This is a genomic window from Nocardia huaxiensis, from assembly GCF_013744875.1.
GTDB classification, from domain to species: Bacteria; Actinomycetota; Actinomycetes; order Mycobacteriales; family Mycobacteriaceae; genus Nocardia; species Nocardia huaxiensis.
Window position 1 is genome coordinate 1,609,609 of the sequence record NZ_CP059399.1, and the last position, 114,405, is coordinate 1,724,013.

At 66.9% G+C, this 114,405-nt stretch carries 106 protein-coding genes, 2 tRNA genes and 3 rRNA genes (2 of these 111 cut by a window edge); 72 read left to right on the forward strand and 39 right to left on the reverse strand.

Annotated elements, in window-relative coordinates:
- Positions 1-229, forward strand: the 3' portion of a protein-coding gene (locus H0264_RS07210) for a hypothetical protein (RefSeq protein ID WP_181583245.1). The gene continues 101 nt to the left of window position 1, outside the view; 229 of the gene's 330 nt are visible here — the last part of the coding sequence; its start codon lies beyond the left edge, outside the window; the stop codon is at positions 227-229.
- On the opposite strand, the gene H0264_RS07215 is transcribed toward H0264_RS07210, so the two are convergent.
- Together H0264_RS07215 and H0264_RS07220 are read right to left on the reverse strand one after the other, a co-directional pair.
- Positions 226-516 (reverse strand): GNAT family N-acetyltransferase, encoded by a 291-nt coding sequence (locus H0264_RS07215; protein ID WP_181583246.1) that lies wholly within the window; start codon positions 514-516, stop codon positions 226-228. The genes H0264_RS07210 and H0264_RS07215 overlap by 4 nt on opposite strands.
- A 59-nt stretch (positions 517-575) precedes the next feature.
- Entirely contained in the window at positions 576-1,895 is a 1,320-nt protein-coding gene (locus H0264_RS07220) for an FAD-binding oxidoreductase (RefSeq protein ID WP_181585343.1), read from the reverse strand.
- Positions 1,896-2,042: 147 nt separating this feature from the next.
- On the opposite strand from H0264_RS07220, the gene H0264_RS07225 reads away from it, so the two are divergent.
- Positions 2,043-2,363 carry a GroES family chaperonin gene (locus H0264_RS07225; protein WP_181583247.1) on the forward strand — a complete coding sequence of 107 codons (321 nt, stop codon included), beginning with the start codon at positions 2,043-2,045 and terminating at the stop codon, positions 2,361-2,363.
- 49 nt (positions 2,364-2,412) lie between these two features.
- Here the strand turns inward: H0264_RS07225 and H0264_RS07230 are convergent, their stop codons facing one another.
- Entirely contained in the window at positions 2,413-3,858 is a 1,446-nt protein-coding gene (locus H0264_RS07230; protein ID WP_220139953.1) for an MFS transporter, read from the reverse strand.
- Between the two features lie 162 nt (positions 3,859-4,020).
- Between H0264_RS07230 and H0264_RS07235 the strand changes: the two genes are divergently transcribed.
- Both H0264_RS07235 and H0264_RS07240 read left to right on the forward strand, forming a co-directional pair.
- On the forward strand, positions 4,021-4,614 hold the full coding sequence (locus H0264_RS07235; protein WP_181583248.1) for a TetR/AcrR family transcriptional regulator: 594 nt from the start codon (positions 4,021-4,023) through the stop codon (positions 4,612-4,614).
- An 81-nt stretch (positions 4,615-4,695) separates the two neighbouring features.
- Entirely contained in the window at positions 4,696-5,532 is an 837-nt protein-coding gene (locus H0264_RS07240) for a patatin-like phospholipase family protein (protein ID WP_181583249.1), read from the forward strand.
- A 68-nt stretch (positions 5,533-5,600) separates the two neighbouring features.
- Here H0264_RS07240 and H0264_RS07245 read toward each other — a convergent pair whose 3' ends face one another.
- The 5 genes from H0264_RS07245 to H0264_RS07265 form a co-directional block, all read right to left on the reverse strand.
- Complete coding sequence (locus H0264_RS07245; protein ID WP_181583250.1) at positions 5,601-6,389, reverse strand: SDR family NAD(P)-dependent oxidoreductase; 789 nt, start codon at positions 6,387-6,389, stop codon at positions 5,601-5,603.
- A gap of 74 nt (positions 6,390-6,463) precedes the next feature.
- Complete coding sequence (locus H0264_RS07250; protein WP_181583251.1) at positions 6,464-7,039, reverse strand: TetR/AcrR family transcriptional regulator; 576 nt, start codon at positions 7,037-7,039, stop codon at positions 6,464-6,466.
- 104 nt (positions 7,040-7,143) lie between these two features.
- Positions 7,144-8,556: an NAD(P)(+) transhydrogenase (Re/Si-specific) subunit beta gene (locus H0264_RS07255; protein WP_181583252.1), complete on the reverse strand. Its 1,413-nt coding sequence runs from the start codon at positions 8,554-8,556 to the stop codon at positions 7,144-7,146.
- A gap of 2 nt (positions 8,557-8,558) precedes the next feature.
- The gene (locus H0264_RS07260; protein ID WP_181583253.1) at positions 8,559-8,900 is read right to left on the reverse strand and encodes an NAD(P) transhydrogenase subunit alpha part 2; all 342 of its coding nucleotides are present in this window, start codon (positions 8,898-8,900) and stop codon (positions 8,559-8,561) included.
- Complete coding sequence (locus H0264_RS07265) at positions 8,900-10,018, reverse strand: Re/Si-specific NAD(P)(+) transhydrogenase subunit alpha (protein WP_181583254.1); 1,119 nt, start codon at positions 10,016-10,018, stop codon at positions 8,900-8,902. The genes H0264_RS07260 and H0264_RS07265 overlap by 1 nt, the downstream gene beginning before the upstream one ends.
- A gap of 324 nt (positions 10,019-10,342) precedes the next feature.
- Between H0264_RS07265 and H0264_RS07270 the strand changes: the two genes are divergently transcribed.
- From H0264_RS07270 to H0264_RS07280, 3 genes are read left to right on the forward strand one after another with little or no spacing between them, the layout of a single operon-like run.
- Complete coding sequence (locus tag H0264_RS07270) at positions 10,343-10,792, forward strand: HIT family protein (RefSeq protein ID WP_181583255.1); 450 nt, start codon at positions 10,343-10,345, stop codon at positions 10,790-10,792.
- Positions 10,789-11,607, forward strand: coding sequence for a maleylpyruvate isomerase family mycothiol-dependent enzyme (locus H0264_RS07275; RefSeq protein WP_181583256.1), 819 nt, complete (start codon positions 10,789-10,791; stop codon positions 11,605-11,607). The genes H0264_RS07270 and H0264_RS07275 overlap by 4 nt, the downstream gene beginning before the upstream one ends.
- A 7-nt stretch (positions 11,608-11,614) precedes the next feature.
- The gene (locus H0264_RS07280; protein ID WP_181583257.1) at positions 11,615-12,256 is read left to right on the forward strand and encodes a Type 1 glutamine amidotransferase-like domain-containing protein; all 642 of its coding nucleotides are present in this window, start codon (positions 11,615-11,617) and stop codon (positions 12,254-12,256) included.
- A gap of 12 nt (positions 12,257-12,268) precedes the next feature.
- Here the strand turns inward: H0264_RS07280 and H0264_RS07285 are convergent, their stop codons facing one another.
- Positions 12,269-13,702 carry an MFS transporter gene (locus H0264_RS07285; protein WP_181583258.1) on the reverse strand — a complete coding sequence of 478 codons (1,434 nt, stop codon included), beginning with the start codon at positions 13,700-13,702 and terminating at the stop codon, positions 12,269-12,271.
- A gap of 60 nt (positions 13,703-13,762) precedes the next feature.
- Here H0264_RS07285 and H0264_RS07290 point away from each other — a divergent pair, with 60 nt between their 5' ends.
- Positions 13,763-14,293 (forward strand): MarR family winged helix-turn-helix transcriptional regulator, encoded by a 531-nt coding sequence (locus H0264_RS07290; protein ID WP_181583259.1) that lies wholly within the window; start codon positions 13,763-13,765, stop codon positions 14,291-14,293.
- 3 nt (positions 14,294-14,296) lie between these two features.
- Here H0264_RS07290 and H0264_RS07295 read toward each other — a convergent pair whose 3' ends face one another.
- Both H0264_RS07295 and H0264_RS07300 read right to left on the reverse strand, forming a co-directional pair.
- Entirely contained in the window at positions 14,297-15,574 is a 1,278-nt protein-coding gene (locus tag H0264_RS07295; RefSeq protein WP_181583260.1) for an MFS transporter, read from the reverse strand.
- Positions 15,575-15,710: 136 nt separating this feature from the next.
- Positions 15,711-16,568: a Rossmann-fold NAD(P)-binding domain-containing protein gene (locus H0264_RS07300; protein WP_181583261.1), complete on the reverse strand. Its 858-nt coding sequence runs from the start codon at positions 16,566-16,568 to the stop codon at positions 15,711-15,713.
- A 73-nt stretch (positions 16,569-16,641) separates the two neighbouring features.
- On the opposite strand from H0264_RS07300, the gene H0264_RS07305 reads away from it, so the two are divergent.
- Both H0264_RS07305 and H0264_RS07310 read left to right on the forward strand, forming a co-directional pair.
- Positions 16,642-17,598 carry an AraC family transcriptional regulator gene (locus H0264_RS07305; protein ID WP_181583262.1) on the forward strand — a complete coding sequence of 319 codons (957 nt, stop codon included), beginning with the start codon at positions 16,642-16,644 and terminating at the stop codon, positions 17,596-17,598.
- A gap of 81 nt (positions 17,599-17,679) precedes the next feature.
- Complete coding sequence (locus H0264_RS07310; RefSeq protein WP_181585345.1) at positions 17,680-18,075, forward strand: acyl-CoA thioesterase; 396 nt, start codon at positions 17,680-17,682, stop codon at positions 18,073-18,075.
- Here the strand turns inward: H0264_RS07310 and H0264_RS07315 are convergent.
- The 3 genes from H0264_RS07315 to pdhA are packed head-to-tail and all read right to left on the reverse strand — an operon-like array spanning position 18,072 to position 21,540.
- Positions 18,072-19,481 (reverse strand): dihydrolipoamide acetyltransferase family protein, encoded by a 1,410-nt coding sequence (locus H0264_RS07315; protein WP_181583263.1) that lies wholly within the window; start codon positions 19,479-19,481, stop codon positions 18,072-18,074. The genes H0264_RS07310 and H0264_RS07315 overlap by 4 nt on opposite strands.
- A complete protein-coding gene (locus H0264_RS07320) occupies positions 19,481-20,464 on the reverse strand; it encodes an alpha-ketoacid dehydrogenase subunit beta (RefSeq protein ID WP_181583264.1) in 984 nt (327 codons plus the stop codon). The genes H0264_RS07315 and H0264_RS07320 overlap by 1 nt, the downstream gene beginning before the upstream one ends.
- Positions 20,461-21,540 (reverse strand): pyruvate dehydrogenase (acetyl-transferring) E1 component subunit alpha, encoded by a 1,080-nt coding sequence (pdhA, locus tag H0264_RS07325; protein WP_181583265.1) that lies wholly within the window; start codon positions 21,538-21,540, stop codon positions 20,461-20,463. The genes H0264_RS07320 and pdhA overlap by 4 nt, the downstream gene beginning before the upstream one ends.
- 414 nt (positions 21,541-21,954) lie before the next feature.
- Between pdhA and H0264_RS07330 the strand changes: the two genes are divergently transcribed.
- Positions 21,955-22,485: an Lrp/AsnC family transcriptional regulator gene (locus tag H0264_RS07330; protein ID WP_181583266.1), complete on the forward strand. Its 531-nt coding sequence runs from the start codon at positions 21,955-21,957 to the stop codon at positions 22,483-22,485.
- Between the two features lie 62 nt (positions 22,486-22,547).
- On the opposite strand, the gene H0264_RS07335 is transcribed toward H0264_RS07330, so the two are convergent.
- Positions 22,548-23,774 carry a benzoate/H(+) symporter BenE family transporter gene (locus H0264_RS07335; RefSeq protein ID WP_181583267.1) on the reverse strand — a complete coding sequence of 409 codons (1,227 nt, stop codon included), beginning with the start codon at positions 23,772-23,774 and terminating at the stop codon, positions 22,548-22,550.
- 194 nt (positions 23,775-23,968) lie between these two features.
- Between H0264_RS07335 and H0264_RS07340 the strand changes: the two genes are divergently transcribed.
- On the forward strand, positions 23,969-24,832 hold the full coding sequence (locus H0264_RS07340) for a sulfurtransferase (RefSeq protein ID WP_181583268.1): 864 nt from the start codon (positions 23,969-23,971) through the stop codon (positions 24,830-24,832).
- On the opposite strand, the gene H0264_RS07345 is transcribed toward H0264_RS07340, so the two are convergent.
- On the reverse strand, positions 24,810-25,535 hold the full coding sequence (locus H0264_RS07345; RefSeq protein WP_181583269.1) for a class I SAM-dependent methyltransferase: 726 nt from the start codon (positions 25,533-25,535) through the stop codon (positions 24,810-24,812). The two genes, H0264_RS07340 and H0264_RS07345, sit on opposite strands and share 23 nt — an antisense overlap.
- 165 nt (positions 25,536-25,700) lie before the next feature.
- Between H0264_RS07345 and H0264_RS07350 the strand changes: the two genes are divergently transcribed.
- Entirely contained in the window at positions 25,701-26,237 is a 537-nt protein-coding gene (locus H0264_RS07350; protein WP_231084219.1) for a TetR/AcrR family transcriptional regulator, read from the forward strand.
- On the opposite strand, the gene H0264_RS07355 is transcribed toward H0264_RS07350, so the two are convergent.
- Both H0264_RS07355 and H0264_RS07360 read right to left on the reverse strand, forming a co-directional pair.
- Entirely contained in the window at positions 26,208-26,894 is a 687-nt protein-coding gene (locus H0264_RS07355; protein ID WP_181583270.1) for an HNH endonuclease family protein, read from the reverse strand. The genes H0264_RS07350 and H0264_RS07355 overlap by 30 nt on opposite strands.
- A gap of 91 nt (positions 26,895-26,985) precedes the next feature.
- Positions 26,986-27,348 carry a hypothetical protein gene (locus tag H0264_RS07360; RefSeq protein ID WP_181583271.1) on the reverse strand — a complete coding sequence of 121 codons (363 nt, stop codon included), beginning with the start codon at positions 27,346-27,348 and terminating at the stop codon, positions 26,986-26,988.
- 298 nt (positions 27,349-27,646) lie between these two features.
- Between H0264_RS07360 and H0264_RS07365 the strand changes: the two genes are divergently transcribed.
- Both H0264_RS07365 and H0264_RS07370 read left to right on the forward strand, forming a co-directional pair.
- On the forward strand, positions 27,647-30,478 hold the full coding sequence (locus H0264_RS07365; protein ID WP_181583272.1) for a DEAD/DEAH box helicase: 2,832 nt from the start codon (positions 27,647-27,649) through the stop codon (positions 30,476-30,478).
- Complete coding sequence (locus H0264_RS07370) at positions 30,475-31,236, forward strand: SWIM zinc finger family protein (protein ID WP_181583273.1); 762 nt, start codon at positions 30,475-30,477, stop codon at positions 31,234-31,236. Before H0264_RS07365 ends, H0264_RS07370 begins: the two co-directional genes overlap by 4 nt.
- Before the next feature lie 5 nt (positions 31,237-31,241).
- Here H0264_RS07370 and H0264_RS07375 read toward each other — a convergent pair whose 3' ends face one another.
- Genes H0264_RS07375 through H0264_RS07390 form a run of 4 tightly spaced genes read right to left on the reverse strand, consistent with a single transcriptional unit; the run spans position 31,242 to position 35,181 of the window.
- Positions 31,242-32,777, reverse strand: coding sequence for a flavin-containing monooxygenase (locus H0264_RS07375; RefSeq protein ID WP_181583274.1), 1,536 nt, complete (start codon positions 32,775-32,777; stop codon positions 31,242-31,244).
- On the reverse strand, positions 32,774-33,400 hold the full coding sequence (locus H0264_RS07380; protein WP_181583275.1) for an NAD(P)/FAD-dependent oxidoreductase: 627 nt from the start codon (positions 33,398-33,400) through the stop codon (positions 32,774-32,776). Before H0264_RS07380 ends, H0264_RS07375 begins: the two co-directional genes overlap by 4 nt.
- Positions 33,397-34,320: a ferritin-like domain-containing protein gene (locus H0264_RS07385; RefSeq protein ID WP_181583276.1), complete on the reverse strand. Its 924-nt coding sequence runs from the start codon at positions 34,318-34,320 to the stop codon at positions 33,397-33,399. The genes H0264_RS07380 and H0264_RS07385 overlap by 4 nt, the downstream gene beginning before the upstream one ends.
- A 27-nt stretch (positions 34,321-34,347) precedes the next feature.
- Positions 34,348-35,181, reverse strand: a complete 834-nt coding sequence (locus H0264_RS07390; RefSeq protein ID WP_181583277.1) for an SDR family NAD(P)-dependent oxidoreductase — start codon at positions 35,179-35,181, stop codon at positions 34,348-34,350.
- A gap of 104 nt (positions 35,182-35,285) precedes the next feature.
- Here H0264_RS07390 and H0264_RS07395 point away from each other — a divergent pair, with 104 nt between their 5' ends.
- A complete protein-coding gene (locus H0264_RS07395; RefSeq protein WP_181583278.1) occupies positions 35,286-35,939 on the forward strand; it encodes a TetR/AcrR family transcriptional regulator in 654 nt (217 codons plus the stop codon).
- Positions 35,940-35,945: 6 nt separating this feature from the next.
- Here H0264_RS07395 and H0264_RS07400 read toward each other — a convergent pair whose 3' ends face one another.
- The 3 genes from H0264_RS07400 to icmF form a co-directional block, all read right to left on the reverse strand.
- Positions 35,946-36,932, reverse strand: a complete 987-nt coding sequence (locus H0264_RS07400) for a methyltransferase (protein ID WP_181583279.1) — start codon at positions 36,930-36,932, stop codon at positions 35,946-35,948.
- Between the two features lie 94 nt (positions 36,933-37,026).
- On the reverse strand, positions 37,027-38,085 hold the full coding sequence (locus tag H0264_RS07405; protein ID WP_231084224.1) for an amidohydrolase family protein: 1,059 nt from the start codon (positions 38,083-38,085) through the stop codon (positions 37,027-37,029).
- A gap of 139 nt (positions 38,086-38,224) precedes the next feature.
- Positions 38,225-41,509, reverse strand: coding sequence for a fused isobutyryl-CoA mutase/GTPase IcmF (gene icmF / locus H0264_RS07410; RefSeq protein WP_181585347.1), 3,285 nt, complete (start codon positions 41,507-41,509; stop codon positions 38,225-38,227).
- A gap of 242 nt (positions 41,510-41,751) precedes the next feature.
- Between icmF and H0264_RS07415 the strand changes: the two genes are divergently transcribed.
- The 7 genes from H0264_RS07415 (at position 41,752) to H0264_RS07445 (ending at position 49,591) form a co-directional block, all read left to right on the forward strand.
- Entirely contained in the window at positions 41,752-42,795 is a 1,044-nt protein-coding gene (locus H0264_RS07415; protein WP_181583281.1) for a hypothetical protein, read from the forward strand.
- 36 nt (positions 42,796-42,831) lie between these two features.
- Complete coding sequence (locus H0264_RS07420) at positions 42,832-44,058, forward strand: DUF4132 domain-containing protein (RefSeq protein ID WP_244976242.1); 1,227 nt, start codon at positions 42,832-42,834, stop codon at positions 44,056-44,058.
- Positions 44,059-44,172: 114 nt separating this feature from the next.
- The gene (locus tag H0264_RS07425; protein WP_181583283.1) at positions 44,173-45,672 is read left to right on the forward strand and encodes a CoA-acylating methylmalonate-semialdehyde dehydrogenase; all 1,500 of its coding nucleotides are present in this window, start codon (positions 44,173-44,175) and stop codon (positions 45,670-45,672) included.
- A gap of 4 nt (positions 45,673-45,676) precedes the next feature.
- Positions 45,677-46,816, forward strand: a complete 1,140-nt coding sequence (locus H0264_RS07430; RefSeq protein WP_181585348.1) for an acyl-CoA dehydrogenase family protein — start codon at positions 45,677-45,679, stop codon at positions 46,814-46,816.
- Positions 46,813-47,901, forward strand: a complete 1,089-nt coding sequence (locus tag H0264_RS07435) for an enoyl-CoA hydratase/isomerase family protein (protein ID WP_181583284.1) — start codon at positions 46,813-46,815, stop codon at positions 47,899-47,901. Before H0264_RS07430 ends, H0264_RS07435 begins: the two co-directional genes overlap by 4 nt.
- Entirely contained in the window at positions 47,901-48,818 is a 918-nt protein-coding gene (gene mmsB / locus H0264_RS07440; RefSeq protein ID WP_276514534.1) for a 3-hydroxyisobutyrate dehydrogenase, read from the forward strand. The genes H0264_RS07435 and mmsB overlap by 1 nt, the downstream gene beginning before the upstream one ends.
- The gene (locus tag H0264_RS07445; protein WP_181583285.1) at positions 48,815-49,591 is read left to right on the forward strand and encodes an enoyl-CoA hydratase; all 777 of its coding nucleotides are present in this window, start codon (positions 48,815-48,817) and stop codon (positions 49,589-49,591) included. Before mmsB ends, H0264_RS07445 begins: the two co-directional genes overlap by 4 nt.
- A gap of 319 nt (positions 49,592-49,910) precedes the next feature.
- On the opposite strand, the gene H0264_RS07450 is transcribed toward H0264_RS07445, so the two are convergent.
- Together H0264_RS07450 and H0264_RS07455 are read right to left on the reverse strand one after the other, a co-directional pair.
- Positions 49,911-50,963, reverse strand: a complete 1,053-nt coding sequence (locus H0264_RS07450) for an acetate and sugar kinases/Hsc70/actin family protein (protein ID WP_231084230.1) — start codon at positions 50,961-50,963, stop codon at positions 49,911-49,913.
- A gap of 67 nt (positions 50,964-51,030) precedes the next feature.
- Positions 51,031-51,573 carry a MarR family winged helix-turn-helix transcriptional regulator gene (locus tag H0264_RS07455; protein WP_181583286.1) on the reverse strand — a complete coding sequence of 181 codons (543 nt, stop codon included), beginning with the start codon at positions 51,571-51,573 and terminating at the stop codon, positions 51,031-51,033.
- Between the two features lie 124 nt (positions 51,574-51,697).
- On the opposite strand from H0264_RS07455, the gene H0264_RS07460 reads away from it, so the two are divergent.
- A tRNA-Cys gene (locus tag H0264_RS07460) sits at positions 51,698-51,769 on the forward strand.
- Positions 51,770-51,822: 53 nt separating this feature from the next.
- On the opposite strand, the gene H0264_RS07465 is transcribed toward H0264_RS07460, so the two are convergent.
- The gene (locus H0264_RS07465) at positions 51,823-52,251 is read right to left on the reverse strand and encodes an Rv0361 family membrane protein (protein WP_181583287.1); all 429 of its coding nucleotides are present in this window, start codon (positions 52,249-52,251) and stop codon (positions 51,823-51,825) included.
- 150 nt (positions 52,252-52,401) lie between these two features.
- Between H0264_RS07465 and H0264_RS07470 the strand changes: the two genes are divergently transcribed.
- The 7 genes from H0264_RS07470 (at position 52,402) to H0264_RS07500 (ending at position 59,483) form a co-directional block, all read left to right on the forward strand.
- On the forward strand, positions 52,402-53,418 hold the full coding sequence (locus tag H0264_RS07470; protein ID WP_181583288.1) for an iron ABC transporter substrate-binding protein: 1,017 nt from the start codon (positions 52,402-52,404) through the stop codon (positions 53,416-53,418).
- A 2-nt stretch (positions 53,419-53,420) separates the two neighbouring features.
- A complete protein-coding gene (locus tag H0264_RS07475) occupies positions 53,421-54,971 on the forward strand; it encodes an ABC transporter permease (protein WP_420832042.1) in 1,551 nt (516 codons plus the stop codon).
- Positions 54,968-56,077, forward strand: a complete 1,110-nt coding sequence (locus H0264_RS07480; protein WP_181583289.1) for an ABC transporter ATP-binding protein — start codon at positions 54,968-54,970, stop codon at positions 56,075-56,077. Before H0264_RS07475 ends, H0264_RS07480 begins: the two co-directional genes overlap by 4 nt.
- A 109-nt stretch (positions 56,078-56,186) precedes the next feature.
- On the forward strand, positions 56,187-56,657 hold the full coding sequence (locus tag H0264_RS07485) for a carboxymuconolactone decarboxylase family protein (RefSeq protein ID WP_181583290.1): 471 nt from the start codon (positions 56,187-56,189) through the stop codon (positions 56,655-56,657).
- Positions 56,658-56,735: 78 nt separating this feature from the next.
- On the forward strand, positions 56,736-57,095 hold the full coding sequence (locus H0264_RS07490; protein WP_181583291.1) for a prealbumin-like fold domain-containing protein: 360 nt from the start codon (positions 56,736-56,738) through the stop codon (positions 57,093-57,095).
- A 39-nt stretch (positions 57,096-57,134) separates the two neighbouring features.
- Positions 57,135-57,734: a TIGR03086 family metal-binding protein gene (locus H0264_RS07495; protein WP_181583292.1), complete on the forward strand. Its 600-nt coding sequence runs from the start codon at positions 57,135-57,137 to the stop codon at positions 57,732-57,734.
- Between the two features lie 345 nt (positions 57,735-58,079).
- Positions 58,080-59,483 carry a hypothetical protein gene (locus tag H0264_RS07500; RefSeq protein ID WP_181583293.1) on the forward strand — a complete coding sequence of 468 codons (1,404 nt, stop codon included), beginning with the start codon at positions 58,080-58,082 and terminating at the stop codon, positions 59,481-59,483.
- Here the strand turns inward: H0264_RS07500 and H0264_RS07505 are convergent.
- From H0264_RS07505 to H0264_RS07520, 4 genes are all read right to left on the reverse strand, one after another.
- Complete coding sequence (locus H0264_RS07505) at positions 59,438-60,718, reverse strand: alpha/beta hydrolase family protein (protein WP_181583294.1); 1,281 nt, start codon at positions 60,716-60,718, stop codon at positions 59,438-59,440. The genes H0264_RS07500 and H0264_RS07505 overlap by 46 nt on opposite strands.
- Positions 60,719-61,073: 355 nt before the next feature.
- Positions 61,074-61,146: transfer RNA gene (locus H0264_RS07510), tRNA-Arg, on the reverse strand.
- A 114-nt stretch (positions 61,147-61,260) separates the two neighbouring features.
- Positions 61,261-61,989, reverse strand: coding sequence for a DUF305 domain-containing protein (locus H0264_RS07515; protein ID WP_420832083.1), 729 nt, complete (start codon positions 61,987-61,989; stop codon positions 61,261-61,263).
- An 8-nt stretch (positions 61,990-61,997) separates the two neighbouring features.
- Positions 61,998-62,942, reverse strand: a complete 945-nt coding sequence (locus H0264_RS07520) for a DUF3105 domain-containing protein (RefSeq protein WP_181583296.1) — start codon at positions 62,940-62,942, stop codon at positions 61,998-62,000.
- A 125-nt stretch (positions 62,943-63,067) separates the two neighbouring features.
- On the opposite strand from H0264_RS07520, the gene argS reads away from it, so the two are divergent.
- The 6 genes from argS (at position 63,068) to rho (ending at position 71,952) form a co-directional block, all read left to right on the forward strand.
- Positions 63,068-64,726: an arginine--tRNA ligase gene (argS, locus tag H0264_RS07525; protein ID WP_181583297.1), complete on the forward strand. Its 1,659-nt coding sequence runs from the start codon at positions 63,068-63,070 to the stop codon at positions 64,724-64,726.
- Positions 64,727-66,148: a diaminopimelate decarboxylase gene (gene lysA / locus H0264_RS07530; RefSeq protein ID WP_181583298.1), complete on the forward strand. Its 1,422-nt coding sequence runs from the start codon at positions 64,727-64,729 to the stop codon at positions 66,146-66,148.
- Positions 66,145-67,488: a homoserine dehydrogenase gene (locus tag H0264_RS07535; RefSeq protein WP_181583299.1), complete on the forward strand. Its 1,344-nt coding sequence runs from the start codon at positions 66,145-66,147 to the stop codon at positions 67,486-67,488. The genes lysA and H0264_RS07535 overlap by 4 nt, the downstream gene beginning before the upstream one ends.
- Positions 67,485-68,573: a threonine synthase gene (gene thrC, locus H0264_RS07540; protein WP_181583300.1), complete on the forward strand. Its 1,089-nt coding sequence runs from the start codon at positions 67,485-67,487 to the stop codon at positions 68,571-68,573. Before H0264_RS07535 ends, thrC begins: the two co-directional genes overlap by 4 nt.
- 25 nt (positions 68,574-68,598) lie before the next feature.
- Positions 68,599-69,552, forward strand: a complete 954-nt coding sequence (gene thrB / locus H0264_RS07545) for a homoserine kinase (protein ID WP_181583301.1) — start codon at positions 68,599-68,601, stop codon at positions 69,550-69,552.
- A 351-nt stretch (positions 69,553-69,903) separates the two neighbouring features.
- Positions 69,904-71,952: a transcription termination factor Rho gene (gene rho, locus H0264_RS07550; protein ID WP_181583302.1), complete on the forward strand. Its 2,049-nt coding sequence runs from the start codon at positions 69,904-69,906 to the stop codon at positions 71,950-71,952.
- Here rho and H0264_RS07555 read toward each other — a convergent pair.
- Positions 71,850-72,359, reverse strand: a complete 510-nt coding sequence (locus H0264_RS07555; protein ID WP_181583303.1) for a hypothetical protein — start codon at positions 72,357-72,359, stop codon at positions 71,850-71,852. The two genes, rho and H0264_RS07555, sit on opposite strands and share 103 nt — an antisense overlap.
- A gap of 313 nt (positions 72,360-72,672) precedes the next feature.
- Between H0264_RS07555 and rpmE the strand changes: the two genes are divergently transcribed.
- From rpmE to rrf, 22 genes are all read left to right on the forward strand, one after another.
- On the forward strand, positions 72,673-72,897 hold the full coding sequence (rpmE, locus tag H0264_RS07560; RefSeq protein ID WP_181583304.1) for a 50S ribosomal protein L31: 225 nt from the start codon (positions 72,673-72,675) through the stop codon (positions 72,895-72,897).
- A 138-nt stretch (positions 72,898-73,035) separates the two neighbouring features.
- On the forward strand, positions 73,036-74,118 hold the full coding sequence (gene prfA / locus H0264_RS07565; protein ID WP_181583305.1) for a peptide chain release factor 1: 1,083 nt from the start codon (positions 73,036-73,038) through the stop codon (positions 74,116-74,118).
- Positions 74,119-74,349: 231 nt separating this feature from the next.
- Positions 74,350-75,234 (forward strand): peptide chain release factor N(5)-glutamine methyltransferase, encoded by an 885-nt coding sequence (gene prmC, locus H0264_RS07570; RefSeq protein WP_181583306.1) that lies wholly within the window; start codon positions 74,350-74,352, stop codon positions 75,232-75,234.
- 832 nt (positions 75,235-76,066) lie between these two features.
- Positions 76,067-76,732 carry an L-threonylcarbamoyladenylate synthase gene (locus H0264_RS07575; protein WP_181583307.1) on the forward strand — a complete coding sequence of 222 codons (666 nt, stop codon included), beginning with the start codon at positions 76,067-76,069 and terminating at the stop codon, positions 76,730-76,732.
- 11 nt (positions 76,733-76,743) lie between these two features.
- Positions 76,744-77,937 (forward strand): MraY family glycosyltransferase, encoded by a 1,194-nt coding sequence (locus H0264_RS07580; RefSeq protein ID WP_181583308.1) that lies wholly within the window; start codon positions 76,744-76,746, stop codon positions 77,935-77,937.
- An 11-nt stretch (positions 77,938-77,948) separates the two neighbouring features.
- On the forward strand, positions 77,949-78,377 hold the full coding sequence (locus H0264_RS07585; protein WP_181583309.1) for a Cg1360 family ATP-synthase-associated protein: 429 nt from the start codon (positions 77,949-77,951) through the stop codon (positions 78,375-78,377).
- A gap of 397 nt (positions 78,378-78,774) precedes the next feature.
- Entirely contained in the window at positions 78,775-79,500 is a 726-nt protein-coding gene (gene atpB, locus H0264_RS07590) for a F0F1 ATP synthase subunit A (protein ID WP_231084240.1), read from the forward strand.
- 76 nt (positions 79,501-79,576) lie between these two features.
- Entirely contained in the window at positions 79,577-79,822 is a 246-nt protein-coding gene (locus tag H0264_RS07595) for an ATP synthase F0 subunit C (RefSeq protein ID WP_181583310.1), read from the forward strand.
- Between the two features lie 27 nt (positions 79,823-79,849).
- Positions 79,850-80,407, forward strand: a complete 558-nt coding sequence (locus H0264_RS07600; RefSeq protein ID WP_181583311.1) for a F0F1 ATP synthase subunit B — start codon at positions 79,850-79,852, stop codon at positions 80,405-80,407.
- A gap of 19 nt (positions 80,408-80,426) precedes the next feature.
- Positions 80,427-81,236, forward strand: a complete 810-nt coding sequence (locus H0264_RS07605) for a F0F1 ATP synthase subunit delta (protein ID WP_181583312.1) — start codon at positions 80,427-80,429, stop codon at positions 81,234-81,236.
- 90 nt (positions 81,237-81,326) lie between these two features.
- Entirely contained in the window at positions 81,327-82,967 is a 1,641-nt protein-coding gene (gene atpA, locus H0264_RS07610) for a F0F1 ATP synthase subunit alpha (RefSeq protein ID WP_181583313.1), read from the forward strand.
- Between the two features lie 58 nt (positions 82,968-83,025).
- Complete coding sequence (locus H0264_RS07615) at positions 83,026-83,997, forward strand: F0F1 ATP synthase subunit gamma (RefSeq protein ID WP_181583314.1); 972 nt, start codon at positions 83,026-83,028, stop codon at positions 83,995-83,997.
- Positions 83,998-84,015: 18 nt separating this feature from the next.
- Entirely contained in the window at positions 84,016-85,458 is a 1,443-nt protein-coding gene (gene atpD / locus H0264_RS07620) for a F0F1 ATP synthase subunit beta (protein WP_181583315.1), read from the forward strand.
- Positions 85,459-85,464: 6 nt separating this feature from the next.
- Positions 85,465-85,842, forward strand: a complete 378-nt coding sequence (locus H0264_RS07625; RefSeq protein WP_181583316.1) for a F0F1 ATP synthase subunit epsilon — start codon at positions 85,465-85,467, stop codon at positions 85,840-85,842.
- 190 nt (positions 85,843-86,032) lie between these two features.
- On the forward strand, positions 86,033-86,668 hold the full coding sequence (locus tag H0264_RS07630; RefSeq protein ID WP_181583317.1) for an MspA family porin: 636 nt from the start codon (positions 86,033-86,035) through the stop codon (positions 86,666-86,668).
- 30 nt (positions 86,669-86,698) lie between these two features.
- Positions 86,699-87,391 (forward strand): MspA family porin, encoded by a 693-nt coding sequence (locus H0264_RS07635; RefSeq protein WP_181583318.1) that lies wholly within the window; start codon positions 86,699-86,701, stop codon positions 87,389-87,391.
- Positions 87,392-87,531: 140 nt separating this feature from the next.
- Entirely contained in the window at positions 87,532-87,954 is a 423-nt protein-coding gene (locus tag H0264_RS07640; RefSeq protein WP_181583319.1) for a DUF2550 domain-containing protein, read from the forward strand.
- A 35-nt stretch (positions 87,955-87,989) separates the two neighbouring features.
- Entirely contained in the window at positions 87,990-88,583 is a 594-nt protein-coding gene (locus tag H0264_RS07645; protein WP_181583320.1) for a cob(I)yrinic acid a,c-diamide adenosyltransferase, read from the forward strand.
- Between the two features lie 10 nt (positions 88,584-88,593).
- A complete protein-coding gene (gene murA / locus H0264_RS07650) occupies positions 88,594-89,856 on the forward strand; it encodes a UDP-N-acetylglucosamine 1-carboxyvinyltransferase (RefSeq protein WP_181583321.1) in 1,263 nt (420 codons plus the stop codon).
- 437 nt (positions 89,857-90,293) lie between these two features.
- Positions 90,294-91,810 (forward strand): 16S ribosomal RNA (locus H0264_RS07655).
- Positions 91,811-92,139: 329 nt separating this feature from the next.
- A 23S ribosomal RNA gene (locus H0264_RS07660) occupies positions 92,140-95,245 on the forward strand.
- Between the two features lie 92 nt (positions 95,246-95,337).
- Positions 95,338-95,454 (forward strand): 5S ribosomal RNA (gene rrf, locus H0264_RS07665).
- Together the 16S, 23S and 5S rRNA genes form the textbook arrangement of a ribosomal RNA operon.
- A 60-nt stretch (positions 95,455-95,514) precedes the next feature.
- Here the strand turns inward: rrf and H0264_RS07670 are convergent.
- Entirely contained in the window at positions 95,515-96,390 is an 876-nt protein-coding gene (locus tag H0264_RS07670; RefSeq protein ID WP_181583322.1) for a sigma-70 family RNA polymerase sigma factor, read from the reverse strand.
- A 138-nt stretch (positions 96,391-96,528) separates the two neighbouring features.
- On the opposite strand from H0264_RS07670, the gene H0264_RS07675 reads away from it, so the two are divergent.
- The 3 genes from H0264_RS07675 (at position 96,529) to fusA (ending at position 101,150) form a co-directional block, all read left to right on the forward strand.
- Positions 96,529-97,953, forward strand: coding sequence for an MFS transporter (locus H0264_RS07675; RefSeq protein ID WP_244976128.1), 1,425 nt, complete (start codon positions 96,529-96,531; stop codon positions 97,951-97,953).
- 43 nt (positions 97,954-97,996) lie between these two features.
- Positions 97,997-98,773 carry a hypothetical protein gene (locus H0264_RS07680; RefSeq protein WP_181583323.1) on the forward strand — a complete coding sequence of 259 codons (777 nt, stop codon included), beginning with the start codon at positions 97,997-97,999 and terminating at the stop codon, positions 98,771-98,773.
- A gap of 358 nt (positions 98,774-99,131) precedes the next feature.
- Positions 99,132-101,150 (forward strand): elongation factor G, encoded by a 2,019-nt coding sequence (gene fusA, locus H0264_RS07685; protein WP_181583324.1) that lies wholly within the window; start codon positions 99,132-99,134, stop codon positions 101,148-101,150.
- A 138-nt stretch (positions 101,151-101,288) separates the two neighbouring features.
- On the opposite strand, the gene H0264_RS07690 is transcribed toward fusA, so the two are convergent.
- Positions 101,289-102,110, reverse strand: a complete 822-nt coding sequence (locus H0264_RS07690; protein WP_181585354.1) for a GNAT family N-acetyltransferase — start codon at positions 102,108-102,110, stop codon at positions 101,289-101,291.
- Positions 102,111-102,165: 55 nt separating this feature from the next.
- On the opposite strand from H0264_RS07690, the gene H0264_RS07695 reads away from it, so the two are divergent.
- From H0264_RS07695 to H0264_RS07705, 3 genes are all read left to right on the forward strand, one after another.
- Positions 102,166-102,807 (forward strand): HAD family hydrolase, encoded by a 642-nt coding sequence (locus H0264_RS07695; RefSeq protein ID WP_231083598.1) that lies wholly within the window; start codon positions 102,166-102,168, stop codon positions 102,805-102,807.
- Between the two features lie 843 nt (positions 102,808-103,650).
- Positions 103,651-104,283, forward strand: coding sequence for a TetR/AcrR family transcriptional regulator (locus H0264_RS07700; RefSeq protein WP_231083597.1), 633 nt, complete (start codon positions 103,651-103,653; stop codon positions 104,281-104,283).
- A 207-nt stretch (positions 104,284-104,490) separates the two neighbouring features.
- On the forward strand, positions 104,491-105,351 hold the full coding sequence (locus H0264_RS07705) for an alpha/beta hydrolase family protein (RefSeq protein WP_181583325.1): 861 nt from the start codon (positions 104,491-104,493) through the stop codon (positions 105,349-105,351).
- A gap of 6 nt (positions 105,352-105,357) precedes the next feature.
- On the opposite strand, the gene H0264_RS07710 is transcribed toward H0264_RS07705, so the two are convergent.
- Together H0264_RS07710 and H0264_RS07715 are read right to left on the reverse strand one after the other, a co-directional pair.
- Entirely contained in the window at positions 105,358-107,418 is a 2,061-nt protein-coding gene (locus H0264_RS07710) for a prolyl oligopeptidase family serine peptidase (protein WP_181585357.1), read from the reverse strand.
- A 98-nt stretch (positions 107,419-107,516) separates the two neighbouring features.
- Entirely contained in the window at positions 107,517-107,954 is a 438-nt protein-coding gene (locus tag H0264_RS07715; protein ID WP_244976129.1) for a zinc-binding dehydrogenase, read from the reverse strand.
- A 14-nt stretch (positions 107,955-107,968) separates the two neighbouring features.
- On the opposite strand from H0264_RS07715, the gene H0264_RS07720 reads away from it, so the two are divergent.
- On the forward strand, positions 107,969-108,955 hold the full coding sequence (locus tag H0264_RS07720) for a dipeptidase (RefSeq protein ID WP_231083595.1): 987 nt from the start codon (positions 107,969-107,971) through the stop codon (positions 108,953-108,955).
- Between the two features lie 6 nt (positions 108,956-108,961).
- Here the strand turns inward: H0264_RS07720 and H0264_RS07725 are convergent, their stop codons facing one another.
- Both H0264_RS07725 and H0264_RS07730 read right to left on the reverse strand, forming a co-directional pair.
- On the reverse strand, positions 108,962-109,621 hold the full coding sequence (locus tag H0264_RS07725) for a hypothetical protein (protein WP_181583326.1): 660 nt from the start codon (positions 109,619-109,621) through the stop codon (positions 108,962-108,964).
- Between the two features lie 92 nt (positions 109,622-109,713).
- A complete protein-coding gene (locus H0264_RS07730) occupies positions 109,714-110,043 on the reverse strand; it encodes a rhodanese-like domain-containing protein (protein ID WP_181583327.1) in 330 nt (109 codons plus the stop codon).
- Between the two features lie 92 nt (positions 110,044-110,135).
- Between H0264_RS07730 and H0264_RS07735 the strand changes: the two genes are divergently transcribed.
- The 6 genes from H0264_RS07735 to H0264_RS07760 all read left to right on the forward strand — a co-directional run.
- Complete coding sequence (locus H0264_RS07735) at positions 110,136-110,606, forward strand: MarR family winged helix-turn-helix transcriptional regulator (protein WP_181583328.1); 471 nt, start codon at positions 110,136-110,138, stop codon at positions 110,604-110,606.
- A 56-nt stretch (positions 110,607-110,662) separates the two neighbouring features.
- Positions 110,663-110,968 carry a nuclear transport factor 2-like protein gene (locus H0264_RS07740; protein WP_181583329.1) on the forward strand — a complete coding sequence of 102 codons (306 nt, stop codon included), beginning with the start codon at positions 110,663-110,665 and terminating at the stop codon, positions 110,966-110,968.
- Between the two features lie 59 nt (positions 110,969-111,027).
- Positions 111,028-112,431: a dihydrolipoyl dehydrogenase gene (lpdA, locus tag H0264_RS07745; protein ID WP_181583330.1), complete on the forward strand. Its 1,404-nt coding sequence runs from the start codon at positions 111,028-111,030 to the stop codon at positions 112,429-112,431.
- 81 nt (positions 112,432-112,512) lie between these two features.
- Complete coding sequence (locus H0264_RS07750) at positions 112,513-113,676, forward strand: YncE family protein (RefSeq protein ID WP_181583331.1); 1,164 nt, start codon at positions 112,513-112,515, stop codon at positions 113,674-113,676.
- Positions 113,673-114,083 (forward strand): hypothetical protein, encoded by a 411-nt coding sequence (locus H0264_RS07755; RefSeq protein WP_181583332.1) that lies wholly within the window; start codon positions 113,673-113,675, stop codon positions 114,081-114,083. The genes H0264_RS07750 and H0264_RS07755 overlap by 4 nt, the downstream gene beginning before the upstream one ends.
- Before the next feature lie 53 nt (positions 114,084-114,136).
- Positions 114,137-114,405: the beginning of a YncE family protein gene (locus H0264_RS07760; RefSeq protein WP_181583333.1), read on the forward strand. Its footprint extends 781 nt past the window's final position; the window shows 269 of its 1,050 coding nt (coding positions 1-269); it begins with the start codon at positions 114,137-114,139; the stop codon falls past the right edge of the window.

Below are 114,405 nucleotides of genomic sequence, written 5' to 3' on the forward strand. Positions count from 1 at the left end.
CACGATGGCGGACGGTTCGTTCTCGGACGAACTGTTCTTCGTGCTGATCGGGGCGACCGGTAAGGGTTGCGTCGTGCCGTATTCGGCGGCCGACCGGGCGTTCCTGACCAGGCTGCAGGCGCTACCCGGGTTCGACCGCGACAAGGTGGTCGAAGCCCGGTTGAGCATGGCCGATCGGCAGCTGCTGGTGTGGCGGCGAGCCGGAAACCGCCGCCCGCGCGCGAATTAACCGACCAGGTCGGCGTATTCGGGGTGCTGCCCGATGTACTTCTCGACGTACCAGCAGGTGGGAATGATCGAGAAGCCCTGTGCGCGTGCGTCGTTCAAGGCGAATTCGACGACCTGTGCTGCGACGCCGCGGCCCCGGAACTCGGGGAAGGTCAGCGTGTGCTGGATGTCGCGGATCTTCTTCTGCCCGTCGATCCGTTCGGCGTAGTCGGCGTAGCCCGCGAGCGTGTCGTCGAGGTAGATCTCGTAGCGGGTGGCGTCGGCATTGTGTTCCAGCCTTGCAGTCATGATCTCTGTCAACTCCGTTGCGTGGGTGGTTTGTTCCGTACCCGCTGCGCACAGCCCTTTCAAAGCACGGCTCCGGGATTGAGAATGCCATGCGGATCCAGCGCATCCTTGATCCGGCGCGTGAGGGTCATCACGTCGGGTCCGAGCTGGTCGGGCAGCCACGCCTTCTTGAGCCGGCCGACGCCGTGCTCACCGGTGATGGTGCCGCCCAGGCTGATCGCGAGGTCCATGATTTCGCCGAAGGCGAGGTGGGCGCGCTCGGACTCGTCCGGGTTATTCGGGTCGTGCACGATGAGCGGATGGGTGTTTCCGTCACCCGCGTGCGCGATGACCGAGATCAGCACGTCCCGGGTGCGGGCGATCTCGGCGATGCCGGTGACCAGATCGCCGAGCCGGGGGAGCGGGACGCCGACATCCTCGAGCAGCAGCGGCCCTTTGCGTTCCACGGCGGGGATGGCGAATCGGCGTGCGGCGCAGAAGGCTTCGCCCTCCTGTTCGTCGTCGGTGCGGAAAGCTTCGGTGGCCCCGGCCTTTTCGCAGGCGGCCAGCATGAGGTCGGCCTCGTGCCCGGCATGTTCGCCGGGAGCGTCGGAGCGGGCCACCAGCAGTCCGGCGGCCTCGCGGTCCAAGCCCATCCGCAGTTCGTCCTCGACCGCGTTGATGGCGACCGAGTCCATGAACTCGAGCATGGACGGCCGCAGCGCCCCGGTGATCGCGAGGATCGCGTCGGTGGCGGCGGTCACCGTCGGGAAGGTCGCGACCACCGTCGACTGCGGCGGTTGCGCGGGCAGCAGCCGCAGCGTCAGCTCGGTGATGATCCCCAGCGTGCCCTCGCTGCCCACGAACAGTTTGGTCAGCGACAGCCCCGCCGAATCCTTGAGCCGCGGCCCGCCCAGCCGCACCGCCGTGCCGTCCGCCAGCACCACCTCCATGCCGAGTACGTAATCGGTGGTGACCCCGTACTTCACGCAGCACAGCCCGCCGGCATTGGTGGCGGCATTGCCTCCGATGGAACAGATTTCGAACGACGACGGGTCCGGCGGATACCACAGCCCGTGTGCCGCGACGGCCCGCTTGACCTCCGCGTTCAACAGTCCCGGCTGCACCACGGCGGTCCGTGTCACCGTGTCGACGCTGATCTCGCGCATCTTCTCGGTACTCAGTAGCAGGGCCCCGTGCTGTGCCGTGGCCCCGCCCGACAGCCCGGTCCCCGCCCCGCGCGGCACGATCGGCACTCGCCGCTCGTGTGCCCACCGCACCACGGCCGAAACCTGTTCGGTGGTATTCGGCCGGACCAGTGCGAGGGCGATTCCGGCATCCGGATCGAGGGCGCGGTCCTGCCGGTATGCGCCGAGAATGTCGGGATCGGTGACCACCATGCCGTCCGGTAGCAACGCGCGCAGCGTGCCGAGATCGGGGGTGTCCGAGAGTTGGTGCGGGTCCACACTCCAGAAACTACGTCGTCTCGCCCGGATTGTCCGCGACCGGTCCGGGGTGGGGTGGCTGCCGCGCAGTACACTGCCGCCGTGTCCGATCCCAAGCTTGAAATCCAGATGCTGCACGACCGAGTCATGGTCAAGATCAACCAGGAAGCGGGCGAACGGCGCAGCAGCGGGGGGATCCTGATTCCGGCGACCGCACAGGTCGCCAAGCGCCTGTCCTGGGGTGAGGTCTGCGGCGTCGGCTCGCATGTCCGCGCGGTGAGCGTCGGCGACCAGGTGCTGTTCAGCGCCGACGACCAGTACGAGGTCGAGATCCACGGCATGGCCTATTACGTGCTGCGCGAACGCGACCTGCACGCCGTCGCCAACGAGCGCGCCGAGCACGGCACCGGGCTGTACCTGTAGCCGCGATGCCCGCACCCCTTTCGAGGGGTACGGGCCATTCCCGGGTTCGTCAGCGGGTGGTCTGCCGGGGCAGCATGCACGCCGCGGCCAGCACGGTCAGCGCGAAGACCAGCGCCGCGCCGGTGGCCACCGCCATGGCCGAGGCGAAATCCCCTACGCCGCCGGGTGTTCCGAGCGCGGTGAAGTAGATCGTCCCCAGCACGGTGGCGCCCACCGCATTGCCGAACTGCTGCGCCGTGGTGAGCACGCCCGCCGCCATTCCGGCCTGGTGCGTCGGGATTCCGGAGGACAGCACCGCCCCGAGCGCCGAGGGGATCGACAGCCCGTTGCCCGCGCCGACGATGATCATCCCCGGAATCAGTGCCGCCGCAGTGATATCGGAGCCCAGCAGGAGAATCGCGGCGAGGGTGAGGAGCAGTCCGGTGATGCTGACGCTCGCGCCGAGCACCATGACCCGGTTCCCGATCCGCTCCGCCACCCGCCGCGACAGGATCGAGCTGGTCGCGAAAGCCAGTCCGAGCGGCGCGAATACGAGCCCGGCGTGCAGCGGCGAGAGCCCGAGCCCGTTCTGTAGCAGCAGGGTCAGGCACAGCATGAACCCGGCGAAGAAGGCCAGGTATCCGCCCGAGATCACCATCCCGGCCCCGAAAACCCTGGTGCGCACCAGATCCAGATCCAGCACCGGTTCGCCGCCGCGCCGGGCGAGCGCGCGCTCGTAGCGCAGGGTGAGCAGCAGCACCGGCGCGGCCGCGGCCATGGTGGCCCAGATCCACAGCGGCCAGCCCGCGGTGCGTCCGAGTGTCACCGGCACCAGGATCATGGCCAGGGCGAGGGAGATGCCCAGTGCGCCGATCGGATCGAACTTCGGCCGCCGCGCGATCTCGTGCCGTGGCAGCCAGGCCGCCGCCAGCAGTGCGGCCGCGAGGCCGATGGGCAGGTTCACCAGGAAGATGGTGCGCCATCCCCATCCGAACAGATCGATGTGCAGCAGCACGCCGCCGAGCACCTGCCCGGATACCGCGCCGATGCCGACCGTCGCGCCGAAAGCGGCCATGGCGCGCGGTCTTTCGGCGGGCGGGAACATGGTGTTGATCAGCGCCAGCATCTGCGGGATGAGCATGGCGGCGGTGGCCCCCTGCAGTACCCGGAATCCGACGAGCGCCCAGGCGCTGGTGGCGAGTCCGCAGAGCAGGGAGGCGGCGGCGAAGGCGAGCATGCCGAGTACGAACATGCGGCGGTGCCCGTATTTGTCGCCGAGTCGTCCGCCGGTGATGAGCCCGCTGGCGTAGGCGAACCCGTACCCGCCGACGATGAGTTCGAGGGCGGCTTCCCCGGCGTGCAGGTCGTGTTGCAGGGAGGAGGCGGCGACATTGACCACGAAGTAGTCGAACATCGCCATGAACATGGCGGAGAGGATGACGGGCAGCGCGCGCCAGCGGTTGGGGTCGCCGGTGAGTGAGGGTGGGGTAGCGGGGCGTTCTTGCGTGATGGTCACGACTTCTCCCGGAATCGGCTGGGGGAGTGGGTGTTCGGCGGGTGCGCCATTGCGCCCGGGTGGAGTTCGCGAGACTCGATGATGTGTAACTAACCGGTTGGTTGAAAGTATTCCACCGGGTTCCCCCCTCTTGTCAACCAATTAGTTGGCTACCATCGATCCATGTCACCGAGGGATCCGGACGCCACGAAGGCGCGCATCTTCGAGGCCGCCACCGCCGAATTCGCCGCCTACGGCATCGCCGGCGCCCGCGTGGACCGCATCGCCCGCAATGCGAAGGCCAACAAGCAGCTCATCTACGCCTACTTCGGCGACAAGGAAACCCTGTTCCATCAGGTCCTCGAGCACGCCATGATCGAACTGGCCAATGCCGTCACCGACAACATCGAAGACCTCGACACCTGGATCGACCAGCACATCGCCTACCACCACGCGCACCCGGAGATGCTGCGCCTGCTGCTCTGGGAGGCCCTCGAACTCGGCTCCGAGCGCGCCACCGCCGGTGAACTCCGCGCCAGCCGCTATGCCTCCAAACGTCATTGGATCGCGGTCGCCCAGGACAAGGGGCTCATTCGCTCGGATATGCCCGCGGGTCAGATCCTCATGACCCTCATGTCCTTGATCAACTACCAGTTCGCCGTCCCCCAGGTGCGCGGCTACATCCTCGGCCCCGACGCCGATCCCGAGGAGTCCCGCGCCTGGACCAGGGACGCGATCCGCCGCATCCTCGCCCCCATGCCGGATTCCGGGACGTGAGATCGATCGATCCCGGCGCGTGCGGTCCACCCCGTGACGCGTAGCCGCGAATTGTCCGGGGCCGGTGGCACTATGGGTCCAATGATCAAGAACACCGCACTCGTGCTCGGCGGCGGTGGCGTCGCGGGCATCGCCTGGGCAACAGGTATCGCGGCGGGTCTCGCCGCCGCCGGAATCGATGTGAACCAGGCCGAGCTCATGATCGGCACCTCCGCCGGTTCCACCGTGGCCGCTCAGCTCGCCAGCGGCGTCCCGATCGAGGAACTGTATGCGCGCCAAGCGGATCCGGCCCGGCAGTATCCGGAGCTGACCCCGCCCGGCGTCTCCTTCACCGAACTGTGGCCGGTGCTCGCGCAGATCTACACCGACTACCCGGACCTGGAAGAACAGCGCAAGCGCATGTGCGCCCTCGCCCTCGAAGCCGAAACCGTGCTGGAGGCAACGAGATACGCGATCATCGAGGGCCGCCTGCCGGTACATGCCTGGCCCGACCGCCCACTGCGCATCGTCGCCGTGGACGCCTACACCGGTGCACCCCGCATCTTCGATCGCACCTCGGCCGTCCCCCTGGTGGACGCGGTGGCCGCCAGCTGCGCGGTCCCCGGCGTCTGGCCCCCGGTCACCATCGGCGACACCCGCTACCTCGACGGCGGCGTCCGCACCTCCGTGAACGCCGATCTGGCAGCCGGTTTCGACCGCATCCTGATCCTGGCCCCGCTGGTCGACCTCGCGCTGGAGGAGCAACTGTTCGAATTGCGCCGCACCGCTTCACGAGTCGAGCTGATCACCCCCGACGAGCCCTCCCTGGCTGCCTTCGGAGCCGACCCGCTCAACCCCGAAACGCGTACTCCCGCGGCCACGGCCGGTCGCGCCCAGGCGGATGCCCTGGCCCCCGCGATGGAATACCTGTTCGCCTGAAAACACAACGGCCCGTGCTGCTTTCGCAGCAACACGGGCCGTTGTATCGCCGGAATGTGCGGTGTCGATCAGGCGGTCTTCAGTGTGCCGCCGTCGATGACGAAGTCCGCGCCGACAATATTGCCCGCCCGCGCCGACGCCACGAATGCCACCAGCGCCGCCACCTCCGCGGCCTCGGAGATGCGGCCGGACGCGATCCCGAACTGCCCGGGCACGGCGGCCAGGAAGTCCTCGTGCGCAACACCACTCATGGACGCGAGCTTCGCGCCCAGCCCCGCCTCGCCCCGCCAGATATCGGTGCCGGTCACCCCGGGCGACACCGTATTCACCCGAACCCCCTTGGGCCCCAGCTCTTCACTGAGCCGTTTGCCGAACGACTTCAACGCCGCCTTGGCCTCGCTGTACCCGACCGGCCCGGTGCTGGGCGCGTGCGCGTTGATCGACGAGACATTGACGATCGCACCCTGCCGCTCGATCAGGCTGGGCAGCGCCGCGCGGGTAGCCGCCACAACCCCGAACAGATTGAGATCGAAGAGATCTCGCCACTGTTCCTCCGGCGTCTCCAATACCCCCGCGAACCCCAGCAGTTCGGTATCGCCCCCGCCGACATTGTTGATCAGAATATCGATCCCGCCCAGTTCCTCGAGCGCCGCATCGATCAATGTCCGTGCTCCGCCCGAACCGCTCAGGTCGACGGAAACGGCTGCGGCGGCAACCTTCTCGAGTTCCGGCGTAATGGTGCGAGCGCCCCCGACCACCCGAACACCTTCGGCGGCAAGCGTTTCGGCAATGGCAAGCCCGATGCCCCGGCTGGCTCCGGTGACCACGGCGGTCTTCCCATTCAATCCGAGATCCATGTGCACATACCTTTCTTGAACTACAGGTCAAAAACTAGGGCATGAAAAAGGCCGCGTCACTGCGGCCAGATCGGTCAGAGGGTCGAGACTGCTGTGTCGACAATGCGGTGCAGCACGGGCGCGTCCTGCGTGCGAGCCGTAACCCGAAGCCCGGCAAGGGTATTCATGAGAAACTCGGCATGCGCGCGAGGGTCGATATCCGCGCTGACATCCCCCTCCCGCTGCCCGCGTTCGATGCGCGCGGTCAAACCCGCGACCACCGGCTCCGCCGAATTCCGCACCGCCCGAGTGATCTCCGGATCCCGCCCCGCCATCTCCACCGCGGTATTCACCGCCAGGCACCCCCGTCGAACCGGTTGCGCGAGATCGGAATCCACCATCTCGAGCAGAAACCCCCGAATGGCCTCCCGGGTAGTCCCCGCCCGGCTCAGCAGGGCCTCCGCTCGCTCCGCCCCCATCCGCGAGTACCGCTCCATGGCCAGATCGAACAGCTGCCGCTTGCTCCCGAAGGTGTTGTAGAGACTGCCCTTCCCCACTCCGGTCGCCTCGGCGAGCTGCGCCGGCGACGTATTGCCGTACCCATTGGTCCAGAACACATCCATCGCACACTCCACGACCTCATCGGTCTCGAAGTTGCGCGGCCTGCCCATGCCCCGACTGTATCCGTTCTAGACCCCTGGGTCAAAAACTCCGCGCCGAGGAATGCCAACGGCCCGCATCCGAAAGGATGCGGGCCGTTGGTAAACCGTTCGCCCTACAGCGCCTTCAGTTCCTCGGTGACCGCACCGACGGACTTCTTGGCGTCGCCGAACAGCATGGAGGTGGTGTCGGCGTAGAACAGCGGGTTGTCGATGCCGGCGAAGCCGGAGTTCATCGAGCGCTTGAGCACGATGACCGACTTGGCCTTGTCGACGTTCAGCACCGGCATGCCGTAGATCGGGGACGAGGAGTCCTCGCGGGCGGCCGGGTTGGTGACGTCATTGGCGCCGATGACCAGGGCGACATCGGTACGGTCGAATTCGCCGTTGATGTCGTCCATTTCCTTCATGGCGTCGTAGGACACCTCGGCCTCGGCCAGCAGCACGTTCATGTGGCCGGGCATACGACCTGCCACAGGGTGAATCGCGTACTTGACCTCGACGCCCTTGGCTTCGAGGAGCGCGGCCATTTCCTTGACCGCGTGCTGGGCCTGGGCGACGGCCATGCCGTAGCCGGGGACCACGATGACCTGGTTGGCGTAGGCCATCTGGATGGCCGCGTCGGCCGCGGAGGTGGCCTTGGCCTGCTTCTGCTCGCCGCCCGAAGCGCCGGGAGCCGTTCCGCCACCGCCGAATCCACCGGCGACAATGGCCGGGATGGACCGGTTCATGGCCTTGGCCATGAGGTTGGTGAGGATGGTGCCGGACGCGCCGACGATCATGCCGGCCACGATCATGGCGGTGTTGTTCAGCGCCAGACCCGCCGCGGCGGCGGACAAACCGGTGAGCGCGTTGAGCAGCGAGATGACCACGGGCATGTCCGCGCCACCGATGGGCAGCACGACCATCAGGCCGAGAATGCCCGCGAGCACGAGCACCAGGATCATCCAGTACTGCGGCACACCGTCCTTGGTGGCGCCGACGCCGATGACCACGGCCGCGGCGATCGAGCCCAACAGCAGCAGCAGGTTCAGCGGCTGCTGCAGCTTGCCGATGCCGATCGGACGGCCCGGCAGGGTCTCCTGCAGCTTCAGGAACGCGATGATCGAGCCCCAGAACGACACCGAGCCGATGATGGCCGCGAACAGCGAACCGATGACGATGTGCACCGACGGCTGCTCGTGCAGCGCGGAAAAGCCGTCGCTGTCGAGGAATTCGGCCCACGCGATCAGCGCCACGGTGCCACCACCGACGCCGTTGAACGCGGCGACCAGCTGCGGCATGGCGGTCATCTTGGTGAAGCGGGCCGGCGGCACGCCGAGCGCGATGCCGACGATGAGCCCGGCCGCGATGATGATCCAGTTGCTGGTGTCACGGATGGAGATGAAGGTCGCGACGACCGCGATCACCATGCCGACCGCGGCGATCCAGTTGCCGCGCACCGCGGTCTTCGGGCCGGTCAGACCCATCAGACCGTAGATGAACATCGCGAACGCGACGATGTAGAGAATGTTGACGAGATTGTCCATAACTAGCGGCCCGCCTTCGCAGACTCATTGCTCCGCTGCGCTTCGCCCGCGGCGGGCTTCTTGGCCTTGAACATGCCGAGCATGCGGTCGGTCACCACGAAACCACCGATGACGTTCAGGGTTCCGAACACGACGGCGACGAACAGGATGATCTGCATGAGCACCGAGGGGTGCTCGACCTTGCCGAACACCACGAGCGCGCCGAGCACCACGATGCCGTGAATGGCGTTGGTGCCGGACATGAGCGGCGTGTGCAGGGTGTTGGGCACCTTGGAGATGACGGCGAAGCCGACGAACCCGGACAGCACCAGGATCGCGATATTCGCGAGAAGTTCGGTGTACATCAGGCTTCCTTCTCACGGGTGACGCAGGAATCGGCCAGCACCTGATCCTCGAAATCGGGTGCCAGCGCACCGTCTTTCAGCATCAGTTCCAGCAGGGCCGCGATGTTCTTGGAGTACAGCTCGGACGCGTGCTCCGGCATGGTGGCGGGCAGGTTGAGCGGCGAGGCGATGGTGACGCCGTGGCGCACAACGGTTTTGCCGCCCTCGGTGAGCTCGCAGTTGCCGCCGGTCTCCCCGGCCAGGTCGACGATGACGCTGCCGGGCTTCATGCCCTCGACAGCGGCGGCGGTCACCAGGCGCGGCGCGGGACGCCCGGGGACGAGCGCGGTCGTGATGACCACGTCGAAGCCCTTGATGGCATCCTCGAGCGCCTGCTGCTGGGCAGCCTTCTCCTCGTCGGTGAGCTCACGGGCGTACCCGCCCTCACCGGCGGCGTCGATGCCCAGATCCAGCCACTGCGCACCCACGGACCGCACCTGATCGGCGACCTCGGGCCGCACGTCGTAGCCGGTGGTCCGGCCGCCGAGCCGCTTGGCGGTGGCGAGGGCCTGCAGACCGGCCACACCCACACCGAGCACGAGCACGGTCGCGGGCTTCACGGTGCCGGCCGCGGTGGTCAGCATGGGGAAGAAGCGAGTCGACTCGGACGCCGCCAGCAGGACCGCCTTGTATCCGGCCACGTTCGCCTGTGAGGACAGCGCGTCCATCACCTGCGCACGGGAGATACGCGGAATCGCCTCGACGGCGAAGGCCTGCACGCCGGCCGCCTGCAGCGCGCCGATCTTGTTGTCGGCATTGCGCGGCGCGAGGAATCCGATCAGCGTCTGCCCGGAGGACAGCTTGCTGATCTCGGAGTCGTTGGGTGGCGCGACCTTCACCACGACATCGGCGCTCCACGGATCGCCGATGGTGGCGCCCGCGTCGGTATAGAGCTCATCGGGGATGAGTGCGCCCAGACCGGCACCGGACTCGACGATCACTTCCACGCCCTGCTTCAACAGGGCCGGAATGATCTTCGGCACCAATGCGACACGTCGTTCGTCCGGGTTCGTCTCACGAACCACGCCGACGCGCGCACCGCGGGGCGCAGCTGTCTGTGCGCTCTGCGTTGTGTCCACTTGTCAAACTTCCTTCTCGTGGTGAAAACGCCACCAGGTGTCCATGATGGGCCGTGTCACCGGTCCAACGGTGGGCCGAACTTACTCTGTAGTAAGTTCGAGAGAATTCTCGCAACTGTACCCGGTCCGCGGTGAGGATAGCCGAGATGCCCGTCACAGGGTGTGGCGAGAAAACGGACAATCACATGCTCAGGCAGGGGTACTACCAGCCACAAGCCCCTACGTCGACGTGCGCTACTTACTGGTAGGTGTGTGAGCAGGTCGAGCCCGGACAACCGGTGCGAGGGGTGTCGCGGATCACTCTTACGCCGTAATCTCACGAGCGTGAGTGGCTGTATTTTCTGCCGGATCGTCGCGGGCTCCGCACCCGCGACCAAGATTCACGAGGACGACATTCTCATGGCGTTCCTCGACATCCGGCCCATCACGCGGGGGCACACGCTGATCATCCCGAAGTGGCATGCCACCGACCTGGACGATCTGAATCCGGCGCTGGGGGCACAGCTTTTCGCGTTCGGGCACCGTCTGGCCAAGTCCATGCGCCGCAGCGACCTCGGTGCGGACGGGGCCAACCTGGTGCTCAATGACGGCAAGGCCGCTTTCCAGACGGTCCATCACGTGCATCTGCACGTGGTGCCCCGCCAGAAGGGCGACACCTTCACCTTCGCGAAGGGCTTCGTCACGCGCCGCCCGCACAACCGCGAAACCACCGCCGCCGCCATTCGCGCGGGCCTGGACCGGCTCGCCGCAGAGGAGAGAGAAACCACCGCATGACCGACACGGTGCCGGACCGCGCGGAAATCACCGCGGCCCTGTCCGCCCAGTGGGACGAGCTCACCCGGCTAGTGGACGGGTTGGACGAAACCGCCTGGCGCACCCCCTCGGCGCTGCCGGGGTGGACGGTGTTCGACGTGATCGCGCACGTGATCGGCGTGGAATCACTGCTGCTGGGGGAGCCGACGCCGGAGGTCGAGGTGAGCGGCGAGCACATTCGCAATGATGTGGGCGCGCTCAACGAGAAGTGGATCGCAGCGCTGCGCCCGCTGACCGGAGTGCAACTGCTGGAACGCTTCCGGGAGATCACCGGGCGGCGACTGAAGGCGCTCGCGGAGACCGGCCCGGAGGTGTGGGCCGAACCCGTGCCGACGCCGGTGGGCATGGCCCCCTACGGCCGGTTCATGCGCATCCGCCTCTTCGACTGCTGGATGCACGGCCTCGATATCGCCGACGGCCTCGGCGTGAACACCGACGAGGGCGGTCCGCGCGCGGAAAACGCGTTCCCCGAACTGCTTCCGGCGATCGGCAAGGCCGTGGTCAAGGGCGCGGGCGCGCCGGACGGTGCGAGCGTCACCATCGAGACCACGGGTCCGGTGCGGCACACCGTGCACGTCGCGGTGGCGGGCGGCCGGGCCGCGGTGGTCGAAAACCTCGATGCCCCAGCGACTGTCGCGCTCTCCCTGCCGTCGGGCCTGTTCGCCCGCCTGCGCGGCGGCCGCACCGGCGCGGACGCGCACCCCGGTGAATACGCGATCACCGGCGACACCGAACTCGGTGAGCGTCTGGTCCGCAGCCTCGCCTTCACCCTCTGAGGGCCCGATGCGGCTGTTCCTGTCCAGCTATCGTTTCGGCGCGCACTACGACCGCCTGCTCGCCCTGGTCGGCGAGCCGGGCCGGGTCGCGGTGATCGCGAACGCCTGCGACTCCTGGCCCTCGGCCCGCCCGAGCGCCGTGTCGAGTGATCTGTTCCCGTTGCGCCGCCTGGGTTTCCAGCCGGAGGAGCTGGACCTGCGCACCTACCTCGGTCGCCCCGCCGACCTGGAACGCACCCTCGCGGGCTTCCCGCTGGTGTGGGTGCGCGGCGGCAATACCTTCGTGCTGCGCGCCCAATTCGCCCGCAGCGGAGCGGATGTCGCGCTGCGCAATCTGCTCGCCGCCGACGCCCTGGTCTACGCGGGGTACAGCGCGGGCGCCTGTGTGCTGACGCCCGACCTGCACGGCCTGGAATCCATGGACGATCCGGCCGAGGTCCGTCCCGTGTGCGGTATCGAACCACGCTGGGACGGACTGGGTTTGGTGGATCACCGGATCGTCCCGCACCTGGATTCGCCGACCGACCCGCAGGGCCTGTCCCGCCGCCTCGCCCGCGACTACCGCACCGCGGGCGTCGCGCACTGGGCGCTCACCGACGAGGACGTGATCGTGGTCGAGGGCGACCGCGTGGACGTGCTGGCCCGATAGCGAAATCCCCGGTCACTCGCCCTTGTGGCGCAGCCCGTGCCCCAGCGCGACCAGCGCGGTGAGGAACGCGCCCACCGACAGAATGGCGAAGCTGGCCACATAGGCGTCGAGCGTCGGCACGTGCGTCCCGCTGATGACGTGTGCCGACAGGATCGACGCCGTCACCGCGCCCGCGATGCTGCCGCCCGCGGTCCGCACCAGAGAGTTGATGCCCGAGGCGATTCCGCTCTCGCTCATGGGAACGTGCTGTACGGCCAGCGTGCCCAGCGCCGCGTAGCCGATGCCGAATCCGGTGCCCTGCAGAATCTGCGAGATCACCATGTCGTACCCGTGCTCGTGGAAGAACGTCAGCCACGCCATGGACGCTCCGGCGAAGGCCGCGCCGATGGCGAGCGTGTAGGCGGGTCCGATCTTGGCCGCGATGCGCCCGGTGCGGAAGCTGAAGAACGTCATGAGAATCGAGCTCGGAATGCCGTACAGACCCACGGCCAGCACCGATCCCGACAGCCCGTAGCCGACCTTGTCGGCCGGCGTCTGAATGAAATTCGAGATGAGCGTGAAGGATCCGAACATGGCGAAGCCGAGCAGCGCGGAAGCCAGGTTGGCGGACAGCGATTGCGGCCCCACCAGCAGCTGCAACCGCACCAGCGGCTGAGAAACCTTGAGCTCCACCAGCACCCAGATCACGGTGAGCACGGCCGCGGCCACGAACAGCCCGATCACCGACCCGGACACCCAGCCCCAGCGCGGCCCCTCGCTGATGCCGAGCAGCAGGCAGACCAGCAGTCCGGCCAGCAGCGCCGCGCCGACGAAGTCGGGCTTGCCGCCGTGCCGTACGCCATTGTTCTTGGCGCTCACCTGAATCAGCACGGTGGCGACCACGCCGAGCCCGGCGGTGAGCCAGAAGACCGGGTGCGGATTCTGGGTGTGGTCGGCGATGACGCCGGTGACGAGCAGGCCGACGGTGCCGCCGACGCCCATGGTGCCGGACACGATGCCGATGGCGCCGACCAGCTTCTCGCGCGGGAAGGTGTCGCGAATGATGCCGATGGCCAGCGGAATCATGGCCGCCGAGGTGCCCTGCAGGGCGCGGCCGACGATGTAGACGGCGAGGTTGTCGGCGAAGGCGCAGACCATCGAGCCGGCGATGAGCAGTCCCATGGCGGTCATGACCATGGGCTTCTTGCCGTACATGTCGCCGAAGCGGGACAGCAGCGGCGTGCACACCGCGCCGGTGAGCAGTGAGGCGGTGAACAGCCAGGTCACGCCGGCGACGTCGGTGTTCAGCTGCACGATCATGCGGGGCAGCAGTGGAATCACCACTGTCTGCTGCAGCGACACCACGAGTCCGGCCGCGCACAGCGCGAGCAGGGTGAGCCCGAGGTGGGCTGGGGGCCGGTCGTCGACGCCGTTTCCGGCGGGCGTACCGACAGCAGTCGTAGTCATGCGATGGGTCCCCTAGATTACTTACCAAAATTAAGTAAATGGATTTCGTAAGATAACCACATGCCGCGCCCGGAAGCCACACCCCGCCGTGAAGTAGACGCGGCTCACATCGTCGAATTGGAGCGTGCGCTGGCCCGTGTCGCCTACCTGCTGACCCGCGTCCGCCGCCACGACCGCGCCATGGCCCAGTGCGGAATCACCATGGACCGCGCCAGCGTTCCGCTGCTGCGCCTGCTCGCCGACGCCGACGAACCCCTGCGCCTGGGCGAGCTCGCCGCCCGCCTCGATGTCGAGGCCCCGCACGTGAGCCGCCAGATCCAGCGCCTGGAGAAATCCGGCCACGTGGAACGCGTGGCCGACCCCGACGACCGCCGCGCCCAGCGCGTCCGCCCCACCGCCAAGGGCCGCGAGGCCGTCGACGCCATCCGCGACGTGCTGCGCGGCTGGATGGGAGATGCCCTGTCCGAGTGGAGTTCCGAGGACATCAAATCCCTCGCCGTCCTCAACCACCGCATGGTCGACGCCTTCCTCGACCACGCCGAGAACATCGGCGACTACGTCCCCGGCGCCCGCGACCGCCGCCGCCTCTGACCGTCAGACAGCGGATTTCGCGGGCGCGACGACCCGGGCGCCCCAGGCGCACAACAGCATTGCCGCCATCGGCAGCGCCATGGCGGTCGAGAGCGGCACCGCTTTCGTGAGCCACCCGATGATCGCGGGCCCCGCCAGCAACCCCAGATACCCGATCCCGAACACCCGCGACATATCCGTGGCGGCCGTGCTCGACCCCAGATTCCCCGCGGCCGTGAACACTTGCGGAATCCCACCGGCCAGCCCGATCCCGCACAGCGCCCATCCGGCCACGGTCAACGGCGTCCACGGCGACACCAGCACCAACGCGAAACCCGCTGCGGCCAACAGCGTTCCCCACCGCACGATCGCCACCCGCCCGAACCGCTCGCTCACCCGATCGGCCCCGAACCGCCCGAGCATCATGGTCAGCGACACCGCCGCGAATCCGAAAGCGGCCACGCCGTCGTCCACCCCCAACCGCTCACGCATCTGCAAGGCGCTCCAGTCCGCCGCGACGCCTTCGGCCATGAGGATGGCGAAGGCAATAGCGGCCAGCGCCAGCACCTTCCGGGTCCGGCCCGACTGTCCTGCGCCGGGCGCGGCCGCATCGGTGTCGGCCGGCGTCGAGTCCGTCGGATGTGGACCGGTGGCGACCTCGACGAGCGAACCGATATCTCCGCCCACGTTGGCGAACGGCTCACTGGGCGTGAGTGACTCGCTGTGCGCCGGCTGGGGGAGCAGGCGGGGCGTGCTGAACGCCACCAGGGCGAGACCGCAGACCGCGCCGAGCGGCAGGGTGAATTGGGCTGTCCAGCCCGCGCTTTGGGTGGCGGCACCGACCAGGGAGCCGACCAGGCCGCCGAGGGAGAACAGGGCGTGGAAGGCCGACATGATGGGGCGGGGGTAGGCGCGTTCGACGTGGACGGCCTGGGCGTTCATGGAGACGTCGAGAGCGCCGTTGCCGAAACCGTAGGCGCACAGGGCCACTGCGAGGGCCAGTGGGGTGGGGGCGAAGGCCAGGCCGAGGAGCGACAGCGACAGTGCTGTGGCCGCGGCGGCGGTGAGGGTGCGGCTGCCCAGGCGGTCGGCGAGGGGGCCTGCGGTCTGCATGCCGGCGATGGCCGCGACCGCCATGAGAAGCAGGAGCATGCCCAGGGTTGCGTGGGAGACGCCGGTGCGTTCGGTGACGGCCGGGATGTGGACGATCCAGAGGGCCGACAACATCCCATTGAGGCCGAACACTGCGAACAGGGCGGCTCGCGCTGACCGGACGGGAGGAGCGGGCGTCGCAGCGACCATCGGTACGACGCTACCTGCATCGGTAGCTCCTCTTCACCCCCACCCTCGGCGGCTTCGTCGACGCGTCCGATCGGGATCCGATTCCTGTGAACTTCAACCTGTTTCGTATTCCAGTGTATTCCCGGGCACCGACAAGTTACGCCTGCCGTGTGAGCGAGGGAACACCGGAAAGCGCCACGTCACGCGCATAGTCGGCGAAGTCGCGGGGTGCCCTGCCGAGCGCACGCCGCACCCCGTCGGCGGGCTGCGAGTTGCGTCCGTCCAGCACCGTGCCGAACAGGTAGTCCAGCAGGCTGATTTCGTCGGCGGGCACATGGAACGACGTCAGCGCGGCCACGAAAGCGGTGCGGGACAAGGGAATGAACGCGATCTCGCATCCGAGCGCGGCCGCGATCTCACCCACGGCCCCGGCGAAAGTCAGTGCGCGCGGCCCGGTCAGCTCGTACACCTGCCCGGCGTGCCCGGGTTCGGTCAGCGCCGCCACCGCCACCTCCGCGACATCGTCGGCGTGCACGAACGGTTCCGGCACATCCCCGTGCGGCAGCGCCACCGCACCCGCCCGGACGAAATCGGAGAAGCGGCCCTCACTGAAATTCTGCGCGAACCAGGAGCAGCGCACGACGGTCCACTCCAGCCCCGAATCCCGCACGATCCCTTCGCATTCCAGCACTTCCGGCTCGCCGCGCCCGGACAGCAGCACGACTCGCCGCACGCCCGCCGCGCGCGCCATCGAGCAGAACGCGTGGATATCGGCGGGCGCACCCGGCACCGCCAGATCCGGCTGATAGGACAGATAGACGGCGTCGATGCCGTCCAGCGCGGCGGCCCAGGTGCCGCGATCGGTCCAGTCGAAAGGTACGGCGGCCGACCGCGACCCGAGCCGCACGCGCACCTCGCGGCCGTGCAGCAACGCTGCCACCCGGCTGCCGGTCTTCCCCGTCGCACCCAGGACGAGAATCGTGTTTCGGCTGCTCACAATGTCTTTCGTCGTCATGTATCCAGTACATCCCGATCTTGTCCGGGCTTACATGGTTGAGAAGCGCACGCCCATTTGCCATCGTCTTCATATGGATGCGTTGGCGAGCCTGCTCGAAGGTCCACGCGCGCGGGCGGCGTTCGTGATGCGGTCCTGTTTCGATCCGCCCTGGTCACTGCGTATCCGCGATGAAGCGCCGCTGACTTTGGTCGCCGTGGTGCGCGGCGGCGGCTGGGTGATCCCGGATCCCAAGACCGGCAAGCCGGTTCCGCCGCGCCAGTTGCGCACCGGCGATATCGCCCTGTTCCGCGGCCCCGACCACTACACCCTCGCCGACGATCCGGGCACCGCGCCGCAGGTGATCATCCATCCCGGCCAGGTCACCACCACTCCCGAGGGCGAGGTGCTCTGCGAGACCCTGAGCCTGGGCATTCGCAGCTGGGGCACCAGTTCCGACGCCCAGACCGTCCTGGTCACCGGCACCTACGAGCAGGAGTCCGCGGCCAGCCGCCGCCTGCTGCGCGCCCTGCCGCCGGTCGCCGTGCTCAATCGCGGTGAGATCGATGCGCGGGTGCTGGATCTGCTGGTGGACGAGGCCGCCAAGGATCTGCCCGCGCAGGGCGCCATGCTGGACCGCCTGCTCGACCTGCTGTTGATCGCGACCCTGCGCGCCTGGTTCTCCCGCGAGGACGCGCCCGCCTGGTATCACGCCTACGGTGATCCGCTGGTGGGCAAGGCCCTGCGCCTGATGCAGCACAACCCCGCCCACGCCTGGACGGTCGCGTCCCTGGCCACCGAGGTCGGCGTGTCCCGCGCCGCGCTGGCCCGCCGCTTCACCGAACTGGTCGGCGAACCCCCGATGGCCTTCCTCACCGACTGGCGTCTCGCGCTCGCCGCCGACCTGCTGCACGAATCCGACGCCACCCTCGAATCCATTGCCCGCCGAGTCGGTTACGGCAGCGCGTTCGCCCTGAGTACCGCCTTCAAACGGCACTACGGCCTGAGCCCGCGCGATCACCGCAATGCCGACAACGAGCGCACGGCCTGAGACCCGGCGCACACACGTGCGCACACGTTCAATACAGTCGGCGACGTGACGCAGGATCAGGTGTACCCCGTGTTGTGGCCCATGCAGACCCGCTGGGCGGACAACGACCATTACGGTCACGTCAACAATGTGGTGTATTACAGCTACTTCGACTCGGCCGTGAACGGCTGGCTCATGCGGGCCACCGGCACCGATATCCGGGACCTGCCGGCCATCGGCGTGGTGGCGCAGACCTCCTGCACCTTCCTCGGCTCGATCAGCTTCCCGGATCACCTCAAGGTCGGCATTCGCGTCGCGCGCCTGGGCAATTCGAGCATCAGCTACGAGCTCGCCATCTTCCGCGTCGACGGCGAGGGCCTGGAGCTGGCCGCCACCGGCACCTTCACCCACGTCTACGTGGACGAGGTGACCCGCAAGCCGGTCCCGATCCCCGCCGTCATCCGCGCCGCCGCCGAACCGCTGGTGGTCGCGGGCTAGACCCGGCCCAGCAGGGTGAGCGGATCCTCCAGCAGCGCAGCCACATTCGCGAGGAACCGGGCGCCCTGCTCACCGTCGATGAGGCGGTGATCGAAGCTGAGGCCGAGTGTGGTCACCCAGCGCACGGCGAGTTCGTCGCGATGCACCCACGGCTTCTTGCGGATCGAGCCCAGGCACAGAATGGCGGCTTCGCCCGGATTCACCAGTGGCACACCGGTATCCACGCCGAAGACGCCCACATTCGTGATGGTGAAGGTGCCGCCGGTCAGATCGGCGGGCAGGGCGGTGCCGGAGCGCGCGAGCTCGGCCGCCTTCCCGATCTCCACGCACAGGTCGCGCAGGCTCAGCGACTGCGCCTCCTTGATGCTCGGCACCAGCAGTCCGCGTGCGGTGGCCACGGCGATGCCCAGGTTCACGAAATGCTTGGTGACGATCTCCTGATGCGGATCGTCCCAGTGCGAGTTGATCTCCGGAAATTCGCTGAGCGCCACCAGCGTCGCCTTCGCCACCAGAGCCAGCGGCGTGAGCGTCAGCCCGGAGAAGGTCGGCGTGGCGCGCAGATGATCCAGCAGCTCCATGGATCCGGTGAAATCCGTGGTGACGAAGGTGCTGGCCTGTGGAATGTGCTGCGCGCTGGCCACCATCGCGGCCGCCGTGCGCTTGCGGACCCCGCTGACGGGCGTGCGGGTTTCGCGTTCGGAGGAGGCGGGCCGCAGCACGTGCGCGGGCCGCATGGGCGTCACCGGGGGCGCGGTGTGGATCGGAATATGGTCGGTGGCACGGGTTTCCCGCCGTGCGATCTCGGTGGCCGGGCGCACGTCGTGCAGGTCCTCCACGGTGATCGCGCCGTCCGGGCCGGTGCCGGTCACGCTCGACAGGTCGACGCCCATCTCCCGAGCCAGCTTTCGCGCCGCCGGCGTCGCGGCGGGACGGGAACTCTGCGTGCGTGATTCGCCGTCCCCGAACGGTCCGGGCCGGACGCCGAGTGCGGGAGTCCCGTCCGCGGGGTCGGATGCGGGTCCGGCGGTGTCCGGTAGCGCGGCTTTCGCGGCGGCCATCCGCGCCCGGCGCGAGGCGGCGGGTTCACTGTCGGGCCCGTACCCCACCAGCACCGACTGTCGTTCTGCCGGTGCGTCGGCGGTGGTCTGCACCCGGATCAGCGGCGCGCCCACCGGCACGGTGTCGCCCGGTTGTGCGAGCAGTTCCACGATCGTCCCGGCGTACGGGCAGGGCAGCGCCACCTGGGCTTTGGCGGTTTCCACCTCGGCGATGACCTGATTCAATTCCACGGTGTCGCCGACTTCGACTGTCCACGACACCAATTCGGCATCGGCCAATCCCTCACCGAGGTCCGGCAATCGGAATTCCATGACCTGACGCTGATCTTCCACCGGGCTTTCCTCCATTAGGCGGCGAGCGTGCGATCGACCGCGGCGAGAATGCGGTCGGGGTCGGGCAGGTGGTGCCGTTCGAGCTTAGCTGGGGGATAAGGGATATCGAAGCCACCGACGCGCAGAACGGGTGATTCCAGGTGATAGAAGCAGCGTTCGGTGATGCGGGCCGCGATTTCTGCGCCGAGCCCGCCGAATACCGGCGCCTCGTGCACGATCACCAGTCGCCCGGTTTTGCGCACCGAGGTTTCGATGGTGTCGAAATCGATGGGCGAGAGGCTGCGCAGATCGATCACCTCCAGCGAATGTCCTTCGGCGGCGGCGATATCGGCGGCGGTGAGCGCGGTGGCCACGGTGCCGCCGTAGGCGACCAGGGTGGCATCCTCGCCGCTGGCGCAGACCTGGGCCTGGTCCAGCGGCAATCCGCCGTCGAGGTCCAGTTTGTCGAAATCCACCTCGGCCTTGTCCCAGTACCGCCGCTTGGGTTCGAAGAAGATCACCGGATCGTCGAGGGCGATGGATTGCCGGATCATGAGATACGCGTCCGCCGGATTGCTCGGCGACACCACCCGCAATCCCGCCGTGTGCGTGAAATACGATTCAGGCGATTCGGAATGGTGTTCCACCGATCCGATCCCGCCTCCGCAGGGAATGCGAATGGTGATGGGCGCGACCACTTTCCCGCGCGTCCGATAGTGGATCTTGGCGACCTGGCACACGATCTGATCGAAGGCCGGATACACGAATCCGTCGAACTGGATTTCACACACCGGCCGCAATCCGCGCAGCGCCATGCCGAAAGCCGTTCCGATGATTCCGGATTCGGCCAGCGGGGTGTCGATCACCCGATTGTTCCCGAAATCCTTCTGCAGGGTGTCGGTGACCCGGAATACGCCGCCGAGCCGGCCGATGTCCTCACCCATCAGCACGACCTTCTGATCGTCCTCGAGCGCCCTGCGCAACCCGTGGTTGATGGCGCCCGCGAATGTCGTCTTCATGACTGGGCTCCCTCCAGGTAGGCGGTGTATTCGCGGCGTTCTTCCTCGACCAGCGGATGCGGTGTGGCGTACACGTGCTCGAACAGTTCGGCCGGTTCCGGGTCGGGCATGGTGAGGGTGGCGGTGCGCAGCCGGGCGGCGACGTCGTCGGCGCGTTCGGCCACCTGTTTCTCGAAAGCGCTGTCCCACAGGTCTTCTCGTTCCAGCAGCCGTCGCAGCCGGTCGATCGGATCGCGCCCGCGCCACAGTTCGAGTTCGGCGGCGGTGCGGTAGCGGGTGGGGTCGTCGGCGGTGGTGTGCGGGCCCATCCGATAGGTGATGGCCTCGATGAACGACGGCCCGCCGCCGCTGCGTGCCCGGATCAGCGCCTGCCGGGTCACGGCCAGTACGGCGAGCGCGTCGTTGCCGTCGACCTGCACGCCCGGAATGCCGTAACCGACGGCGCGGCGCGCGATGGGCGTGGCGCTCTGGACGCGGACGGGCGCGCTGATGGCCCAGTGATTGTTCTGGCAGAAGAACACCACCGGCGCACTCCAGCTCGCGGCGAATCCCAGGGCCTCGGCGATATCGCCCTGACTGGTCGCGCCGTCGCCGAAGTAGGCGATGGTGGCGATGTCCGCGCCCTCGAGGTGGGCGGCGTAGGCGTATCCGGTGGCGTGCAGCCCCTGTGAACCGACCACGATATTCGGGTTGGTCATCTTGAATGCGTCTGCGTCCCAGCAGGAATGGGCGACGCCGCGCCAGAGCCGGGTGAACTCCTCGACCGGGATGCCGCGGCAGTAGGCGACGCCGGCTTCGCGGTAGGAGCAGAACACGTAGTCGTCGGGGTGCAGGGCGTGGGCGGAGCCGATCTGGGCGGCTTCCTGTCCGAGCAGCGGCGGCCACAGGCCCAGCTGACCCTGGCGTTGCAGGGCGGTCGCCTCGATGTCGATGCGGCGGGCGACGGTCATATCGGTGAACAGGGCGCGCAGGCGGTCGCCGTCGATATCGGCGACGAGCGGGGCGTGGACGCGGTCGAGCACGCGGCGGCCGTCGGGCTGGACGAGCTGCACCGGATAGGTGTTCTTCTCGGGCATGGGTGTCGCCTCCTCGAAGCACCGGATACACGGGCGTCGCCGGGGATTGTGTCCCGTGAGCAACGCTACGTGTCCTATATCACACAGCATCCACCGTGGGGCGAAATGCGCAAGGAGGCGCGCGGCAACTGTGCAGAGTGCCCGGTTGATCCCCTATGAGGGGTGTCATGCTGCCTCGGCTGCACAGTTGCGTGACCGGGTGCCGGAGTTATCCGGGCGATTGCTCGGCGCGGTGCAGGAAGTGGTTGGCCAGGGCGTATCCGGCGTACAGCAAATCGGTGCAGGCCGACCAGTGCGGCGAACAGACCCGCGAGACCGAGCATGGTGAGGGCCGGCGTGTCGCGTACAGCCGCAGCGGAACGCACAGGGCGAAGGCCGGCAATGTGATGGTGAACGGCTGTCATACTGCGATTCATGTCGAGTAGGGAGCCCGCCCCCGCGGCGGTGGACGCCACCGATGCCCGCCTACTGCTGGAACTGGTCGCCAACCCCCGGGCGACAGGCGTGGAATTGGCTGCGCGACTGGGCCTTTCCCGCAACACCGTGCAAGCCCGCCTGGCCCGCTGGGAAGCCAACGGCGTCCTCGCCAGCTTCGAACGCCGCGTCGAACCCCGAGCCCTCGGCTACCCCCTCGCCGCCTTCGTCGCCGTCGTGGTCGACCAGCACCAACTCGACAAGGTCGTAGACGAGCTGGCCGAAATCCCCGAGGTGACCGAAGTCTGCGGCATGACCGGCCCCACCGACCTCACCGTCCGCGTAGTGGCCCAGGACGCCGACGACCTCTACCGCCTCACCGGCCAGATCCTCAAGATCCCCGGCGTGGAACGCACCAATATGGCCCTCGTCATGCGCGAACTCGTCGGCCCCCGCATCGCCCCCCTCCTCGACCGCCTCGCCGCCACCAACGGCGCCACACCCCTCCGCTCTCTCCTGCCGCCGGAGTAACGGACAGCCATCCGCGTTCGGTCGATGAGCCGGGAAGACGGCGTGGTCGCCTGCCCTCGTCGCTAAGACTTGGTGGCGGCGGTCGCGGTGGTGCTGCGCAGCCACCAGCGCACCACCAAGCCGGCCACGAGCGCCCAGAACGCGCCACCGATACCCAGCACGGTGACCCCGGAGGCAGCGACCACGAAGGTGATCGCGGCGGCGGAGCGATGTTCGGCGGTGCTCAGAGCGGCGGTGAGGGCTCCCGCCAGGGTGGCGATGAGGGCAAGGCCCGCAACGGTTTCCAGCACGCCCCGGGGAGCCGCCGCTACCACTGTGACCAGCGCGCCCGAAGCGAGTGCCAGCACCAGGTAGACGCAGCCCGCGGTGGTCGCCGCGATCCAGCGCCGCTTGGGGTCCGGGTGCGCGGCAGGCGCGGCGGACAGTGCCGCGCTGATCGCCGCCAGATTGATGGCGTGCCCGCCCGCGGGCGCCCCGAGGATGGTGCCGAGCCCCGTCACGGTGAGCGCCGACCGCCACGGCACCTGGTACCCGAACGATTTCATGACCGCCGTCCCCGGAATGTTCTGCGCCGCCATGGTCACGATGTACAGCGGCACCGCGACGCCGATGAGCGCCTGCCAACTCCAGTGCGGCACAGTCAATTCCACGCGCGGAATCATCGCCGACACATCCAGCGACCGATGTGTGACAACGATGTCGATCCCCGCCCCCACCGCCGCCACCGCGAACGCCGCCAGCACCGCCCACCGCGCCGCGAACCGCTGCAGCACCAACCAGGTGAGAATCACCGGCACCACCACGGCCGGACTCACCGTCACCGCGCGCACGGGCGCAAGGCACAGCGGCAACAACACTCCCGCCAGCATCGCTTGCGCGATCTCCACCGGAATGGCCGCGATCAACGCCCCCAACCGCTGCCAGAATCCGGTCACCACGATCAGCACCCCCGCAATCGCGAACGCCCCCACCGCAGCAGCCCATCCGCCCGCCACCGCACCGGTCCCCGCCAGCAATGCCGCCCCGGGCGTCGACCAGGCCAGTGTGATCGGCATCCGATATCGCCGGCTCAACACCACCATCCCCACCGCCTGCGTCACCGACACCGCCAGCAATCCCGACGCCGCCTGTCCCGCCGTGGCCCCCATAGCGGTCAATCCGGCCAGCACCACAGCAAACGAACTGGTGAAACCGACCAGCGCGGTAACGATCCCGGCCCCGATCGGCTGCCCGATCCCCGCAACGGGAGCTTCTTCGACGGCGGACTCGCCGGTGGTCGTAGTGCTCATCGCGTCATCGTCCCGGTCCACTCGCCCTCGGGTCACCGTCCAATCACCCGAAACTGGACTGAATTCGGACAATCGATCGGTACAGGGTCGGCCTGCCTGCTGGGGTGGCCATCCCGTGTCTGCCGCGAACGCATGGTGCGGGTTGGCGGCGGGGGTGGGGTGGGCTGCGTAGGGTGTGGGGGATTCTGGTGTGAATGCGTTGGCTTCTGCGACGAGGAGTTGGCTTGAGCGCGGTATTGATCTCGGCGGGGGAATTGCGGGAACTGCTGGGGGAGGCGGGGTCTCGGGTCCGGTTGCTGGATGTGCGGTGGGCGCTGGGAGATCCGGACGGGCCGCAACATTATTTGGACGGGCATATTCCGGGGGCGGTGTTCGTGGATCTGGAGACGGAGTTGGCTGCGCCGGCTTCGCCCGCGCGGGGGCGGCATCCGCTGCCGGAGGTGGCGCATCTGCAGAAGTGCGCGCGGAGTTGGGGGGTGTCGAACGGGGACACCGTGGTGGTCTATGACGCCACCGGGGGGATGGCGGCGGCTCGGGCGTGGTGGTTGCTGCGCTGGGCGGGGGTGCCGGAGGTGCGCATCCTGGACGGTGGGCTGCCGGCCTGGGAACGGGACGGGGGCAAGGTGATCGCGGGCAACGAACCCGATCCCGAGGTGGGGGATGTGGTGTTGACGGGCGGGCAGCTGCCGACCGTCGACGCGGATGCGGCGGCCGGGTGGAAGGGCCTGCTGCTGGATGCTCGGGCGGGGGAGCGGTATCGCGGGGAGACGGAGCCGATCGATCCGCGGGCGGGACACATTCCGGGAGCGGTGAGCGCGCCTACGGCCGAAAACCTCACTGCGGAGGGATATTTCAAGGGCGCGGACGAATTGCGTTCGCGTTTCGAGGGATTCGGCTCCGGTCCGGTTGCCGTGTACTGCGGGTCGGGGGTGACGGCCGCGCATCAGGTGGCGGCGCTGGCCGCCGCGGGCATCGATGCGGCGCTGTACCCGGGATCGTGGTCGCAGTGGTCCAACGATCCCAAGCGGCCGGTCGCTACCGGGCCGGATCCGGCTTGACGGCGGTGAGGATGCCGGTGGCCATCCGGCCCGCACGGAATTCGATTCCGGTGAAACCGATTTCGCGCAGCGGCTCGGCATAGCGGCGGATATCCACGTCCGCCAGCGGATCGCCGCCGTTCGAGTCGCTGTGGCCGTGGCCGTGGCCGTCACCGCGGCCGTGCGGCGAAAAGCGCTCGGACACACGGGCGAGCACGTGCAGCACGGTGCCGTGCACCCCGCCGGTCGGGTGGGCGTCGACCAGGAGCAGTCGCCCGCCGGGCCGTAGCACCCGGAACATGCCCGCCAGCGCGGTGCTCCGGTCCGCCTCTGCGATGTGATGCATGGCGAAGGTCGACGTCACCACGTCGAAGCTCGCATCCGCGTACGAAAGCGACTGTGCCGCACCGAGATCGAAGCGACTGTTGGCGGGAGCGTGCTTGCGGGAGTACTCGATCATCGGCTCGGAGGGGTCGACCCCCACCACCCGGCCCTGCGCGCCGACACTGCGAGACAGCGCCCGCGCCAGCCGCCCGGGTCCGCACCCGATATCGAGGACGTGGTCACCCGCCTTCGCTCCGCTGATACCGGCGAGCTCCCGGACGAAGCTGTTCGCACGGCCGAAGAAGATGACATCGACGAGCAGGTTGTAGCGGCGCGGCCAGGTGATCAGCTCGCCGACTTCGGTGGATTTCGTGGTGGTGTACTGGCGATTTCGGTTCATGTGCCCAATCATCGAAGGGTGGGCTCGCACCGGCCAGAAGCAATCACCGCAGATCCGTTCGTTTCCGCACAGATCCACCAGATCCATCCCGAAAGTAGTGTCTTTCCCAGGGGCTCCGCCCCCGGCCCCCCGGCCCCCGTTACGGGGCGGGCCTCCGACCGTAGGGTGCGCCGTACCCGCGCTGCCCTGCACCGTGCGCTGATCGAACTCATGCAGGACCGCCACTACGACCGCATCACCGTGCAGGACATCATCGATCGCGCGGACGTGGGCCGCTCCACCTTCTACGCCCACTACCGCGACAAGGACGATCTGCTGCTGGTGAGCTGCACCGAGCATGTGCGCGCGGTGCTTTCGGAGGAGCTGTCCCGCTACCGGGGTGCGGTCCCGCTGCTGGCCCCGGTCGCCATTCTGTTCCGATTGGTCGGGGAGCACACGGAGATCTACCGCCCGCTGATCGGTCAGCGCGCCAATGCCACTGTGCTGCGCGCCGTCCGGCAGATGTACGCCGACCTGCTCGCCGACCATCTCGGGCCGCGCCTGGACCTGGATCCGAGCGACCTCGACGCCACCGTCACCTTCCTGTCCTGGGGCATTTTCGGCCTGCAGGAGGCCGTGGTCGACCCGCACCGCTCCCTCACGGCGGAACAGGCATTCGCGCAGTTCCGCGCGCTATGGGCAGGTGCCGGCCACCCGCTGTAGCGCGGCCCGATCCCCGGCGGTGATGGGCAGCCCGTACTGCCGGGCCACCGTCAAGTACTTCCCGGCGTAGAAGCAGTGTCCGGCCGCGGACGGCGGTAGCCATTCACCGGGCGTCTGATCGCCCTTGGCCTGGTTGATCTTTCCGTTCACGGCCAGCAGATTGAGATCGACGTCATTGGCGAATTGCACGCGCCGTTCCAGCGTCCATTCGGATGCGCCCATGTCCCAGGCGGCGGCCAGCGGATAGACATGATCGATCTGCACCTGACCGGCATCGGCCTTCGCAAAGGTCGTGCGGGTGCCGGTGTAGGGATCGTCGAGCGTCCCGGAGAGCACGACGCAGTTCTTGGCGCCCTGCTTGAAGCCCACGCCGGAAAGCTGCCGGGCCAGCACATTGTTGCGGGTGTCGCAGCCGTCGTGGCCGCCCGGCCCGTCGTAGTCGTCGGTCCATGCGGTCCCGAATACGCACGCCTGCCCGGATTTGCACCCGCGCTGGTAGCCGCCCGGATGCGGGCGCGCGGCAATCACCCGCACGCCCGTCAGTAGCTCCTCCAGGTGCGCACGGCTCGGACTGCCCGGTGCCGGAGTTGTCTGCTCGCCCAAGGTTTCGCACCCTGACATCAGGAGGACGAGCACCGCTCCCAGCGTCAGCGCCATGCAGTGCAATATGTGCCGCACATTTCACGTCTACCGTGCGCACCGGGGGATACCGCGATTTCCGGGGAACTCGCACCCCCGGAGTGTCGCGTTACAGCCAGGCGTGGGCCAGTAGATCGTCCGCCGCGGTTTCGGACAGTTGCGGCGGGAATCGCGTTGCCGCAATGGATTCGATGCGCAATCCATCGTGGCCGATCAGCCAGGAGCCGCCGCGCTCTTCACATTCGGCGATCTTGGCGAAGGTGGTGAGCAGGAAATTGATGGCATCGCGTGGGTCGGCGGTGCGCGCGAGGCGCTGGGATTCGCCCGGCCGGGAAAGATCCAGCCACACTCCGGACTGGCCGTCCAGGCGCATCCCCACGATTTTGGTCGTGTCGACGAAGGTGAACTTTCGTCGTTCCCACGGCGTTGTCGGCGTGAAGGACTGCTCGAGCACTTGGAGCAGAATCGTCATCTTCACGGCCTCCCTCGGTATCGAAAGTGCCACGGCTCCGGATTGAGTCGTGGTGGATTGTCAGGGTGCGCCCCGCTTCGACTGCCCATCAGGCGCAGCCGACCCCGCCGTATGCGGTGACCTGCGGTTATTCCAGTATGTGCCGTAATCGTCCAGAAATAAAGACTTGGTGGGGGACGTGATTCGCCAGATTTGCCGAGGGACTCCCGGAGAGGCGGGGGTTTCGGGGGCGAAGCCCCTGAGAACCCGCGAAGAGTCCGGGTCGATACCTGTCGGTGGCGGCTGATTGGATGGGCGGATGCTGCATGGGCTGTGGTCGCCGGGTGCTGGGTTGATGCTGTGGCACGACCCGGCCGATGACGTGACCGCCGCGGAGCTGCCCGAACCCCTGGGGTCGATCGTGCGTGCGGCGCGGTTCCGGCACAAGGCCGAGGTCCTGGTGGCCGGGCCGTACGGGGTGGAGAAAACGCAGGTGAGGGCGCATGCTCTGGCTCCGGAGGCGGCGGCGGGCGTGTTGCTGCAGGAGCTGCCACGGCATGCGGTGGCCGGGGACCTGCGCTATCTCGCGCACGTGGCGCGCGGTCTGGAACGCTGGGTGCGCGCCGGTCGGATCGTGCCGGAAGTGCGTCGCGACGATGGGGAATGGTGGGTGCGCTGGCGGCTGCTCGGCGGCCAGAAACAGCGCGCCTGGCTGGCCGAGCTCACCGTGGCCATGCCCGCGGCTCTGCGGGTGGCCGGACGGCCGGCGGAGGTGCTGGAGCACCTCACCGGTGAGCTCGCGGATCCCATTGCACGACTGCAGATTTCGCGCCGACCCGGCGAGAGCGGCCCGCATCCCCTGCTGCGCGCGCTGGTCGGGGATCAGCCCCTGGAAACCGGTTCGCATCGGGTGGCGGCGGTCCTGGAGGACTGGCGCACCAGCATCCTCGCCGACGAGCCCGAACTGGTGCTGCGACTGCTCGAACCGGAAGCCGACGATCTGGGTGAGGCCGCCCTGTGGCGGCTCGAGGTCTGCATGCGGGTCGACGGCGAAGCGCCGCAGCCCCTGCTGCTCCCGGGCGACCCGAATCTGCTGCGTATCGCCGGCGACAAACTGATCGCGGCCACCGACGCCTATCCGCGCCTGCGCGACCTGCCCGGGGACACCCGCAGCATGGACCTGTTCCTGCCCACCGAGGTGGTCATGGACCTGGTCGCGCACGGCGCGCAGGCCCTGCAGTCGGTGGGCGTGAAGCTGCTGCTGCCGCGCGCCTGGCGGATCGCCGCGCCGACCATGAAGCTGAAGGTGCAGAGTCCCGCCGCCACCGAGACCGCGGTGGGATTGAAGGGCCTGGTCTCGTTCCGCTGGGAGCTGGCGCTCGGCGATGTGGTGCTCACGCCCGCCGAGATGTCGCGCCTGGTGCAGTCGAAGTCGGATCTGGTGCAGTTGCGCGGCGAATGGGTGCAGGCCGATCACCGCATGCTGGCGGCCGCCGCCGACTACGTGTCGGGCCGCACCGACAATACCGAGACCACCATCGGCGGCCTCTTCGCCGAACTCGCGGCGAGCCCGGTGATCGGCGTACCGCTGGACGAGGTGAGCGCGACCGGTTGGGCCGCACAGCTTTTCGCCGGTGAGCGCGACGCGGAACCGGTCCCCACCCCGATCGGCCTGAAGGCGGAGCTGCGCCCCTACCAGCAGCGCGGCCTGAGCTGGCTGGCTACCATGAGTCGCCTCGGTTGCGGCGCGATCCTCGCCGACGACATGGGCCTGGGCAAGACCGTGCAGGTGCTGGCCCTGCTCGTCCACGAACGTGAAATCTTCGCCGGTGCAACCGATATCGACCAGTCCGATCGAGTCGGCCCCACTCTGCTGGTGTGCCCCATGTCGGTGGTCGGCAACTGGCAGCGGGAGGCGGAGCGGTTCGCACCGGATCTGCGGGTGCTGGTGCATCACGGGGCCGCGCGTCGGTCAGGTGCGGAATTCGATGCGGCGGTGGCGGATTCGGATCTGGTGGTGACCACGTACGCACTCCTGGCGCGGGATGTGGAGGAGCTGAAGCGCCAGCCCTGGCAGCGGGTGGTGCTGGACGAGGCGCAGCACATCAAGAACGCGGGCACCCGGCAGGCGCGGGCGGCCCGGCTGGTGCAGGCGCGACATCGCTTGGCGCTCACCGGAACTCCGGTGGAGAATCGCCTGGAGGAGCTGCGTTCGATCCTGGATTTCGCCAATCCCGCGCTGCTGGGCAAGGCTTCGGAGTTCCACGCCCGCTTCGCCGTGCCGATCGAGCGCGAGCACGACGAGAATGCCGTCACCCGCCTGCGGGCCATCACGTCTCCGTTCGTGCTGCGCCGCGTCAAGACCGATCCGAAGGTCATCTCCGACCTCCCGGAGAAGATCGAGATGACGGTGCGCGCCAACCTCACCGTCGAGCAGGCCGCGCTGTATCAGGCCGTTCTCGACGATATGACCGACAAGCTGAAGTCCGCCGAGGGCATGGAGCGCAAGGGCGCGGTGCTGGCCGCGCTCACCCGCCTCAAGCAGGTGTGCAATCACCCCGCCCACTTCCTGGGCGACGGTTCGGCCCTGCTGCGCCGCGGCCACCACCGCTCCGGCAAGCTCGGCCTGGTCGAGGACATTCTGGAATCGGTGATCGCCGACGGCGAGCGCGCGCTGCTGTTCACCCAGTTCCGCGAATTCGGTGAGCTGCTCGCCCCGTATCTGACGGAGCGCTTCGGCGTGGAAACCCCGTTCCTGCACGGCGGCGTCAGTAAGCAGCGCCGCGACGCCATGGTCACCGGCTTCCAAGAGGAGGACGGCCCGCCGCTCATGCTGCTGTCGCTCAAGGCCGGCGGCACGGGCCTGAACCTGACCGCCGCCAATCATGTGGTGCACCTGGACCGCTGGTGGAATCCGGCGGTGGAGAACCAGGCCACCGACCGCGCCTTCCGCATCGGCCAGCGCCGCGATGTGCAGGTGCGCAAACTGGTCTGCGTCGACACCATCGAGGAGCGGGTGGACGACATGCTGAGGGGCAAGAGCAAACTCGCCGACCTCACCGTCGGGGTGGGCGAGAAGTGGATCACCGAAATGAGCAATGACGAACTGCGCGAACTGTTCGCGCTGGGTTCCGAGGCGGTCGGCGAATGACCGACTTCAGGGAATTCGGCCCCCGCCGCCCGGTGCGCGGCGGCGTCCCCGCCCGCAGCAAGCGCGGTGCCGCCTTCGCCCGAACCTGGTGGGGCCGCGCATTTCTGGCGGCCATAGAGCAGGTCGCCGATGCGGGCCGACTCACCCGGGGCCGCACCTACGCCCGCTCCGGCCAGGTGGTCAGCTACCGTCTGGAGGCCGGCGCCGTGCACGCCGAGGTCCAAGGCAGCCAGCCTCGCCCGTTCATCGCCGTCCTCACCATGCGTCAGCTCCGCGACGATCGCCTCACCGAACTGGTGGACCTGGTCCGCGCCACCCCCGGCATGCTCGGACGCATGGCCTCCGGCGCGCTGCCGCAGGAACTGGGCCCCCTGCTCCTGCCCACCACCGCCTCGGAACTCGACTTCTCCTGCAGCTGCCCGGATTCCGGCTGGCCCTGCAAGCATGTGGCCGCCATCTGCTACGTCCTGGCCGAACGCTTCGACGAACGTCCCGGCGACCTGCTGATCCTGCGCGGCATCCAGCTCGACGCTCTCATCGGCAGCGTGCAGCAGGAGATCGCCACCCTCGAGACCGAGGACCTGTACGGCGAGGACGCCGACCTCCCCGCCCTCCCCAAGCCCGAATTCCGTCCGGCCCCAGAGGATCTCGACGCCACCCTGCTCCGTCAGGCGCTACGCATGACCGCCGAGGACGAGACCACCGCCCAAGCCGGACTGCGCCACCTGCGCGACCTGTACGCCGCGCTGGACGACTGAGCCGCTCAGTGCGTGGTGGCGCGGGCCGCCGCGCGCCGCGCCCCGGCGGTTTTGCCGACGCTGCCGAAGCGGTAGTCCCGCATGTCGAAATGCGCTGCCCGCCATGCCGCTTCGGCCGTGCTCATGGGTTTGAGCGGTACGTCGCCGTTCTTGTCGAAGTAGTAGCTGTTGGCCAGGGCGCAGCTGTCCTGCCAGAAGACCTGGGTGCCACGGCGGTTCAGCATTTCCTGGAAGTAGCGGTCGTTGGCTTCGTGCGTGACCTCGACCCGGGTCGAACCGCCTTTTCTCGCCTGCCGCAACAGCCTCAGAATGTGGGTGGTCTGCATCTCGATGAGGGTGAAGTAGGAGGCCCCGTTGTAGCCGTACGGCCCGATGATGGTGAAGAAGTTCGGGAAGCCCGGCACGCTCACCCCCTCGTAGGCTTGCAGGCGATGGGTGTCCCACCAGTCCTCCAGCCGGATTCCGCCGCTGCCGTGCAGGTCGAAGGTCGGCATATTGCCCGACTCCATGACCTTGAACCCGGTCGCCATGATGAGTACGTCGACCTGATGGTGTCCGGCGGCGGTGCGCAGGCCGGTGGCCGTGATTTCCTGGATCGGTTCGGTTTCGAGCAGGACGTTCTCGCGATTGAAGGTCTTCAGGTAGTCGTTGGAGAAGGACGGCCGCTTGCAGCCCAGCGCGTATTTCGGCGTGAGTTTCTCCCGCACCACGGGATCGCTGACCTGCTGCCGCAGATGCGCCAGGCCCGAGCGCTCGCCCAGCTTCACCATGGGCAGCACCTCGTAGTAGTGCGCCGCGAGCGGGAAGGTGAGCTCGACGAACGCCTGGCTCACCAGCCGGGTGAGCTGCTGCCCGCCCGGCAGCCGCATGAGCGTCCGAACCGCCTGCGGCAGTGGCGCGTCCGGCCGGGGCAGACACCAGATCGGCGTCCGCTGGAACACCACCAGCTCCGCCACCTCGGCCGCGATCTCCGGCACCACCTGCACCGCCGAAGCACCCGTGCCGATGATTCCGACCCGCTTGCCGCGCAGATCCAGCGTGTGATCCCACCGCGCGGTGTGCACGACCGTTCCTGTGAACCGTTCGGCCCCGGGGATTTCCGGCAGCTTCGGCCGGGTGAGCACGCCCGTCGCGCCGATCAGGAATCGCGCCGTGAACTCGTCTCCGGTGTCGGTGCCCAGCCGCCACAGATGCAGCTCGTCGTCGAAGTCGGCTCGGGTGATGGTGGTGCCGAACCGGATTCGCGGGCGCAGCCCGTACTTCTGCACGCAATGCTCGGCATACGCCTTCAACTCCCGGCCGGGCGCGTACACCCGCGACCAGTTGCGCTGCTTCTCGAACGAGTACTGATAGCTGAACGACGGAATATCCACGGCGATACCGGGATAGGTGTTCCAATGCCAGGTTCCGCCGACCCCGTCGGCCTCGTCGACCATGATGAAGTCGTCGAATCCCGCCTTGCGCAGGGCGATCGCGAATCCGATCCCGGAGAATCCGGCTCCGACGATCACGATCTCATGATCGACCACGGTGTTCCTCATGGCGTGTCCTCCGCATAGATGATGCAGTCCACCCGATGCTCGACACCGTCCACGGTACGGATACCGAGCGGTGCGAGGCGTGCGATCGGCCAGGTCACCAGCCGGCAGTTCGGGGCCCGCAGGGCTTCGTAGTAGTGGTTGTGCAGTCGCAGGCTCGCCGCCGTATCGGGCGTCAATTGCCGCCGATGCCACGAATCACGCACCTGTAGGCGTAGATTCGCCGCGGCGGCGCGGCGCAGCACCGCTCCGGCGAGCCATTGCAGCGCCGCGACGCCCGGCGGGTGTTCGGGGGCGGCCGGAACCGGATCGCCCGGCAGCGGCCGGGCGGTGCCGACGGGTAGCGGGCCGAGCAGGTCCGGCGGCAGCAGATCCAGCAGTCCGCGTACGCCCGGAATCGGCGGCACCGGCAGCACCCAGATCGGATCCTGTTGGAAAACGGTCACTTTCCGCGCCCGCGCGGTCACCGCGGGCAGCACCCGCGCCACCGCCGCCCCGTCCCCGACCACGGCCGCGTGCAGGTCACCGAGCACGCACTGATTCCGCCAGCGCGCACAGTGAATCTGCGGACCCCGGTATTCGTCGCGCGTTCTGCCGTTGCCGCCCCGGCGAATCGGGGCGCTCACCGGGCCACCGGCTCATAGGTCAGTTCCTTCGACCACGACGGCGGCTTGCCCAGCACCCGCACCGGGAACAGATCGATGGCCCGGCTCAGCGTCTCGTTGACCGTCCGCAGCGGCTGCAGCCGGTTGATGGTGGCGCGCCCGTGCAATCGCACGACGTGGAACAGCGGCAGCCGTTTGATCTCCGGAGCCCGCTCGCCCGCTTTCTCGTAGCGCCGCACCGCATTCCAGAGCTTCTCCTCGTCCAGCCCCATGGCCATGATGTTGGCCGACATGCGCGACAGCAGCGGCGTGTACAGCAGTGCCCCCAGCAGCAGGCTGGGTCGCAGCGCGAATCCCGCTGTCTCGATGGCGATCCGGCGTGCCGGTCCCGCACCGAGCTGTTCCAGCACCTGGAATCCCACCGCGAGATGCCGGGACTCGTCGCTGTTGATATTGCGGAACACCTCGTGGCACAACGGATCCCGCACCTCGTCCAGCAGGAACTTCACCAGCGCCCCGTCCAGCGCGCATTCCAGCGAGGGAATGACCGTCCCCAGCACCGGCAGCGTCAGGTTGTCGGCATTGCGGTCCAGCCATTCGATGACGAGCCGAATGTTCTTGTTGGGCACCGGCATGGCGTCACCGTCGAGCATGCCCCAGCGCCGCATGAGCGCCAGTTCGGCATTGGCGTGCTTCTGCTCCTCGGCGTGGAAGTACCGGTAGATCTCCTTGAGCGGCCCGTCGGGCGCCTTGTTCTTCAGGGCCGCGAAGCCGCGCGCGCCGACGTGTTCGATCCACACCAGATCCGCCATGAAGGCCGCGAGTTTCGGCCGCTGTGCCTCGGTGATCCGCTCGGCGCCGGGTGCGTCCCAGTCGATGTCGGCCAGTGCCCACTGTCGATCCTTGATCACGGTGAGCATGTCGGAATATGCGAACGCCATTGTTCAAACTCCTTGGTGTACAGGGGGTTACCGCACCAGCCGCTCCAGCAGTCCGGCGGCGCGGGTGTAGGGCTCGGGGAGCAGCCGCTTGGACTGCCAGATGACTTTGGCTTCGACCTGCGGCACCACATACAGCTGGCCGCGATCGACGGCGTCGAGGGTGGCGCGGGCAATCGAGGCGGGCGGGCGGCCGGTCCAGCGCAGCAGGCGGTCGCCCCAGCGCTCCATGGACTCGTCGCCGATCGAAACGCCTTCCATGATGTTGGTTTTCACCGCGGTCGGGCACAGCACGGTGACGCCGACCCCGGTTCCGGCGAGTTCGGCGGCCAGGGTTTCCGACAGCGCGAGCACGCCCGCCTTGCTGACGTTGTAGGCGGCCATGCGCGGTGCGGCGCCGAAAGCCGCCGCGGAGGCGACATTCACGATGTTCCCGCTTCCGGCGGCGCGCATGCGCGGCGCGAAGACGTGGCAGCCGTGCACGACGCCCCACAGGTTCACGTCGAGCACCTGATGCCATTCGCTCAGCGGTGCATCGCCGATCACCAGGCCGCCGCGGCCGATGCCGGCATTGTTGATCACGATGTCGGCGGTCTTGCCGAACCACTGTTCGGCGGTATCTGCCAGCGCGGCAACGTCATTCACGCGGCTGACATCGCAGACGGTCTCGAACGCCTTGCCGCCCGCGATGCTCACCAATTCGACTGTCTCACGGGCGCGTTCGCCGTCGATGTCGGAGCAGATCACCCGCCCGCCGCGGCGTCCGAGTTCGAGGGCGAAGGCGCGGCCGATGCCGCTGCCCGCGCCGGTGACCACGGCGTCCGCCTGCTGTGTGCGCCGAGTGCCGAAAGGGTTGAGTCGCATGGGAACTCCCGGAGTGGTGCCATCCGGGCAGTCAACTGGTGGCATCTGCCACCATTGGCCGCGCCTGCCACCAATTAGGCGCGTGGTGCGGTAATTTGTCAACCATGGACGTGCGTGCACCAGCGAGTCCGAACAAGCGCGGCGGCACCTGGGGTGGCCGGACGCAGGAGCAGCGCCGCGCCGAACGCCGCACCCGCCTGATCGAGGCCGCCCTGACCATTTGGCTCGAAAACGGCTGGGCCGCAGTCACCATGCGCGGCGTGTGCACCCGCGCCGGGCTCAATGACCGCTACTTCTACGAGCACTTCGCCGACCGCGACGAACTGCTGGCCGTGGTGTGGGACGAGGTCTGCTTCGAGGTCTTCGGCGAATTGTCCGCGCTGGTGGCCGAACACGTCGAACTGGCGGCCCTGGACATCCTGCACCTGGCCGTGGCCCGCGCGGTCGACCTGCAGACCGCCGGTCCGGCCCGCATCCTCTTCGGCAATCACGCCGGCAGCCGGATTCTGGAGGAGCGCCGCAAAGCCATGCTCACCGAGGCCACCGACCTGCTCATCGCCACCGCCCGCCCCTACCTGCGCCCCGGCGTCGACGAATCCGACCTGCGCATGGGTGTTCTCATGGGCATAGGCGGTTTCGTGGAACTGCTGACCGCCTGGCGGATGGGCGCGATCGAAGCCGACACGTCGCGCATCATCGACCACGTGAACGCCACCGCCGACCTGCTCGGCGCGCGCTATCTGGCCCTGCCGGAATGACGAGGGCTATTTCACCGCCCACACCATGGATTCGGGGCCGGCGAGCCGAACGGTCTGCGGGTCGCGGAAACCGGTCTCGGACAGCCACTCTCGCAGGTCGGCGGCGGTGTAGTCGAAGCCCGCGGGGGTCTCGATGAGCATGTTCAGGCTCATGAGCAGGCCGGCCAGGTTGGTGCGGCGGTCATCGTCGATGAGGGTTTCGTAGACCAGGATGGCGCCGCCGTCGGGCAGGGCCTTGTGCGCCTTGGTCAGCAGCATGCGCTTGGTGCCCAGATCCCAGTCGTGCAGGATGTGGCCGAAGACCAGCACTTCGGCGGTGGGCAGCGGGTCGGTGAAGAAGTCGCCGGGCTGGAAACAGGCCCGTTTGCCCAGCGGTGCAACGTATTCGGTGAATATCGGTTCGCATACCGGCAGGTCGAAACCGATGCCCTGCAGGTGCGGATGACTGTCGAGGACAGTGCGCAGCAGTGCGCCCTGCGCGGTGCCGATATCGGCCACGGTGAGCCAGCGCTGCCAGGGGAATTCCTGCGCGATGGCGTGCGCGCTGGGCAGCGACAGACCGGTCATGGCGCGCTGGAAAGCACGCAGCCGATCCTGATCCCGGTAGAGCGTGGCGAAGAAGTCACCGCCCGCCTTGGCCTCGTTCTGCGGCAACCCGGTGCGCAGTCCCTCGGTGAGCCCGGCCCAGAATCCGTACAGCCGGGTGGCCGCCATTTCCAGGAATCCGCCGATGTATTCGCCGCGATTGCGGTCCAGGTATTGGGCGGTGTCGGCGGCATTGGCGTAGCGGCCGTCCTCGCGTCGCAGTACCTCCATGGCCACCAGCGCGTCGAAGAAGTCCCGCGCCGCCCGCGGGTGCAGGCCCAGTTCCTCCCGCAGTTCCTCGGCCGTCAGCTGCCGCTCGCCCAGGACGGTGAACACCCCGAGCTCGACGGCGCTGAGCAGCGTCCGGGATTCCCAGAAACCCAAGCCGATCCCGAGGAGGCGGTCCATGGCGCATCACCCTAGCGACCGCGCACCCCCGGGAACGGGAGGCGCGACGCGATGACCTGCGCGAACCGTGCGGTCCGCAAGACCTTCCGCAGGTTCAGAAGTCGTCCACGCCGTACACCCGCTGGGCGGTCAGCCGGAACACCTGATCGAGCGCCGCCGCATCGGCCCCGTGGTCGGTGAGCGCGGTCGCCACCGCCATGGCCGCGTTCGGCAGGCTGGTGATCGGCTTGTCCACCGGGAAATTCGAACCCCAGATCAACCGGTCCGCCCCGAAGGCGTCCAGCGCGTGATGCAGCATCGGCGAAATCCGGTCCAGCAGTTCCGGCACCGGGGTCGGCATGCCGCGCGGCGGCACCGGATGCCCGAGGATCGGCATCATCAGCCCGCTCACCTTGGCCACCGCGTTCGGATTGGCGGCCAGCGCGCTGATGTCGTCGCGCCAGCGCAGGAAAAGCTCCCGCCGCAGGCTCGGATTGCTGCCGGTGTGCTTGCCGACCGGGCCGAAAATGCCTGCGGGCGTGGCGAGATGGTTCAGCACGATGGTGGCGTCCGGGTAGCGCGTGGCCAGGGCCGTCACATCGGGCAGCTGCTGCGAGTACACCCAGGCGTCGAAGGTGAGCTTGCGTTCCACCAGCGCCGCGAATCCATCCAGGAACTTGTGCGAGGTGAGCGCCCCTGGTGCACTGTGCTGCCGGATCCCGGAATCGGGGTGGTGCTCCACCCGCGTGCGAATGCCCCGGAACCTCCGGGAGGCCGACAGGTGCGCGTCGAGCAGATCGGCGAACCCCGGAGCTGCCGGATCGGCCGCGCCCACAATCGCTCCCAGCGCGGGCGTGTCCACCCCGAACGGCAGGCTCTCCACCCAGCGCGTCTCATTGGCCTGGGCGTGCAGCTGCCGCCCCGACCACTCCACCTCGATGTGCACGATCGCCTCGACCGGCACCTCGCCCGCGTCCGCGCGATAGTCGGCGGGCAGGTACGGCTTCACGAACGGGGCGGGATCGCCGACGAACTCACGATCCTTGCGCGGGGCGAGCCGCTTGGCCACATCGATCGGCACCGGCACGTACTTGAACAACTTTGCGAGACCACTGAATTCGCGAGGCGTGGTGAGCGGATCCCACTGGTGGATGTGCGCATCGACGACTGTCATTCCCGCAAGGTCCATGATGTCCCTTCCGTCCGGGTCGGCTTCGCCTGAATTTTTCCACGCAGGCCCGCCTCACGCATCCGAATCGGGACGGGGGGTTCGGGGGCCAAGCCCCTGAGAGCCCCCGGAGAGTTCGGGTTGTTCACACATTGCGGCGATACTGCCCGCCCACCGTGAAGAAAGTGTCGGTGATCTGCTGCAGCGTGCACACCCGTGCGGCATCCATGAGCACCTCGAACACATTGGCATCGGTGGCGGCCGCCTCGGCCAGCCGGGCCAGCGCGACCGGCGCTTCATCCCGATGCCGCTGCGTGAACTCCCGCACCCGGTGCAGCTGCGACTGCTTCTCGTCCTCGGTGCCGCGCGCCAGCTCCAGCACCCGATGTTCCTCCTCGTGCGGGCTGCGGAAGGTGTTCACGCCGATGATCGGCAGGCTCCCATCGTGTTTGCGCCGCTCGTACAGCATCGATTCGTCCTGGATGCGGCCGCGCTGATAGCCGGTCTCCATGGCCCCGAGCACGCCGCCGCGCTCACTGATCCGCTCGAATTCGCGCAGGACGGCCTCCTCCACCAGATCGGTGAGCTCGTCGATGATGAAGCTGCCCTGTAGCGGGTTCTCGTTCATGGCGAGACCCCACTCGCGATTGATGATCAGCTGAATGGCCAGCGCGCGGCGCACCGATTCCTCGGTGGGCGTGGTGACGGCCTCGTCATAGGCATTGGTGTGCAGGCTGTTGCAATTGTCGTAGACGGCGATGAGCGCCTGCAGCGTGGTGCGAATGTCGTTGAAGCTCATCTCCTGTGCGTGCAGCGACCGGCCGGAGGTCTGAATGTGGTACTTGAGCTTCTGCGACCGGTCGTTCGCGCCGTACTTGTCCCGCATGGCAATCGCCCAGATGCGCCGCGCCACCCGCCCGATCACCGAATACTCGGCATCCATGCCATTGGAGAAGAAGAAGGAGAGATTGGGCGCGAAATCGTCGATGTGCATGCCGCGCGCCAAATACGCCTCGACATAGGTGAATCCGTTGGCGAGGGTGAAGGCCAGCTGGCTGATGGGGTTCGCGCCGGCCTCGGCAATGTGATAGCCGGAGATGGAGACCGAGTAGAAATTGCGAACGCTGTTGCGTACGAACCACTCCTGGATATCGGCCATCATGCGCAGGCTGAATTCGGTGGAGAAGATGCAGGTGTTCTGGCCCTGATCCTCCTTGAGAATGTCGGCCTGCACGGTGCCGCGCACGGTGGCGAGGGTCCGCGCCCGCAGCTGCGCCGCCTCTTCGGCCGACGGTTCCCGGCCCTCGGTTTGCGAGAACTGTTCCAGCGCTTGATCGATGGCGGCATTGAGGTAGTAGGCGAGAATCGTCGGCGCGGGACCGTTGATGGTCATCGACACCGAGGTGCTGGGCGCATCCAGGTCGAACCCGTCGTAGAGCGCCTTCATATCGTCCAGCGTGGCAATGGAAACGCCGGACGTGCCGACCTTGCCGTAGATGTCAGGGCGCTCCGCCGGATCGTGCCCGTACAGCGTCACCGAATCGAACGCCGTCGAAAGTCGTTTGGCATCAGAGTGTTCCGACAGCACCTTGAATCGGCGGTTCGTGCGGAAGGCGTCACCTTCACCGGCGAACATGCGCGCCGGGTCCTCGTTGTCGCGCTTGAAGGCGAACACTCCCGCCGTGTACGGGAATCGTCCCGGCAGGTTCTCCGACCGCAGGAATCGCAGCAGCTCACCGTGATCGGTGTAGCGGGGGAGCGCCACGCGGGGAATCGAACTGCCGGACAAGGTTTCCCGGCGCAGCGTCGTCCGCAGCTCCCGGTCCCGAACCTTCACCACCTGCTCATCACCCTGATACGACGCGGCCACCGCAGGCCATTCCCGCAGCAGGGCAGCATTTTCCGGCGACAATTCCGTCCGAGCCCCGGCGAGCAATTCCGCCACCGCCGCAGCGCCCGCAGTCCCCCCAGCGCCCGTCGCCCCCGCAGTGCCCGTCGCCCCCGTCATCCCGGCATGCTTTTGGCCGGGATCCACCAGTTCAGCATGCACCTGCTCCAACCGCTGCACCCGCTGCGCCGCCGCGATCTGTCGTCCGGTCTCCGCGTGATACCCCCGCACCGCCTCCGCGATCTCCGCCAGATACCGCACCCGCGCGGGCGGAATGATCTGCGCGAACCGTGTCGAGGCCCGCGTCTCCACTTTCGGCAGCACCCCCGGCTCCACCGGCAGCCCGTGCCCGGCCAGCAGCTCGCTCAGATGTTGGTACAGCGCCGTGACCCCGTCATCGTTGAAAGTCGCCGCGCTGGTGCCGAATACCGGCATATCCTCCGGCGCGGCATGGAACTCCTCCCGATTCCGCACCAGCTGCCGCGACACGTCCCGCAGCGCGTCCTCCGCCCCGCGCCGCTCGAACTTGTTGATGGCCACCACATCCGCGTAATCCAGCATGTCGATCTTCTCCAGCTGAGAAGCCGCGCCGAATTCCGGCGTCATGACATACATGGCCACGTCCACATGCTCGGTGACCGCAGCGTCCCCCTGCCCGATGCCCGGCGTCTCCAGAACGACCAGGTCGTATCCCGCTGCCTTGCAGGCGATCACCATGGCATCGATATTGCGCGGCACCTCCCGCTCACCCCGGGTGGCCAGCGACCGGAAGAACACCCGATCCCCGTCGAGGGAGTTCATCCGAATCCGGTCACCCAGCAGCGCGCCACCGCCACGTCGCCGCGTCGGATCCACCGCCAGCACCGCCACCCGCAGCTTGTCCTGCTGATCGGTGCGCAGCCGACGCACGAGTTCATCTGTGAGCGAGGACTTTCCGGACCCACCGGTGCCCGTGATACCGAGCACCGGAACCCGCCGCCCCGCCGCGGCCGCCTCGAACGCGGCCCGGTCCTCCGCCGAAACCGTGTCCTGCTGAAGGCAGGTCAGCGTCCGCGCCAGCGCAGCCCGATCCCCGCTCAATACGGCGTCGACCGAAGCGGGCGTCCCCGACAGATCCACATCGCACTCCGCGATGAGCTGATTGATCATCCCCGGCAACCCGAGCCGCTGCCCGTCCTCCGGCGAAAAGATCGTCACTCCCGACTCCGCCAGCCGTGCGATCTCCTCCGCGATGATGACCCCGCCACCCCCGCCGAAAATCTTCACGTGCCCCGCCCCGGCCTCCCGCAGCGCCTTGGCCAGGTACTCGAAGTACTCGATATGCCCGCCCTGATACGAACTGACCGCCACCCCCTGCACATCCTCGGTGACAGCCGCGTCCACGACTTCACTCACCGCCCGGTTGTGCCCGAGATGAATCACCTCGGCTCCCTGCGACTGCAAGATCCGCCGCATGATGTTGATCGCCGCATCGTGCCCGTCGAACAGCGCCGCAGCGGTCACGAATCGCACCGGATGGCCCGGAACATGCAGGTCGGCCATAACTTCCTCCGCAGGGAAGATTCCGTAGGTGTCCAGATAGTAGGACGTCAAAACAACTCTAGAGTGATTCGCCCCACAGTGCCAGCGAACGCGCATGTCTTCCCCGCCGCCGCCCACCGCATACACCGGGCGCAGCTGTCGGAGGGGATTGGCAGGATCGCTGGGAACGCATGCACCGCAGCGTGATCCACCCGGACCCGTCGGCGGGAGGCCGAACCGGGCTCGAATCCTCGGAGGGGACCATGACGTCAGCCGGAAAGAACACCACCGCGTCTGCCGACTACCAGGCCGCCGCACCGGCGGAGTTGCCGCGATATCTGCAGTCGCCGCCCTGGGAGTGGACTCGCGAGCCGGTGGTGATGGCCGCGCGCACCGCCGAACGGCCGGGCTTTCTCGCCTGGCAGCCGGGCGAGAAGGAGCGTGCCTCGAAGCTGCCGGTGAAACTGCTCTGGGATGGGGAGGGGGATCGCGACGAGTTCATCGCCGCCGGGCTGGCCTACGATCACGCGCGGGACGGCGGCTACCACGCGGCGTATCTGGTGGCGGGCGCCGAGGCGACGGTCCGGCCCTACCTGGAGCGGGGGCGGGCGTGGGGGACGGCCGACGAGTTTCTGCGCATACTGGCTCGATTCGACAGTGCCGCAGTCGATTTCGTTCTCCGGTCGGATCGCGGGTATTCCGGTGTGACGGCGGCGCTGCTGCCGGTCGGCGGCAGCGAGGTCACGCGGCGCATGGCGGAATTGCTGGCCGGGCCCTACGACCTGCGCTGGGACAGCACCTGCCGGCGCTGGTTCGAACGCCATATCGACAGCGCCGCACCGGATCTGGTGGCCGCCGCACTGTCCGCGCCGCAATCGGACCGGTCCGCGGTGGGAATTCCGGGACGCGGGAAGCCGCGGGGTGAGGTCGCCACGTCGGCGCTGGACCGAGGCACGGCGGAGGTGGCGCTGCGTCGCTTGGCCGAGCAGGGTTTGCGCGCGGCGCTGCTGGCCGCTGCGGAGCCCTACGGTCCGGAGGGCGTGGCCGCCATCGCGGCTGCCGCCGACCCGCTGCTCGAGTTGCCGGACAAGATTCCCGCCCTGCCGGACTGGCTGACGCCGAACCGGCTGCCGCCGATCATTCTGCGCGACAGTGGAAACCGGCTGCCGGTCGAGGCGGTGACGGTGTTCTGCACCATGCTGGCCATGAGCGGCCCGGCGCACACCTATGCGGGGGTGCGGGAGATCGCCGCGCTCGGCACGCCGGAATCGTTGGCGGACTTCGTCTTCGAGCTGTTCGAGACCTAGAACAAGGCGGGCTTTCCGCATGCGGGTCGCTGGGTGATGCACGCGGGGGCCGTGCTCGGCGACGCCCGGTTCTTCGACTGGATCAGTCGCATGATCGAGACCTGGAACAGCTGCGGGAATCACCTGGTGGCCCATGCGGCGCTGGAGGCGTACGCGGCGAATGGCTCCGATCCGGCACTCGCACAACTGTTTCGACTGTCGCGAGCCGCCAGGTCGCAGAAGCTCGCGAAGCGTGCGCAGGATGCGGTGACCATGGCGGCGCGGTGGCGTGGGCTCACGCCGGAGGATCTCGCCGATCTGATCGTGCCGAGTCATGGTTTCGCGCTGGATGGCACGCGGCAGCTCGACTACGGTCCGCGCGGTTTCGTCGTCACACTGGACGAGCAATTGAAGCCGATCGTCTTCGACGCGGTGCGCGCGGATTCCGGCCGGTGGTCGCAGGGTCCGCGACGGCGTTCGCTGCCCAAGCCGGGTGTCAAGGACGACGCGGTGATGGCGGGCGCGGCGCACCGGGAATTCACCGTGCTCCGCAAGGAGGTGAAATCGACTGCGGCCGAGCAGCTCACACGCTTCGAGGCCGCGATGGTGCGGCAGCGGCGGTGGACCGCGGAGCGTTTCCGCAGCCGGATCGTCGATCACCCGGTGCTGTGGCAGCTCGCGCGTCGCCTGGTCTGGGTCGCGTGCGACGCGGACGGCAAGGCGGACAGCGCTTTCCGGATCGCCGAGGATCGCAGCCTCGCCGCTGTCGACGATCGTCCGTTCACGCTCGACGACACCGCCACGGTAGGCATCGCGCATCCGATTCAGCTCGGTGACACCCTGCCCGCATGGGCCGAGCTGTTCGCCGATTACCAGATCTTGCAACCGTTTCCGCAGCTCGAGCGGTCCGTGCATCGTCTCTCCGAGGCCGAGCGGCCCGTCGAAGCGCTCACCCGTTTCGCGGGCCGTACCCTCGCCACCGGCCGCATCCTCGGCGCGAACAAGGCCGGGTGGCTGCGACAGGACATCCAATCCGGAGCCCAGTGGAATCTGATCTTCCGGCCGCTGGGGGAGGGGCACACCCTCGTGCTGGATTTCGAACCCGGCATCCGACTGTTCAACGAGCTCGCGGACCCCGTCCAGCGCATCGCGCAGTTCCGCTTGGCGGTCACCGGTTCGTCGGCCCAGTGGTGGGGGCAGGGGGTCCCGTTCGGCGAGCTGGACGAGATCACAGCCTCGGAGGCCCTGCTGGCCTTCCTGGCGCTGGATCCCCGCGAGCCCTGATCAGAGCCGCTATCGCCACCCTGTGAGTTATCCCACAGCCAATACTTGGACGTCCAACTATAGGATCGCCACGTACAGCGCCGAGGTGCGCGCAGGCTTCGAGACAGGACTGGCATGGTTCGCGAACTCACCCACTTCATCGGCGGGCAGCACGTGCCCGGAACCTCCGGCAACTTCGCGGACGTCTACGACCCGAGCAGCGGGCAGGTGCAGGCGCGGGTGCCGCTGGCGAGCAAGGCCGAGGTCGAGGCCGTCATCGCCAATGCCGCCGAAGCACAGCAGGTGTGGGCCGCGTTCAACCCGCAGAAGCGGGCGCGCGTGCTCATGAAGTTCCTGACCCTGGTGCAGGACGAGATGGATTCCCTGGCGGCGCTGCTGTCCTCGGAGCACGGCAAGACCATTGCCGACGCCAAGGGTGACATCCAGCGCGGGCTCGAGGTCATCGAATTCGCCGTCGGCATTCCGCACCTGCTCAAGGGCGAGTACACCGAGAGCGCCGGCACCGGCATCGACGTGTACTCCATGCGTCAGCCGCTCGGCGTCGTCGCGGGCATCACGCCGTTCAACTTCCCGGCCATGATCCCGCTGTGGAAGGCCGGTCCGGCGCTCGCCTGCGGAAACGCCTTCGTGCTCAAGCCTTCCGAGCGCGACCCCTCGGTGCCGCTGCGCCTGGCCGAACTGTTCCTCGAGGCCGGACTGCCGGCCGGTGTGTTCAATGTGGTCAACGGTGACAAGGAAGCCGTCGACACCATCCTGCACGACGAGCGCATCAAGGCCGTCGGCTTCGTGGGCTCCACCCCGATCGCGCAGTACATCTACGAGACCGCCACCGCGAACGGCAAGCGCGCCCAGGCTTTCGGCGGCGCGAAGAACCACGCCATCGTCATGCCGGACGCCGACCTCGACGATGTGGCCGATCAGCTCATCGGCGCCGGTTACGGTTCCGCCGGTGAGCGCTGCATGGCCATCTCGGTCGCCGTCCCGGTGGGCGAGGAGACCGCGGATCGCCTGCGCGAGAAGCTGATCGAGCGCGTCAACAAGCTGAATGTCGGCCGCTCCGACGACCCGGGCGCCGACTTCGGCCCGCTGGTCGGCCGCGACGGCGTGGACCGCGTGAACAACTACGTGCAGATCGGCGTGGACGAAGGCGCCGAGATCGTCATCGACGGCCGCGGCCTGGTCGTCGAGGGCGCGGAAGACGGATTCTTCGCGGGCGCAACACTGTTCGACCGCGTCACCCCCGACATGCGCATCTACAAGGAAGAGATCTTCGGCCCCGTGCTCGCCATCGTGCGCGCCAAGGACTACGAAGAGGCGCTGCGCCTGCCCAACGAGCACGAATACGGCAATGGCGTCGCCATTTTCACGCGCGACGGTGACACCGCCCGCGACTTCGCCGCCCGCGTGCAGGTCGGCATGGTCGGCATCAACGTCCCGATCCCGGTGCCGATCGCGTACCACACCTTCGGCGGCTGGAAGCGTTCCGGCTTCGGCGATCTCAACCAGCACGGCCCGGACTCCATCCGCTTCTATACCAAGACCAAGACGGTGACGCAGCGCTGGCCCGCGGGGCAGAAGGAGTCCAACGCCTTCGTCATCCCGACCATGGACTGACGTGATGTTCGTATTGGACGAGGACGAGAAGGCGATCGTCGATACCGCCCGCTCCTTCGCCGACGAGCTGCTCGCACCCAATGCCCTGGAATGGGATGAGCAGAAGCACTTTCCGGTGGATGTGCTGCGCAAGGCGGGTGAGCTCGGGCTGGGCGGCATCTATGTCCGCGAGGACGTCGGCGGCTCGGAACTGCGGCGACTGGATGCCGTGCGCATCTTCGAGCAGCTGTCCACCGGCTGCCCGGCCGTCGCCGCCTACATCTCCATCCACAATATGGCGACGTGGATGATCGACAGCTACGGCACCGAGCAGCAACGCAATCGGTGGCTGCCGGGCCTCACGTCGATGGATCTGCTGGCCAGCTACGCGCTCACCGAACCGAGCGTCGGCTCCGACGCCGCGGCCTTGAGCACCAAGGCCGTTCGCGACGGCGACGACTACTTGCTCACGGGCGTCAAACAATTCATCTCCGGCGCGGGCAGCTCGGATGTGTACGTGCTCATGGCACGCACCAGTGACAATGGGGCGCGCGGGATTTCGGCGTTCATCGTGCCCGCCGACACCCCGGGCCTGTCGTTCGGCGCGAACGAGAAGAAAATGGGCTGGAACGCCCAGCCCACCCGGCAGGTCATTCTCGACAATGCCCGGGTGCCCGCCGAGAACCTGCTCGGCGGCGAGGGCAACGGCTTCCGCATCGCCATGAACGGCCTCAACGGCGGACGGCTGAACATCGCCGCCTGCTCGCTGGGCGGGGCGCAGGTCGCGCTCGACAAGACCGTGGCCTACCTGGCGCAGCGCAAGGCGTTCGGGGCGCGGCTGCTGGACAATCCGGCGCTGCAATTCGATCTCGCCGACATGCGCACCTCGCTGGAAGCCTCCCGCACCCTGCTGTGGCGGGCCGCCGCCGCCCTCGACGCCGACGCCCCCGACAAGGTGGAACTGTGCGCCATGGCCAAGCGGTTCACCACCGATGCCGGGTTCGAGGTCGCCAACAAGGCACTCCAGCTGCACGGCGGCTACGGCTATCTGGCTGAATACGGGGTCGAGAAGATCGTCCGCGACCTGCGGGTGCATCAGATTCTCGAAGGAACGAACGAGATCATGCGGGTCGTGGTGGCCCGCTCGGTGGTAGGAGCGGCATGAGCGACGTGCAGGAACCCGAGGTTCTCATCGAGAAGCGCGACGGGCTGGGGCTGATCACGCTCAACCGGCCACGCGCCATCAATGCGCTGAATCACCCGATGGCACTGGTCATTCTGGACGCGCTGCGGGCGTGGGCCGCCGACGACGAGGTGCGCACCGTGGTGCTCACCGGCGCGGGAGAGCGCGGGCTGTGCGCGGGCGGCGATATCGTGGCCATCCACAATGACGCGAAGAACGCTGTAGCGCAGGCTGATACAGCGGCAGCGGATTCTCCGTCCGGCAAGTTCTGGCGCGACGAGTACATCCTCAACGCGCTCATCGGCCGCTACCCCAAGCCGTACGTGGCGGTCATGGACGGCATCGTCATGGGCGGCGGCGTGGGCCTGTCCGGGCACGCCCGCCACCGCATCGTGACCGAGCGCTCCATGGTCGGCATGCCGGAGACCGGCATCGGCTTCATCCCGGACGTGGGCGGCACCTGGCTGCTGGCGCACGCGCCCGGCGAACTCGGCACCCACGTCGCGCTCACCACCGCGCGCATGAGCGCCGGTGACGCCATCGCCGCCGGCTTCGCCGATCATTTCGTGCCGTCCGAGCACATTCCGGCGCTGCTGGAAGCCTTGCGCGACAATGACGCCGACACCGCCATCGCCAAATTCGCGCAGCCCGCACCGGTTTCGGAGCTGGTGGTGCAGAAGCGCTGGATCGACGCCTGCTACAGCGCGGACACCGTCGAGGAGATCGTGAATCGTCTCGAGACCGACGGCGCTCCCGAGGCCGCCAAGGCCGCGCAGGATGTGCTGTCGAAGTCGCCGGTGGCACTGAAGGTAACGCTGCGCTCGCTGCGCGGTGCGCGGGCGGCGGCGAACCTGGAGGAGGTGCTGAACCAGGAGTACCGGGTGTCGGTCGCCTCGCTCGGCACCCACGACCTGGTGGAGGGCATTCGCGCCCAGGTCATCGACAAGGACCGCAATCCGCAGTGGTCGCCCGCCACCCTGGCCGAGGTCACCGGCGCGGATGTGGACGCCTACTTCGCCGGGCTCGGCGACAAGGAACTGGGGCTGACCGCCCCCGAGGAGCAGTAGTGAGCAGCGAAAACACTTCGGCGACAACCAAGGTCGCCTTCCTCGGTCTCGGCCACATGGGTGGGCCGATGGCTGCCAACCTGGTGCGGGCCGGATACGAGGTCCTCGCCTTCGACCCCGTGCCCGCGGCGCAGGACCAGGCTCGCAAGGACGGCGCGACCGTCGTCGAGACCGCCGGATCCGCTGTGGCGGAGGCGGATACGGTCATCACCATGCTGCCCAACGGGCGCATCGTGCTCGACCTGTACGGCGAGGTGCTGTCCGCGGCCAAGCCGGGCACGCTGTTCGTGGACTGCTCCACCATCGACGTCGCCGACGCCCAGGAAGCCGCGAAAGTCGCTGCGGCAGCCGGACATCGGACCCTCGACGCCCCGGTTTCCGGTGGCGTGGCGGGCGCTGCGGCGGGCACCCTCACCTTCATGGTGGGCGGTGCGGCCGAGGATTTCGCCGAGGCGCTGCCGTTGCTGGAGGTCATGGGCGGCAAGGTGGTTCACTGCGGTCCGGCCGGTGTCGGCCAGGCCGCCAAGATCTGCAACAACATGCTGCTCGGCATCTCTATGATCGGCCTGTCCGAGGCCATCGTGCTCGGCGAGAAGCTGGGGCTGACCCACGACAAGTTCTTCGACGTGGTGTCCACCGCGTCCGGGCAGTCGTGGGCGCTCACCTCGTACTGCCCGGTCCCCGGCCCGGTGCCGACCAGCCCGGCCAACAATGACTACAACCCGGGCTTCGCCACCGCGCTCATGACCAAGGACCTGGGCCTGGCCGCGAACGCGCTGCGCGGCAACAATGTCGACGGACAGATCGGTCTGCTCGCCGCAGAGATCTACAACCGCTTCAACCAGGACGAAGCGGGCAAGGACTTCTCGGCTATCGTGACCGACATCCGCAAGCGATCTGAAGGGGAGACGGCGTGACCGACTTCGAGACCATTCTGCTGGAGCGCAAGGGGCGCGTCGCGCTCATCACGCTCAACCGGCCGAAGGCCCTGAACGCGCTGAATTCGCAGGTCCTGGCCGACATCTCGGCCGCACTCGACGAGCTCGAGAACGACAACGAGATCGGCGCGGTGGTCCTCACCGGCTCCGAGCGGGCCTTCGCGGCCGGCGCGGACATCAAGGAGATGCAGAGCAAGTCCTACATGGACATGTTCCTCACCGACCACTTCGCCGGCTGGGATCGCCTCGTCGCCTTCCGCAAGCCCATCATCGCCGCGGTCGCCGGCTACGCCCTCGGCGGCGGCTGCGAACTCGCCATGATGTGCGACCTGCTCATCGCCGCCGACACCGCCAAGTTCGGGCAGCCCGAGATCAAGCTCGGCGTCATCCCCGGCATGGGCGGCTCGCAGCGCCTCACCCGCGCCGTCGGCAAGGCCAAGGCCATGGATCTCATTCTCACCGGCCGCAATATGGACGCCGAGGAAGCCGAGCGCGCCGGGCTGGTCTCCCGCATCGTGCCCGCCGACCAGCTGGTCGACACCGCCCTCGAGGTGGCCGAGACCATCGCCGGCATGGGCCTGCCGTCGGTCATGATCGCCAAGGAAGCCGTCGACCGCGCCTTCGAGACCACCCTCACCGAGGGCCTGCGCTTCGAACGCCGCGTCTTCCACTCGCTGTTCGCCACCGAGGACCAGAAGGAAGGCATGAACGCCTTCGTCGAGAAGCGTCCGGCGAAGTTCACCAACCGGTAAGCCCGGACGCTCTCGGCTACCCCCGAACCCCCTCGGGCCGAGGTGCGCCGCCTGGACCGAGCACAACGTCCCCCGCTCAGACGAGCGGGGGACGTTGTCGTACAAGGGGTTCGGCGGTCGCCCCGCCCTCGTGCCGGGGTCGATCGCGCGTGTCAGGGTTTGGTGTCGTCGGCGTCGGGTGACTTCGGGGGATCCTTGGGCTCGATCTCGATCTGTACCGAGCCCATGCGCAGCGCGCGGAGCACCAGTACGAAGACACCGACGATCAACAGGAGGAACAGCAGGGCGAACAGAATCTCCGAAATCGCGGTACCTTTCCCTATCCGTGTTTCGGCGGGCCGACCACTTCGACCGTTGGTGAATTGCCGTCCTTGTGGTCATTGGTGCGGTCGAGCGCCAGTGCGCCGACGATGGTACCGCCGAGCGTAGCCGTCACCGCTACCGCGGCGACCAGCTTCTTCCGGGAGACCGGTTCGGGGAGACGGGTGGTCGGCGCGGTGGGATTCAGCCGGACACTCCGGACCCGACGCGCCGAGGGGCGCTCGGCGGCGAGCAGCACCGCGCCGCGCGTCGACACGAATTCGGGTTCCGGGTCGTAGATGAGCGGCAGATCCAGCTGCCTGTCCAGTTCGTCCCGAATCGACTTGTTGCGGGGGCACCCGCCGAGCAGGGCCATGGCCCCGGGCGGCACGCCGGTCTCGTCGATCATGTGCCGGACGAACGATGCCGAGTGATGAATGCCCGCCGCCACCAGGTCCGCGAAGTCGCTGCGCGTGATGACCGCGCGCTGCCCGGAGATCGGATCGCACACCGCCAGCACACGGTCGGTGGCCAGCAGTTCCTTGTGCTGACGGGTCGCGGACAGGTCGAGCGTCACCCCGCCGCGCACCAGCTGCCAGCGTAGGAGCGCGTCGTGGCCGTCACCGCCGAGCACCGTGCTGCGTTTGGTGGCCAGAATCGCGTCGGTGCGGCAGTCGATCTGGGTCAGCGTCAGACCCGAGGCGCCCAGGTCGTACAGGAGAACGGACCCTTCGGTGGGTAATCGCCCGGTGAAGCGCAGATACCGCAGCTGGGCCACCGGTTCGTCGATGACGGTCAGGCGATTGCGGCCGGCGGTGGTGCGAATGGCCTCGGCATGCGACTGGCAGCGACAGGTCACGGCAATGCCGGTAATGAACTCGTCCCGCTTGGCGGCCGATTTCCGCATGAGCCGGATGGCTTCGAAAACCGCCTCCTCCATGCTCCCACCGGGCCGGCGGTACACCTTGCAGCGGTCGATCGGGGTCAGATGCGGCTGGTCGGAATGGGTGAGCATGGCGCGTGCACCAGCAGCGCCCGCCGACACCCCGAGGACCAGCACCATGGCCTCCATGGTGAACCTTTTGCGGTCCGATTCCAAGACTATGACGCAGGAAATTGGCTGCTCGGATGCTGGACGGTTACTGACCGGCCCATCTGGTGGGCGAGCCACCACTGTCGAAGTCGCCCGCGGATTGCCGGAACTCTGCCAGCAATTCCAGCAACAACTGCAAACGTTCCGGCGGTAGACCGGTCTCGGCGAACACTCGCCGGTTCAGCTGTTCGGTGGCCGTGGCCACCAATTCCCTTCCGGCATCCGTGATTTCGATCAGCGTAGCGCGCCGGTCGCTCGGATGCGGCACGCGCTTCACCAGCTTCGCCGCCTCCAGCCGATCCACCGTGTTCGTCACGCTTGTCGGATGCACCTGCAATCGCGCACTGGCCACCGCCATGGGTAGCGCGCCCGTTTTGCTGAAGCTCAGTAGCTGGAGTAGCTCGTACCGCGAAAACGTGAGTCCCGACGGCTTCAACGCCTCGTCCACCCGAGCCATCACGATTTGCTGAGCCCGCACCAGCGAGGTAACTGCGGCCATCCCGTCGGCCACGTCTCCCCACCCGTGCTCGCCCCACTGACGATGCGCCTCCTCGATCGGATCGAGCGGGAGCGGACGTGGCCGAGACATGCCCCCGATCATCGCACGCCCCACCCGATCCCCGGACACACCGAGCCTGTGCGCATAGAAATCACGGTGATTTCAACTGTGGCCGGGACCGGCCGCCGGGCGCACCATGGGTACACGACAACATGCGGGTGTGTCCGAGTGGTTCAGGAGAAGGTCTGCAAAGCCTTATACGTGGGTTCGATTCCCACCACTCGCTCTGAGGAACGACAGTCCCCGTGGCTCCGGCCGCGGGGACTGTCGTGTCCGGGGTTACTTGCCGTCCGCGGAGCAGACCTTCCACACGCCGTCCTCCTTGCGGAAATGCTGTGCGGCGGTGGTGGATTTACCGTCGGAGCCCGGCACGGCCAGGGTGCCGGTCAGGCCCGCGGTGGCGCGGTCGCCGGTGACGACTATGTCGGTGACCGTGGTGATCTTGATGGTGAACTTGCCCTTGTCGACGGCGGTCTTCTGATCCGCTGGCAGACTGTCGAATTCGTCGCGGTCGGGCCGGCAGGCCTTGGCCACCGCGACCGAGGGGCCGTCCTTGGCGAGGGTGTCGTAGAACTCGCGCGCCGCGGCCTCGATGCGCTGATTGTCGCTACCGGAATCCTTGCCCGCGGTGGCGGTTCCGCAAGCGGTCATGATCACTGCCAGTCCGCCCAGGCAGAGTGCGAGCGGGAGACGGCGTGCCGAGGTCATCGAGGTCCTGTCGATCGAGCCACCACTGAACGTCCGCAGACTACGGCAAAACCATTGCGATTCGGTGGGGTAGCCGGACCCGAAGATTCCGAGGCTGTAGGTTGGTTAGCCAAACCTCAGCGTCGAATTCGGCGGCTCGAAAGGACGGTCATGGCGGCACGATGGAAGCTCCTATCCGGCGTGGTCGCGGCGATCACGATGCTCGGTGTCACGGCTTGCTCGAACTCCTCCACGGACGAGAACGAGATCCTGGTCTACAACGCCCAGCACGAGTCGCTGGCCAAGGAGTGGGCGGACGCGTTCACCAAGCAGACCGGCATCAAGGTCACGCTGCGGCAGGGCGGTGACACCGACCTCGGCAATCAGCTCGTCGCCGAGGGGGCCAACTCGCCCGCCGATCTGTTCCTGACCGAGAACTCACCGGCCATGGCGCTGGTCGAGAACGCCGGGCTGTTCGCCGACGTGGACGCGAACACCCTCGCGCAGGTACCCGAGCAGTACCGGCCATCCACCGGCAAGTGGACCGGAGTCGCCGCGCGCTCAACGGTTTTCGTCTACAACACGGGGAAGCTGCCGGCAGACCAACTGCCGAAGTCGCTGCTCGATCTGCAGCAGCCGCAGTGGAAGGGCCGCTGGAGCGCCGGGGTCTCGGGCGCCGACTTCCAGGCCATCGTGGCCGCGCTGCTGGAGCTGAAGGGCGAGGACGCCACCCGGGCCTGGCTGAAGGGCATGAAGGACAACGCCATTGTCTCGCAGAACAATGTGACCACCATGAAGGGCGTCAACGCCGGGCAGTTCGACGGCGGCGTCATCTACCACTACTACTGGTACCGGGATCAGGCCAAGACCAAGGAGAACAGCGGCAATACCGCGCTGCACTACTTCAAGAACCAGGACCCGGGCGCGTTCGTCTCGGTATCCGGTGGCGGCGTGCTGAAGTCCAGCAAGAAGCAGGAGAACGCGCAGAAGTTCCTGAACTTCATCGTCTCCCAGCAGGGCCAGGAGGTGCTGCGCGACGGCACCTCGATGGAGTACCCGGTCGCCGCGGGCGTGGCCGCCAATCCGGCGCTGCCCCCGCTGGGCACCCTGGGCGCGCCCAAGGTCGATCCCAGCAAGCTCGACGCCAAGAAGGTCACCCAGCTCATGACCGAAGCCGGCCTGCTCTAGCCGTGGCCGTCCGTACCGCTGTAGCCACCCGGGCCGGAGGAGCCGGGCCGGTCGTCACGTCGGTCGCGCTGCTCATGGTGGCGGCGACCTTCGTGCCGCTGGGCTACATCGTGTACATGCTGTTCTCCACCGGACTGCACGAGACGGCGGAGCTGATCTTCCGGCCGCGCGTCGGCGAACTGCTGCGCAATACCGTGAGCCTGGTGGTGATCACGGTGCCGATCTGCGTGGTGCTCGGCATCGGGCTGGCCTGGATCGTGGAGCGCACGGACGTGCCCGGCGCCGCGTGGTGGGGGCCGATATTCGCTGCGCCGCTGGCGGTTCCGGCGTTCGTGAACAGCTACGGGTGGGTGAGCGTGATCCCGTCGCTGCACGGGCTGTGGGCGGGCGTGCTCATTGCCACCGTGTCGTACTTTCCGCTGGTCTATCTGCCCGCCGCCGCCACCCTGCGGCGGCTGGATCCGGCCGTGGAGGAATCGGCGCGGGCGCTGGGGTCGGGTCCGGTGCCGGTGTTCCTGCGAATCGTGTTGCCGCAGTTGCGATTGGCCATACTCGGCGGGGGACTGCTGATCTCGCTGCATCTGCTCGCCGAATACGGCGCGTTCGCCATGATCCGGTTCTCCACCTTCACCACAGCCATTTTCGAGACGTATCAGTCGAGTTTCGCTGGGCCCGCGGGTAGTTCGCTCGCCAGCGTCCTGGTGGTGTGCTGCCTGGTGCTGCTCGCCGGGGAGGCGGGCGCGCGCGGGAACGCCCGCTACGCGCGCATCGGCAGCGGTGTGCCGCGCGCTGCCGCCCGAGTTCGCCTGGGAGTGCGGGCGATTCCGGTCTTCCTGCTGTTGACGGCTGCGCTGGCGGCCTGCCTCGGGGTGCCGCTGTGGACCATCGTGCGCTGGCTGCGGCTCGGCGGCTCGGCCATCTGGGATATGGCCGATATCGGCGAAGCCCTCGGCCAGACACTGGGTTTGGCCGCCACCGCCGCCGTGATCACCACGCTGTGCGCCTTCCCGGTGGCCTGGGTCGCGGTGCGCTCCACCTCCCGGTACGCGCGCATCATCGAGGGCTGCAACTACATCACCAGCTCGCTGCCCGGCATCGTCATCGCGCTGGCCATGGTGACGGTGACCGTGCGCTGGCTGCCCGCGCTCTATCAGACGGCGTTCATGGTGCTGGCCGCCTACACGCTCATGTTCCTGCCGCGGGCGCTGGTCAATGTGCGGGCCGGGCTCGCACAGGTGCCGGTGGGCCTGGAGGAGGTGTCACGCGCGCTCGGGAAGTCCGGGGCCGCGACGTTCTTCCGGGTCACGCTGCGCTTGACCGCGCCCGCCGCGGCCTCGGCGGCGGCCATGGTGTTCGTGGCCGTCGCCACCGAACTCACCGCCACGCTGCTGCTCGCGCCCAATGGGACGCGCACGCTCGCCATGCGGTTCTGGTCGCTGTCCAGCGAATTGGATTACGCGGCGGCCGCACCCTACGCGCTGATCATGATCATTGCGGCGGTGCCGGTCACGTATCTGCTGTTCACCCAATCCAGGAAGGCGGCGGGAGTATGAGTCGTCTTGTCGTAGACGCTGTTTCGAAGCGATTCGGGAGCGCGCAGGTGCTCGACGGCATCAGCCTCGACGTGCCCGACGGCAGCTCCACCGCCGTGGTCGGGTCCTCCGGCTGCGGGAAGACCACGCTGCTGCGGGTGATCGCCGGATTCGAGAACCCGGATGCGGGAACAGTTTCGGTGGGTGCGGAAACAGTTGTCCGCCAGGGATTCTCGCAACCACCGCACCGGCGCAATATCGGCTACGTGGCCCAGGACGGCGCGCTGTTCCCGCACCTGACCGTCGGCCAGAACATCGCCTACGGTTTGAACGGCGGTCTGGCCGGACGCCGCCGCCATCGGCAGCGCGTGGCCGAACTCCTGGACATGGTCTCCCTGCCTTCCGACTACGCCGACCGTCGCCCGCATCAGCTCTCCGGCGGCCAGCAGCAGCGGGTGGCCCTGGCCCGCGCCCTCGCCCGCAAACCCGACCTCATGCTGCTCGACGAGCCCTTCAGCGCCCTCGACACCGGCTTGCGCGCCGCCACCCGGCAAGCCGTCGCCGACACCCTGCGCGCCGCCGGCATGACCAGCATCCTCGTCACCCACGACCAGGAGGAAGCCCTCTCCTTCGCCGACCAGGTGGCCGTCATGCGCACCGGCCGCTTCACTCAGGTCGGCACCCCCGAACAGGTCTACGCCACCCCCGCCGACCTGTTCACCGCCGGATTCCTCGGCGACACAGTGCTTCTCGACGCCACCGTGCACAACGGCACCGCCGAAACAGCGTTGGGCCGCGTCCCGGTCCAGCCGAACGGCCCCGAGGGCGCGGCCACCGCCATGCTCCGTCCGGAACAGCTTGTGGCCCACGTGGTCTCGAACGGCGACTCGGGACGCGCCACAGTGCGGGCGGTCGAATTCCGCGGCGCGGACGTCATGCTCAGCCTGCAACTGGACGGCCGCGCCGACCCCATTCAGGTGCGCCGCGTCAGCGTCGCCGCCCCCGCCGTGGGCGATCGCGTCGACCTCGAAATACTCGGCGCCGCAGTCGCGTTCACCGACGAGCAGTGCGCCGTCACCGCACGGAAGGGCACGAGCGCCACGTCCGCCCTGGCTACCGCCTCCTGATCTCCAGTACCCCGGTTGTGCCGCCTGACCTGCGGATGTCACACCTCTGCGGGCTGTGTCGTCATCTCGGTACAGCCCACTGAACAACACCGGACGAAAAGAGCAGATCATGGAACCGCGCTTCAACCTCTACGCCAACGACGTCGCCGCCAAGTTCAACAAGCGCCTCGTCACCGCCGCTCGCGTCATCGACGAGTCCACCCTGCCCAAGGCCACCCAGGAACTGGTGAAGATCCGGTCCTCGCAGATCAACGGCTGCGGCATGTGCCTGGACATGCACACCAAGGATGCCGCGCACGCCGGGGAGACCCCGGTGCGGCTGGCCATGATCGCCGCCTGGCGTGAGTCCACCGTCTTCACCGACGCGGAGCGCGCCGCCCTCGCCCTCACCGAGGAAGGCACCCGGCTGGCCGACGGGCGCGGCGGCATCACCGAGGACACCTGGGCGCAGGTGCGCAAGCACTACGACGAGGACCAGATCGGCGCGCTGATTTCGCTGGTCGCCACCATCAATGCCTGGAACCGGCTGAATGTCATCGCCGGCCTGGCCGGTGGGGAGTACGTGCCCGGTCAGTGGTGAAGGACTGACACCCGTGTGGCGGCCACCTATATTGACGCGAGGACCGAACCGTCCAGCTTGTTCCGAATAGGAGATCCGGTGCGCCGCACACTGTTCCTCACATCCGCTCTCATCGCCGCCGCCTGCGCCGCGGGTCCGATGGCCGCCGCGCAACCGGCGGCCGGTGACTCCGCGCTGCGGGTCCAGGCGGTGTGGGGGCCGGAACAGTTCCCCATCGCGGGCGTGATCGTCGACATCGCTTCCTGCGCAGGCGGACCCACGCTCGCCACCGTCACCACCGGGGACGACGGCACCGCCACCTTCACCGGCGGCGCGGGCTGCTATCGCGTGGCGGCCACTCCCATGAGCGGCTGCTCGGTCGACGGCGACCACGCCCAGCAGGTCACCACCATGCCCGGCGTCACGCCGACCGCCACCTTCCGATTCCGCTGCGCCTGATCCGCCCGGAACACCCGGATTCAGGTCTACCGTGAAGAGATGGCGGACAAGGACCCGGCACTCGATCTGATGGAGCGGGCGGTCGCCCAGATGGCCGACGTCATCGCCGCGATCCGCCCCGATCAGGCGGAACTGCCCACCCCGTGCGAGAACTGGCCGGTGCGCCGCGTGCTCGGCCACCTGCTCGGCCAGATCCTGCCCAACTTCACCGTCGCGGCCCGCGGCGCAACCCCCGACTGGCAGGCGTCCGAGGAAGAATTCGGCCCCGACTGGGCCGCCGAATTCCGCACCCGCGCAGCCGAACTGCTCGCCGCCTGGCACAGCGCCGACCTCGACGGCGAAGCCCCGGTCCCCGGTGGCGGCACCGCCCCGCTGCGCGCCCGCACCGACCAGCAGATCACCGAATTCGCCATGCACGCCTGGGATCTCACCCGCGCCACCGGCCAGGACCGCGAGCTCGACCCGGAACTCGCCGAACACGGCCTGGCCTGGTCGAAGCGAATTCTCGAGCCCGAATTCCGAGGCACGGGAAAGGCTTTCGGCCTGGAGATCCCCGTCCCCGACGACGCCTCCGCCTACGACCGACTGGCGGGCTGGTTCGGCCGCGACCCGCACTGGAAGCCCGGCCTGACCGGCTGACGCCGTACCGGTCGCCCGGTGCTGGTGAATTGCGCTGGTACACAGTGCTTCTCCACGCAGCTATACCCGTCATTCCGGCGTGCTTCGGCTGGAATCCACTGGGTGGATCCCGGCCAAGAGCACGCCGGGATGACGTGGTGGGCTGATGCCGCGATGACGTGGCGGGCTGAGGTCGGCCAGGTTGGGGTTTGGCGCGTCGGTTCGGTTGCGAGGTCTGCGGGACGAATGTGGTCAGGATCACGCGTGCCGATGATGCTCGACAGGTCGCTGTTACCCTCGTATTCAGATAGCTGTTGCTCTGCTGTAGCGCGATAGGCGTCGCATCACCGAGGGTTAGGTGGCGAGATGGACGCGAGGTTCGCGTTGGCGCATTCGACAAATGAGGCTGCCTGGCCGGAACTGCGCAGGTACGCCGGGCGCATCGAGGCTGTCGCGGCCTTTCTGGGCGCGGTGGTCGCCGGGTTGTTGCTGCTCGCGCCGCTCGACCTCGGGCGCACCGCGAGCGGGCCGATCCTGCAATTGGATCTGCTGGTTGTGAACATGCCCCGCGCCGCGGCGGCGGGCGCGGTGTTCGCGGTGGTCAGTGCCGGACTGTCGGTGGCGCTGGGGCGCCGGGCCGCGTGGATCGCCTCGCTCGGCAGCGCGGCCGTCCTGCTCGTCGGCCATCTCTTCGACCGGGCCGAAGCCACCGCGGGCACGCTGACCACGGTCAATTACATCGACGCGATCTTCAGCGGCATCCTTCTCGGTGCGCTCGCCATCGCGGTGCTCGGCCGCCCGCCCGCCATGACCGCCTATCTGATCGGGGCGCTGGCCAGCGTTCTGGTCGGCGACCTCACCGCGCTGCCCGCACCCGGCAGCGCGAACCGGCCATTCATCGAATGGGCCTCCAGCGACACCCCACCCGTCTGGTTCGTGGCGCTCGCCGTCATCGCACTCATCGCGGCGACCGCGGCCCAGGTGCAGGAACCCGCGCCCGAGGACGACAACACCGATCTGCCCATCGGCCCGATCGTCGCCGCGCTGCTGCTCGTGACCACCACGGCGGTGACCACCGAATGGTTCGTCCGCCATGCCGAGAACACCGTGAATCTCGGTGTGGCCGTGGGCGTGACGATCGCCGGTGCGCTGCTCGCCGCGTTCCTGCTGCCCGGCCGGGACGGGGCGCTGGTACTGCTGGCGGTCCCGCTGACCGCTGCCGGCAGCGCCATCATCGCGGTGCCGCGCCCGGACTGGACCGCTCCGCTCCCGCTCATCGCGGTCGCCGCGGGCTACTACCTCGGCCGCCGGTTGCCGGTGCCCTGGCTCGGGCTCGCGGGCTGCGCGGCGCTGTCGGTGTTCGCCGCGCTCACCGCGCCGCTCGGGCATCGCCACGAACTCGTCCCGATCATCGGGATCACCGTGCTCGGACTGCTCTACGGTTTCTGCTTCGCCGCCGCGCTCCCGTCGGAGGCCATCGGCGTGGTGGTGGCTCTCAGCGTTCTGCTGGTGCCGGGTCTGGTCATCGCACTGCGCGGCCACAGCCTGGGCCGGGTCGCGTATTCGGCGCACTGGTACCGCGATCCGAACGGACTGGTCACCGCCGGCGCCGGATGGCTGGCCCTGGCCGTCACGGTGGGTTGCGCCGCGGCGCTGTCCATCCTGTACAGATTCCGGACCACTACGGCGGCAACGTTTTTCGCCACCGTTTCAGCGAATCGCCGTCACCTGTCGAAGCGTTCGTTCACCCACTCCAGCGCATCGGAGTAGGACGCGTCCAGCACCCCGCGATGGTCCACGCCCGGATAGCCGCGGTACTGCACCGGCTGCCCGGACACGCGCTGCCGCGCCACCATGGCCTCGGTGGCCGGCGCGGGCACCGTGGTGTCGGCGCGGCCCTGTAGAACCAGCAGCGGGGGAGTGAAAGACAATGTGCTGGGGTCGTTTTCGTTCAGCACCCGGACCAGGGCCGAGGAATCTCCGGTGGGGGAGAAGATCTCGGCGGCCGGAATTCCACCCCATTCCTCGGGCCGCCGCAACTGCCCGATGCAGCCGGTGTCGGCCAGCGGCAGCAGCGCCTCGGTGTCCGGGGTGAGGAAGCGGCTCGGCTCGATTGCCGCCACCGTCTGCGCGCCCCGGATGATCAGCGGCAGAAAGGAAGTCGCGCCCCCGGTGACCGGGCCGAGCGCGGCCGACGCCCCCAGTGCGGTGGCCACCCGGGCCGCCTGCAACCCGACGCCCTGATGCGAGGCCGGGGCCATGGCGACCGCGCCGAGCAATCGCAGCTCCGGCGCCCACTGCTGGGCCTGCGCGGCGGTGAACACGGCCGCCTGCCCGCCCTGCGAATGCCCCACCGCCACCCAGCGGGTCCCGATGTTCGGATCGATTTCCCTTGCGGCCCTTGCCATATCGGTGACCGCGCGCTGCTCGGCCGGGCCGATCAGATACCCGTGCGGCCCCGGCGTCCCGAGCCCCTGATAGTCGGTCTGCGCCACCGCGTACCCGGCGGCCACCCAGCGGGCCTGCACGGTGCGCACGAGCGCGGTGTAGTCGTGCGCCGGGAACGCCTCCGACGTATCCAGTGACGGCGCACAGATATCCGCGACCCCGGTGGTCCCGTGCGCCCAGGAGATCAACGGCCAGCCGCCCTCGGGCGGGGTGCCCTCCGGCACGGCCAGGGTGCCCGACACGGGTACCGTGCGCCCCTGCATGTCCACCGAGCGGTACAGGACCAGATAGTTCTCCGCCCCGGGCAGTCCCGGCTCGCCGATGATCGGCCGCAGCTGGATCACCGAGCCGTGCGTCCCGGCCACGCGATCCGCATCCGGCAGATAGAAGGCGGTGGGGGCGTTCTCTCCCGAAATCGGTAGCGCCCCAGCGTTTCCGGTCGCGGCGATCGATCCGGCGAGCACGGCGGCCAGAGTCGTCGACACGATTCCGGCACTCGTGCGTCGGGCATCGCGTCGCGTCTGCGACCGTGCCCTCGCGGTTTCGATCTCCGGCATGACCAGAACATACCGGTCCGTCTGACTATTGAGCGGCAAGGCAACGCGCCCCGATCCGTGCCGTGTATGCCCTCTACGGTGTCGGCCCTGTCGATTGACATCGGATATCACCGCTGGTAGCAGCCCCTCGAATGAGCAAGGCCCCGACCGTGATTCACGGCCGGGGCCCAGACTCGAACAGCGCTACAGCATCGAACTGATACCGCTGAGCAGGACGGGAAGGATGGCACCGAGGATTCCGGGCACACTACTCATGAGACCGACCTTTCCATCGTGGGTGACCAGCGAAAATCAGTCTAGGTCCAGACAAGAGAAGGCCCCGATCGCGAATCGCGGATCGGGGCCTTCTCTTCGGTGCCCTCGGCAGGATTCGAACCTGCGGCCTTCTGCTCCGGAGGCAGACGCTCTATCCCCTGAGCTACGAGGGCGGGATAGACCCTCTCGGTGTTCCCCGAGCGGGCTGGGAAAGCGTATCGCATGGACTGCGCTGCGCCAAAAACATTTCCGGACCGGGTGTTTTGCGGCACCCGGTCCGGTCGTGCTCAGTTCATCGGAAGCGGGGACGCGCCGCGTTCGGTGAGCATGGTGGTCATCAGCTGGGACTCGCCCGCTTGGGTTTTGGCCATGCTGGAGGCCAGGGCGCGCACCGCTTCGGTGTCGGCGTGCTCGGTGGCGTACTCGATCATCGGCATGCCGCCCTGATGGTGGCGCAGCATCAGCTGGAGGAAGAGCGTGTCCAGGGCCGGGCCGGTGGCCTTGCCCAGATTCGCCAGCTCCTCGTTGGAGGCCATGCCGGGCATGGCCTGCACCGGGCCGGTGTGGCCGGTGGTGGACCCGCCGCCGTGATGGCCGGAGCCGGACGCGGTCGTCATCCAGCCCATGTAGCCGCCCGTCGCGAGTTGCGGCTCGTCCCACATCTGCAGCCAGCCCTGCATACGCCCGGCCTGGCTCTGCTGGGTGGTGAGAATGTCGTAGGCCAGCCGCTTCACCGCGGGATCGGTGGAACCGCTGAAGGCCACCGCCGACATCTCCACCGCCTGCTGGTGGTGCACGGACATGTCCTGGCAGAAGCCGATGTCCACCGGATTCGGGGTGGCATCCGCCTTGCTGTCCAAGGGGATTCGCACCAGCACGCCCAGGGCGACACCCAGCAGCAGCACGCCGATCACGCCGAGGATCAGCAGTGCGGTGCGCTGACCGCCGCGCGTGGGCGCGCCGGAGTCGGCGGGCTCGTTGCCGCCGGGTTCACCGCTCGCGTCGTCGGGCACCAGCGGCGCCATCACTGGCCCGCGGCCGGGGCGTCGGTGCCCGGAAGCGGGATCTCGGTCTGCCCGTCGGCCGGAACCGGCACGGTCGGGAAGAGATCGGTGGGCAGGCCGCTGCCGTCGAGGCCACCCAGACCGCTGCCGCCCAGGGTGCCGCCCGGCATCCCGCCGCCCGGCAGACCGCCGGTGCCGCCCAGTTCGGAGGTGTCCGGGGTCAGGCCCTTACCGTCCATCGGCACCGCGTCCGGTCCGGGCGCGCTCGGGTCGAAGGCCGGCGGGTTGTTCACGTCGAAGGTCGGATTGGCGCAGCTGGCACCGACTTCCGGGTACGTGTTCGGGTTCAGGCGCAGATCCTTGATGAAACGGTCCACGCGCGAGTCGTCGGCCTTCTCCACCTTGAGCTGATGACCCCACGCCTGCAGGGAGATCGGCTTGTCCAGGTTCGGGTACGGCGACATGAGCATGTAGGGCTGGCCTTCGACCTTCTTCTTCAGCGTGTCGACGGAGGCCGCGTCCAGCTTGTCCGGGTTGTAGGTGATCCAGACCGCGCCGTGCTCGAGCGAATGCACGGCGTTCTCGGTGCGAATCGCCTTGGCGTACACCACGCCGGTGCACGCCGCCCACGAGGAGTCGTGCGGGCCGCCGAACGCGGGAGCCTGGTCGTAGGCCACGCGCTGGGTCGAGGCCACGTGCAGGCCCGCGTCGTAGGACTTCTGCACCGTGCCGTCGATATAGGCGGCGGGGTTCTTCAGCTCGTCCTGCGCGCGGTACTTGGGCACGATGTAGGCGGCGATGGCGCCGATCAGGGCCACGATGACGACGCCCGCGCCGATCGTCATCCAGGGGATGTTCTTCTTGGTGGGCAGTTTGCCGCCTCCACCGCCCTTGCGCAGGGACGGTGAGGATTTGCCCGCGGCCTTGATGGCCTTGGCCGACTTGGCACTGGTCCTGCTCGGCATCGCTTGTTGTGCTCTTTTCGACGTGTCGGACAATCAAACGATGCGGGGAGCATCGTTTGCTGGGCGCCTGCCCGGTAGGTGCCCGCTCGCGGCGGTTACCTGCTCAGACCATAGGATAGTGACTCGTGACTCCAGCTGACCTTGCAGATCTCCTTCGCACGACCGCGGCGAAGGTACTTGTCGAACGTGGATCCGACCCTGCGGTCCTGCCCGACGAGGTCAAGGTGGAGCGCCCCCGCAACCCTGAGCACGGTGACTATGCCACGAATTTGGCGATGCAGGTAGGTAAGCGGGCTGGAATCGCACCCCGCGAATTCGCCGAACTGCTCGCCGCCGCGCTGGGCGAGGCCGAGGGTGTGGACGTCGCCGAGGTCGCGGGTCCCGGCTTCCTGAACATTCGCCTCGCCAAGGCCGCGCAGGGCGCGATCATTCGGAAGATCCTGGACGCCGGGGACAAGTTCGGCACCGCGGACGCGCTCGGTGGTCAGAAGATCAACCTGGAGTTCGTGTCCGCCAACCCGACCGGGCCGATTCACCTGGGCGGCACCCGCTGGGCCTCCGTCGGCGACGCGCTCGGCCGCATCCTGGCCGCGCAGGGCGCGAACGTCACCCGCGAGTACTACTTCAACGACCACGGCGCGCAGATCGACCGCTTCGCCAACTCGCTGGTCGCCTCCGCGCTCGGACAGCCGACCCCCGAGGACGGCTACGCGGGCGAATACATCGTGGAGATCGCCGGGAAGATCGTCGCCGAGAACCCGGAGTGGACCAACCTCTCCGAGACCGAACGCCACGAACTGTTCCGCCGCGAAGGCGTCGAGCAGATGTTCGCGCACATCAAGCAGACACTGCACGACTTCGGCGTCGACTTCGACGTGTACTTCAACGAGAGCTCGCTGTTCGCCTCCGGCGCGGTCGAGCAGGCCCTCGACGCGCTCAAGGCGTCCGGCAACCTGTACGAGAAGGACGGCGCGTGGTGGATCGCCTCCACCGAATACGGTGACGACAAGGACCGCGTCGTCATCAAGAGCGACGGCAAGTCCGCCTACATCGGCGGTGACATCGCCTACTTCCAGAACAAGCGCTCACGCGGCTTCGACCTGTGCATCTACATGCTGGGCGCGGACCACCACGGCTACATCGGCCGGCTCAAGGCCGCCGCGGCCGCGTTCGGCGACAACCCGGACACCGTCGAGGTGCTCATCGGCCAGATGGTGAACCTGGTCAAGGACGGCAAGCCGGTCCGCATGAGCAAGCGCGCCGGAACCGTTGTGACACTGGACGATCTGGTGAGCGAGATCGGCGTCGACGCCGCCCGCTACTCGCTGGTGCGCTCCTCGGTGAACTCCAGCATCGACATCGATCTGGGCCTGTGGACCACGCAGGGCAATGAGAACCCGGTCTACTACGTGCAATACGCGCACTCGCGCACCAACTCCATCATCGGCAATGCCGCCGCCTTCGAATTCGATGCGGTGGCACCCGATTTCAGCCTGCTGGCCTCCGACCGCGAGGGTGAGCTCATCCGCACCCTCGGCGAATACCCGCGCGTGGTCGCCACCGCCGCGGAAATGCGGGAACCGCACCGAGTAGTGCGCTACCTGGAAGAGCTCGCCGGCGCCTACCACCCCTTCCAGTCCGACAACGACATGCGGGTGCTGCCCCTGGGCGACGAGCCCGTCAGCCCCCTCAATGCGGCCCGCCTCGAATTGGTCAAGGCCACCAAGCAAGTTCTCGCCAACGGCCTCGGCCTGCTAGGCGTCTCAGCCCCGGAGCGTATGTAAATGAGTGCACACCCCGCCGGTCCCCGCCACGCGGACATCCCGCCCGCTCCGAATCTGCCGGAGCGGCCGGCCGATTCGAAGCAGATGATCGAGCTGCCCGCGAATGTCTGGCCCCGCAACGCCTCTCGTGACGAGGACGGCGTGGTGCGCCTCGCCGGTGTGCCCGTGCACGAGCTGGCCGCCGAATTCGGCACCCCGCTGTTCGTGGTGGACGAGGACGACTTCCGCTCCCGCTGCCGCGACATGGTCGCCGCCTTCGGTGAGGGTGCGCGAGTCCACTACGCCTCCAAGGCGTTCCTGTGCGGCGAGATCGCGCGCTGGATCCGGGACGAGGGCCTGCACCTGGATGTGTGCTCCGGCGGCGAAATGGCCGTCGCACTGCACGCCGGCTTCCCGGCCGAGCGAATCGCGTTGCACGGCAACAACAAATCGGTGCCCGAGCTGGAGTACGCCGTCGAGGCGGGCGTCGGCCACATCGTGCTGGACTCGCTGATCGAGATCGAGCGCCTGGAAGCCGTCGCCAAGACCGCCGGCAAGGTGGTCGACGTGCTGGTGCGCGTCACCGTCGGCGTGGAAGCCCATACGCACGAATACATTTCGACTGCGCACGAGGACCAGAAGTTCGGCTTCTCGATCGCCAGCGGCGATGCCATGCAGGCCATCGCCCGCGTCTTCGAATCCGACAACCTGCGACTTGTCGGCCTGCACAGCCACATCGGCTCGCAGATCTTCGAGATCGACGGCTTCGAGATCTCCACCCGCCGCATGCTGGGCGTGCTGCGCGAGGTCGCCGACAAGTTCGGCCCCGAACGCGCGGCGCAGGTGAATGTGCTGGATCTCGGTGGCGGCCTGGGTATTTCGTACCTGCCGCACGACGATCCGCCGGCCCTGGGCGACTTCGCCGCCAACCTGCGCCGCATCGTGGCCGAGGAGGCCGAGCGCGCGGGCCTGCCCATGCCGATCATCGCCGTCGAGCCCGGTCGCGCCATTGCCGGACCCGGCACTGTAACGCTGTACGAAGTCGGCACCATCAAAGATGTGGTGCTGGATGCGGGGTTGCGCCGCCGCTACGTCAGCATCGACGGTGGCATGAGCGACAATATCCGGCCCGCGCTGTATCAGGCCGAGTACGACGTCCGGCTGGTGTCGCGCTCCAGCGACGCCGACCCGGTGGTCGCTCGTGTGGTCGGAAAGCATTGCGAGAGTGGGGATATCGTCATTCGCGACACCTGGATCCCGGCCGATGTCGGCCCCGGGGACCTGGTTGCGGTGGCGGCGACCGGCGCGTACTGCTACTCGATGTCCAGCCGTTACAACCTGCTCACCCGGCCGGCCGTGGTCGCGGTGCGAGATGGTAAGGCGCGCTTGATTCTTCGCCGCGAAACGGTGGAGGACCTACTGAGCTTGGAGGTGAAAGCATGACCGAGGTAGCGAACAACGCTGCGAAGAACGGCGTGTGGGGATCGGATCACCCGATCGGCATCGCGGTCCTCGGCATGGGCACGGTCGGCACCGAAGTGGTTCGCATCATTCGCGATCACGCCGACGACCTGTGCAACCGCGTCGGCGCCCCGGTGGTGCTGCGCGGGGTGACCGTCCGCGACCTGAACAAGGACCGCGGCATCCCGGCCGACCTGCTCACCACCGACGCCGAGGCCCTCATCGCCCGCGACGACGTGGACATCGTCGTCGAGGTCATGGGCGGTATCGACCCGGCCCGCAAGCTGATCAAGACCGCGCTGGAGAACGGCAAGTCCGTCGTCACCGCCAACAAGGCGCTGCTGGCCGAGTACACCGGTGAACTGGCCGCCGCGGCCGAGGGCTCGCGCGCGGACCTCTACTTCGAGGCCGCCGTCGCCGGCGCCATCCCGGTGATCCGCCCGCTGATCCAGTCGCTGTCCGGCGACCGGGTCAACCGTGTGGTCGGAATCGTCAACGGCACAACGAATTTCATCCTCTCCGCGATGGCCGAGACCGGAGCCGACTACGACGACGTGCTCGCCGAGGCGACCCGCCTGGGCTACGCCGAGGCCGACCCGACCGCCGATGTCGAGGGCTTCGACGCCGCCGCCAAGGCCGCGATCCTCGCGTCCGTGGCGTTCCACACCCGCGTCACCGCCGCCGACGTGTACCGCGAGGGCATCTCCAAGATCACCTCCGAGGATCTGGAGACCGCCGCCGCCGTCGGCTGCACCGTGAAACTGCTGGCCATGGCCGAGCGCGTCAGCGACGAGAACGGCAAGGACCAGGTGTCGGTGCGCGTCTACCCGGCGCTCATCCCGCGCAAGCACCCCCTGGCCTCGGTCAACGGCGCGTTCAATGCCGTGGTCGTGGAGGCCGAGAACGCCGGCCGCCTGATGTTCTACGGTCAGGGCGCCGGCGGCGCTCCCACCGCGTCGGCGGTCATGGGCGATGTCGTCATGGCGGCGCGCAACAAGTTCTTCGGTGGCCGCGCTCCGGGCGAATCGGTCTATGCTGAGTTGCCGATCGCGTCGATCGGCGACACTCCCACTCGCTATCACGTGAACCTGCAGGTCGCCGACCGCACCGGTGTTCTCGAGGCGGTGGCCGGCGAATTCGCCAAGCACGGTGTCAGCATCTCGACGGTCCGCCAGGAAGGACACGACGAGGGCGCCCGACTGGTCGTGGTGACCCACCACGCGCAGGAATCGGCGCTGGCGGATACCGTTGCCGCGTTGGCCGAACTGGACTCCGTCACGTCCGTGACCAGTGTTCTGAGATTGGAAGGCACCGAGGAATGAGTACGACTGCGCGGGCTGCTGGTGTGCATACCCCGTGGCCCGGTCTGATTGACGCGTATCGGGATCGTCTGTCGATTCCGGCGGACTGGGAAGCGGTCACGCTGTTCGAGGGCGGTACGCCGCTGGTGCCCGCGCACCACCTCTCCGAGCTGACCGGCTGTGAGGTGTACCTCAAGGTCGAGGGCGCGAACCCCACCGGTTCGTTCAAGGACCGCGGCATGACCATGGCCATGACCGACGCCAAGTACGCCGGCAAGAAGGCGGTGCTGTGCGCCTCCACCGGCAACACCTCCGCCTCGGCCGCCGCCTACGCCACCCGCGCGGGCCTGCACTGCGCGGTGCTGATCCCGCAGGGCAAGATCGCCATGGGCAAGCTGGCCCAGGCGGTCATGCTGGGCGCGAAGATCATTCAGGTCGAGGGCAACTTCGACGACTGCCTCGAGCTGGCCCGCAAGGTCACCGCCGACTTCCCCGAGGTCGGCCTGGTGAACTCGGTCAACCCGGCGCGCATCGAGGGCCAGAAGACCGCGGCCTTCGAAATCGTCGACGCCCTGGGCAAGGCGCCCGATGTGCACGCACTGCCGGTCGGCAACGCGGGCAATATCACCGCCTACTGGAAGGGCTACAGCGAGTACTACGCCGACGGCGTCACCACCTCGCGTCCGCGCATGCTGGGCGTGCAGGCAGCCGGTGCCGCGCCGCTGGTCAACGGTGCTCCGGTGAGCGATCCGGAGACCATCGCCACCGCCATCCGGATCGGCGCGCCCGCGTCCTGGAACGGTGCGATGAACGCCAAGGAAGAGTCGGGCGGCGCGTTCCGCGCGGCCACCGACGACGAGATCCTCGCCGCGTACCGCCTGGTCGCGGCCAAGGAAGGCGTGTTCGTCGAGCCCGCGTCGGCCGCCTCGGTCGCCGGTCTGCTGGCCGCCCGCAAGGAAGGCTGGCTGGAGCCGGGCCTGACGGTCGTCTGCACCGTGACCGGCAACGGTCTCAAGGACCCGGACAACGCGCTCAAGGGCATGCCGGACGTGAAGCCCATCGCGGTGGATCCGGTGGCCGTGGCCCACGAACTCGAGCTGGCCTGAATTGAATTCGCACGAAGGTCAGTTGATGACCAGGACACTGCCCGCCGGAATCACCGTCAATGTGCGGGTTCCGGCGTCCAGTGCCAACCTCGGTCCCGGTTTCGATTCTCTCGGAATCGCTTTGGGGCTGTACGACGAGATCACGGTGTCCACCACGGACTCCGGGCTCACCATCCGGGTCGAGGGTGAGGGCGCGGACGACGTGCCCTGGGGCCCTTCGCATCTGGTGGTGCGGGCCATCGAACGCGGCCTGCAGGCCGCGGGCGTGTGGGCCGACGGCCTGGACGTGGTGTGCCACAACGTGATTCCGCATTCGCGGGGCATGGGTTCCTCGGCTTCGGCCGTTGTCGGCGGACTTGCCGCCGGCCGCGGTCTGGCCGCGAAGTTCGACGCGGAACTGGCCTACGGCAATGACGTGCTGGTGCAGCTGGCTTCGGAGTTCGAAGGCCACCCCGACAACGCCTCGGCGAGCATTCTGGGCGGAATTGTGGTGTCCTGGACGGAAACCGACCAGCCTGCCAATGGAAACGGGGCCGCTGACCACCACACCCGCACCTACCGCGCAGTGCGTCTGGAGCCGCATCCCTCGCTGCGCCCCATTGTTCTGATCCCCGAAGAGCGTTCGTCCACCGCGCACACCCGGGGACTGCTGCCGGACATGGTTCCGCACGGTGACGCCGCGTTCAATGCCTCCCGCGCCGCGCTCGCGGTAGTGGCCTTGACGCAACGTCCCGACCTCCTGATGCCCGCCACGGCCGACCGGCTACATCAGGGCTACCGGGCTTCGGCGTTGCCGCTCACCACCAAGTGGATCGAACGGCTGCGCACCGCCGGAATCCCGGCCACCGTGTCCGGCGCCGGCCCCACCGTTTTGGCGTGGCTGACCGGCGAATTCCCTGCGGAACTGCGGGAACTCGCGATCTCGGACGGGCTGCGCGTGCTCGAACCGGGCATCGCCGACGGCGTCCTGGTGGACTGAGAAGACGCGCCAAGACGGATTGACAGCGTGGCTGCCTTGCCGATGTACAGGGCGAGAGCTATCCTGAGCGAGTCCGTACATCGTGCGCGTCAGACGCCGGTGCTTCATCAGGGCAAATCGCTCCAGAGGCTCCTCGCTCAGGCTCGAGGCTTGAGGCTCGAAACTTGGGGGTAGCCAGTCAACTGGAATGATCTCTCCCACCTTTTTGAATCGGTGGCGAAGCCCACGCGGTGGATGAGCCGCAGGCACCGCGGGGCAGGCGCGATACGGCATCCGAGTCCGGTGGACGACCGGATTGCAGGAGGAACCCTCGAACAGGCACAAGGCAGTCGAGGGAAGGAAAGGATTTCCGTGACAGATACGGACCTGCTCGCGACACCCGGTGTGGAGAATTCCGTCTCCGCGGGTATTCGCGAAAGTGACTCCGGACAGATTTCGAAGATGAGCGAACAAACTGACGTCGCACGATCGGGGCTGACTGGAATGTTGTTGCCGCAGTTGCGTGCGCTTGCGGGAGAGCTCGGTATCCGAGGCACTTCCGGGATGCGTAAGGGTGATCTCATCGCCGCCATCAAGGAGAATCAATCCGGCGGAGCGAAGGCCACCGCGGCGGGTAAGCCCGCCACCGGAAAGACCAAGAACAAGGCTGAGGCGCCGGCCGGTGGGGAGTCCGCGCCGGCCGAGGCCGCCGCCGCTCCGAAGGCGGAAACCGCTCCCGCCAAGGCGGATTCGGCTCCGGCCAAGGGTGATTCGGCCAAGGCCGAGAGCGCTCCCGCCAAGGCCGAGCAGCCGGCGCGCGAGGAATCGCGGGAGTCCAAGCGGGACGAGGCCGAAGGCCGCGACGGCGGCGACGAGGGCCGCGACGGTGGACAGCGCGGCCGGGGCCGCCAGCGCCGGGGCCGCGAGCAGCGCGCCAACGCGAACGCCAACTCCGACACCGCCACCGCCGAAACCACGGCGGGCGAAGCGAAGCCGGAGCAGGAGGGCGGCGAGCGCCGCCGCGACCGCAACCAGGGCGACCGCAATCAGGGCGACCGCCAGGGCGGCGACCGCGGCCAGCAGAACGGCCGGAACCAGCAGGGCAACCAGAACGGCACCCCGCGCGGCGAAAACCGCGACCGGGCCCGCGATGACGACGACGAAGAGGGCGGCCGCGGCCGCCGCGGCCGTCGCTTCCGCGAGCGCCGCCGTGGGCGCGACCGCGACGGCGGCGCCGCCACCGGCGACACCCGCGAGATGGAGATCCGCGAGGACGACGTCCTGCAGCCCGTCGCCGGCATCCTGGATGTCCTCGACAACTACGCGTTCGTCCGCACCTCCGGCTACCTGGCCGGCCCGAACGACGTGTACGTGTCGATGAACCTGGTGCGCAAGAACGGCCTGCGCCGCGGTGACGCCATCACCGGTGCGGTCCGCGCTCCGCGTGAAGGCGACCAGAGCAACCAGCGCCAGAAGTTCGATCCGCTGGTGCGGCTGGACACGGTCAACGGCTCGGATGTCGAAAACGCAAAGCGCCGACCGGAATTCAGCAAGCTCACCCCGCTGTACCCGAACCAGCGCCTGCGGCTGGAGACCCAGCCCAACAAGCTGACCACGCGCATCATCGACCTGATCATGCCGATCGGCAAGGGCCAGCGCGCGCTGATCGTGTCCCCGCCCAAGGCGGGTAAGACCACGATCATGCAGGACATCGCCAACGCGATCTCGGTCAACAACCCCGAGTGCTACCTGATGGTGGTGCTGGTGGACGAGCGTCCCGAGGAAGTGACCGATATGCAGCGCTCCGTGCGCGGCGAGGTCATCGCCTCCACGTTCGACCGGCCGCCGAGCGATCACACCTCGGTCGCCGAGCTCGCCATCGAGCGGGCCAAGCGTCTGGTGGAGCAGGGTCAGGACGTCGTCGTGCTGCTCGACTCGATCACCCGATTGGGCCGCGCGTACAACAACTCGTCCCCGGCGTCGGGCCGAATCCTTTCCGGTGGTGTGGATTCCACCGCGCTGTACCCGCCCAAGCGGTTCCTCGGCGCGGCCCGCAATATCGAGAACGGTGGCTCGCTCACCATTATCGCGACCGCCATGGTCGAGACCGGTTCCACCGGTGACACGGTCATCTTCGAGGAGTTCAAGGGCACGGGTAACGCCGAGCTCAAGCTCGATCGCAAGATCGCCGAGCGCCGCGTGTTCCCGGCGGTGGACGTCAACCCGTCCGGCACCCGCCGCGACGATCTACTGATGTCGCCCGACGAGGCGGCCGTACTGCACAAGCTGCGGCGCGTGCTGTCCGGCCTGGACTCGCATCAGGCCATCGACCTGCTCGTCGACCGGTTGAAGAAGACCAAGAGCAATGTCGAGTTCCTCATGACGGTCTCCAAGACCGCCCCGGGCGCGATCGACGAATAAGCCTGGCGCAGTAGGTAATACGTGACGACAGCCCCGCTTCGGCGGGGCTGTCGCCGTTTCGTCGTCCGGTCGGGCGTCGGGCTGAAGAACAGCAGGCCGATCAGCATGGCGCCGGCGATCATGAAACCCAGGATGGTCGCGGTCACGGCGCCCGCCCCAACAGTGGGCGCCGTGACCGCTGTGTAGGTGAGGGTGCCGTCCCCGGGCGGTGGGGCAGGGGTCGGGTTCAGGGGCCCCACCGCATTCGCGGACTCCCCGGGAGCGGCCAACCAGCCCACGACCACCAGTAGTGCCAGGGTGCCCAGGATCCACCCCGCGAAGAATTCCGCGCGCCGCCGACGTCCCCTCCCGGCCACGGCGTGCGCGGTGGGGAGTAGCTCCCCTTCCATCGCGTCCTTCCTGGTCACAGCCTGTCCTTCCGATCGTCGTGGGACTCTCACCTGGACACGAACTCTATGAACAACGGTGTTCGCATTCCTGAGTAGCGAACTACTCGACTTCCAGCCTCGCTCGGGAGCCGGAAATATGCGTGCCCGTATTTTCTTGGGGGAGGAGGGTACGAATCGGGCCGCAGGTGCTACCCACACCCCCGCGCGGGGGCCGGAATAAATACCGGGTGGTCAGGCGTCTATAGTGGTCGGTTGGCAAGCATGCCTCTAGTCGGTTCCGGTTCACGTCTCACAATCGTCAGGCGACCCGGGGCCATTCGAAAGGACACCCATGAAGGCAGGAATTCACCCCACGTACGTGGACACCACGGTCGTGTGTGGCTGCGGCAACACCTTCCAGACCAAGAGCACCAAGGAGTCGGGCCAGATCACGGTCGAGGTCTGCTCCCAGTGCCACCCGTTCTACACGGGCAAGCAGAAGATTCTGGACACCGGTGGCCGCGTGGCTCGCTTCGAGGCCCGCTACGGCAAGCGCCCCGCCAAGGCTGCCAAGTAGCTGTCCCGCCGACGCCCGTCCTGCACTCCGCAGGCCGGGCGTCGGTGCGTTTCCGGACCTACTTGCACGGAGCCGAAGCAGCTCACACATACTTTCCGGGTGTGCTTACCCGGCACACCCGACAGGAGGACACCCGCGATGGCCGACAAGAACACGGCCCCGAACGCGATCGACGACATCCTGGCCGAATACGCCGGGCTGGAACTCCAGCTGTCCGATCCGGCCCTGCACAACGACCCGGGCGCGGCCCGGCGCGTGGGCAAGCGGTTCGCCGAACTCGGGCCCATCATGTCTACCTACAACAAGCTGAAGTCCACGCGTGACGATCTCGCCGCCGCGGAAGAACTCGCGGCCGACGATTCGTCGTTCGCGGCGGAGCTACCCGGGCTGCGTGCGCAGGTCGAGGAACTCGACAAGGCGCTGACCGACCTGCTCGCCCCGCGCGACCCGCACGACGGCGACGACGTGGTGCTGGAAGTGAAATCCGGTGAAGGCGGCGAGGAGTCGGCGCTGTTCGCCTCCGACCTGGCCCGCATGTACATCCGGTACGCGGAACGGCATGGGTGGAAGGTCGAGGTCCTCGGCGTCACCTACTCCGATCTGGACGGGTACAAGGAAGCCTCCTTCTCCATCAAGAGCAAGGAACCCTCCCGCGACGGCGTGTGGTCCAAGCTCAAATTCGAGGGCGGCGTGCACCGCGTGCAGCGCGTGCCGGTCACGGAATCCCAAGGGCGCATTCACACTTCGGCCGCCGGCGTACTCGTGTACCCGGAACCGGACGAGGTCGCCGAAGTGGAGATCGACGAGAAGGATCTGCGCATCGACGTCTACCGCTCCTCGGGTAAGGGCGGCCAGGGCGTCAACACCACCGACTCCGCCGTGCGCATCACCCACCTGCCCACGGGCCTGGTGGTGACCTGCCAGAACGAGCGGTCGCAGTTGCAGAACAAGATTCGCGCCAAGCAGGTGCTGGCCGCGCGTTTGCAGGCGCTGGCCGAGGAGCAGGCCGAGCAGGACGCGGCCGCCGGTCGCGCCACCCAGATCCGCACCGTGGACCGCTCCGAACGCATCCGCACCTACAACTTCCCGGAGAACCGGATCGCGGACCACCGCATCGGATTCAAGGCGCACAACCTGGACTCGGTCCTCGACGGCAACCTCGACGACCTGTTCACCGCGCTCGGCGAAGCCGACCGCGCCGCGCGCCTGGCCGCGGAATAATCGCACCGTCCGTGGGGCCGCACAGCATGGAGGCCCCACGGCACGCGCGAGAAACCCGGCTCGCCGTCGAACCGCTCAGGTGGCGGCAAATCCTCCGAGGTGCTTGGCTTTTCGTGGGAACATGATGACCCCATCCGAGCTGGAAGATCACGAATCGAAGGCTCGCTCCGGGTCCTTCAACCAATCATCGGCAGTGTCCCGGCCGAGTCGTGGAGAGGCGGAAAGACCACCATGAGTCGCACACCACTGCGGCCCGCGATCCGCGAAGCGATCGAAATCCTCGCCGCCGCAGGCATCCACAGCCCCAACGCCGACGCCGAACTCCTCGCCGCCCACGTCCTCGGCGTCGACCGCATGCGCCTCGCCCTGACGCCGACCCTCGACCCGGACCAGCTCGAGGAATACCGCAAACTCGTCTCCCGCAGAGCGGAACGCATTCCGCTGCAACACCTTACGGGCACGGCCGCCATGGGGGACATCGACTTGGCGGTAGGCCCAGGCGTTTTCATCCCGCGCCCGGAAACCGAACTCCTCTTCGCCTGGGCGCTGGCCCAATTGGAAACCATCCCGCACGACCACCAGCCCATCGTGGTCGACCTCTGCACCGGCTCCGGAGCTCTGGCCCTCGCCATAGCCCACGCCCGCCCGGACGCCCAGGTCCACGCCGTCGAGCTGGACCCCGAGGCCCTCCGCTGGGCCAAACGGAATGCGCTCCAGCTCGCGGACGAAGGCGACACACCTATCGACCTGCACTCCGGCGACGCCACCGACCCGACACTGTTGACCCACCTCGACGGCAAAGTCGACATCGTCGTCTCCAATCCGCCCTATATCCCCGAAGCCGCGATCCTGGATCCTGAAGTGGCAGACCATGATCCGCACCGCGCGCTCTTCGGCGGTCCCGACGGGCTCTCCGTCATACGACCGATGATCTCGACCATTGCCCGGCTGCTCCGGCCGGGCGGTGCGACTGCAGTCGAGCACGATGACAGCAATGGGTCCGGTGCGGCTGCGCTGTTCGGTGCCCACGGGGGGTTCGTCGATGTGCTCGAGCATCCCGACCTCGCGGGGAAACCCCGGTTCGTCTCGGCGCTGCGCGCCTCGGACTCGCACTGAGCGGGGATTGTTCTCGGGGCCTACGTAGCTGGGTCGGTCACGGTCGTCGCTGTCCGAGCGGGGTTCGGGAGGACAAGCCAAGACAAAGCAATGGGGTCACCTCGCCTGCCGTACCTGGCTTTCGCTCCCCCTTTGGGAGCCGTCGCCTCACCTACCTGACGTGGGGCCTGGCCCTAGTTACCTTTTCAAGACAAAACCCCAAAAGACAAGGGCACCAGGACCGGAACCCCAAAGCAAAGAGCTTCAAAAGTGAAACGTCAACCCGGGAAACCTGGCCTTTCATGATCAACGGGACCTGGTGGCGGCGACACGCCGTGAAACCCCGCCACCAGGTCCCACTGACCACTGAGTCTCCTTCCAGGCGGGGACGCTGGCGGGAATTCGCCCGATTCTCATGATCAGGGAGCTCTGGTGGCGGGAATTTGTCCGATTCCCCGCCCTGGGAGCTCCCTCAGAGTGAAACGTCAACCCGGGAAATCCTCACCCCACACCCCAAATCGATACCTCACAGCCGCGATCTGTGTTGTGGGGTGGTGAGTTGGGGTGTGGGGTGGGGGTTTTGGCTTTTGTCTTTGTTCTCGAGGAGGTGACAACGGCCGGAACGACGCTGGGGGGTGAGGTGACGGCTCCCAGCTGGGGACACCACGTCGGGTACGGCAGGCGAGGTGACCCCACTGCTCGGTCTTGGCTTGTCCTCCCGAACGCAGCTGGAAGTGGAGCGGGCGCGACCGAACCCGGCTACGTAGGCCCCGAGTACTCCAACGGGTCACGGGGGTTCGGGGGCGGAGCCCCTGAGAGCTATGAAGAGTCCATCCGTGCCAAGATGTTGCGCGTGAGTACCGTCTACGACTGTGCCGATCCGGATTCGCGTGCTGCTGGCCTGACCGCCGCGCGGAGTGCACTGAAATCTGGGCGGCTGGCTGTCATTCCGACCGACACGCTCTACGGCATCGCCGCCGATGCCTTCGACAGCCAGGCTGTCGCCGCACTGCTGGCCGCCAAGCGCCGCGGCCGGGATATGCCGGTGCCGGTGCTGGTGGGGTCCTGGAACACCATCGACGGACTGGTGTTCTCGGTGCGCCCGCAGGCTCGGGAACTGATTCGGGCGTTCTGGCCCGGTGCGCTGAGTCTTGTTGTGCAGCAGGCTCCTTCGCTGGCCTGGGATCTGGGCGATGCGCGAGGGACGGTCATGTTGCGGATGCCGTTGCATCCTGTCGCGCTGGAATTGCTGCGTGAGGTCGGGCCGCTGGCGGTGTCGAGTGCGAATGTGTCGGGGCAGCCGCCCGCCGCGAAGGTCGAAGAGGCCAAGGCGCAGCTGGGGGATCTGGTCGGGGTTTATCTGGATGGGGGACCAGCCGATCATGGGCTGGCTTCGACCATTGTGGATCTGACGTCGGATGTGCCGCGGATTCTGCGGGAGGGCGCGATTCCGACGGAGAAGATCGCGGAGGTGCTCGGGGTGACGCCCGGGGAGTTGCTGGCGCAGGACGCGCGGTGACGGCCTCGTAGATGCTGCTGAGTCAGGGCGTATTCAGCCACGGGGCGGTTGTTCCGCTGCGAGAGCTGCTGCTGGTGCTGCTGGTTGCCACCATCATCGCTTTTTTGAGTACCGGCGGTGTGCGGGTGATGGCGATTGCCGTCGGCGCTGTCGCCGTGCCGCGTGAGCGGGACGTGCATGTGAAGCCGACGCCACGGCTGGGCGGGCTCGGGATCTATCTGGGGGTGCTGGCGGCGGTGCTGTTCGCGCACCAATTGCCCGCGCTGCGACGGGGTTTCGAATACCCCAAGGATATTCCGGCGGTGATGGCGGCCGCGACGCTCATCGTGCTGGTGGGCATCATCGACGACCGGTGGGGGCTGGACTGGCTGACCAAGCTGGTCGGGCAGGTGACCGCCGCCGGTGTCATGGCGGTCATGGGGTTGAGTTGGGTGGCCATCTACAACCCGTTCACGAATACGACGGTGGTGCTGGATCCACTGCAGGGCGGTCTGGTGACCGTCGGGATCACGGTCGTCATGGTGAACGCCTTCAACTTCATCGACGGGCTCGACGGCCTGGCCGCGGGGATGGGCTTCATCACCGCCGTCGCCGTGTTCGTGTTCACCGTCGGCCTGCTGTACGAGGTGGGCGGTTCCACCGACACGTTCCCGCCGGCGATGCTGGCCGCGGCGCTGGCCGGTGGCTGTCTCGGATTTCTGCCGCACAATTTTCAGCCCGCCCGAATTTTCATGGGCGATACCGGGTCGATGCTGATCGGATTGATGCTGGCAGCGGTATCCACGGGCGCCTCCGGAAGAATTCCGCTGCAGGGTTATGGCCCGCGCGACATCGTGGGTCTGCTGTCACCGCTGTTGCTGGTGGGAGCGGTGATGTTCATTCCGGTGCTCGATATCGTGATGGCGATTGTCCGGCGCTGGCGCGCGGGTGTGAGTTTTTCCACTCCGGACAAAATGCATCTGCATCACCGCCTCTTGCAGATCGGGCATTCCGTGCGACGCGTGGTGTTGTTGATCTACTTGTGGGTGAGCGTCCTCGCATTCGGCGCGGTCGGCAGCTCGCTCATGGATCGCACGGCGGTGGTGCTGTTGTTCGCCGCCGGATTGGTTTTCGCGTTGATCGTCACAGCGGTGCCGTCGTGGCGGGAGCTGCTGGTGCGCCCCGGGCGCAAACCGCCGCGCGGTCCGAATGCGACCGCCCGGTAGAGTGACCTGACGTGAGCACGCCTTCCGATCCCCATCCCGATGCCCCACTGCGGGCAGCGCTGCGCTACGGCCTCATGGGTTTGGCTGTGCTGGTAGTGATTTCGGCGATTCTGTCGTCCGTTTTCGCGGGGCTCCCCGGTCTGTGGGGCGCTCTTCTCGGAGCCGCCATCGGTGGCGGTTTCATCCTGACGACCGCGGCCTCGGTGCTGTTCAGCGCCAAGCTCGAATCCGGTTTGCAGGGCGTTGTGCTGCTGGGTAGCTGGGTCGGAAAACTGCTGGTCGCGGTGGTTGTCGTCGCGATTCTCCAGCGGTTCGATTTCTACAGCCCCAAGGCGCTGTTCCTCACCGTCGTCGGAGCGCTGCTGGTGGTGCTCGGAGCGGAGACGTACGGCCTTCTGCGGCAACGTGTTCCGTACGTGCAGGTGGATCGGGAGCTATAGCGGCGACACAGTTCACCTGCTGTTTCCGGCACCCCCTACACGCTGTCGTAGATAACTTGATAAAGTCTTTACTTGTAGGCAACCGAACCACCAGGGGGGTCATCCTGAGACCCGCCTGAGAGCAGGTTATGCTTACAGCCGTACCGGACCCATGTGGGTCATGGTTCTGCACCGTCGACGATGTCGCCGACGCGCGTACAGACGCCCGGGCGCAAGCCCGAACAGCTGCTGACGAACTTCGAGCCGACCTGAGTCGACCCACCAGATCGTCAATGTCCGATCGAACCGCAGGAGAAAACTATCTTCTGCGGCCCGAACACGGGAGAGAACGCTGAGCGTCACCACTTTGGCGGGCGAGTTCCACGCGCCGTCGCTTAACGACTTCTTCCCTCCAGCTGTGCTGTTCGAGGGGACGCCTTTCGAGCTCGACCGTTTGATGCTCATTCGCATCCTCATGGCGGCCGTTCTCGTCATCGTGATGCTGCTGGCATTCCGCAGCCCGAAACTCGTCCCGAGGGGTCTGCAGAACGTCGCCGAATCCGGTCTGGTGTTCGTCAAGGAGCAGATCTGCGACGAGGTGCTCGGCAAGGAATCCGGTAAGAAGTTCTTCCCGCTCATCGCGTCGATCTTCTTCACCGTGCTGTTCTTGAACATCTCCGGTGTCATTCCGGGCCTGAACATTTCCTCGAATGCCCGAATCGGCATGCCGCTGGTGCTGGCCCTGGTCGCCTACATCGTCTTCAACTACGTGGGCATCAAGAAATACGGCTTCCTGAAATACATGCGCTCGAGCATCGTGGTGCCGAATGTGCCGCCCGCTCTGCACGTGCTGCTGATCCCGATCGAGTTCCTCTCGACCTTCGTGTTGCGCCCGTTCACGCTGACCGTCCGACTCATGGCGAACATGCTGGCAGGCCACATCATGTTGGTGCTGTTCTTCAGTGCCACCCAGTTCTTCCTGTTCGACGCCGACAACTGGATGAAGGTGTTCTCGCCGTTCTCGCTGCTCGCGGGCCTCGGCTTCACACTCTTCGAACTTCTGGTGGTGTTCCTGCAGGCGTACGTGTTCGCGCTGCTGACCGCTGTCTACATCGGTCTCGCGCAGCACGCCGACTCTCACTGACCGACAACACCAACATCTCCACAAACCTGCTACACACGCCGTCGGCGGGTGGGCGACAGAAAGGGAAAATAAACAGATGAGCACCCTCTCGTACCTGGCCCAGGAAGCTGCTGAGCAGAAGTTCAAGGGTCTCGGCGCGGTCGGCTACGGCCTCGCGGCGATCGGCCCGGGTGTCGGCGTCGGCATCGTCGTCGGCAAGGCCATCGAGGGCATCGCCCGTCAGCCCGAGCTGCAGGGCCAGATCCGGACCACCATGTTCCTGGGTATCGCGTTCACCGAGGCCCTGGCGCTGATCGGTCTCGTCGCCGGCTTCATTTTCTGATTCCGGCCCACAGACTAGGAATCAACGATGAACAGCACCTACTTGCTCGCGGCTGAGGGGGCCGAAGAAGTAAACCCCCTCATCCCCGAGACCTATGACATTGTCTGGTCTGCTGTCGTCTTCATCGTTATCGCCTTTGTCTTCGCCAAGTTCGTCATCCCGCGCCTGACCAAGGTGCTGGATGAGCGTTCCGAGAAGATCGAGGGCGGTATCGCCAAGGCGGAGGCCGTTCAGGCCGAGGCGCAGGCCACACTGCAGCAGTACCAGGAGCAGCTGGCCGAGGCTCGCCTCGAGGCTGCCCGCATCCGCGAGGAGGCCCGCACTCAGGGTCAGACCATCCTCGCCCAGATGCGTTCCGAGGCGCAGGCCGAGGCCGATCGCATCGTCGCCGCGGGTCACTCGCAGCTGGAGGCTCAGCGCCAGCAGATCGTGACCGAGCTGCGGTCCGAACTGGGCCGTACCGCGGTCGACCTGGCCGAGAAGATCATCGGTCAGTCGGTGGCCGACGAGGCCAAGCAGGCGGCGTCGATCGACAAGTTCCTCGCGGAGCTGGATCAGAACGCCGGCATCGGGGTCGGAAGGTAACGAACCGAAAGTGGGAAGCATGTACGCAGCGAGCCGCGAGGCGAGCTCCCGTGCGCGGGAAGCTCTTCGGGCCGCTCTGACCGGAAGCGACACCGTCGCGGCCACGACGGGCTCCGAACTGTTCGCCGTTGTCGCCGTCCTCGACGACCAGCGTTCGCTGCGTGTGGCGCTCGCGGATAAGTCGGTGTCGAGTTCGGCCCGCGCCGAGCTGGCCGAACGCCTCTTCGGGGGCAAGGTCAGCGGAGCCACCCTGACGGTTCTGACCACCGCGGTGGCTCAGGACTGGTCCCGTGCCCGCGATCTGGTCGACACCCTGGTGCTGCTCGGCCGCGAAGCGCTGCTGCGCGCCGCGGACGAGCGTGGCCGCCTGAACACCGTCGAGGACGAGCTGTTCCGGCTGGCCCGCATCATCGACGACAACTCGGATCTGGAGCAGGCGCTGCAGGATCACGGCCGTCCGGCCGAGGCCCGGCGTGGCCTGGTGCAGCGTCTGCTCGCGGGCAAGGTCGAGGACATCACCCTGCAGCTGGTCGAGCAGGCCGTGCTGCGCCACAAGGGCGATTCCGGGCAGGCGATCGACGAGCTGTCCGACCTGGCAGCGGGCCTGCGCGATCAGATCGTGGCGCACGTGCGCGCCGCGGTGGCCCTGACGCCGCAGCAGCGGGAGCAGTTGGCTTCCTCGCTGCAGCGCATCTACGACAAGCCGATCACGGTGCACGTGCAGGAAGACCCCAGCCTTCTGGCCGGCGTCGTCGTGCGCGTGGGCGACGACCTGATCGACGGCAGTGCCGTCGGACGGCTGCAGCGCTTGCGCCAGTCTCTCGCTTAAGAGAGAGACCAGCCCGCAGTTTCCAATTGCCGGCCCGCCGGCGAGCGCACTTACACACCGACTTACGACCACAGCGAGAGCAGGAAGAACATGGCGGAGCTGACGATCTCCCCCGATGAGATCCGTAGCGCGATCGAGAGCTACACCCAGAGCTACACCCCCGAGACCTCCATCGAAGAGGTCGGTGTCGTCACCGACACCGGCGACGGCATCGCCCACATCAGCGGCCTGCCCTCGGCGATGGCCAACGAGCTGCTGGAATTCCCCGGCGGCGTGCTCGGCGTGGCGCTGAACCTGGAGGACACCGAGATCGGTGCCGTCATCCTGGGTGAGTTCGACACCATCGAGGAGGGCCAGCAGGTCCGCCGCACCGGCGACGTGCTCTCGGTCCCCGTCGGTGACAAGTTCCTGGGTCGCGTCATCGACCCGCTGGGCGCCCCCATCGACGGCCTGGGCGAGATCGAGGCCGACGAGCGTCGCGTCCTCGAGCTGCAGGCCGCGACCGTGCTGGAGCGCCAGCCGGTCGGTGAGCCCATGGCCACCGGCATCACCGCCATCGACGCCCTGACCGCCATCGGCCGCGGCCAGCGTCAGCTCGTCATCGGCGACCGCAAGACCGGCAAGACCGCGGTCTGCGTCGACGCCATCATCAACCAGAAGGCCAACTGGGCCACCGGCGATCCGTCGAAGCAGGTGCGCTGCATCTACGTCGCGATCGGCCAGAAGGGTTCCACCATCGCGGGCGTCAAGGCCGCGCTGGAGGCCCACGGTGCGATGGAGTACACGACGATCGTCGCCGCGCCGGCTTCCGACTCCGCCGGCTTCAAGTGGCTTGCGCCGTACACCGGTTCGGCCCTCGGCCAGCACTGGATGTACCAGGGCAAGCACGTCCTGATCGTGTTCGACGACCTGTCCAAGCAGGCCGAGGCCTACCGCGCCATCTCGCTGCTGCTGCGCCGCCCGCCGGGCCGCGAGGCGTACCCGGGTGACGTCTTCTACCTGCACTCGCGTCTGCTGGAGCGTTGCGCGAAGCTGTCCGACGAGCTGGGCGCGGGTTCGATGACCGGTCTGCCGATCATCGAGACCAAGGCCAACGACGTCTCGGCGTTCATCCCGACCAACGTCATCTCCATCACCGACGGCCAGGTGTTCCTGGAGTCGGACCTCTTCAACAAGGGTGTCCGTCCGGCCATCAACGTCGGTATCTCCGTCTCCCGTGTCGGTGGCGCGGCGCAGACCAAGGCCATGAAGAAGGTCTCGGGCTCGCTGCGTCTGGAGCTGGCCTCCTTCCGTGAGCTGGAGGCGTTCTCCGCCTTCGCCTCCGACCTGGACGCCGCCTCGCTGGCTCAGCTGGAGCGTGGCGCGCGCTGGGTCGAGCTGCTCAAGCAGGACCAGTACGCCCCGGTCGCCGTCGAGGACCAGGTCGTCTCGCTGTTCCTGGTCGACGGTGGCTACTACGACTCCGTGCCGGTCGCCGACATCCGTCGCTTCAACTCCGAGCTGCTGGAGAACCTGCACGCCACCGTGCAGTCCTCCTTCGACGCCCTGCAGGGCGGCGCGAAGGCGCTCGAGGGTGACGCGGCCGAGGCCATCAAGACCGCGACCGACAAGTTCAAGCAGGGCTTCCTGGCTTCGGACGGCTCGCGCGTCGTGAACGAGGCCGAGGCCGGCCAGCTCGATCACGAAGAGGTCGAGTCGCTGTCCGTCACTCGCAAGCACGTCGAGAAGTAAGACGGGCGAATCCGATGCGACTGACTGACACGAGGAATGAAGGGAGTGTGAACCGCTAATGGCAAGCGTGCGCGAACTGCGCTCCCGAATTCGTTCCGTCAACTCGACGAAGAAGATCACCAAAGCGCAGGAGCTGATCGCGAGCTCGCGAATCAGCAAGGCGCAGGCCCGGGTCGCGGCTGCCAAGCCGTACGCGGAGGAGATCACCAAGGTGCTCGCCGAATTGGCAAGCGCCAGTGGCAATCTCACGCATCCGCTGCTCACCGAGCGGGCCAACCCGCGGCGCGCGGCGATCCTGGTCATCACCTCCGACCGCGGCATGTGCGGCGGTTACAACTCGAACGTGCTCAAGCGCGCCGAGGAACTGGTGACCACGCTGCGCTCCGAGGGCAAAGAGCCGGTGCTGTACGTGATGGGCTCGAAGGGCTTGACCTACTACACCTTCCGCAAGCGTCAGCTGAACGGATCGTGGACCGGGTTCTCCCAGTCGCCCAACTACGTGGACGCGTCCGCTGCGTGCAACCACCTGGTCGAGGCGTTCATGGCGGGCGCCGACGGCGAGGTTCCCACCCCCAACGGGGCGGGCACCATGGCCGGTGTCGATGAACTGCACATCGTCTACACGCGTTTCGTGTCGATGCTGACGCAGGTGCCGGAGGTTCGCCGGCTGGCCCCCATCCAGGTCAGCTACGTGGACGAGAACTACGACATGGGCGAGGACGCCTTCTCCGATTCGGAGACCGCGGATGTCCACGCGCAGTACGAGTTCGAGCCGGATGCGGATCGCCTGCTGGGCGCGCTGCTGCCGAAGTACATCAACACCCGCATCTACTCGTCGCTGCTCGACGCAGCGGCGTCGGAGTCGGCTGCGCGCCGCACCGCTATGAAGGCGGCCACCGATAACGCTACGGAGCTGGTGAATTCACTGACCCGTACCGCGAACTCGTTGCGCCAGGCCGGAATCACGCAGGAAATCACGGAAATCGTCGGTGGCGCCAATGCGCTCGCGGCGAGCTCGGACCGCGACTAAGCCGTAGGAAGAGAAGCAATGACCGCAGCTGTCACTAACGAAACCCGGGTTGGCGCCGGCACAGGCCGCGTCTCCCGCGTCATCGGACCCGTCGTGGACGTCGAGTTCCCGCGCGGTTCGATCCCTGAGCTCTACAACGCCCTCAACGTGGACATCGCGTTGAAGTCCGTTGCCAAGACGCTGACCCTCGAGGTCGCACAGCACCTGGGCGACAACATCGTTCGCACCATCTCCATGCAGCCGACCGACGGTCTGGTGCGTGGCGTCGAGGTGCGCGACACCGGCAAGCCGATCTCGGTGCCCGTCGGTGACATCGTCAAGGGCCACGTGTTCAACGCCCTCGGCGACTGCCTCGACACCCCGGGTCTGGGCCGCGACGGCGAGCAGTGGGGCATCCACCGCCAGCCGCCCGCCTTCGACCAGCTCGAGGGCAAGACCGAGATCCTGGAGACGGGCGTCAAGGTCATCGACCTGCTCACCCCGTACGTGAAGGGTGGCAAGATCGGTCTGTTCGGTGGCGCCGGCGTCGGCAAGACCGTTCTGATCCAGGAGATGATCACCCGTATCGCGCGTGAGTTCTCCGGTACGTCCGTGTTCGCGGGCGTCGGTGAGCGCACCCGTGAGGGCACCGACCTCCACCTGGAAATGGAAGAGATGGGCGTCCTCCAGGACACCGCCCTCGTCTTCGGCCAGATGGACGAGCCGCCGGGCACCCGTATGCGCGTCGCCCTCTCGGCCCTGACCATGGCCGAGTACTTCCGTGACGTGCAGAACCAGGACGTGCTGCTCTTCATCGACAACATCTTCCGGTTCACCCAGGCCGGTTCCGAGGTCTCGACCCTGCTGGGTCGTATGCCTTCGGCCGTGGGTTACCAGCCCACGCTGGCGGACGAGATGGGTCAGCTCCAGGAGCGCATCACCTCGACCCGTGGCCGCTCGATCACCTCGATGCAGGCGATCTACGTGCCCGCCGACGACTACACCGACCCGGCGCCGGCCACCACCTTCGCCCACCTCGATGCGACGACCGAGCTCTCCCGCCCGATCTCGCAGAAGGGCATCTACCCGGCCGTCGACCCGCTGACCTCGACCTCTCGTATCCTCGAGGCGTCCATCGTCGGCGATCGGCACTTCGCGGTGGCCAACGAGGTCAAGCGAATCCTGCAGAAGTACAAGGAACTCCAGGACATCATCGCCATCCTCGGCATGGACGAGCTCTCCGAAGAGGACAAGGTCCTCGTCGGTCGCGCCCGTCGTCTGGAGAAGTTCCTCGGCCAGAACTTCATCGTGGCCGAGAAGTTCACCGGTCAGCCGGGTTCCGTCGTGCCGCTGGAGCAGACCATCGACGACTTCGATCGCGTCTGCAAGGGCGAGTTCGACCACCTGCCGGAGCAGGCGTTCAACTCCTGCGGTGGCCTGGACGACGTCGAGGCTGCTGCCAAGAAGATCGCCGGGAAGTAGTCCAACATGGCAGATATGTCTGTTGACCTGGTAGCCGTGGAACGGCTGCTGTGGTCGGGCCGCGCGAGCTTTGTCGCGGCCCAGACCACCGAGGGCGAGATCGGCATCCTGGCCGGTCACGAGCCGCTGCTCGGGCAGCTGGTCGAGGCCGGCACGGTGACCATCGTGGCCGACAGCGGCGAGCGCATCGTCGCGGCCGTGCACGGCGGTTTCTTCTCCGTCACCGGCACCTCGGTGCGGGTGCTGGCCGAATCCGCTGATTTCGCAGCCGATATCGACGAGGCGGCCGCCAAGGCCGTGCTCGCCGACGAGGCCGCGAGCGCCGGTGCGAAGACCAAGGCCGAGGGCCAGCTTCGCGCTCTGCAGAAGGCCGCCGAAGCGTGATCTGAGTTTTCACTCGGCAAATAGGCAGCGCCCCCGGGAATTCCCGGGGGCGCTGCTTTTTTCATTGTCGATCGTGTGGTTAGATTCATTCGCCGATCCGTGATGTGTGATCCGGATCATCTGGCTAAACCTCGGCTATTTCAAGCACTTCCAGCTTTACCTTCCATGAGCGGGCAAAGGCGAGGGGCGAATGAGCAGGTTTCGGTCGATTGTCATAACGCTGGCCGGTGCGGTCGCACTGGGTTTCTTGTCGCCGGGCGCCGCATCGGCGGATACCTGGGTTCCGTTGCCGGACGGGCATATCGAAGGTCCGGGCGTGCGGATCACGAGTACCGGTGAGCGCGCGATCATTTCACCGTCGCTGGCGTCCAACGGCGCCGGGCGTTCGGCCTGGCTGACCGGGAACGTGGTCGCCGACGTGGAAACCCCCGACGGCACCGTGGGCCCCAACAACGGGCCGAAAGGCTTCCCCGGCACCAATAATTCGGGCACGCACGGTTCGTCCAACCTCACCGTCGGATACGTGGTCGGCTGCCAGGTCTCGCTGGGCGCGCTGAGCGCCAATACGAGTGTCACCGTCCTCATGACCCCGGGCGTCTCGGCGGGATTCAGTTTCCCGCTGTCGCCGGGCGAGGTGAAATGGCTCGCGATCAACAACATCGAATTGATCAAGAGCGGCGCCTACACCATCCAGTACCAGGACGTCCCCATGGACATTCAGGGCTGCGCCGGATATGCGCAGGCCAGGCAGTTCGCGGTGGTGGAGATCATTGGCGCGGACTACAAGAAGGTCACCCTCTACGGGCAGCCGTTCAGCATCGGCTGACATTCCGAATTCCTACGCGAAGGGGATCGCATGACTCGCATTTTTCCCGTGGGCGGCAGGCTTTTCGGGACAGCGCTCGCGGTAGCCGTGCTGGCCTGTGGATTCGCCGCCCCGGGCCCGGCCGCCGCCGACACCTTCATTCCGCTGCCGGGTGGCGTGCTCACCAAGGAACTGCCGGACGGCACCATGATCACGCTGCGCATCGCCGACGAGTCGGCGAAGATCAGCGGATCCATGGGTGCGACACCGCTGCACCGCAATGTGTGGGTCACCGGTGTCGGCAGCATCGACCTGGAGGGCCCGAGCGCCGCCACCTCGACCATCAAGATCTCGCCGGGATATGTGGTCGGCTGCCAGGTGGACATCAGCTCGCTCGGCCTGAACGAGAACGCCGGCGAATCCAACACCCTGAGCCAGACCGCGCCGTACATCACGCCGTCACTGAGCGAGTCCTTCGGCGGCGGAATCACTCTCGGACCCGGACAGGCCGCCGCCCGGCTCATGCTGGATCTGGAGAAGCCCGACGACTACGGCATGGAATCGCACAAGCGGTACAACAAGGTGCCCGGTCCGCACGCCAGCGTGACCTGGATCGATGAGACCTTCGAGGTGAACGGCTGCGGTGGATACGCGCAGGCGCGCTCCTTCATCCTGGCCGAGGTCGACACCACGACCTTCATCGGAAACCTGGCGCTGTGGGGCCAACCCTTCAGCATGGGCTGAACATGAGTCCGCTTGTGCGGAATAGGCATTCCTCACATTCGGGTGATGCTCGGGCCCCGCGTTTCTACGATCGCTAGTATCGATCTCCAAGCGCGGGGAACCGGAAGTTCGGAAAGGACGGGTCGGCATTGCAGACCGGGATGGTGGTTCTGATCATTCTGGTGCTGTTGCTTGTCGCCTTGGCCCTGGCTTCCATCTATCGCCTGGTCATGCTGCGCCGCGGCGGCACCGCCGCACTGCTGCGGGTGCTGCCCGCGCGGGGGCACGGCGGCGGCTGGCGGCACGGCCTGATCCGCTACGACGAGGACACCCTCGTCTTCTACAAACTCTCCAGCCTGAAGCTCGGCCCGGATTCGACCATGCGCCGCTTGGCCATCGAGGTCGGCAACCGCCGCTCCCCGCAGGACGACGAGTACGACATCATGACCGACGAGTCCATCGTCACCCTCTCCGACGGCCACGGCAGCTATGAGGTCGCGCTCGACCGCGGCGCGCTCGCAGCCCTGCTGAGCTGGGTGGAGTCGCGTCCCTCCGAGCGAATTCGCCGTCGCCCGAACTACTGACGGCTCCCGGGCGCACCAGGGGTTACGGTGAATCCGTGAGTGTGCACCTGACGCGGATCTACACGCGAACCGGCGACGACGGGACCACCGGCCTCAGCGACTTCTCGCGCGTGGCCAAGACCGACCCGCGGCTCATCGCCTACGCCGACTGTGACGAGACCAATGCCGCGCTCGGCGTGGCCATCGCGCTCGGTGCCCCCGACGACCGCATCCTGTCCGTGCTGCGGCAGATCCAGAACGACCTGTTCGATGCCGGCGCGGACCTGTCGACGCCCGTGGTCGCGGAGCCCAAATACCCGCCGCTGCGCATCACCGAGCCCTACATCGAGCGCCTCGAGCAGTGGTGCGACGAGTTCAATGAGCCTCTGGCGCCGTTGAATTCGTTCATCCTGCCCGGCGGCACACCCCTGGCCGCCCTGCTGCACACCGCGCGCACCGTCGCCCGCCGAGCCGAACGATCGGCCTGGGCCGCCGTCGCGGCACACCCGGACGACACGAATGTTCTGCCCGCGAAATATCTCAACCGGCTGTCCGACCTGCTGTTCATCCTGAGCCGAGTCGCCAACCCCGACGGCGACATCCTCTGGCGGCCGGGCGGAGAAGCCACGGGCACGGAACAGGACCACTAGGCTGACCCCCGTGAGTGAACGGTTTCTGGTGACCGGGGGCAGCAGGCTCGTCGGTGAGGTCGCGGTGGGCGGCGCGAAGAACAGCGTCCTCAAGCTGATGGCCGCCGCGCTGCTGGCCGAGGGTACGACCACGATCACGAACTGCCCGGACATCCTGGATGTGCCGCTGATGGCAGACGTGCTGCGGGGTCTCGGCTGCGATGTCACCGTCGACCACGAGACGGTCGTCATCGTGACGCCCACCGAACCCAAGTATCACGCCGACTTCCCGGCGGTCACCCAGTTCCGCGCCTCGGTGTGCGTGCTGGGCCCGCTCATGGCGCGGTGCAAGCGGGCGGTCGTCGCGCTGCCGGGCGGTGACGCCATCGGTTCACGTCCCCTCGACATGCACCAGCAGGGCCTGCGACTGCTCGGCGCGACCAGCGAGATCGAACACGGCTGCCTGGTGGCGCGTGCGGAAGAGCTGCAGGGCGCGCGGATTCGCCTCGACTTCCCGTCGGTGGGCGCGACCGAGAACATCCTCATGGCCGCGGTGCTCGCCGAGGGCGAGACCGTCATCGACAATGCCGCGCGCGAACCGGAGATCGTGGATCTCTGCAACATGCTCGCGCGCATGGGCGCCAAGATCTCCGGCGCCGGCACCTCGGTGCTGACCATCGAGGGCGTGGAGAAGCTGTCGCCCACCACGCACCGCGTGATCGGTGACCGCATCGTCGCCGCCACCTGGGGCATCGCCGCCGCCATGACGCAGGGCGACGTGCGGGTGACGGGCATCAACCCCAAGCACCTGTCCCTCGTGCTGGACAAGCTGCGGTCGGCGGGCGCGCGAATCTCGTTCGAGCCGGACGGTTTCCGCGTGGTGCAGTCGGATCGTCCTCGCGCCGTGAACTTCTCGACCCTGCCGTTCCCGGGTTTCCCGACCGACCTGCAGCCGATGGCCATCGGCCTGGCCGCCATCGCGGACGGCACCTCGATGATCACCGAGAACATTTTCGAGGCGCGCTTCCGCTTCGTCGAAGAGATGATCCGGCTGGGCGCGGACGCGCGCACCGACGGGCATCACGCTGTGGTGCGCGGGATTCCGCGACTGTCGAGCGCGCCGGTGTGGTCGTCGGACATTCGCGCCGGCGCCGGTCTGGTGCTCGCGGGTCTGGTCGCCGACGGGGTGACCGAAGTGCACGATGTCTTCCACATCGACCGGGGTTACCCGTCTTTCGTGGAGAACCTGCGGTCGCTAGGCGCAGAGATCGAACGTGTGGGAACCGCAGACTGAACACTCGATGACGGAGGGTGTTTCACGAAAACCCCTCCTGAACAGGCGATTTGACATGCGAACAACCAACACGTAACTTATTCCAGGTCAGAGCGACACGGACTCCCACCGGGGAGAACGAGAGCGCCTGATGATCACACTAGCTCCCTTCCAACCGGCGGATTTGGTTCCGCTGTGCGGCGCGGGCTAAGCTTCAAAAGTTGCCTAGCTGATCGAACGGGCTCACCGCCCGGGAGATGGCTTGTGCGTGTGTTCTTTGAGAACTCAATAGTGTGTCGATGAATGTCAGTGCCAATAATTTATTGGTTCCGATCTTCACCCCCCGTGTGAGGGTCGGACATTTAGTCAGCTTAATTTCCGAGCTGGCGTTTATTTTGCTGGGTTTTCGGACTCACGTTTACTTCTGATTGCCTCCTTCGGGAGGGAATTGAGAGTCTTCAACGGAGAGTTTGATCCTGGCTCAGGACGAACGCTGGCGGCGTGCTTAACACATGCAAGTCGAGCGGTAAGGCCCTTCGGGGTACACGAGCGGCGAACGGGTGAGTAACACGTGGGTGATCTGCCTCGCACTCTGGGATAAGCCTGGGAAACTGGGTCTAATACCGGATATGAGCAGCCTCTGCATGGGGGTTGTTGGAAAGGTTTACTGGTGCGAGATGGGCCCGCGGCCTATCAGCTTGTTGGTGGGGTAATGGCCTACCAAGGCGACGACGGGTAGCCGGCCTGAGAGGGCGACCGGCCACACTGGGACTGAGACACGGCCCAGACTCCTACGGGAGGCAGCAGTGGGGAATATTGCACAATGGGCGAAAGCCTGATGCAGCGACGCCGCGTGAGGGATGACGGCCTTCGGGTTGTAAACCTCTTTCGACAGGGACGAAGCGCAAGTGACGGTACCTGTAGAAGAAGCACCGGCCAACTACGTGCCAGCAGCCGCGGTAATACGTAGGGTGCGAGCGTTGTCCGGAATTACTGGGCGTAAAGAGCTTGTAGGCGGTCTGTCACGTCGATTGTGAAAACTCGCGGCTCAACCGCGAGCCTGCAGTCGATACGGGCAGACTAGAGTACTTCAGGGGAGACTGGAATTCCTGGTGTAGCGGTGAAATGCGCAGATATCAGGAGGAACACCGGTGGCGAAGGCGGGTCTCTGGGAAGTAACTGACGCTGAGAAGCGAAAGCGTGGGTAGCGAACAGGATTAGATACCCTGGTAGTCCACGCCGTAAACGGTGGGTACTAGGTGTGGGTTTCCTTCCACGGGATCCGTGCCGTAGCTAACGCATTAAGTACCCCGCCTGGGGAGTACGGCCGCAAGGCTAAAACTCAAAGGAATTGACGGGGGCCCGCACAAGCGGCGGAGCATGTGGATTAATTCGATGCAACGCGAAGAACCTTACCTGGGTTTGACATACACCGGAAAGCCATAGAGATATGGCCCCCCTTGTGGTCGGTGTACAGGTGGTGCATGGCTGTCGTCAGCTCGTGTCGTGAGATGTTGGGTTAAGTCCCGCAACGAGCGCAACCCTTATCTTATGTTGCCAGCGCGTAATGGCGGGGACTCGTGAGAGACTGCCGGGGTCAACTCGGAGGAAGGTGGGGACGACGTCAAGTCATCATGCCCCTTATGTCCAGGGCTTCACACATGCTACAATGGCCGGTACAGAGGGCTGCGATACCGTGAGGTGGAGCGAATCCCTTAAAGCCGGTCTCAGTTCGGATCGGGGTCTGCAACTCGACCCCGTGAAGTTGGAGTCGCTAGTAATCGCAGATCAGCAACGCTGCGGTGAATACGTTCCCGGGCCTTGTACACACCGCCCGTCACGTCATGAAAGTCGGTAACACCCGAAGCCAGTGGCCTAACCCTTGTGGAGGGAGCTGTCGAAGGTGGGATTGGCGATTGGGACGAAGTCGTAACAAGGTAGCCGTACCGGAAGGTGCGGCTGGATCACCTCCTTTCTAAGGAGCATCTAGCGCATGTCACCTCGAACAGTCGAGAGAGACTGCGCCAGAGCCGTTTCGGACTCACACGTAGTCCGGCGGAGCTCATGGGTGGAACACTGACAACTTTCATCGCACCAAGTTCGGAGCCAAGTCTTCGAGCGCGGTGAATATACCGACACACTATTGGGTCCTGAAAGAATACGCGTTTCGCGTTTCTTTCCAGGCAAGATAACGATCCGCTCGGATCTCCTCGAAACCGCCGGCCTCGCCGGTCAGGTCCTGGAAAACCGATTCGATGCGGGTGTGTTGTTTGAGAACTGCACAGTGGACGCGAGCATCTTTGTTAGTAAGTGTGTAAGAGCGTACGGTGGATGCCTTGGCACCAGGAGCCGATGAAGGACGTAGGAGGCTGCGATAAGCCTCGGGGAGCTGTCAACCGAGCTGAGATCCGAGGATTTCCGAATGGGGAAACCCAGCACGAGTGATGTCGTGTTACCCGCGCCTGAATATATAGGGCGTGTGGAGGGAACGTGGGGAAGTGAAACATCTCAGTACCCACAGGAAGAGAAAACAACAGTGATTCCGTGAGTAGTGGCGAGCGAAAGCGGAAGAGGCTAAACCAGGAGCGCGTGATAGCCGGCAGGCGTTTCGTTCTTGGGGTTGTGGGACCTATCTTCCTAGTTCTGCCGAACTAGGCAACAGTAAGAAACCAGAGCGTTAGTCGAATTGGTCTGGGACGGCCAACCGTAGAGGGTGAGAGTCCTGTAGACGAAAACGATCTGGCTGTTGTGATGGGCACCCGAGTAGCAGCGGGCCCGTGAAATCTGCTGTGAATCTGTCGGGACCACCCGATAAGCCTGAATACTACCTGGTGACCGATAGCGGACTAGTACCGTGAGGGAAAGGTGAAAAGTACCCCGGGAGGGGAGTGAAATAGTACCTGAAACCGTGCGCTTACAATCCGTCAGAGCCCTCATTGTGGGGTGATGGCGTGCCTTTTGAAGAATGAGCCTGCGAGTCATCGGTGTGTGGCGAGGTTAACCCGTGTGGGGGAGCCGTAGCGAAAGCGAGTCCGAATAGGGCGAGTGAGTCGCACACTATGGACCCGAAGCGGAGTGATCTACCCATGGCCAGGGTGAAGCGACGGTAAGACGTCGTGGAGGCCCGAACCCACTTAGGTTGAAAACTGAGGGGATGAGCTGTGGGTAGGGGTGAAAGGCCAATCAAACTCCGTGATAGCTGGTTCTCCCCGAAATGCATTTAGGTGCAGCGTCGCGTGTTTCTCACCGGAGGTAGAGCTACTGGATGGCCTAGGGGGCCCACAAGCTTACCGAAGTCAGCCAAACTCCGAATGCCGGTGAGTGAGAGCGCGGCAGTGAGACTGTGGGGGATAAGCTTCATAGTCGAGAGGGAAACAGCCCAGATCGCCGGCTAAGGCCCCTAAGCGTGTACTAAGTGGAAAAGGATGTGGGGTCGCGAAGACAACCAGGAGGTTGGCTTAGAAGCAGCCACCCTTGAAAGAGTGCGTAATAGCTCACTGGTCAAGTGATCCTGCGCCGACAATGTAGCGGGGCTCAAGTACACCGCCGAAGCCGCGGCATTCACACATTATCCCGCCTTCGGGCCAGGAGTGTGGATGGGTAGGGGAGCGTCGTGTAGCCAGGGAAGCGGCGGAGTGATCCAGCCGTGGAGGCTGCGCGAGTGAGAATGCAGGCATGAGTAGCGAAAGACGAGTGAGAAACTCGTCCGCCGAATGACCAAGGGTTCCTGGGCCAGGTTAATCCGCCCAGGGTGAGTCGGGACCTAAGGCGAGGCCGACAGGCGTAGTCGATGGACAACGGGTTGATATTCCCGTACCCGTGTATCCGCGCCCAATGGCGAATCAGTTGTGCTAAGTATCCAAAAGCGGATGGACCTCCTTCGGGAGGCCGGAAGTGGCTGCATACGACCCTGGCTGTAGTAGTCAAGCGATGGGGTGACGCAGGAAGGTAGCTGGGCCAGGTGATGGAATACCTGGTGTAAGCCTGTAGGGCGTGGTGTAGGCAAATCCGCACCGCATACAGCCTGAGAGGTGATGCGTAGCCGATTGAGGCGAATTCAGTGATCCTATGCTGCCGAGAAAAGCCTCTAGTGAGTTGATACACGGCCCGTACCCCAAACCGACACAGGTGGTCAGGTAGAGAATACCAAGGCGATCGAGATAACTGTGGTTAAGGAACTCGGCAAAATGCCCCCGTAACTTCGGGAGAAGGGGGACCTTGCTTGGTGACATCCCTTGCGGATCGAGCTGAGTGAGGTCGCAGAGACCAGAGAGAAGCGACTGTTTACTAAAAACACAGGTCCGTGCGAAGTCGTAAGACGATGTATACGGACTGACGCCTGCCCGGTGCCGGAAGGTTAAGAGGACCGGTTAGCGCTTCGGCGCGAAGCTGAGAATTTAAGCCCCGGTAAACGGCGGTGGTAACTATAACCATCCTAAGGTAGCGAAATTCCTTGTCGGGTAAGTTCCGACCTGCACGAATGGCGTAACGACTTCTCTGCTGTCTCAACCACAGACTCGGCGAAATTGCAGTACGAGTAAAGATGCTCGTTACGCGCGGCAGGACGAAAAGACCCCGGGACCTTCACTATAGCTTGGTATTGGTGTTCGGTACGGTTTGTGTAGGATAGGTGGGAGACTGTGAAGCAGACACGCCAGTGTTTGTGGAGTCGTCGTTGAAATACCACTCTGATCGTATTGGACCTCTAACCTCGGACCCTGATCGGGTTCAGGGACAGTGCCTGGTGGGTAGTTTAACTGGGGCGGTTGCCTCCCAAAATGTAACGGAGGCGCCCAAAGGTTCCCTCAGCCTGGTTGGCAATCAGGTGTCGAGTGCAAGTGCACAAGGGAGCTTGACTGTGAGACCGACAGGTCGAGCAGGGACGAAAGTCGGGACTAGTGATCCGGCACCGGCAAGTGGAAGCGGTGTCGCTCAACGGATAAAAGGTACCCCGGGGATAACAGGCTGATCTTCCCCAAGAGTCCATATCGACGGGATGGTTTGGCACCTCGATGTCGGCTCGTCGCATCCTGGGGCTGGAGTAGGTCCCAAGGGTTGGGCTGTTCGCCCATTAAAGCGGCACGCGAGCTGGGTTTAGAACGTCGTGAGACAGTTCGGTCTCTATCCGCCGCGCGCGTCAGAAACTTGAGGAAGGCTGTCCCTAGTACGAGAGGACCGGGACGGACGAACCTCTGGTGTGCCAGTTGTTCCGCCAGGAGCACGGCTGGTTTGCTACGTTCGGAAGGGATAACCGCTGAAAGCATCTAAGCGGGAAGCCTGTTCCAAGATGAGGTTTCTCACCACCTTGAGTGGGTAAGGCCCCCGACAGACCATCGGGTTGATAGGCCGGAACTGGAAGCCAGGTAACTGGTGCAGGTGACCGGTACTAATAGGCCGAGGACTTACCAACAAAGAAGCTACGCGTCCACTGTGCGGTATCTGAAACAACACACGCATGCTCGCAGCCCGGAAGGGCGCGCAAGCGTGACAGTTTCATAGAGTTACGGCGGCTATAGCGGTGGGGAAACGCCCGGTCCCATTCCGAACCCGGAAGCTAAGGCCACCTGCGCCGATGGTACTGCACTCGACAGGGTGTGGGAGAGTAGGACACCGCCGGAACATCATTCGCGAAACCCCCTGACCTCGGTCAGGGGGTTTCTGCGTTTCCGGGTCAATTCTCTACAGCGTTTTCGGCAGCCCGAAGGGTTCGAATCGCTCGAATCCGTGGAATGCCACGACACTTGCAATGCCGCCGGCCGTCACGGTCAGTACCTGTATCGAATGCGCTTCTCCGTTCAGGTAGAGCGCGAACGCCGGCTGGCCGTTGGCTCTCGTCGGGATCATTCGCGCCCCGCCATTTCGAGACGGGCACTGGGTGGTGATCAACCGAATGATGCTGTCCCGTCCGGTGAATCGGCCCGGAATCGGCGGCATTTCCCAGACCGCCTCTGCGCGCAGCAGGTTCGTGAGGGTGTCGGTATCCGAGGATTCGAAGGCTGCGGCCCAGCTGTCGAGTACTGCTCTTGTCGCCGGGTCGTCCGGTTCGGCTATCGGTTCGTCTCCCGTGCGCAGGTTCGCGAGGGTGGCGTGTGCGCGCTGCAGTGTGCTGTTGACCGCGGCCGGGGTGACGTCGAGCAGTTCGGCGACCTCTGTCGCCTTCCAGCGCAGCACATCTCGCAGCAGCAGTACTGCGCGCTGCCGCGGCGGCAGGTGCTGCCAGAGGGCGATCAGCGCCAGTCGCATGTCGTGCCGGGCAATCAGGATGGCGGCCGGATCGCTGTCCTCGGGTTCGACGAGAACATCCGGCATGGGCTGTAGTTCTCGCCGGCTGCTGTGTTCGAGGGCGTTGAGGCAGGCATTGGTGGCGATGCGGTACAGCCAGGTGCGCATCGAGGCGCGTTCCTGGAAGTCGGGGTAGCCGCGCCAGGCGCGCAGCATGGTTTCCTGCACCAGGTCCTCGGCGTCGTCGACGGAGCCGAGCATGCGATAGCAGTGTGCGAGCAGTTCCCTCCGGTAGGGCGCGGTACGTGCCGTGAAGTCTTCGGTCTCGAGCATCCGGGCTCCCTTCGGCCGGGCATGGTTCACCCCTCCCTGTACTGACCGTGTGCGCGTCCGGAAGTCATCGGTGTGTGGTCGATGAGTTTTCTCGTCCCGCCGGTCGGTATGTGCGCAGGCTCGATCGGAAGGAATCTCGTGGATACATCGACAGTTTCGCGGGCGGCGCAGCGCTGGGTGCTGGCGCTCGGAGCCGTCGCCTCGATGATGGCGGCGCTGGACACGCTGGTCGTCGCGACCGCGCTCGGCACGATCCGGGAGGATCTGGGTGCCTCGCTGGCGACCCTGGAATGGACGGTGAACGGCTACAACCTGAGTTTCGCGGTGCTGCTGATCACGGCGGTGGTGCTGGGTGACCGCTTCGGCCGGCGACGCATGTTCGCGGTCGGGCTGGGTGTTTTCGTGGCGGGTTCGGCGGCGTGCGCGACGGCCGGGTCGGTGGGTGTGCTCATTGCCGCGCGAGTGGTGCAGGGCGTCGGTGCGGCATTGATCATGAGTTTGGCGTTGACGCTGGTGAGTGTGGCGTTCCCGGCGGAGCGCCGCGGCTGGGCGATCGGGGTTCTGGAGGGTGTCACCGGTTTGGCGGTCGCGTGTGGGCCGGTGATCGGCGGGGCCATTGCGGAGGGTCTGTCGTGGCAGTGGATCTTCTGGGTGAACGTCCCCCTGGGGCTGCTCGCGATTCCCTTGGTGCTGACCAGGATTCCGGAGAGCCACGGCACGGACACCACGCTGGACGGTGGGGGACTGTTGCTGGTCACCGGTGGCGCGCTGGGTGTGGTGTGGGGTCTGGTGCGCGGCAATATCGCGGGCTGGTCGTCGCCGGAGGTCGTGCTGACGCTCGGCGGTGGCTTCGGCCTGATCATCGCGTTCGCCTTTTGGGAATCGCGCACTCGCACACCGATGTTCCCGGTGCGGATGTTCACCTCGCGTGGTTTCGCGGCGGGCAATACCGCGATCTTCCTGACTTTCGCGGCATTGTTCGGCGCGGTGTTCTTCTACGCGCAGTTCATGCAGCTGGTCTTCCACTACAGGCCGCTCGGAGCGGGTCTGTGCCTGTTGCCGTGGACGTTGACGCTGTTCTGCTGTGCGCCGATCGCGGGAGCGCTGGCGGATCGGGTCGGGGAGCGCCCGATCATGGCGGTGGGTCTGCTGTTGCAGGCGGTGGGCATGGGCTGGGTCGCGGTGATCGCGGACCCGGGAATGTCTTACGGCGCTGTGGTTCTGCCGCTGGTGTTGTCGGGAGTCGGGGTGTCCATGGCGATTCCGACGGCGCAGAGCGCGGTGGTCGGCGATGTCGAGTACGGGGCCATCGGGAAGGCGGCCGGGGCCAACAGCATGATGCGTGAGCTGGGCGGGGTCTTCGGAATCGCGGTCGTGGTCGCGGTTTTCGCGGGTTTCGGCGGCTATGGTTCGGCGGCGTATTTCGTAGCGGGCTTCGTCCCGGCGGTGGCGGCGGGTGCGGCGTTGTCCTTGCTCGGTGCGCTGGTCGCTCTGGCCTTGCCGGGCCGGACGGCGGCCGCGCGGAGGCCGGTCGAGGCCGAGCTCACGCCGGTACTCGAGTAGTCGTACGGTACTGCGGCGCAGTCGAATCCACGACGCTGACCTCATGAGAAAGTACTGGGGGTTGTTCTGGGCCGCTGCCGCACTCGTGATCGTGCTCGTGGTGCTCGCACTGTGGGCCGATCTCGAGGCGCAGGCCGTGATCGGTGTGGGTCTGGGTTTCGTCGCCCTGTTCTGGTTGATCGTCATCCTCACGGTGCCCTGGAACCTGTATTTCGCGGCGCGTCAGGCCGCGCATCGGCTGAGTGCGGTGCAGGTGCGGGAGATTCCGGTGTCGCCGGCGAGTGTGGCCGAGGTGGGGTCGCTGACCAAGCGGCTGCTGGCCATGGCGGTCGGATCGCATCTGGTCACCGCGGCGATCGCGCTGGTTGTCTCGCTGGCTTTCGGGTATGTCCTGGGCTACTACATTGCGGGGTTCTTCCTCGGCAGTATCGTATTCCGGCCTGCGGCAGCGTATTTCGCGTACCTGCGGGCGCGGATCGCGTCCATCTCGCAGGACGTCGCCTATCCGCCGGATGATGTGGTGGAGCTGCGGGCGCGGGTGCGGGCCGTCTCGGATCGACTGGAGGCGCTGGAGTCGGCGTTGGCGTCCTGGCAGGAGTCGGATGCCCGGCAGATCGATGATCTTCGGGATGATCTGCGCCGCCAGGATCAGCGGGCTCGTGACGAGCAGCGGTCCGCGCGGGAGGCGATCGTCGCGGTGGATCAGCGGATGGCGGTCATGGTGACCAGGTTCGATGCCGCCCTCGACGAGGTGAACGATCAGCGTGAGATCATCGCCGGGTTGCGGGCCTTCGCCCGGCTCATGCGCGACGATCGTTGAGTTCGTTTCGCGGCCAGGAATATTCGAGTGATTCTGTCGGTGGGGGCTGTTAACGTCTTTCGTGGCGGGGCTGTTGGGGCCCCGCCGCATGATCTTGGAACCAGGAAGGGAGCCGGTGATGCGTGAACGCGCCGCTGTACCTGCTCGCTCTCGCTTCGAGGTGATCCTGGTGTCCCTGCCGGTCCGGTGCCGGCTGCGCGGCCGGTACTGAGACCGGACTATCTCTGCCGCTGTGCCTTTCGGGCACTGTGGTTCGGGCTGCCCTGGAGGCGGCCCTGTGTCCGGTGAATCGCGCTGTCTTGTCTCGATTCGGATCGAAGGACCGAAGACTGTGCGTACCAATACTTCTCGACAAGCTATGACCGCTGTCCGCAATCTGGGCATTCTCGCGCATGTGGATGCCGGGAAGACGACCGTCACGGAGCGAATGCTGTTCCTGGCGGGTGAGATTCACAAGCGGGGCGAGGTGCACGACGGCACCACCGTCACCGATTTCGATCCGCAGGAGCGGGAGCGCGGGATCACCATCTCCGCCGCGGCGGTCGCGTGCGAGTGGAATGGGCACCGGCTCACGGTGATCGACACTCCCGGGCACGTGGATTTCTCCGACGAGGTGGAACGCTCGCTGCGCGTGCTGGACGGCGCGGTGGCCGTATTCGACGCGGTGGCGGGCGTAGAGCCGCAGAGCGAGTCGGTGTGGCGGCGGGCGGATCGCTACGGCGTGCCGCGGATCGCGTTCGTGAACAAGATGGACCGGGCCGGAGCGGATTTCGATGCGGCGGTGGCCTCCATCCGGGCGCGATTGCATCCGGCCGCGCTGGCGGTGCACCTGCCGATCGGCGCGGAGGCGGGCTTCGCCGGCGTGGTGGATCTGGTGCGCATGCGCGCGCTGGTCTGGGAGTCGGGGACGGTCACCGTGAGCCCGATCCCGGCTGAGCTCGAGCAGATCGCCCGCGAGCGTCGCCGCCTGATGGAAGAGGCTGTGGCGGAACGGCATTCGGCCGCGTTGGAGGAGTTCTACGCGCGGCCGGGACTGTCGGACGTCACGTTGGCGGCGGCGCTGCGCGAGCTGACCCTGTCCGGGGAGATCGTGACGGTGCTCTGTGGTGCGGCCTACCGGGACATCGGTGTGGAGACCTTGCTGGACGCGGTGGTCGAGTACCTGCCCTCGCCGCTGGATCGCCCGCCGGTGCGGTTCGAATGGCTGTGTGGTGAGCCCAGCGAACCCGTGCTCACTCCCGATCCCTCGGACCCGTTGGTGGCCTTGGTTTTCAAGGTGCAGGGCACGGGCTCCGGCCGGCGCACGTTCGTCCGGATCTATGCGGGCACGCTGCGCAAGGGGGAGTCCGTCCTCGACGTCGGCGCGGGCCGCACCGAGCGGATCGCCCGGATCGTCCGGGTACAGGCGGACCGGCACACCGAGGTGGAGCAGGCCGTGGCCGGTGACATCGTGGCGCTCATCGGGCCGAAGTCGGCGCGGGCCGGTGCGACGCTGTGTGCGCCGGACGCTCCGGTGCTGTTGGAGCCGCCGGTTGCCGCCGAACCGGTGGTTTCGGTTGCGGTGGAGGCTCGAACGTCCGCCGACACCGAACGCCTGGCCGTCGCGCTGGCTCGCCTGGTGGAGGAGGATCCGTCGCTGGTCGTCCGCACCGACCCGGAGTCCGGGCAGACGCTGCTGTCCGGCCTGGGCGAACTGCATCTCGAGGTGGCGGTGGAGAAGATCCGCCGGGACCGTGGGATCGCGGTCTCGGTCGGTCGTCCGCAGGTGGCGTACCGGGAGACGGTGCTGCGCGGGGTGTCGGGGCTACGGTACCGGCACGTCAAGCAGTCCGGTGGCCCGGGCCAGTTCGCGGAGGTCGTGCTCGATGTCGAACCACTCGATGCCGCAATGGATTTCGAGTTCGGTTCGACCGTCGTCGGTGGCCGGGTGCCGCCCGAGTACGTGCGGGCGGTGGCGGCTGGTTGCCGGGATGCCCTGGCGGCCGGGCCGCTCGCCGGTCATCCGGTGATCGGGGTGCGGGTGACCCTCGTCGACGGCGCGACCCATCCGGTCGATTCGTCGGAGCGGGCCTTCCGGATGGCGGGCCGGCTCGCGTTGCGGGATGCCTTGCGGGCGTGTGAGATCGGCGTGCTCGAGCCGACGGCCGAGGTCACGGTCACCGCGCCGGAGGAGGATCTGGGCGCGGTGCTCGGTGATCTCGCGGCCCGCCGCGCCCGGATCGCGGACTCCCTGCCCCGGGGTACCGAGGTGATCGTCACAGCGATCGCCCCGCTGGCCGAAATGTTCGGCTACGCAACGCGTTTGCGCAGCCGGACGCACGGACGCGGTACCTTCACCGCCCGCCCGCTCGGCTACGAGCGGGCACCGGCTCGCTGAGGCCCCGGCCGTCGGTGCCGGGTGCGCTGGACCGATTTGGCGCACCCGGTCATCCGGCACAACAACCCCGTCGTCCCGGCCGAAAACGTGCCGGGATGACGGGGGCGTTCGTCCGGGCTCGGGTTGTTCGGGCGGTGCTCAGTCCTTTACGAGAATTGCTCTGGTGTAAAGGAAGTCGAAGCCGCGGCGTTGCACGTTCTGTTGTGACTTGGAGGCGGGCTGGGTGGTCACCACGGCGATGTCGCAGCCCGCTGCTGCCGCTTCGGTGAGGCGGGCGGAGAGCAGGGCGGTTTGAATGCCGTGGCGGCGGTGCTCGGGAAGGGTTGCGGCACCGGTGAGTTGGGCTACGCCCTGTGAGATGCGCATGCTGGCCGCGCCCGCGACTTCGCCGTTGCGGATGGCGAGATAGCGGGTCACCCCCGCGGCGGAGGTGAGGTCGCGGACGGCGCGCGCGATGACGTCGCGCGGGAATTCCTCGTGGGAGGCGATGCCCTGGGTGTCGGGGGTGGCGAAGCCTTCGGCGACGGTGTCGATCCAGAGATCGAATTCGTCGTCGCCGCTGGGGCGGATGTCGACGCCGGTGGGGGTGATGCGCTCGGGTGCGGTTTTCAGCGGCAGGCCGAGGACGTTCTCGAAGTTGATGAGCCGGTATCCGCGCGCGGTGAGGAGTTCACCGAGGGCGGGGTCGGCGATGTGGGCGAGTTCTATCTGGACTGGGGCATCGCAGGCGGCGTAGCGCCGTTCGATCTCGTCGAGTTCTGCTTCGGTGGGGATGCCCGCGAATCCGAGTCCTGCCACTTTGTTGAGGGGTGAGTCCGGTTCGGTGAAAGAGGCGACGCCACCGGCGAGGGGGATGGTGAATCCACTCGAGGTCCGGGCGCGGGCGGCCGTGCTGCTGGTGGCGATGAGTTCGACCTCGACGCTCTCGACGCGCGCGCCGAGTGCGAGATCGCAGAACAAGGATTCCTTCTCACCCGTCATGCGTCGAGCGTAACGAGGATCGTAGGGTCGAAGGGTGGCTGAAGATCATCCGACCGGTCGTTCCGGCGGCCTCGTCGTCGGGTTCGACCTGGACATGACATTGATCGATTCGCGGCCTGGGATTGCCGCGGTCTGGGATGCGGTGGCGGCCGAGACCGGCGTGCCGATCGATTCCGCCCTCGTGGTGTCGCGCCTGGGTCCGCCGCTGGCGACGGAGGCCGCCGCGTGGTTCCCGCCGGACCGGGTGGACGAGGTGGTGGCGTTGTATCGGCGGCTCTATCCGGGCCTGGCCATCGAGCCGACCAGTCATTTGCCCGGCGTGGTCGATGCGATTGCCGCCGTGCACAAGGCGGGCGGCAAGGTGCTGGTCATCACGGCCAAGAACGGCCCGCACGCGCAATTGCACGTCGACCATCTCGGACTCGAGGTGGACGATCTGGTCGGTGGAGTGTGGGCCGAGGAGAAAGGCGCCGTGCTGCGTGAACACGGTGCTTCCATCTACGTGGGCGATCACCTGGGCGATGTGCGCGGTGCGAAATTCGCCGGCGCGACAGCCGTCGCGGTGACCACCGGACCGTATGCGGCGGAAGAGCTTTCGGCCGAGGGTGCGGATGTGGTGTTGCAGGAGCTCACCGAATTTCCGGCTTGGCTCGAAAACCATCTCGCCACAGCCTGACTCACTGCTGCGTTACGAGCGCCTCCGTCATTCTCTTTGCACCGCCGCACTGTCCGAACTCGGGGACGATGTACAGCGTTGCTGGACACCGGAAATGGTGTTCGTGCAGCAACACCGACATCCATGACCCGGTGCGGTCGGCGGCGTCGTACTCGTGGCTGTATCGGGTCCCCGCAGACCCTCGGTGAGCCGAGGGGTTCCCGCAGGTCACGGGCATATCTAGGGGAGTATCGAAAAAGTTCTAGATTTTTCCTCGAAAAGCTTCCGTGGGGTGCGTACCGGTCTGTAACGTGCCGAGGGCAAACCATCAGTGACTTCACTGATACACCTTGTGAGATCGGAGCACCACCATGGTCGACTTTGCCTCGGATGTCCTCGTGCAGACCATCCTGAAGCTGCTGTCGACTGGTTCGTCGAGCCTGTCGGCGAAGTAGTCACGCGATTGCCATCTTTCGGCTACTGCGCGGAAGCCGAAGTGGACCCGAAGGGCCCGACCCTGATGAAGGGGGTCGGGTCCTTTCGCATGTGCGGGTCACGCCAGGTCGGAAATTAAGTACTAAAAAATTCCTCCAAAAGTATTCCGTCCAGTTCGTCCGCTCTGTATCGTGTTGAACGGCAAACGATCAGTGACCTTCGGGTTAATGCGACATCGGGCGCCCGTCTCCCCCCAGACGAGCGTTCCGAACCCGGGGCGGTTCCCCTGCCAAAACCCGCCGCCCCGGGTGCGTTGCAATGATTCCAGGCACTGAGCCAACTTTCGGCAAACGCGCGGTATGCCGGAGGTGCAAACGAAGGGCCCGATCCATGACGAGGGGATCGGGCCCTTCGGTATTGTCTGGCGCAATGTCTCAGGAAACGAACGCGGGAAGAATGTACGCCGGGCAGCCCGTAGAAGACCGGCAGCGGCAGCGTCGTGCGCGTTTTCTGGAGTCCGGGCTGACGGTGTTCGCACGCGACGGATACGCCAACAGCTCCGTCGGCGCCATCTGCAAGGACGCCGGACTCTCCTCACGGCAGTTCTACGAAGAGTTCACCGGGCGCGAATCACTGCTCCTCGAACTCTACGAACAGATCGACCGTGAATCGCGGGATGCCGTGTCGGCCACCATCGCCGAACGCTCCGACGCCGCAGCCATCGACATCATCGACGCCGCCGTACGCGCCTACATCGAGTCCATCGGACGAGATCCGCGCAAGGCGCGCGTCGCCCTCGTGGAAGTCGTCGGCGCCGGGCCGAAGGTGGAGAAGTTCCGCCTGGAGCTGCGCCGCGCCTGGGGCGCACTACTCGCCAGCGCCGCGGAGGATGCCGCCATGCACGGCGAAATCCCGCCCGGCGACTACGAGATGCGGGTCCTGGCCATCATCGGCGCCGTCAACTACGTCGTGGACGCCTGGAGCGGGTCCGAACCGCGGCCGCCGCTGGACGATGTCATCAGCGTGCTGCGCCGCATCATCATGGGCGCGGTCAGCGCCTGAAATCAGCTGTCCTCCAACAGTCAGAGAATCTTCGTGCCCGCTCGCTGATGCGAGCGGGCACGAATAGTTGTGGGGGGCGAGGTTCGCGGCGCACGCGGCAGTAATGGGCGACAGCGCGTGGCGACGGTGCGCGCGTGGCGGTCAGGGGCGGCGGGGCACGCGTGCGGCGGCGGGTGGAGTCCGGCCGGGCGGGGTAGCGTGCGGCGCATGGAGACTGTGCCGATTCAGATGCCGGACGGCGCCACGGTGCCGGTGCGGTTGATTCCGGCCACGGGGGCGCATCGGCATCCGATCACGCCGGACGCGCCTCGGCCGGTCGTGGTGATCATGCCGGGGCTGGGGGTGCCGGGGGAGTTCTACTCGCTGTTCGGGAAGCCTCTCGCCGCACGCGGATTCGATGTGGCGCTGCTGGAGATGCGCGGCAATGGCGACAGCCGGCCCAAGCCGAGCCCCAAGAGTGCATACGGGTACCAGGAATTGGTGTCGGTGGATTTTCCGGCCATGTTCGAGGTGGTGCGGGAACGGTTTCCGCAGAGCACGCCGTACGTGTTGGGCCACAGTATGGGTGGGCAGCTCGGGGTCATGTACGCCTCGCGTATCCGGGGGCGGCTCGGCGGGCTCATACTCGTCGCGTCCGGCACCCCCTATCACGGCGGCTATCGCGGTTTGGCCGCACCGGCGTTCCTGTTCGGCAGCGCCGCAATCTCGTTGACCGCCAATCTCGCCGGATTCTGGCCGGGCGACAAGATCACGGCCGGTGGTTTCGGGCGGCAGTCGAAGGTGCTCATTTCCGATTGGGCGCGTCTGGCTCGCACCGGCCGGTTCGAACCCGCCGGAGCGGATATCGACTACGAGGAGCGCATCGCGCGGCTGAAACTGCCGGTCCTGTCGATCACCCTCGCCGGTGACGACCTGACCCCGCCCGGTTCGGCGCAGCACCTGCTCGACAAGCTGCCGAACGCCAAGATCACCACGTGGCACAACCCGCAGCGGCTCGGCCACAACGGTTGGATCAGCGACCCCGATTCCACCCTCGACTACGTCGAAAAGTGGCTCCGGGATCGCTGATTCGGGCTACGGCGTGGTGCGGTCGATCAGGGTTTGCGTGAAGAATTCGTAGATCAGCGCGGCCTGGAAGGCGGACTGTTTGTTGTCGGCTGCGCCGCCGTGGCCGCCTTCGATGTTCTCGTGGTACCAGACCGGGTGGCCCTGGGACTCCAGGAGCGCGGCCATCTTGCGGGCGTGGCCGGGGTGCACGCGGTCGTCGCGGGTGGACGTGGTGAGCAGGATGGGCGGGTATTGCGCTGTGGCGCTGGTGTTCTGGTACGGGGAGTACTTGGAGATGTAGTCCCACTCCTCCGGCTTGTCGGGGTCGCCGTACTCGGCGACCCAGGAAGCGCCCGCGAGCAGCAGGTGGTAGCGCTTCATGTCCAGCAGCGGCACCTGGCAGACGATCGCGCCGAACAGTTCCGGATAGCGGGTGAGCATGACGCCCATGAGCAGGCCGCCATTGCTGCCGCCGACCGCGCCGAGCTGATCCGCGGTGGTGATGCCGCGCGCGACCAGGTCCCGGGCGATGGCGGAGAAGTCCTCGTACACCTTGTGGCGGTTGGCCTTCTGCACGGCGGTGTGCCACTCGGGTCCGTATTCGCCGCCGCCGCGAATATTGGTCATGACCCAGGTGCCGCCCTGCTCCAGCCAGCCCATGCCGGACGCGCCGCTGTAGGCGGGCGTGCGGGACACCTCGAAACCGCCGTAGCCGGACATGATGGTGGGGCCGGGGGTGCCCTTGCGGTCGCGGTGGCGAATCACGAAGTAGGGCACCATGGTGCCGTCGTCGGAGCGGGCGAAGAACTGCTCGGTTTCCACGCCGGCGGCGTCGAAGAACTCCGGCTCCTGCTTGAGCAGCTCCGTCGCACCGCCCACCGAGCTGGACAGCAGTGTGGTGGGAGAGGTGAAACCGCTTGTGGTGAGCATGAATTCGTCACCGCCCTCGAGCGGATCCAGGTTCATGACGCTGGTGCTCGCCATGCGCGGGGCGTCGGCGAGGGGTTCGCGGGTCCAGCCGTCCGAGCCGGGGGTGAGCACGTGCAGGCCGGTCTGCACATCCTCGAGGGTGATGAGCAGCAGGTGGTTCTCGGTCCAGCCGTAGCCGTGCAGGGCGGTGTGCTCGTCCGGGGTGAACAGCACCTCGAAATCGCGTGCGCCGGTGAGGAATTCCTCGAAGTTCGCGGCCAGCAGCGCGCCCGCCGGATAGGTGTGGCCGTTCACCCCCCACGGGGACTTCAGGCGCACCAGCAGCCAGTCCTTGTACCAGGATTCGGAGGCGTCGGAGGGCACGTCGATCAGCCGCAGCGTGCCGTCCGCCTCCAGCAGGAACACCTCCTCATTGAAGAAGTCGGTGGCGCGGCCCACGAAATGCCGCTCGTAGCCGGGGGTTCGGTCGTAACCGGCCGACACCGCCACATCCGACAGCTCACCCTCGAACACGGTCTCCGCGTCGGTGAGCGGGGTTCCGCGCTTCCAGCGCTTGGCGATTCGCGGGTAGCCGGAATCGGTGAGCGAGCCGTCACCGAAATCCGTTCCGACATAGACGGTGTCGATATCGATCCAGCGAATCTCCGACTTGGCCTCCGGAAGATGGAAGCCGCCATCTGCTGGTTCGACGAAAGCCTTTGCCTCGATGTCGAATTCGCGCACCACCTTGGCGTCCGCGCCGCCGCGGGACAGTGAGATCAGTGCCCGCCGCTGCTCCGGCCGCAGCACCGCCGCGCCGCCCCACACCCAGTTCTCGTCCTCGGCGGCGGCCAGCGCGTCCACATCGATCAGCACCTCCCACGCCGGTTCGTCCTTGGCGTATTCGGCGAATGTGGTGCGCCGCCACAGGCCCTTGGGGTGTTCGGCGTCGCGCCAGAAGTTGTAGAGCCAGCGGCCGCGCCGGCCCGGATAGGCGATGCGGGTGTCGGTGTCGAGCATGGCGAGAATGCGTGATTCCAGGTCACCGAAGCGGTCGGAGGCGGCGAAACGCTCCACGACCACGTCATTGTGTGCGCGCGCCCAATCCAGGGCGCGGTCGCTGGTGACCTCTTCGAGCCAGAGGTAGGGATCCGTCACGCTCTCGTCAACGACGCTCATGCCCACATTGTTGCCGAACCTGTGCCGGGCGGGGGTGGCCGGTCGCGCCGCGCCGATGACCGGCCGTGCCCGCTCGCTTCCCGGGGCGTTCACGCGGCTCAGCCGAGGCGCACCAGCATCTTGCCGGTGTTCGCGCCCGACAGCACACCCAGGAAGGCGGCCGGAGCCTGAGCCAAGCCCTCGTACACGGTTTCGCGGGTGCGCAGCGCGCCGTCGGCCAGCCAGCCCGCCGCCTGGCCGAGGTACTCGCCGAAGGACCCGAGGTAGCTGGTGACGAGCATGCCGCGCAGGGTGACCTCCTTCGTTGCGGCCAGATACAGATCCGGTCCCGCCGCGGCGGTCCTGCCGTTGTATCCGCTGATCGCGCCGACGAGCGCGATACGCCCGCCCTGCCGGATCTGCTCGACGGCGACCCGCAGGTGGTCGCTGCCGACGCCGTCGAAACGGTGTTGTCGAGCGGGTCCACGGCATAGAGGGTAGTCAGGGGCGGTATCCGCACTGGTCAGTAGGATTGTCGAGTCGATGCCGCATCGCATGAGGAGGTTGTCGGTTGGCGCAGTCGGGTCGCCCCCGGATCTGGGAACAGCACTGCTGTTTGCCGCTGCTGCCGACCGCTGATATTCGTGAGCTGGCGCGTTATCCGGTCGGGTCCTACATGTCGGTCAATGTCGGGTACTCGCACGAATCCACTGCGGACTCGCTCGCGCTGCTGCACCGGTTCCGCCGGGATGCGTTGGCGGACGGTCGTTTTCACCTGGTGGAAAGGTATTCCGATATCGAGGTGGAGGGGCGCATCGCGTTGGCCTTCGATCTCGAGGACTCCGGCCCGCTCGGCGGCAACCTCGACAACGTCAAGATGTTCTACGACCTCGGCGTGCGCTCTCTGCTGCCGACCTACAACCATGCCAATCCGGCGGGTTGCGGGTGTCTGGACATCGACGACACCGGTCTCACCGGGTACGGGCGTGATCTGGTGCGGGAGTTGAATGCGGTGGGCATGTTCGCCGACGGCACGCACTGCTCCCCGCGCACGGGGCTGGACATCGCGGCCGTCACCAGCGTGCCGATGATCTACAGCCACTCGAATTTCGCTGCGCTGTGGGAACATCCGCGCAATATCAGCGACGATCAGGCGCGCGCGTGTGCCGAGACCGGCGGCGTCATCGGCATCAATGGGGTGGGAATCTTCTTGGGCCGCAACGGTGTAGATGAGCGCGCCGGACGCCTAGAGGCCATGGCCGATCACATTGTCTACGGGGCCGAGCTGGTGGGCATCGAGCACATCGGCGTCGGCTCGGACTTCTCCTTCGACGGCGATCAGTTCAATGCGGAGATCGCCGAGAATCCGGACACCTTCTCCGAGGATTACACGAAGTGGGGCCCACTGCAGTGGACCCCGCCCGAGGATCTGTTCGGCGACAATGAGATTCCTACCCTGGACGAGGTGCTCGCCCGGCGCGGATTCTCCGAGGCCGAGCGCGCCGCCGTCCTGCGCGGAAATTTCGCCCGCGTGGCCCGCGAGGTCTGGCGGGACTGAACCGGATCAATATTCGCGCGGCCCCGGGCCGGGCTGACCTGGCCACTGCTGTCCCTGCGGGAACGCGGGCGGGCCGCCCCAGCCGCCGGCCGCGCTCGCGGCCCGGCGCTTGCTGCCGCTGCGTTTCACGGCCACGGTGACCAGCACGCCGATGCCGAGGAAGAGCCCGATCAGGCCGAGGGCGAGCGCGCCCAGCACCGCGCCGACTATGCCGCCGCCCAGTCCGCTGCCGATGGCGACGGTCATGGTGGACGATCCCTCCGTGGTCACCTCATATGACCCGGATTGCTTTGCGGTGAAGGAGAATTCGGCTTCTCCGTCGTGCCCGCCGAAGGAGTAGGTGACCTTCGACGTGTAGGGCTCCAGGGTGACCTCGCTGCCGTCCGGGGCGGTGACGAGCACACTGCCGGAACCGCCGTCGGGTCCTTCGAGGTAGATGGTGTAGTCACCGGAGTCGAGCTGGACCGTGCTGGAGCCGGGCACGCTGACGCGCTGGAAGTCGTCGACCTTGTTGGCCAGGCCGACGAAGGCCGAGATGGCCAGCACCGCGCCGCCCACCACGCCGACGACGATGAGCAGCGCGCCCACCGCGAACCACCAGCCGGACGGGGTGATTCGCGGGGGCTGCTGAGCGGGCGGGATGCTGCCCGGCGGTTGTTGCACCATCGAATCCTCGACTCTCGGTGAGCAGTGCGTTCTTCGATGAGCGTAGGTCTGCGGGTGTGCGACCGCCGGGCAATTCGGGCGATCGAGACCGATCAGCCTCCGGTGACGATCTCCAGGCCGGCCTCCGACCAGTCCTGGATGCCGTCGCGGTACTTGCGGACATTGGTGTAGCCGAGCGCCTCGAGCTTGCTCGCCACGACCTGGCTGTTGCCGCAGGCGGCGTTCGAGCAGTAGGTCACGATCGCCGCCGACCGGTCCGGAAGCAGTTGCGCCGCTTTGGTTTCCACATCGTCCTCGACGAGTTCGAGGGCGCCGGGCAGGTGGGCCTTGGCGTAGTACTGGCCGCCGAGGGTGTCGAGCACGGTGACGGTGCCGGCGGCGATCTCCTTCGCCAGTTCTTCGCGGGTGATGAGTGCGGTCATGGGTTCCTCGCAATCTCCAGAACACACGAATTTGTGTGCGTGTGCACGCTACTACTTATGTGCGCGCGCACGCAACCCGCTAAGCTGGGGCCGTGCCGTCGAAGAAGTCCCCGAGTCGTCCCGCCGCCGGAGCGTGGTCCGCGCTGCTGCGGGTACATGCCACCCTCGTCCCGGAGCTCGACGCGGAATTGCGCAGAACCGTTGGGCTGCCGCTGAACTGGTACGACGTGCTGCTCGAACTCGACGGCGTGGACCGGCTGCGCATGAGCGATCTGGGGGAGCGGGTGGTGCTCAGCCGCACCCGGGTGAGCCGGCTCGTCACCGAACTCGAGGCGCACGGGCTGGTGCGCCGCGACGCCAATCCGGATGACGGGCGATCCGCGTTCGTCGCCATCACCGCGCAGGGGCGCGAACGGTTCCGGGAAGCCGCGCCGCGCTATATCGACGGCATCGAACGCCGTCTGGGCGCACGCCTGGAACCGGAAGAACTCGACGCGCTCGCCACCGCGCTGCACAAGCTGCTCGGCCCCACGGACCTCGGCACGGACCTGCGCCGCCGCTAGACTCGATCCGGTTGTTCCACCCTGCTCAGCTCCATCGGAATCGAGAGGGAAATCGGATGACTCAACTCGATCGCACCGTCCAGAAGTTCGTGGACGCGGTGAACTCCCACGATGTGGACGCCTTCTTCGAGACGCTCACCGCCGACGCCAGCATGTCCGACGACGGGGCGGAACGAAATCTCGCCCAGTGGACCGACTCGGAAATCTTCGCCACCAACGGGCACATGAAGGTCGAGTCCGTGGGCAGTCCCACCGAATTCGTCGCCGACTACTCCAATGATCGCTGGGGGTCCATGCGCACCGCCTGGCGGTTCACCGTGCGGGACGGTCTGATCAGCCGATTCGAGACCGGTCAGGCCTGATCTCACCGAGCGGGGGGATGGCTGCGTGCGTGATCCGAAACGGGGCTAGTCTCGAAGCCGTGACTTCCCACTACGATGTCGTCGTTCTCGGCGCTGGTCCCGGCGGTTACGTCGCCGCGATCCGTGCCGCTCAACTCGGCCTGCGAACAGCGATCGTCGAGCAGAAATACTGGGGTGGCGTGTGCCTGAACGTCGGGTGCATTCCGTCCAAGGCGCTGCTGCGTAACGCGGAATTGGCCCATATTTTCACCAAGGAAGCCAAGACGTTCGGTATTTCCGGGCAGGCGAGCTTCGACTTCGGTGCGGCGTTCGACCGCAGCCGCAAGGTGGCGGACGGCCGCGTCAAGGGCGTCCACTTCCTGATGAAGAAGAACAAGATCGACGAGTTCGACGGCAAGGGCACCTTCACCGGTCCCAAGTCGCTGTCGGTCGAGCTGACCAAGGGCGGCAGCGAGAACATCACGTTCGACAACGTGATCATCGCGACCGGCACCGTCACCAAGCTGCTGCCGGGCACCTCGCTGTCGGCCAATGTGGTGACCTACGAGGAGCAGATCCTCACCCGTGACCTGCCGGGCTCGATCCTCATCGTCGGCGCGGGCGCGATCGGCATGGAGTTCGGTTACGTGCTCAAGAACTACGGTGTGGACGTCCGCATCGTCGAGTTCCTGGATCGCGCGCTGCCGAACGAGGACGCCGATGTCTCCAAGGAGATCACCAAGGCGTACAAGAAGCTCGGCATCACCATCACCACCGGTGCGGCCGTGCAGTCCATCGACGACGACGGCTCCAAGGTCACCGTCGCCATCAAGGACAACAAGTCCGGCGCCATCGAGACGGTCACCGTCGACAAGGTGCTGCAGGCCGTCGGTTTCGCGCCGCGCGTGGAGGGCTACGGCCTGGAGAACACGGGCGTGCAGCTGACCGATCGCGGTGCCATCGCCATCGACGACTACATGAAGACCAATGTCGACGGCATCTACGCCATCGGTGACGTCACCGCCAAGCTGCAGCTCGCGCACGTGGCCGAGGCCATGGGCGTCGTCGCCGCGGAGACCATCGCCGGTGCGGAGACCCTCGCCCTGGGCGACTACCGCATGATGCCGCGCGCCACCTTCTGTCAGCCGCAGGTCGCCTCCTTCGGCCTCACCGAGGAGCAGGCCCGCGCCGAAGGCTACGACGTGAAGGTCGCCACCTTCCCGTTCACCGCCAACGGCAAGGCCCACGGCCTCGGCGACCCGAACGGCTTCGTCAAGCTCATCTCCGACGCCAAGTACGGCGAACTCATCGGCGGCCACCTCATCGGCCCCGACGTCTCGGAGCTGCTGCCCGAGCTGACCCTCGCCCAGAAGTGGGACCTCACGGTCAACGAGCTGGCCCGCAACGTCCACACCCACCCGACCCTGTCGGAAGCCTTGCAGGAAGCGATCCACGGCCTCGCCGGCCACATGATCAACTTCTGATAGCCTGGCCCCACGGACGGCCCGACACCGGCGAAACCGCCTGGTGCCGGGCCGTTTTCGGGCTATCTGGGGGAGTTCATCATGCCGGAAACCGATACTCCGACACCTGCACGGCGGCGACGCGGGCTGTGGCTGGTGGCGGGCATCGTGCTCGCGGTGGCGGCCGCGGCCGCCGCCGTGAACTTCGCGCGCGGGAAGTATGACGATCCCGTCGATTCGACCACCGGAGGCGGAGCGTCGGCCGTGACCGAAAACGGCGGCCGCACAACGATTCCGGTCGGCTATCGCGGGCCGGGGAACTGGGGCCTCATCCTGGATCCGGCCGCGCACACGCTGTACGTCCTGGACACGGTTTTCGAGGGCCGCAAAGCCAAGGGCGCAGTGGTGTCGATCGTGGATCTGACCGCGAACAAGGTTGCCGGAACCATTGCGCTGCCCGATCTTCCACGTGATATCGCACTGGATCCCGGCACCCGCACCCTCTACGCGGTCACTGGCGAATACGACAATCCCGATGCGGGAGCCGTCATCGTCGTGGACGTCGCGGCCAGGAAGATCACCGCCACCATTCCTACCGGCCAGAATGCGTGGAAGGTCGCCGTCGACGAAAAGAGCCACACCGCCTACATTCTCAACTGCGTCCGCAACTGCATCGATGACCCGAGCGCCGATCGACCGAGCACGCTGTCGGTGCTCCCGTCGGGCGCAACCACGGTGAACCCGCCGATCCCGTTCGGTGACTTCGCCACCGACTTCGCCCTGGACACGGACACCAACCGCGCTTACATCGTGAACGGTCATGCGCGGGTCGACGTATTCGATCTGGCCACGAGCGCCGTCGCCGCCTCGATTCCGCTGCCGTTGCCGAACTCCTACGCCTCCGAGATCCGCTTCGACCGCGCGACCAGAACCGCCTTCACGAGCAGCTGGCGATGGCCGGAGCTCACCTTGGTCGACGTCGACGCGACGACCAGCAGACAGCTCGACCGTGGTGGGGTGAACCATGAACAGTATTGCACTCCTTACGATTTCGACAATCACGCACTGGACGGCGCGGCGCACACCCTCTACATCTCCTGTGATGGGAAGGGGACGGTCACCGCATTCGATACCGAGACAGGCGCGGTGACGGACACAGTGCAGGTCGCCGATGCCTCCAGCCTCGCGGTGGACCCGAACAACCACACCCTCTACGTCTACGGCAACGGCGTGGTCACCGTCGTTCCTCGGGGAGGGGCGAAGTGAAAGCCACTGGTCTCGGGCCGGTTTCGCGGTTCCTGCTGAGTGCGCTGGCGGGCTGCCTGGCCACGCTGCTGATCGGGTCGGTCCTTTACTTCGTGGATGACGTCACCGTGAAAGTGATCGATCACCAGCGGATCTCGCGCCCCGCCGAATCCACCGTCACCTATGACGTGAACACTGTCGGGATCATCGAGTATCGGAGCGGGCTGTTCCGGCGGCACGTGAGTTACAAAGTATATGTGGGTTGTCAGCCAATGGATTTCGGTCATCTCTTCGAGATCGACAATGGTGACGTCCCGCCGGTGATCAGTGCGGCGATCTGGGAGCCCGATGGGGTGCGGGTGCGTCTCGATCCCCTGCATGAGCTGTATTTTCCGATTGAGAAGGAACACCAATTTTGTTGGCGCTGAGTGGTTCGCGAGTGCGGCCGGCAGTGGGGTTGGCTCTCGCGGTGGTTGCGGGCGTGAGCACGGCGTGTGGAAGTGCGGACGGTGAATCCGCAACCGGGACCGGTGTTTCGGCCACGACCGGGGGCGCGGGTGGCAGCGTCGGCCGCACCACGATTTCGATCGGGGACGCGGAGCGGGGCAGCGGACTGATGGTGCTGGATTCTCGAACACGGACCCTGTACGCCGTGGACAGTGTTCCCGCGCAGACGGGCACCGGGGGCAGGGAGAATGCCGTGCTCTCGATTGTGGATCTCGCTACCGAGACGGTCATCGCGTCCATTCC

Bases quoted from the DNA above. Each gene is read 5' to 3' on its own strand.
- lysA (WP_181583298.1), top strand. From the start codon at position 64,727: ATGAGTGCACACCCCGCCGGTCCCCGCCACGCGGACATCCCGCCCGCT.
- H0264_RS07240 (WP_181583249.1), top strand. From the start codon at position 4,696: ATGATCAAGAACACCGCACTCGTGCTCGGCGGCGGTGGCGTCGCGGGC.
- H0264_RS07245 (WP_181583250.1), bottom strand. From the start codon at position 6,389: ATGGATCTCGGATTGAATGGGAAGACCGCCGTGGTCACCGGAGCCAGC.
- H0264_RS07505 (WP_181583294.1), bottom strand. From the start codon at position 60,718: ATGCCGGAGATCGAAACCGCGAGGGCACGGTCGCAGACGCGACGCGAT.
- H0264_RS07730 (WP_181583327.1), bottom strand. From the start codon at position 110,043: ATGACCGCACTCATCACCCGCGAAGAACTGGCGAAGGAGATCGCCGCC.
- rpmE (WP_181583304.1), top strand. From the start codon at position 72,673: ATGAAGGCAGGAATTCACCCCACGTACGTGGACACCACGGTCGTGTGT.
- H0264_RS07385 (WP_181583276.1), bottom strand. From the start codon at position 34,320: ATGGCGTTCGCATATTCCGACATGCTCACCGTGATCAAGGATCGACAG.
- H0264_RS07235 (WP_181583248.1), top strand. From the start codon at position 4,021: ATGTCACCGAGGGATCCGGACGCCACGAAGGCGCGCATCTTCGAGGCC.
- H0264_RS07595 (WP_181583310.1), top strand. From the start codon at position 79,577: ATGAGCACCCTCTCGTACCTGGCCCAGGAAGCTGCTGAGCAGAAGTTC.
- H0264_RS07710 (WP_181585357.1), bottom strand. From the start codon at position 107,418: ATGAGCGTCGTTGACGAGAGCGTGACGGATCCCTACCTCTGGCTCGAA.
- H0264_RS07725 (WP_181583326.1), bottom strand. From the start codon at position 109,621: ATGGTGCAACAACCGCCGGGCAGCATCCCGCCCGCTCAGCAGCCCCCG.
- H0264_RS07400 (WP_181583279.1), bottom strand. From the start codon at position 36,932: ATGGACCGCCTCCTCGGGATCGGCTTGGGTTTCTGGGAATCCCGGACG.
- H0264_RS07335 (WP_181583267.1), bottom strand. From the start codon at position 23,774: ATGAGCACTACGACCACCGGCGAGTCCGCCGTCGAAGAAGCTCCCGTT.
- H0264_RS07535 (WP_181583299.1), top strand. From the start codon at position 66,145: ATGACCGAGGTAGCGAACAACGCTGCGAAGAACGGCGTGTGGGGATCG.
- thrC (WP_181583300.1), top strand. From the start codon at position 67,485: ATGAGTACGACTGCGCGGGCTGCTGGTGTGCATACCCCGTGGCCCGGT.
- H0264_RS07340 (WP_181583268.1), top strand. From the start codon at position 23,969: ATGCGTTGGCTTCTGCGACGAGGAGTTGGCTTGAGCGCGGTATTGATC.
- thrB (WP_181583301.1), top strand. From the start codon at position 68,599: ATGACCAGGACACTGCCCGCCGGAATCACCGTCAATGTGCGGGTTCCG.
- H0264_RS07315 (WP_181583263.1), bottom strand. From the start codon at position 19,481: ATGGAGGAAAGCCCGGTGGAAGATCAGCGTCAGGTCATGGAATTCCGA.
- H0264_RS07250 (WP_181583251.1), bottom strand. From the start codon at position 7,039: ATGGGCAGGCCGCGCAACTTCGAGACCGATGAGGTCGTGGAGTGTGCG.
- H0264_RS07285 (WP_181583258.1), bottom strand. From the start codon at position 13,702: ATGACTACGACTGCTGTCGGTACGCCCGCCGGAAACGGCGTCGACGAC.
- prfA (WP_181583305.1), top strand. From the start codon at position 73,036: ATGGCCGACAAGAACACGGCCCCGAACGCGATCGACGACATCCTGGCC.
- H0264_RS07580 (WP_181583308.1), top strand. From the start codon at position 76,744: ATGCTGCTGAGTCAGGGCGTATTCAGCCACGGGGCGGTTGTTCCGCTG.
- H0264_RS07615 (WP_181583314.1), top strand. From the start codon at position 83,026: ATGGCAAGCGTGCGCGAACTGCGCTCCCGAATTCGTTCCGTCAACTCG.
- H0264_RS07280 (WP_181583257.1), top strand. From the start codon at position 11,615: ATGCGGCTGTTCCTGTCCAGCTATCGTTTCGGCGCGCACTACGACCGC.
- H0264_RS07405 (WP_231084224.1), bottom strand. From the start codon at position 38,085: ATGACAGTCGTCGATGCGCACATCCACCAGTGGGATCCGCTCACCACG.
- H0264_RS07290 (WP_181583259.1), top strand. From the start codon at position 13,763: ATGCCGCGCCCGGAAGCCACACCCCGCCGTGAAGTAGACGCGGCTCAC.
- H0264_RS07680 (WP_181583323.1), top strand. From the start codon at position 97,997: ATGAGAAAGTACTGGGGGTTGTTCTGGGCCGCTGCCGCACTCGTGATC.
- H0264_RS07310 (WP_181585345.1), top strand. From the start codon at position 17,680: ATGCAGACCCGCTGGGCGGACAACGACCATTACGGTCACGTCAACAAT.
- H0264_RS07360 (WP_181583271.1), bottom strand. From the start codon at position 27,348: ATGACGATTCTGCTCCAAGTGCTCGAGCAGTCCTTCACGCCGACAACG.
- H0264_RS07320 (WP_181583264.1), bottom strand. From the start codon at position 20,464: ATGAAGACGACATTCGCGGGCGCCATCAACCACGGGTTGCGCAGGGCG.
- prmC (WP_181583306.1), top strand. From the start codon at position 74,350: ATGAGTCGCACACCACTGCGGCCCGCGATCCGCGAAGCGATCGAAATC.
- H0264_RS07715 (WP_244976129.1), bottom strand. From the start codon at position 107,954: ATGCGATGCGGCATCGACTCGACAATCCTACTGACCAGTGCGGATACC.
- H0264_RS07480 (WP_181583289.1), top strand. From the start codon at position 54,968: ATGAGTCGTCTTGTCGTAGACGCTGTTTCGAAGCGATTCGGGAGCGCG.
- H0264_RS07255 (WP_181583252.1), bottom strand. From the start codon at position 8,556: ATGGACAATCTCGTCAACATTCTCTACATCGTCGCGTTCGCGATGTTC.
- H0264_RS07305 (WP_181583262.1), top strand. From the start codon at position 16,642: ATGGATGCGTTGGCGAGCCTGCTCGAAGGTCCACGCGCGCGGGCGGCG.
- atpA (WP_181583313.1), top strand. From the start codon at position 81,327: ATGGCGGAGCTGACGATCTCCCCCGATGAGATCCGTAGCGCGATCGAG.
- H0264_RS07605 (WP_181583312.1), top strand. From the start codon at position 80,427: ATGTACGCAGCGAGCCGCGAGGCGAGCTCCCGTGCGCGGGAAGCTCTT.
- H0264_RS07640 (WP_181583319.1), top strand. From the start codon at position 87,532: ATGGTGGTTCTGATCATTCTGGTGCTGTTGCTTGTCGCCTTGGCCCTG.
- H0264_RS07455 (WP_181583286.1), bottom strand. From the start codon at position 51,573: ATGTCTCGGCCACGTCCGCTCCCGCTCGATCCGATCGAGGAGGCGCAT.
- H0264_RS07295 (WP_181583260.1), bottom strand. From the start codon at position 15,574: ATGGTCGCTGCGACGCCCGCTCCTCCCGTCCGGTCAGCGCGAGCCGCC.
- H0264_RS07260 (WP_181583253.1), bottom strand. From the start codon at position 8,900: ATGTACACCGAACTTCTCGCGAATATCGCGATCCTGGTGCTGTCCGGG.
- H0264_RS07465 (WP_181583287.1), bottom strand. From the start codon at position 52,251: ATGACCTCGGCACGCCGTCTCCCGCTCGCACTCTGCCTGGGCGGACTG.
- H0264_RS07470 (WP_181583288.1), top strand. From the start codon at position 52,402: ATGGCGGCACGATGGAAGCTCCTATCCGGCGTGGTCGCGGCGATCACG.
- H0264_RS07370 (WP_181583273.1), top strand. From the start codon at position 30,475: ATGACCGACTTCAGGGAATTCGGCCCCCGCCGCCCGGTGCGCGGCGGC.
- H0264_RS07450 (WP_231084230.1), bottom strand. From the start codon at position 50,963: ATGGAGGCCATGGTGCTGGTCCTCGGGGTGTCGGCGGGCGCTGCTGGT.
- H0264_RS07635 (WP_181583318.1), top strand. From the start codon at position 86,699: ATGACTCGCATTTTTCCCGTGGGCGGCAGGCTTTTCGGGACAGCGCTC.
- pdhA (WP_181583265.1), bottom strand. From the start codon at position 21,540: ATGCCCGAGAAGAACACCTATCCGGTGCAGCTCGTCCAGCCCGACGGC.
- H0264_RS07670 (WP_181583322.1), bottom strand. From the start codon at position 96,390: ATGCTCGAGACCGAAGACTTCACGGCACGTACCGCGCCCTACCGGAGG.
- H0264_RS07345 (WP_181583269.1), bottom strand. From the start codon at position 25,535: ATGAACCGAAATCGCCAGTACACCACCACGAAATCCACCGAAGTCGGC.
- H0264_RS07220 (WP_181585343.1), bottom strand. From the start codon at position 1,895: ATGGTGGTCACCGATCCCGACATTCTCGGCGCATACCGGCAGGACCGC.
- H0264_RS07435 (WP_181583284.1), top strand. From the start codon at position 46,813: ATGAGCGACGTGCAGGAACCCGAGGTTCTCATCGAGAAGCGCGACGGG.
- H0264_RS07215 (WP_181583246.1), bottom strand. From the start codon at position 516: ATGACTGCAAGGCTGGAACACAATGCCGACGCCACCCGCTACGAGATC.
- H0264_RS07300 (WP_181583261.1), bottom strand. From the start codon at position 16,568: ATGACGACGAAAGACATTGTGAGCAGCCGAAACACGATTCTCGTCCTG.
- fusA (WP_181583324.1), top strand. From the start codon at position 99,132: ATGACCGCTGTCCGCAATCTGGGCATTCTCGCGCATGTGGATGCCGGG.
- H0264_RS07705 (WP_181583325.1), top strand. From the start codon at position 104,491: ATGGAGACTGTGCCGATTCAGATGCCGGACGGCGCCACGGTGCCGGTG.
- H0264_RS07365 (WP_181583272.1), top strand. From the start codon at position 27,647: ATGCTGCATGGGCTGTGGTCGCCGGGTGCTGGGTTGATGCTGTGGCAC.
- H0264_RS07275 (WP_181583256.1), top strand. From the start codon at position 10,789: ATGACCGACACGGTGCCGGACCGCGCGGAAATCACCGCGGCCCTGTCC.
- H0264_RS07395 (WP_181583278.1), top strand. From the start codon at position 35,286: ATGGACGTGCGTGCACCAGCGAGTCCGAACAAGCGCGGCGGCACCTGG.
- H0264_RS07390 (WP_181583277.1), bottom strand. From the start codon at position 35,181: ATGCGACTCAACCCTTTCGGCACTCGGCGCACACAGCAGGCGGACGCC.
- H0264_RS07330 (WP_181583266.1), top strand. From the start codon at position 21,955: ATGTCGAGTAGGGAGCCCGCCCCCGCGGCGGTGGACGCCACCGATGCC.
- H0264_RS07700 (WP_231083597.1), top strand. From the start codon at position 103,651: ATGTCTCAGGAAACGAACGCGGGAAGAATGTACGCCGGGCAGCCCGTA.
- icmF (WP_181585347.1), bottom strand. From the start codon at position 41,509: ATGGCCGACCTGCATGTTCCGGGCCATCCGGTGCGATTCGTGACCGCT.
- H0264_RS07740 (WP_181583329.1), top strand. From the start codon at position 110,663: ATGACTCAACTCGATCGCACCGTCCAGAAGTTCGTGGACGCGGTGAAC.
- H0264_RS07355 (WP_181583270.1), bottom strand. From the start codon at position 26,894: ATGGCGCTGACGCTGGGAGCGGTGCTCGTCCTCCTGATGTCAGGGTGC.
- H0264_RS07420 (WP_244976242.1), top strand. From the start codon at position 42,832: ATGCACGCGGGGGCCGTGCTCGGCGACGCCCGGTTCTTCGACTGGATC.
- H0264_RS07500 (WP_181583293.1), top strand. From the start codon at position 58,080: ATGGACGCGAGGTTCGCGTTGGCGCATTCGACAAATGAGGCTGCCTGG.
- H0264_RS07520 (WP_181583296.1), bottom strand. From the start codon at position 62,942: ATGCCGAGCAGGACCAGTGCCAAGTCGGCCAAGGCCATCAAGGCCGCG.
- H0264_RS07415 (WP_181583281.1), top strand. From the start codon at position 41,752: ATGACGTCAGCCGGAAAGAACACCACCGCGTCTGCCGACTACCAGGCC.
- H0264_RS07375 (WP_181583274.1), bottom strand. From the start codon at position 32,777: ATGAGGAACACCGTGGTCGATCATGAGATCGTGATCGTCGGAGCCGGA.
- H0264_RS07750 (WP_181583331.1), top strand. From the start codon at position 112,513: ATGCCGGAAACCGATACTCCGACACCTGCACGGCGGCGACGCGGGCTG.
- atpD (WP_181583315.1), top strand. From the start codon at position 84,016: ATGACCGCAGCTGTCACTAACGAAACCCGGGTTGGCGCCGGCACAGGC.
- H0264_RS07625 (WP_181583316.1), top strand. From the start codon at position 85,465: ATGGCAGATATGTCTGTTGACCTGGTAGCCGTGGAACGGCTGCTGTGG.
- H0264_RS07630 (WP_181583317.1), top strand. From the start codon at position 86,033: ATGAGCAGGTTTCGGTCGATTGTCATAACGCTGGCCGGTGCGGTCGCA.
- H0264_RS07600 (WP_181583311.1), top strand. From the start codon at position 79,850: ATGAACAGCACCTACTTGCTCGCGGCTGAGGGGGCCGAAGAAGTAAAC.
- H0264_RS07495 (WP_181583292.1), top strand. From the start codon at position 57,135: ATGGCGGACAAGGACCCGGCACTCGATCTGATGGAGCGGGCGGTCGCC.
- H0264_RS07485 (WP_181583290.1), top strand. From the start codon at position 56,187: ATGGAACCGCGCTTCAACCTCTACGCCAACGACGTCGCCGCCAAGTTC.
- H0264_RS07430 (WP_181585348.1), top strand. From the start codon at position 45,677: ATGTTCGTATTGGACGAGGACGAGAAGGCGATCGTCGATACCGCCCGC.
- H0264_RS07425 (WP_181583283.1), top strand. From the start codon at position 44,173: ATGGTTCGCGAACTCACCCACTTCATCGGCGGGCAGCACGTGCCCGGA.